Origin of the sequence: Facklamia miroungae (genome assembly GCF_012396555.1) — a bacterium.
Classification (GTDB): Bacteria; Bacillota; Bacilli; order Lactobacillales; family Aerococcaceae; genus Facklamia; species Facklamia miroungae.
Map to the genome: position 1 here is coordinate 173,015 of NZ_JAAXPS010000003.1, position 115,343 is coordinate 288,357.

Below are 115,343 nucleotides of genomic sequence, written 5' to 3' on the forward strand. Positions count from 1 at the left end.
AAGCATTCAGTGATGGGGTCTTAGCTATTGTAATAACCATCATGGTTTTGAAATTAAAAACGCCAGAAAATTTAGATCTTGCCGGATTGAAGGAAATCTATCCAACATTATTAGCCTACATCTTAAGTTATGTTTATGTAGGAATCTACTGGGCTAATCATCACCATCTCTTAGCCGTATTAAAAACAGTAAATGGTAAAATTTTATGGCGCAATCTTTTTTGGCTCTTTTTTATGTCTTTAATTCCAACTTCGACAGAATGGATGGGTCTAAACCCGTCTGTTGAGTTGCCTACTTTCTTTTATGGGTTAATATTATTGATGTGTGCGATATCTTATAATATTCTCCAAACAGAAGTAATCCGAGTTAATGGCAGAGATTCAGAATTAGCTGAACGGATAGGAAAAGACTATAAGGGCAAAGGATCTATTTTAGCTTATTTAATTGCTTTGATCTTCGCTATATATCTTCCTTTAATAGCTTATGTGATCTATGTTGCAATCGCTTTGCTATGGATAATTCCAGATAAACGGCTTGAATATATTTTTTATCAAAACGAGTAGAAACTCATTTTTTAAATCATTCTTTATAAGTAAGCGAAGTGATCATATTTTTTTGTCCCAAAACATAAATGGTGTATCATGATAGATATCAAAAAACTGGAGGAATTAAAATGGAGTTTTTAAGAGAAGATCATGGGGTTGTCATACGCGATGACAAAGGTGAAATACTTGCAGAAATAACTTATCGAGACACTGACGATGACAAGTTGGTGATTGCAAACCATACCTTTACCTCTGATAGTCTTAGAGGAAAAGGTATAGCAGGACAACTATTAGATGAGCTGGTTGCAGATATGGAAAAAGAAGGTAAGAAAATATATCCAAGTTGCCCGTTTGTTATGAAGAAGTTTGATCAAGAATCAGCTAAATATAGTCATATTGATGCTCGCAAAAATCAAATGTAATTATCGGTCAGTGAATGAACCAAAGGCAGCCCCCGAGCTTTGCTTTTGGTTTTTTCAGTCCTTTAATTAGACAATAAAGCGCTACCATGTTAACCTTTATGTAGAAGTTCTAGTCCATTTATTATTAAAAGAAAAAAGTGTATGAATGGATTAGGCCTTAGTCGTTCATTAAGAACAAAGTATAGAAAGGAAGGATCAGTATGGGTCACAGTTTTGTCAAAGATTTGAGGGAGTTACAAAACAAGGAAGAAGCTTTACGACTTTCCATATATATGCCAACCAATCGTGGGGGGGTAAATAGGCAAGAAGATTTAATTCAGTTTAAAAATTTAGTTCAAGAAATTAAACCAAGCCTAGAAGAACTTAAATCGGAAGCAGGAGAAAAAATTTTAAATGAATTAGAAAGACTCAGAAATGATAAAAATTTTTGGGATCAGACCAAGGAAGGGCTAGCACTCTTTATTAGTCCAAAAGAATTTGAAGTAGCTTATCTTCGTTCTGAATTTAAACCAGCCGTTTATCTTGAGAAAGAATATTATTTGTTACCATTGCTAGCTTATTATGAAGAATTGAATGAAGTAATTATTGCCGATATCTCTAAAGACGCAGTGAGCTTATTTGATGCCAATCAGTTCAATAGTGAACCGTTAGCTTTGGATGGGGACATTGATATTAAGCAATTTTCAGAAATCTATGATGATTTAGACCCTGACTCGCAAGTGAATGTTCATTCCTATGGAGGACGTCAAGAGCCTGGTATGCATCATGGACACCGAGCCACCCCGGAAGAGAAAGATCTCGATCGAGGGAAATATTTCACATACTTAAACAAAAAAATGCATGAACTTTCTAAGCATTATCATCGCCCTATACTATTAGCAGGGACGGTGGAAAATCTAGGTCATTACCAAAAGGTAAATGGAACAGATTCTATCTATTTTGAAAAAACAATTGATAAGCCTTTCCAATCGATTGATTCGAAAGAGAAAACCAAAGTTTTGAAAGAAATCTTAAGTCAAGATCATCAAAGTTTTGCACAAGACAAAATTAATCAAATTGAGAAAGCGCGTAATCAAGGTAAAGTTGCCCATGATTTTGAAAAAATTAAAGATCTAATCAAAGAAGGTCGCATCGAAGAATGGATTATTCAATACCATACAGATTATTTGTTGCAAGAAGAAGACCTAAATCACTGGGTACTAAAGGCAATGAATCAAGGAACTAAGATCGCTCTGGTATTGGAAAAAGTGGAAGGCATTAAACAACAATTTTCAGCTATAATGAGATTTTAATGACAATTAAAATCATCTTGCTGCTTTAACTATACGAGTACTAATAGGACCAGGCCAAGAAGAGATAGTGTTACTTCTTGCCCTGGTCTTGTTCATGTAAATTGAGCTTCGAATAGCTGACTTGGACAGGAAAAAGCTGTAAAATATGTTGACGTTCGATTTTCTTCGTGTTAAGATAGTGAAGGTGTTTTTATTGACAGATTCCTGAAATTCAGTCGTGCTGACTGCTATAGATTCACCTATCAGCGCAGACCTCGAAAATGATCGAGCCTGCGGAAAATTTATATCAATAAATGACACACTTGGATGTGTGGACTAAGAAATTTATGGAAGGAGGACTTTTGATGCCAACAATTAATCAACTGGTTAATAAACCTCGTAAATCAAAAGTAGTTAAATCAAATTCACCCGCATTAAACGTAGGTTACAATAGCTTCAAACGTTCAAACACAAAAACAATGTCTCCGCAAAAACGTGGGGTATGTACACGTGTGGGAACAATGACTCCTAAGAAACCGAACTCTGCATTACGTAAATATGCCCGTGTTCGTTTATCTAACCTTATGGAAGTAACTGCTTATATTCCTGGTGAAGGTCATAACTTGCAAGAGCACAGTGTGGTTTTAATCCGCGGCGGACGTGTGAAAGACTTACCAGGGGTACGTTACCATATCGTACGTGGCGCGCTTGATACGGCAGGTGTTAATGATCGTAAGCAAAGCCGTTCTAAATACGGTACTAAGAAACCAAAAGCATAATTTTTAATCATTACTCATTTTTTTGAAAGGAGGAGTTTGAATGACTCGTAAAGGAAACATTCCCAAACGTGAAGTGTTACCCGATCCAATTTATAATTCTAAAGTTGTTACTCGTACAATTAACCGTTTAATGGTTGATGGTAAACGAGGAAAAGCTTCATCAATCTTGTATAGTGCATTTGACGTTATTCGTGAGCAAACAGGTCAAGACCCAATGGAGGTTTTTGAGCAAGCCATTGAAAATATCATGCCATTATTAGAAGTTAAAGCTCGCCGTGTTGGGGGTTCTAACTATCAAGTGCCAGTCGAAGTAAGACCAGAACGTCGTTATACATTAGCGATTCGTTGGTTGGTAACATATTCTCGTTTACGTGGTGAAAAGACCATGGAACAACGTTTAGCACGCGAAATTATGGATGCTGCTAACAACACAGGAGCCTCAGTACGTAAGCGTGAAGATATGCATAAAATGGCAGAAGCTAACAAAGCCTTTGCACATTACCGCTGGTAAGATTTATAATGGTATTGTTAACTTAGGTATCCTTTGTTAGCAGATAATGATACATACTAAGGAAAGAGGGGTAAATATACATGGGAAAAAGAGAATTTTCTCTTGAAAAAACTCGTAACATTGGAATTATGGCCCATATAGATGCTGGTAAGACAACGACAACTGAACGTATCTTGTATTATACCGGTAAGATCCATAAGATTGGAGAGACTCACGATGGTGGAGCTCAAATGGACTGGATGGAACAAGAACAAGAGCGCGGTATCACCATTACTTCTGCTGCAACTACAGCACAATGGAAAGGTCACCGCGTAAACATTATCGACACACCAGGACACGTGGATTTTACGGTTGAAGTAGAGCGTTCATTACGTGTATTGGATGGAGCGGTTGCCTTATTAGATGCTCAGTCAGGTGTAGAGCCTCAAACAGAAACTGTTTGGCGTCAAGCGACAACCTATGGAGTACCTCGTATTGTCTTTGTAAACAAGATGGATAAAATGGGAGCTGACTTTGAATATTCTCTACGTACTCTTCACGAGCGTTTAGATGCCAATGCAGTTGCTATGCAAGTTCCGATTGGATCTGAAGATGAATTCAAAGGGATTGTTGACGTAGTTCATAAGAAAGCTTACATCTATAACAATGACCTAGGAACAGAAGTCGAAGAAATGGATATTCCTGAAGAATTCCAAGCCAAAGCAGACGAATATTATACTAAATTAGTTGAAGCAGTAGCGGATACTGATGAAGAAATTATGATGGCTTATCTCGAAGGTGAAGAGATCGCTGAAGATGTTTTGAAAAAAGCAATCCGTAAAGCGACATGTAATGTTGAACTTTACCCAGTATTTTGTGGTACAGCCTTCAAAAACAAAGGTGTTCAGTTATTATTAGATGGTGTTATTGACTATCTACCAAGTCCATTAGATGTTCCGCCTATTATTGGTTTTGAACCTGGAACAGAAAATGAAATTGAGCACCATGCAGATGATAATGAATCATTCGCAGCTTTAGCTTTCAAGGTTATGACTGACCCATTCGTTGGACGTCTAACATTCTTCCGTGTTTATTCAGGAACACTTGAATCAGGTTCATATGTTCAAAATGCAACAAAAGATACGCGTGAACGTGTAGGACGTATCTTACAAATGCATGCCAACTCTCGTGAAGAAATTTCTGAAGTATTCTCAGGAGACATCGCTGCAGCTGTTGGACTTAAAAACACTGGTACAGGTGACACTTTATGTGATCCAGATAACTTAGTTATTCTTGAATCAATGGAATTCCCTGACCCAGTGATCGAAGTTGCAATTGAACCAGATTCAAAAGCAGACCAAGATAAGATGGGCTTAGCCTTAGCGAAATTAGCCGAAGAAGACCCAACCTTCCGTGCATCAACTGACCATGAAACAGGTCAAACAATTATTGCTGGAATGGGAGAATTACACTTAGATATCATCGTTGACCGATTGAAACGTGAATTTAAAGTATCAGCAACCGTTGGAGCGCCACAAGTTTCTTATCGTGAAACTTTCCGTGCAGCTACTCAAGCTGAAGGTAAATTTGTACGTCAATCAGGTGGTAAAGGACAATACGGACACGTTTGGATTGAATTCGAACCGAACGAAGAAGGAGCAGGCTTTGAGTTCGAAAACGCAATTGTCGGTGGGGTTGTTCCGCGTGAATATATTCCAGCGGTAGAAGCAGGACTTAAAGATGCAATGGAAAATGGTGTCTTAGCAGGCTTCCCATTAGTAGATATTAAAGCCAAACTTTATGATGGTTCTTACCACGATGTCGACTCTTCTGAAACAGCTTATAAAGTTGCTGCTTCTATGGCTCTTAAGGCTGCTGCTAAGAAAGCACAACCTTCAATCCTTGAACCAATGATGGCTGTTGAAGTAACAGTTCCTGAAGAATACTTAGGAGATGTGATGGGACACGTGAACTCACGTCGTGGACGTATCGAAGGTACTTCAACACGTGGAAATGCTCAAATTGTTAAATCATTCATTCCATTATCAGAAATGTTTGGTTATGCAACGACTTTACGTTCTTCAACACAAGGTCGTGGTACATTTACAATGCAATTTGACCACTATGAAGATGTTCCAAAATCAATTGCTGAAGAAATCATCAAAAAATACGGTGGCTCATCTTCAGACAATTAAAAGTAAGCAAGTGCTTGCTTAAAGAAGAAAGACCAAGGTTAAGGAAATATCCGTTGAATTCACTTCAATATCTTTGGTATAATAATTTTGATAGATTGCTTAATCTATAAACACTTTAAAAAATTAGGGGGATTTACTCAAATGGCAAAAGAAAAATACGAACGTACGAAACCGCATGTTAACATTGGTACTTTAGGACACGTTGACCACGGTAAAACAACTTTATCAGCTGCAATCGCAACTGTTTTAGCTAAGCATGGATTTGGTGAAGCAAAAGACTATGCTTCAATCGATAACGCTCCAGAAGAAAAAGAACGTGGAATCACAATCAATACTTCTCATATCGAGTATGAAACTGCTAATCGCCACTATGCACATATTGACGCTCCAGGGCACGCGGACTATGTTAAAAACATGATCACTGGTGCTGCTCAAATGGACGGTGCTATCTTAGTAGTATCTGCTGCAGATGGTCCAATGCCTCAAACTCGTGAGCACATCTTATTATCACGTCAAGTAGGAGTTCCTTACTTCGTAGTCTTCTTAAACAAAGTTGACATGGTTGATGATGAGGAATTATTAGAATTAGTTGAAATGGAAGTTCGTGATATGTTATCAGAATACGACTATCCAGGAGATGACATTCCAGTAATCGCTGGTTCAGCACTTAAGGCTTTAGAAGGCGATGAAGCTTATGAAGCTAAAATTATGGAATTAATGGAACAAGTAGATGCTTACATTCCAGAACCAGAACGTGAAACTGACAAGCCATTCATGATGCCAGTCGAAGACGTATTCTCAATTACTGGTCGTGGTACTGTTGCAACTGGTCGTGTGGAACGTGGTCAAGTACGTGTTGGTGACGAAGTTGAAATCGTTGGTATTGCTGACGAAATCATGAAGTCTACTGTAACAGGTGTTGAAATGTTCCGTAAGATGTTAGACTATGCAGAAGCAGGAGATAACATTGGTGCTTTATTACGTGGTGTTACTCGTGATAATATTGAGCGTGGTCAAGTATTAGCTGCGCCTGGAACAATCACTCCACATACTAAGTTCGAAGCTGAAGTATATGTATTGTCTAAAGAAGAGGGTGGACGTCATACTCCATTCTTCACTAACTATCGTCCTCAATTCTACTTCCGTACAACTGACGTTACAGGTGTTGTAGAATTACCAGAAGGAACTGAAATGGTTATGCCTGGAGACAACGTTTCTATGACCGTAGAATTAATTCACCCAATCGCTATCGAAGACGGAACTCGTTTCTCAATTCGTGAAGGTGGACGTACAGTAGGTGCAGGTACAGTAACTAAAGTTAATGCTTAATTAAAATATTAACTAACTTAAGCCAAGTGTTATCACTTGGCTTTTTATATTGGAGTGAAATGTTTGTTGCAATAGGGTTGAGAATGATATACTTAATCTATAAAATTTTGAAAGGAGAATGACAATGGACTTAAACGGTATCGTAAGTTCGATTCCAGGAATGATAGGCTCTCTGCTTCTATTAATAGCAGCACTTATTCTGGCGCATTTTGCAAGAAAATATGCAATCAAAGCCATGGAAAGTATTGACTTTGATTTAAAATTACAAAAATGGGGGTTAGCGAGAACCGATGAGGAATCAAATACCTTCTTAGAAACAATTGGAACATTATTATATTTTATTATTGTATTATTCTTTGTGCCATTTATTTTAAACGGTTTGGGCCTTGCAGGTGTAGTGGATCCTATATCTAATATGTTTGCGAAGTTCTTTGCCTATATTCCAAATATTATCGCAGCTGCTTTAATCATATTTATAGGTAATCTTTTCTGTAAATTTGTTAAACAACTAACTCAAAATTTATTGGAAGGTTTTAATTTAGATCGATGGTATAGCAAGATGACAGGGCAAGCTGAGCAAGAAAAGTTAAACGATACCCATTTAGCAGAAGTTCTTTCAACGGTGGTCTATGTTTTAATCTTTATTCCAATTTTAACCGTTGCTTTGGAAACATTAGGTATTCAGACAATTTCTGCTCCGATCGTCGGTGTCTTAAATTCCGTAATGTCAGCTATTCCCAATATAATTGTTGCAGTAATTCTTGTCTTTGTAGGAGGATTTATAGCTAAATTATTGGGTGATTTATTGGAAAGTCTCTTAAAGACATCTGGAATTGATCAATATTCAAAATATCTAAATTTTAAAGGCGAAAATCATATTCAAATTTCAAGCGTGATTGCGCAAGTAGCGAAGTCCTTGTTACTTATTTTCTTTATTGTAGAAGCCATATCCGTTCTTAATCTTGAAGTTTTAAATGCAATTGGCACTTCAATTATCGCATATATTCCTGATGTAATTGCGGCGGCTCTTATTTTGGCAGTCGGTGTGATTGGTGGAAATATTCTAGCAAGTTTCCTTAAAGAAGTATCTGGTAGTAAAGTTTTTGGTGAGTTTGTTCGTTATGCGATTATTGTACTAGCAATCTTTATGACGCTTAACCAGTTGAAGTTTGCTCCTACCATCGTGAATGCTGCCTTCATTATTATTTTAAGTGCAGTAGCTATTGCATTCGCTTTAGCGGTTGGAATTGGCGGTAAAGAATTTGCAGCTCGTCAATTAGAAAATATTGAAAAAAGTATTGAGCACGAAGAAGAAGAAAATCAGCGATTTTAAAAATAGTTTGGCTATAAAGTAAAGGAAGCCCTCTATTCAGAATTTGAATAGGGGCTTCCTTTATGTTTAAAGATAACGAAGCTTATCAGAGTAAAAGTTTGTTATAATGACCAATAATTTGTTCCGCTAATTCTTCAATGGATTGGTTTTCAACATTAATGACTGTAGCATTTAATTGGTGGTATAGGTCATCAGCAAACATTAATTCTTGCTTAACTCTTTCGAGAGAAGAGTAAGTGGCTTTTTCTCCGAGGCCCATCATCTCCACTCTCTTTTTACGAATATTTTGAATATAAAGAGGAGAGGCAATGAGACCGAAAATCCGTCTAGCGTCTGCTTGGTAGATTTCATCAGGAATATGAACTTCAGGGAAAATAGGTAAGTTAGCCACTTTGTATGATTTGTTAGCTAAATACATACTTAAAGGTGTTTTAGAGGATCTTGAGACACCAAGTAAAACAATATCTGCTAACTCAAATCCTTTTTTATTTTTACCGTCATCATATTTTACTGCAAACTCTATTGCTTGAATCCGGTCAAAGTAATGATCATCAAGTCTGTGTAAGGTTCCTGATTTTTCACTAGCCATCATATTTGTTTTTTGTGAGATCAAATCAAGAATCGGGTGAATAACATTATGATACTCTAACGCATTATCTTTTGAAAATTCACTGGCAAATTGCTCGAGACCTTCATCGACTAAAGTAGTAATAATTATCGCATTTACTTTGGCGGCTTCTTCAAGAATCGGCTTCAATTCATCCATGGTGTTAATGAATGGAAATCTTTTTAAGCTAATATTGGTTAATTTTGGAAATTGAGCGAGAGCAGCGTTCGTTGCGCGTAATGCTGTTTCACCGACAGAATCTGAAATAACATAAAATTTATAAGTATTTGTTACTGGCATATTATTCCTCCGATTGGCTTAATTCAACTAGAAGATTCACGATATGAGTCTTAGATACTTTACCGAGTATCTCATAGTCTGCAGTGACGATCGGTAGTGAATCAATCTGATGTTCAGATATTAGACGCGCAGCGTCAAGTGCCGTCTGGTCCGGTTGAGCCACAATAATATTAGGCATTCGAGTCATAATGATTGCTAAAGGCGTATCCATTAGCTGGCCGATAGCTGAACGGAGCAAATCTTTACGGGATACAATTCCTGCTAACTTATGATCTGCTTCATCAATAACATAAATAGAACCAGCATCATACATAAATAAGTGAGTAATGGCGTTTTGAACGGTGGTATCTGGTGTGACTGTGATGGCTTGCACCATGATGTCTTTAACAAGATATTCTGAGAAGGCCTCATATAATAAGGACTTTTCTGTTAATCCTGAATAGATATAACCCACTTTTTGACGAGCATCTAAAATGCCAGTCATCGTTAAGACAGCGAAATCACTACGCAATGTTGATTTTGTAAGACCAAGTTTACTAGCAATTTCGTCGCCGGTTATTGGTTCGTGGTTTTTAACAATCGAAATGATTTCTTCTTGTCGGGGTGAAAGTTTCATAGTTCCCCTCCTAGTTTAATTGATTAAGCATTGATAATAGCACTTTGAGCCGCTGCTAGTTGTGCGATTGGTACACGATAAGGTGAGCAAGATACATAAGAAAGACCGATTTGATGGAAATGAGTAATTGACCTTGGATCTCCACCTAACTCACCACATACCCCTATTTTTAAATTTTCTTTGATTGAGCGTCCGCGCTCAACCGCAATTTCGACAAGTTCTTTAACGGCAAAAGTATCAATCGTTTGGAATGGATCATCTTTTAGAATACCTTGGTCAAGATATTGATTCAAGAATTTACCAGCATCATCACGAGAATAGCCAAATGTCAATTGTGTCAAATCATTAGTTCCGAAAGAGAAGAACTCAGCGTCTTTTGCTAATTGATCAGCTATTAAACAAGCACGAGGAGTTTCAACCATCACTCCAACTGTAAATTCCATATTTACATTTGCTTCATCAAGCACTTTTTTTAGATGAACTTTAATTTTGTCTTTTAAGTGGATTAATTCTGCTTGAGAACTTACTAAGGGAATCATAATTTCAGGTTTAACAGCCACGCCATTTTTAGCTACCTTCATGGCTGATCGAATGACAGCCTCTGCCTGCATCAGATAAAGCTCAGGGTAAGTCATACCCATGCGACAGCCACGATGTCCCATCATTGGGTTGACTTCTTTCATTGACTGTACGCGGTCGCTTAATTCTGAAGGGTCTATTTGCAATTGACTGGCAACTTGTTTAATTTCATTTTGCCCATGAGGTAAGAATTCATGCAATGGTGCATCGAGTAAACGAACCACGACTGGTTTTTCTTGCATTAATTCAAAAATATGAGAGAAGTCTTCTATTTGAAAATCACGAATGGTATCCAGACAGATTTTACGGTCGGATGGATTCTTAGCAAGTAAGAATTTGCGAATCGCAATTAAGCGATCTTCTTGGAAGAACATGTGCTCAGTTCTTACTAGCCCGATTCCTACTGCTCCAAAACGCAATCCGTTTTCAATATCATTTGCTGTTTCGGCGTTCATTCGGATAGCAAGTTTAGCAAATTGACGAGACCAATCTAAGACTTGGTCCAAGTTTTCATTTGCTCCTCCTGCAACGGTTGGAATTTCACCAATGTAAAGACAACCTGTAGTTCCATCGACAGAAATAATATCGCCTTCATTCAGCAAACCACCTGGATAGGCAAGTGTCTTTTTATCTTCATTAATATCTAACTCACTACAACCGGCTACGCAACATTTACCCATTCCACGAGCTACCACTGCAGCGTGAGATGTCATGCCTCCTTGACTTGTTACGATACCGTTAGCAGAGTTCATACCTACAATGTCTTCAGGCGAAGTCTCATGACGAACTAAAATAACAGATTTACCGGCATCAGCCCATTCTTTTGCAGTGATCGCATCAAATACAATCTGGCCAGTTGCTGCACCGGGACTGGCAGGCAAGCCTAGTTTAGAAACTAATTCAGCTTGACCTAAAGCATTTGGGTCGAAAGCAGGGTGCAATAAAGTGTGAAGTGATTCAGAATTAATTGTCAAGAGGGCCTTATCCGGCGATAGAATACCTTCATTTACAAAATCAACCGCAATTTTAACTGCTGCTTGGGCTGTTCGTTTACCATTTCTAGTTTGAAGAATATAGAGTTTCTTATCTTCAATAGTAAATTCGATATCTTGCATATCAGAATAGTGTTTTTCTAATTTGTTGGTTAATTCGAGGATCTCTTGGTAAATTTCTGGGAACTGATCACGCAAACGGTTAATGGAAACAGGAGTACGAATTCCAGCTACCACATCTTCTCCTTGTGCATTGGTTAGGTACTCACCGTATAACTCATGTTTTCCATTTGCAGGATTGCGGGTAAATAGTACACCAGTACCACTTGTTTCACCGCTGTTACCAAAGACCATTTCTTGAATATTGACAGCCGTTCCAAGATCATCAGGAATATTATTTAATCTACGATATACAATAGCACGTTGGTTATTCCATGATTTAAAAACGGCTTCAACTGCAGCGTAAATTTGTTGGTAAACATCTTGAGGGAATGGATGGTTTAATTCTTTTTGGTAAACGGCCTGATAGTCTTTAACAATATCTTTTAGATGGTCAGCCGTTAATTCGTAGTCATAATGTAAATGATTATCTTCTTTAACTTTATTAAGAATTCTGTCGAATTTAATCATATCAATTTCATAAACAACATTCCCATACATTTGAAGGAGGCGTCGATAGCAATCATAAGCAAAACGTTCATTATTGGTGATTTGAGCCAGTTTTAAGACATTCTCATCGTTAAGACCAAGATTCAATATAGTATCCATCATACCGGGCATAGAAATTTTTGCCCCTGAACGTACAGAGACTAAAAGTAAATTTTCTGAATGGTTAAACTCTTTTTCAGAAATTGCTTCAAGCTTCTTAACTGCTTGAGTGATCTCATCTTTAAGTTCGTCTTTTAATCCTCTAGCTTCTTCTAAATATTCTAAACAAGCTTGAGTCGTAATCGTAAATCCCTGCGGCACAGGAAAACCAAGGCTAGTCATCTCAGCCAGATTCGCACCTTTTCCACCTAACAGATCTTTCATTTTAGCGTTACCTTCGCCAAATGCATACACACGTTTCATCAACAAACCTCCTAAAATTTAAATAGTGCAACTTACCATATTATATAATGCACACTATTACCTGTCAATCTCAATTTTTTGGAAACTACATAGAAAAACTTGTTCAATATAGCGTTTTAAGTGTTGTTTTTTATCAAAATAAAACTCTTTATAATAAGGAAGCAAAAATTTGTCTTATTTTCGAGATAATGGTAAAATGTGATTAATAAAAGCCATTGTGAAAAAATTAATTTGGAGGCAAAAAAATTTATGAAAATTTTAATTATTGGAACGAACCATGCTGGAATAGCTGCTGCAAACACTTTGCTAGAGAATTATCCAGAGCATGAAATTGTAATGTTAGAGCGCAATTCGAATCTTTCTTATTTAGGATGCGGAACCGCATTATGGGTTGGACGTCAAATTGACGATTATAAGGGACTTTTTTACACAAATGAAGAAGCTTTCGCTAAAAAAGGAGCCCGTATTTATACTGAAACCGAAGTCACTGAGATCGATTTCAAGAGTAAAAAGGTTTACGCACAGAAAAAAGATGGAGAAAAAATTGAGGAAAGCTATGATAAATTGATTTTAGCTACAGGATCCTTACCGATCTCTCCCAAATTCCCAGGTTATGATTTAGAAGGCTTACACTTTTTAAAACTGTTCCAAGAAGGTCAGATCGTCGATAAAGCCTTATCCGATGAATCTGCTAAAAATGTTTGTGTGATTGGCGCAGGTTACATTGGGGTGGAAATTGCAGAAGCGGCTAAAAGACGTGGTAAAAATGTCCGTATTTTCGATGCGGAAGCGACTTCATTAGCTAGCTATTATGATCCAGAGTTTGCTAAAATGATGGACCGTAATTTAGAAGATCATGGTATAAAAACCCATTTTGGCGAATTAGTTCAAGAGTACATTGGCGAAAATGGTAAAGTTAAAGCTGTGAAAACTGATAACGGTACCTATGATGCAGACGTTGTCATTAATTCAATTGGTTTTCGAGCTAATACAGATTTAGGAAAAGACCATTTGGAATTATTTAATGGAGGTGCTTATCTAGTTGATCGTCATTTTAAGACTTCAGATGAAGATGTTTATGCTATAGGAGATTGTGCAAGTAATTATTCGAATGCTATTAAGGATACAACCTATATTGCTTTAGCGTCCAATGCTGTGAGGTCAGGAATCGTAGCTGCTCATAATCTTGCGGGAACTGAGTTGGAAGGCGCAGGTGTACAAGGCTCAAACGGGATCAATATCTTTAACTTAAAATTGGTATCAACCGGTTTAACTTTAAAGGCCGCTGAAAAAGCTGGAATTGAAGTTGATTATGTTGAACACGAAGATACACAGTTTCCTGGCTTTATGCCCGAAAATTACCAAGTGAAATTAAGGATTGTTTTTGAAAAGTCAAGTCGACGCATCGTAGGAGCCCAATTGGCCTCCGATTATGACGTCTCACTACTCATCCATATGTTCTCCTTGGCAATTCAAGAAGAGGTTACTATAGATAAATTAGCGCTTTTGGACACCTTCTTCTTGCCTCACTTTAATCAACCATATAATTACATTACAGTGGCCGCTTTAAAAGCTAAAAAATAATATAGGTCGACCGTATTAAAGGTTATTCAATAAGGTAGTCAATGTGACTAGGCTTGAGAAGTTAGAAATTAATCTCACTTTCAAAGGTCTATCAAAGTCGCATAGACCACCTTATTTTTTTATAAAAACTCTGATTATTCTTCAAATATTGCTTGCATTAGCAAAATATCTTCGGTATAATATCGGTTGTGTCAATTGGAGGGCTGCGCCCAAAAATCGACATAAACCCTTGATGAGAGGGAGAAATGCAGTGAAACGAGAGGTTGTGACACGCTAGGCCGAGTTGCCAAGGTCGAGTGTGTTAGAAATTCTTGTGGAGCAAGTCACATATTTTATATTGACGAAGGAGGAAAATAAAAAATGGCAAATCAAAAAATTCGTATTCGCTTAAAGGCTTATGAGCACCGTGCTTTAGATGTCTCTGCAGCGAAAATTGTTGAATCTGCTCAAAGGACAGGGGCTAAGACATCAGGTCCAATCCCTTTACCAACTGATCGTACAGTCTATACTGTTATTCGTGCAACGCACAAATATAAAGACTCTCGTGAGCAGTTTGAAATGCGTACACACAAACGTTTGATCGATATTGTTAATCCTACAGCCAAAACCGTAGATGCATTAATGAAATTAGACTTACCAAGTGGTGTGGACGTAGAAATTAAATTATAAAAAATAAAATAATGGAGGTGTACTCATGACCAAAGGAATCTTAGGAACAAAAGTCGGAATGACTCAATACTTTACAGAAAATGGAGAATTAATCCCAGTTACTGTTATTCAAGCTCCTGCTAACGTTGTTTTACAAATTAAAACAGTCGAAACAGATGGCTATGAAGCAGTTCAAGTGGGATATCAGGATTTGCGTGAAGTGTTGACCAACAAACCGCACAAGGGTCATGTAGCAAAAGCTAATGCTACTCCTAAGCGCTTCGTTCGCGAATTTCGTGATGTTGAGCTAGGAGAATATGAAGTAGGGCAAGAAATCACAGTTGAAACATTCGCAGTGGGTGACATCGTCGATGTGACGGGTACATCAAAAGGTAAAGGTTTCCAAGGAGCAATTAAGCGTCACGGACAATCTCGTGGACCGATGGCTCACGGATCTCGTTACCACCGTCGCCCTGGATCTATGGGTATGGCATCAGATGCTTCGAAAGTCTTTAAAGGTAAGAAATTACCTGGACAGACAGGTGGCGAGCGTATTACCATTCAAAACTTGGAAATTGTATCAGTAGATACTGAGAACAATGTGATCCTTATTAAAGGAAATGTTCCAGGAGCTAAAAAATCACTCGTTGAAATTAAACAAGCAATTAAAACAGTTAAATAATATCTAAGAGGGGAGGAACGAGCAAATGCCAAAAGTTACATTATTTAAACAAGATGGAACACAAGCAGGAGAAGTTGAATTAAATGAAGCGATCTTCGGAATTGAACCTAATGAAGCGGTTGTTTTTGAAGCGGTCGTTATGCAAAGAGCTTCACTACGCCAAGGGACTCATGCGGTTAAAAACCGTTCAGCCGTAAGTGGTGGGGGACGTAAGCCGTGGAGACAAAAAGGAACAGGACGTGCACGTCAAGGTTCTACAAGATCACCTCAATGGGTAGGCGGTGGAGTAGTCTTTGGGCCAACACCTCGTTCATATAGTTATAAATTACCTAAAAAAATGCGTCGTCTAGCTTTACATTCTGTATTATCTCAAAAAGTACTTGATGAGAAAATGACAGTTGTTGAAGAACTAGTATTTGATGCACCTAAGTCAAAAGAATTCAAAAATGTTTTAAATAACTTAAATGTTGATAGTAAAACATTGTTAATTTTAGAAGGCGCAAACGAAACAGCATACTTATCAGCACGTAACATTCCTAATGTGAAAGTGATTGATGATTTAAATGTAAATGTTTTAGATGTAATTGATGCGGATCGTGTGTTAATTACTCAAGCTGCGCTTTCAACAGTAGAGGAGGCTTTAGCATAATGCAATTATCAGAAGTTCTATTACGTCCAGTAATTACCGAGCAATCAATGCTAGCCATTGATGACAACAAATACACTTTCGAAGTTGACCGTCGTGCTAATAAGACTCATATCAAACAAGCTGTTGAAGCAATGTTTGAAGGTGTTAAGGTTGCGAAAGTTAACACAATCAATGTAGATGGCAAAGCTAAAAGAATGGGACGTTATCAAGGTTTCACACGTAAGTACAAAAAAGCAGTGGTTACCTTAACAGAAGATTCAAACCGGATCGAATTATTTGGCGAAGACGCTGAATAATTCTCGAAAATATTAAAATAGGAGGGTAACGCAGTGGCAATTAAACATTATAAAGCGACGACAAATGGACGTCGTAACATGACTGGATATGATTTTTCAGAAATCACAACACAGATACCTGAAAAAACCTTGTTAGAGTCACAAAAACAACGCGCAGGTCGTAATGGCCAAGGTAAAATCACCGTGCGTCATAAAGGCGGCGGAAATAAACGGGCATACCGTGTCATTGATTTCAAACGTAATAAAGATGGAGTGGTTGGAACAATCGCAACCATTGAATACGATCCAAACCGTACAGCAAATATCGCTCTTGTCCACTATGAAGACGGTGTGAAGACATACATTTTAGCTCCAAAGGGTCTTAAAGTTGGTCAAAAGATTGAATCTGGCGATAATGCTGATATTCAAGTGGGTAATGCTTTATCGTTAGCAAATATCCCAGTTGGTACTGTTATCCACAATATCGAATTGAAACCTGGTAAGGGTGGACAATTAATTCGTTCTGCTGGAACAAGTGCTCAAGTTTTGGGTCATGAAGGTAAGTACACTTTAGTTCGTTTGAACTCAGGTGAAGTACGTATGATCTTATCTACTTGCCGCGCAACAATTGGAACAGTAGGTAACGAACAGCATGAACTTATTAACTTTGGTAAAGCAGGCCGTTCACGTTGGTTATCTAAACGACCAACTGTTCGTGGATCTGTAATGAACCCTAATGATCACCCACACGGTGGTGGTGAAGGTCGCGCTCCAATCGGTCGTCCATCTCCAATGACACCATGGGGTAAAAAAGCTATGGGTGTTAAAACTCGTAATGTTAAGAAAAAATCAAGCAAGTTAATTATTCGTGGTCGTAAGAAATAATAACCAATAAATTCTGAAGGGAGGCTACATTGTGACTCGTAGTTTGAAAAAAGGACCTTTTATTGATGAACATTTAATGAAAAAGGTAGAGGCTCAACAAGATGCCCAGAAAAAACAAGTGATTAAAACATGGTCTCGTCGTTCAACAATTTTCCCTAATTTTATTGGGATGACAATTGCTGTATATGATGGACGGAAACATGTGCCTGTATTTATCCAAGAAGACATGGTAGGTCATAAGCTAGGAGAGTTTGTTCCTACACGTACTTATAGAGGCCACGTTGATCAAGATAAGAAAACTAAGAAACGCTAATAAGAGGAGGTATTTAAGATGTCTGAACAAACTACATCTGCAAAAGCAATGGCAAAAACAGTTCGTATTGCTCCTCGTAAAGCTCGCTTAGTAATGGATCTTATCAGGGGCAAGCAAGTTGGAGAAGCAATGGCTATTTTGAAATTCACTCCAAAAGCTGGTTCGCCAATTATTGAAAAAGTATTAAAGTCAGCAATTGCAAATGCTGAGCATAACTATGATTTAGACTTAGAAACACTGTATGTTAGTGAAGCATACGTAAACGAAGGACCGACAATGAAACGTTTCCGTCCTCGAGCTAAAGGATCAGCTTCACCGATCTTAAAACGTACTAGCCACATCACAATTGTGGTATCAGAAAAAGAGGAGGCTTAATTAATGGGTCAAAAAGTACATCCGATTGGAATGCGAGTTGGCATCATCCGCGATTGGGATACTAAATGGTACGCAGATAAACAATATGCAGACTATTTACACGAAGACATTAAAATTCGTGAGTATCTCTACAAAAAATTAGCTGATGCCTCCGTATCTGTAATTCAAATTGAACGTGCAGCAAACCGTGTAGTTGTTTCTGTTAACACTGCCAAGCCTGGTATGGTTATTGGTAAAGGTGGATCAGAAGTTGACGTATTGCGTGCGGAACTAAATAAAATAACAGGTAAGCAAGTTCAACTTAATATCGTTGAAATCAAAGAACCTGCATTAGATGCAAAATTAGTTGCGGAAGATATTGCGCAACAACTAGAAAACCGTGTGGCATTCCGTCGTGCTCAAAAGCAAGCCATTCAACGAGTGATGCGAGCTGGCGCAAAAGGAGTTAAAACAATGGTTTCTGGCCGTTTAAATGGTGCAGATATGGCAAGAACAGAGCACTATACTGAAGGCACAGTTCCATTACATACTTTGCGTTCTGATATTGATTATGCTTGGGAAGAAGCAGATACACAATATGGAAAGCTTGGAGTAAAGGTATGGATCTGTCGTGGTGAAATCTTACCAACTAAAAACAACAATTCTCAGAGAGGAGGAAATTAATCATGTTAGTACCTAAGCGTGTAAAGCACCGTCGTGAATTCCGTGGAAAAATGCGCGGAGAAGCTAAAGGTGGAAAGCAAGTTGATTTTGGATCATATGGTTTAAGAGCAACAGAAACGGGTTGGATCACCAACCGCCAAATTGAAGCAGCGCGTATCGCAATGACACGTTATATGAAACGTGGGGGGAAAGTATGGATTAAAATCTTCCCTCATAAATCATATACAAGTAAAGCAATTGGTGTCCGTATGGGTAAAGGTAAAGGAGCACCTGAAGGCTGGGTAGCACCTACTAAACGCGGAAAAATTATGTTTGAAATTGATGGGGTAAGCGAAGAAGTAGCAAGAGAAGCTTTCCGTTTAGCTTCCCACAAATTACCGATCAAAACAAAATTTGTAAAACGTGAAGAATATGGTGGTGAATCGAATGAAAATTAATGAAATAAGAGAATTATCCACTGCTGAAATGGTTGAAAAAGAAAAAGAATTCAAGCAAGAATTGTTTAACCTTCGATTCCAATTGGCAACAGGACAATTAGAAAACACTGCCCGTTTACGTCAAGTACGTAAATCTATTGCTCGCATTAAAACAGTCTTGCGTGAGCAAGAATTGTCTAAGTAAAAACGACAAAGGAGGCACATATTAAATGACTGAACGTAATCAACGTAAAGTTTATCAAGGACGTGTTGTGTCGGATAAAATGGATAAAACCATTACTGTCCAAGTAGACACTCGTAAAACACACCCTAAATACGGTAAACGTGTTAAATATTCTAAAAAATATAAAGCTCATGATGAGCTAAATCAAGCTAAAGAAGGCGACATCGTACGTATCATGGAAACTCGTCCATTATCTGCTACGAAACGCTTCCGTTTATTAGAAATTGTTGAAGAAGCAGTAATTATCTAATAATTGCGAAAATCGGAAGGAGGATAACGAAATGATTCAACAGGAAAGTCGATTAAAAGTTGCTGATAATTCAGGAGCTCGTGAAGTGTTGACAATTAAAGTGCTAGGCGGATCAGGGCGCAAAACAGCTAATATTGGTGACGTCATCGTTGCAACGGTTAAACATGCAACGCCAGGTGGAGTTGTCAAAAAAGGTGATGTTGTTAAAGCAGTAATCGTTCGAACAAAATCAGGAGCTCGTCGTAAGGACGGTTCTTATATTAAATTCGACGAAAATGCATGTGTAATAATTCGAGACGATAAGAGCCCACGTGGGACACGTATCTTTGGACCAGTTGCACGTGAATTACGTGATAACAACTTCATGAAGATTGTTTCATTAGCTCCAGAAGTTCTGTAATTTTAAGAAAAAGGAGGAAACAGTTCATGCGTATTAAAACAGGAGACAAAGTCCTTGTAATTTCAGGTAAAGATAAAGGGAAACAAGGTACTGTTATTAAGAGTATACCAAGTGAAGACAAGGTAGTTGTTGAAGGTATTAACATTGCGAAGAAACACCGCAAGCCAAGTCAAACACAAACAGGTGGAATTGAAGAATTTCCAGCAGCGATTCACGTATCAAATGTTAAATTAGTGGATCCTGAAACTGGTGAAGCTAGTCGAGTAGGTTACCGTTTTGAAGATGGCAAAAAAGTTCGTTTTGCAAAAAAATCAGATAAGACTATCAATTAATCAGAAGGGAGGAACTTTAAATGACAAATCGTTTGAAAGAAAAATATCTTAATGAAGTTGCCCCAAAATTGGTAGAGCAATTTAATTATTCTTCAATTATGGAAGTCCCAAAAGTTGAAAAAATCGTAGTCAACATGGGTGTGGGTGACGCAACGGGTAACACCAAAAACTTAGAAAAAGCGGTTGATGAATTAACTTTACTATCTGGTCAAAAGCCAATTATTACTAAGGCTAAGAAATCAATTGCAGGTTTCCGTTTACGTGAAGGAATGCCAATTGGAGCGAAAGTAACTTTGCGTGGAGAAAGAATGTATGATTTTCTTGACAAATTAATTTCTGTCGCATTACCACGAGTAAGAGACTTCCAAGGAATTTCTAGTCGAGCTTTCGACGGACGTGGGAATTATACTTTAGGAGTTAGAGAGCAGTTGATCTTCCCAGAAATCAGCTATGATAACGTGGATAAAGTGCGTGGGATGGATATTGTCGTTGTAACTACTGCTAAGACTGACGAAGAATCACATGCCCTTCTAAAAGAATTAGGCATGCCATTTAAGAAATAATAAAGGAGGCATTATCTTTGGCTAAAACATCAATGAGAATTAAGAATAAACGCAGTCCAAAGTTTAAGGTTCAAGAGTATTCTCGCTGCGAACGTTGTGGACGTCCACATTCAGTATACCGTAAATTCAAGCTTTGCCGTATTTGCTTCCGCGAACTTGCTTATAAAGGACAAATTCCAGGCGTAAAAAAAGCAAGCTGGTAAGAATTATATAATTAATCAAAGGAGGTAAATCCACATGGCAATGACAGATCCAATTGCAGATTTTCTAACAAGAATTCGTAATGCAAATAGTGTAGGACATAAAACCGTATCTGCACCTTCTTCAAATGCTAAAATTGCGATTGCTGAGATCTTAAAAAGAGAAGGTTTCATCAAGAACTTTGAAATTACTGAAGATAATAAACAGAATGAAATTACGATCTTCTTAAAATACGGTCGTAACCAAGAAAAAGTAATTACTGGTATCAAACGTATTTCTAAACCAGGTTTACGTATTTATGCCAAATCAGAAGATATTCCTAAAGTATTAAATGGTTTAGGAATTGCAATTATTTCAACATCAAATGGTGTTGTTACAGATAAAGAAGCCCGTCAACAAGGTGTTGGTGGCGAAGTATTAGCTTATATTTGGTAAAAAATATAAAATAAAAGGAGGTGCAGCCCTGTGAGTCGTATAGGAAAAAATCCCGTAACAATTCCAGCTGGCGTAACCGTTTCAATGGATGGTCATACAGTGACTGTCAAAGGACCAAAAGGTGAACTAACTAGAGAACTTAGTCCAAACATTATTGTAGAAATTAATGAGTCAGAGATTACTTTTACACGCCCAGATGATTCAAAAGAAAACCGTTCACTACACGGAACTACTCGTTCATTAGTGAATAATATGGTTGTAGGTGTTTCAGAAGGGTTCAAAAAAGAACTTCAACTCATTGGAGTTGGATATCGTGCTCAATTACAAGGCAGTAAATTAGTTCTTAACGTTGGCTTGTCACATCCTGTCGAATTTGAAGCTACTGAAGGTGTTTCTTTTGAAGTTCCTTCAAATACACAGATTATTGTGAACGGTTATAGCAAAGAAAAAGTCGGCGAATTAGCTGCTAATATTCGTGGCGTACGACCACCTGAGCCATATAAAGGCAAAGGTATCCGCTATGTTGATGAGTATGTTATTCGTAAAGAAGGTAAAACTGGTAAATAATCAAATTATTTATCAAATCAAAATTAAATTAAAGAGGTGACCATTGTGATTACTAAACCAGATAAAAACAAATCGCGTAAAAAGCGCCATAATCGTATTCGTAATAAGATTTCTGGTACTGCTGAGTGCCCACGCTTAAATGTATTTCGTTCTAATACAAACATCTACGCTCAATTAATTGATGACGTAGCGGGTGTGACGCTAGCAAGTGCCTCTAGTAAAGATAAGTCAGTAGCTAAAGCAAGTAAAACTGAACAAGCTTCTGCTGTTGGTAAATTGATTGCTGAGCGTGCTGCTGAAAAAGGAATTAAAGCTGTAGTATTTGACCGTGGCGGATATATTTATCACGGACGTGTTAAAGCCCTTGCTGAAGCTGCACGTGAAAACGGACTCGAATTTTAAGAAAAGGAGGAAACCGATCGATGGTTAATAATAAACCAGAAAATATAGGTGAAATTGAAGAACGTGTAGTAGCGATTAACCGAGTTACAAAAGTTGTAAAAGGTGGACGTCGTTTACGTTTCTCTGCACTAGTTGTTGTTGGAGATAAACAAGGTCACGTAGGCTTTGGAACTGGTAAAGCTCAAGAAGTTCCTGAAGCAATTCGTAAAGCAATTGAAGATGCTAAGAAAAACTTAGTAAGCGTACCAATGGCAGGAACAACGATCCCTCACGAAGTTATCGGTGAATTCTGTGGTGGACGCGTGTTGCTAAAACCAGCCCAAGCCGGTTCTGGAGTAGCAGCAGGTGGTCCAGTACGTGCCATTATGGAACTAGCAGGTGTAGCAGATGTAACTTCTAAATCATTAGGTTCTAATACACCTATTAATATGATTCGTGCGACTGTTGAAGCCTTGAAACAATTAAAAATTGTTGAAGAAGTGGCTGAATTGCGCGGTAAATCAGTTGAAGAATTATTAGGTTAGGAGGAAAGTCCATGGCAAACTTAGAAATCACTTTAAAACGTAGCCTAATTGGTCGTAAAAAGAATCATGTAGCTACTGCCAAAGCTTTAGGGTTAACAAAAACATATAAAACCGTTGTAAAACCTGATAATGAAGCTATTCGTGGAATGCTCCAAACAATTAGTCACTTAGTAGAAGTAAAAGAAGCTTAAATCTAGTATACTAGTATAAGGAGGTGCCAATATGAAATTACACACATTAAAACCCGCTGAAGGTGCACGTAAGGAACGTAACCGTGTCGGTCGTGGACAAGGTTCAGGTAACGGTAAGTTAGCTGGCCGTGGACAAGGTGGACAAGGACAACGTTCAGGTGGAGGCGTACGCTTAGGATTTGAAGGAGGGCAACAACCTCTATTCAGACGCTTACCAAAACGTGGATTTACCAATATCAATCGTAAAGAGTATGCAATTGTTAACCTAGAATCATTGAATATCTTTGAAGAGGGCACAGTTGTTTCACCTGCTTTATTGATTGAAACAGGTGTTATTAAAAAAGAATTATCAGGAGTTAAAATCTTAGGTGAAGGTAAATTAGAGAAAAAATTGACAGTTCAAGCAAACAAATTCTCTAAAACTGCAGAGGAAGCTATTACTGCAGCTGGCGGATCAATCGAGGTGATCTAATGTTCACATTTATTAAGACTGCTTTTAGTTCGCGAGATGTTAGAAGAAGAATTCTTTTCACCTTGTTTATTTTAGCACTCTTTAGATTAGGATCACATATTCCTATGCCCGGAGTAAATGCTAAAGTGTTAGACTCTTTAGCAAGCAATGGTCTCTTAGGCCTCTTAAACACTTTTGGTGGTGGAGCCCTAGGCCGGTACTCACTCTTTGCCATGGGTGTTTCGCCTTACATTACAGCTTCCATTATAGTCCAACTTTTACAAATGGATATTATTCCTAAGTTTACAGAGTGGGCTAAACAAGGAGAAGTAGGTCGGCGTAAATTAAATCAATGGACCATTTATTTAGCTATAATGATTGGATACATTCAGTCGGCAGGTCTTTCATATGGGTTAAACCAAATGTCAGGCCTTGGCTTAATTAAGGATCCACAGCCTTCAACTTATTTGACTATCGCTCTTGTTTTAACAGCAGGAAGTATGTTATTAGTTTGGTTGGGAGAACAAATCACTCGTAAGGGAATAGGTAATGGTATTTCTATTCTGATCATGGCTGGGATACTTGCACAAGTTCCCCAAGAGATTGTTGCTTTTGTAAATACAATGTTAATCAATGCCGGTGATAAATTAGGAGTGAATATTTTAATTGGATTAGGAATTATTTTGGCTTTAATGATTATGACGACAATTGTTGTTATTATGGAAAGAGCTCAACGTCGTATTCCGATCCATCATTCTAAAAAAGTATCTGGCGCGAGACACATGGCACACTTACCATTAAAAATTAACTCAGCAGGAGTCATTCCAGTGATCTTCGCTACATCATTTTTAACAACACCTCAGACGATTATGGGACTTATTAATCCGAATCCTGATGGGGGAATGATGGAATTCTTTAGTAAAGTGTTAAATATTCAGCATCCATATGGTGCGATATTTTATACAATTCTTTTAATCGCATTCACCTTCTTCTATTCCTTAATTCAAGTGAATCCTGAGAAGGTAGCTGAAAACTTGCAGAAACAAGCTGCTTATATTCCGAGTGTACGTCCTGGTAAAGATACTGAAGATTATATTACTCGTTTAATTAATCGTTTGAGTGGGGTAGGCTCAATCTATCTGACAGTAATTGCCTTATTACCAATCGTTGTGAGTTTTATTTGGAAAGTACCTGCCAATATTGCTTTATCAGGTACAAGTCTTTTAATTGTAGTTGGAGTTGCAATTGAAACTGCTAAGCAAATTGAAGGTCGTATGATTAAACGTCGTTATCAAGGTTTCTTGAATTTATAATTGCTTAATCGACAAATATAAAGGATGGTTAATGAATGAATATATTATTGATGGGTTTACCTGGGGCGGGTAAAGGAACTCAAAGTGAACAAATTACTCAAGATTATCCGGTTGTCCATATTGCTACTGGCGATATATTCAGACAAGCGATCAAAGATGAAACGCCACTTGGTTTAGAGGCTAAGTCTTACACCGACAATGGCAATCTCGTTCCAGATGAAATAACAAACGGACTTGTAAAAGAGCGTTTAAAACAAGATGATGTAAAAGAATATGGGTTTATGTTGGATGGTTATCCAAGAACCTTACAACAAGCCCGCGCTTTAAGCGACAATTTGGAAAGCCTCGATTCTTCAATCGATGCTGTTATATATATTGATGTGGATCCAGAAGTTCTTAAAGAACGTCTAAGCGGAAGAATTATCTGTGGATCCTGTGGAGCAAGCTATCACAAGATCTATAATCCGCCAAAAGTAGAGAACACATGTGATTCATGTGGCGCTCATGACTTCTATCAACGTGAAGATGATAAACCTGAAAAAGTTGCTCATCGTATTAATCTCCAAATGGAATCGATTCAACCGATTCTAGCATATTACGAAGAACTTGGATTGTTGCACAGAGTGAGTGGAGAAAATTCAATCGATCAAGTTTATAGCAAAATTCAAGAAGTATTAAGCAAATTATAAGACTTCGTCCATAGGAGGTAAGTGAATGGCAAAAGATGATGTAATTGAAGTAGAAGGTATTATTATGGAAACTCTACCAAACGCAATGTTCAAGGTAGAACTTGAGAATGGTCATGAAATATTAGCACACGTCTCTGGTAAAATTCGCATGAATTATATTCGCATTTTACCTGGAGATAAAGTCACTGTTGAATTATCCCCTTATGACCTTTCTCGTGGCCGCATTACCTATCGTTTTAAGTAGTCAACGAAATAAGGAGGAGCATAATGAAAGTTAGAGCATCAGTTAAACCAATTTGTGAAAAATGTAAAGTAATTCGCCGTAAAGGAAAAGTTATGGTGATTTGTCAAAATCCCAAACACAAACAACGTCAAGGATAATAATTAAGAAGGAGGAAATTGCATGGCTCGTATTGCAGGAGTAGATATTCCCCGCGAAAAACGTGTAGTCATTTCTTTAACATATATCTTCGGAATCGGCAGCACTACAGCTAAGAAAATTTTGGCTGAGGCAAATGTATCAGAAGATACACGTGTAAAAGACTTAACTAACGATGAATTAGATCGAATTCGTGAAATTATTGATAAGATTCGTGTTGAAGGAGACTTACGTCGTGAAGTAAGCATGAACATCAAACGACTTCAAGATATTGGTTCATTAAGAGGTATACGTCATCGTCGTAATTTACCTGTACGCGGACAAAATACTAAGAATAACGCCCGTACACGTAAAGGACCTAAGAAACCAATTAGATAGATTTTAATAAAGGAGGTTATAATTCATGGCAAAACAACAAGCACGTAGAGGTCGTCGTCGTGTTAAAAAGAATATTGAAAAAGGAATAGCTCATATTCGTTCAACTTTTAATAATACGATCGTGATGATCACTGATGTGAATGGAAATGCTGTTTCTTGGTCATCAGCAGGATCTTTAGGATTCCGTGGCTCAAAGAAAGCAACTCCGTTTGCAGCTCAAATGGCATCTGAGGTTGCAGCAAAAGGTGCAATGGATCATGGCATGAAGACAGTTGAAGTTACTGTTAAAGGCCCAGGATCAGGTCGTGAGTCTGCAATCCGTTCTTTACAAGCAACAGGATTAGATGTTACAGCTATTCGTGATGTTACACCAATTCCACACAACGGATGCCGTCCACCAAAACGTCGCCGTGTTTAATGATAATTGTGTAGAATCAGATTAGAAACGAAATTATCATCGCGACAGACGTTTTGAAAGGGGCAAATAATCGATGATCGAAATTGAAAAACCAGATATTAGAACGATTGAAATCAGTGACGATGCTAAATATGGTAAAATTGTCGTTGAGCCACTTGAACGTGGTTATGGAACAACCCTTGGAAATTCATTACGTAGAATTTTGTTATCTTCATTACCAGGATCAGCGATTACGAGTGTTCAAATTGAAGGTGTAGTACATGAGTTTGCTACCATTAAAGGGGTAGTTGAGGATGTACCAACGATTATCCTACATCTGAAGGAAGTAGCCTTTAACACACATACGGAAGATGATAAGGTAATTGAATTAAATGTTGCAGGTCCTAAAACAGTAACCGCAGCAGATATTATTCATGATAATGAAATAGAAATCTTAAATCCTGACTTATATATTTGCACACTAGCAGAAGGCGCACAATTAAACATGCAAATGAATGTAGCAAACGGTCGTGGATTTGTTCGAAGTGAACACAATAAGCGAGAGGATACACCAATTGGTGTATTACCGATTGATTCGATCTACACTCCAATCAAAAAAGTCAACTACCAAGTTGAAAACACTCGGATTGGACAGCGGAATATTTATGATAAGTTAACACTGGATATATGGACCGATGGTTCTATTAGTCCAGAAAAAGCTTTAAGTTTAGCTGCAAAAATTTTAACTGAGCACTTAAATATTTTTGTAGATTTGAATGATGAAGCACGTAATACTGAAATTATGGTCGAAAAAGAAGAAGCAGAAAAAGAAAAAGTGTTGGTCATGACGATCGAAGAGTTAGATCTATCTGTTCGTTCTTATAATTGTCTGAAACGTGCTGGAATTAATACAATTCAAGAGCTAACTAATAAATCAGAAGCTGAAATGATGAAGGTTCGTAATCTTGGACGTAAGTCATTAGATGAAGTTAAAAACAAATTAGCTGGTTTAGAATTAAGCTTACGCGAAGAAGATTAGTAGAGAGTAAAGGAGGAAACTGAATGTCATATCGTAAACTGGGTCGTACGAGTGCACAACGTAAGGCTTTACTACGTGATCTAACAACTGATGTAATTATCAACGAACGTATTGAAACAACGGAAGCACGTGCAAAAGAAGTCCGTAAAACGGTTGATAAAATGATCACATTAGGCAAAAAAGGTGATTTAGCTTCACGTCGTCGTGCAGCAGCATTCTTACGCAGAGAAATTGCGGATGCTCGCATCGAAGGTGATGAAGTGGTAGTTGAGAGTGTTTTAAATCGTGTATTCGATACTTATGCAGAACGTTACGCTGAACGTAATGGTGGATACACACGTATCCTTAAGAAAGGTCCTCGTCGTGGAGACGGAGCACCTATGGTTATCTTAGAATTAGTTTAAGATTAATCATTTCTTAAGTAGATTAATTCACTTTGATGATGGAGAGTGTTATGATTTCAAGAGATAATCGTGGAGTCTAGCTCTATAGCAACCAATTTAATTGGTGGATTGAGATTAGTAAGATACTAATCTCAATCCTGCTATCATCTTAAAGTGTTTTTTTTATACATAAAACTTGTATTAATAGTTAAGGAAAGCAAACGGCTTTAACTATTACGATAAGAATATATTTTGAGGAGAAAATAATGAAAGAAGAAATTATCCGAATTGATTCAGTTTCTTTTCAATATCCCGGAGCAGAAAAAGATGCTATCAGTGATGTTTCCTTAAGTATTAAAAAAGGAGAATGGATTGCATTAATTGGTCCAAATGGATCTGGCAAATCCACACTCTCCAAAACAATTAATGGACTTTTGGTCCCTTACAAAGGTGAAATATATGTTAAAGGGATGAAATTACAAGAGGAAACCGTTTGGGATGTTCGTCGAGCTGTAGGAATGGTCTTCCAAAACCCCGATAACCAATTTGTAGGGGCTACGGTAGAAGATGATGTAGCCTTTGGGCTTGAAAACAACGGTATTGACCGGGAAGAAATGAAAGTCCGTGTGACTGAAGCGCTCGAACAAGTTCGTATGATTGATTTCTTAAAGAAAGAACCATCAAGATTGTCAGGAGGACAAAAGCAGAGGGTAGCCATCGCTGGTGTTATCGCTTTGCGTCCAGATATCATTATTATGGATGAGTCCACAGCAATGTTAGACCCATTAGGTCGCAAAGAAGTCGTAGAAGTGGTTAGAGATATTAAGGATAAATATGGCTTAACGGTTATTTCAATAACACACGATATTGATGAAGCGAGTTTGGCTGATCAGATTATTGTTCTAGAAGAGGGAAAAGTTATATATAAAGATACACCAGCTAATATTTTTTCTTTAGGATCGACACTGATTAAAATGGGACTTGATTTACCATTTGCTGAAAAATTACGTTTGCAGTTAAAAGATAAAGGAATCAACGTACCAAATCGTTACTTAACAGAGGAGGAAATGGCAGAATGGATATCTCAATCGTATTTGAACAAGTAGACTTTACCTATTCACCAGGCACTCCCTTTGAGGTTCCTGTTTTGAAAGGTATCGATTTAGAAATACCAGAAGGAGAAGTAACAGCCATTATTGGTCATACTGGATCGGGGAAATCGACTTTAATTCAGCATTTAAATGTTTTATTAAAGCCAACCAAAGGCAAGTTAATTATCGACGGCCGTGAAATTACAGCAGAGTCAAAAGATAAAAATCTCAAAGCACTTAGAAAAAAGATAGGAGTTGTTTTCCAATTCCCCGAAACTCAGCTGTTTGAAGAAACTGTATTAAAAGATGTTATGTTTGGACCCCAAAACTTCGGCGTGTCAAAAGAAGAAGCAGAAAAAATTGCACGAGAAATGCTTACTCTAGTAGGAATTGATGAAGAGCTCTTTGAACGTTCGCCCTTTGATTTAAGTGGAGGCCAAATGCGCAGAGTGGCTATTGCAGGAGTACTTGCTTTGCAACCAGAGGTTTTGATTTTAGATGAGCCCACTGCTGGTCTAGATCCCCTTGGACAAATAACTATGCTTGAAATGTTTATGCAATTACAAAAAGAACACCATCTTTCGCTTATATTAGTGACTCATCAAATGGACGATGTAGCTAAATATGCTGATAATGTTGTTGTTCTTGAAAAAGGACAAATTGTAAAACAAGGGTCACCTTCAGAAGTATTTTCTGATCCAAAATGGTTAAGAGAAAAACAACTAGGTCTTCCTCAAACTTTAGCTTTTTTTGAGTTGCTTGATCAAAAAATACCAGAAAATATAATGCTTAAAATCAAACAATCACCACTAACGGTTGAAGAACTAACCGAAACACTCATTGAAATTAACCATCAACAAAAAGGTCGGGAGGTTAGTAGGAATGAATGATAAAATTCTAATTGGCCGTTACATTCAAATAGACTCTTGGGTTCATTCGCTTGATCCGCGCACCAAATTGATTGCTACTTTTTATTTTATTCTGCTCGTATTCTTTGCAAATAATATACTAGGATATGGGACGCTATTTTTGGTACTTTTATTTGGCATCAAGTTGAGTCGCCTAGACCTTAAGTTTTTCTTCAAAGGCTTAAAACCGATGATTTGGATTATCCTTTTTACAGTTGTTTTTCAAATACTGTTCACGTCAGGGGGGCAGACCTATTTCAATTGGGGCCCTATTTCAATCACTTCTTTGGGGTTATTGGGTGGTTTTTATATTTTTATGCGTCTTTTCTTAATTATAATGATGTCGACTATTCTGACTTTGACTACAGCTCCGCTTGAGTTGACAGATGGAATCGAACATCTTTTGCGACCATTGACGCATTTGGGTTTTCCATCCCATGAAGTGGCTTTGATGCTTTCGATTGCTTTGCGGTATGTTCCTACTCTTTTAGATGAGGCGCAAACGATTATGAATGCTCAGCGGTCGAGAGGGGTTGAATTTGATGAAGGTTCGATGATGGATCGGATGAAAGCGATTGTCCCGATTTTGGTTCCACTCTTCGTTTCAGCATTTAATCGGGCAGAAGAGTTAGCAACTGCAATGGAATCACGCGGTTACCATGGGGCTGAGGGCAGAACAAAATATCGCTATCTAGATTATGACCGTAATGATGTGATTGTTCTCTGTGTCATGATTTTAATCACTATAATAATTATTGGAATTCGATTCTATTTTTAATAGTAATTTCACTCACTTAAAGACCTCCTAAAGACTAACTTTAGGAGGTCTTTAAGTTAAATGAGAGGTATTCCATTGTAAATTAATTAATGACTCATTTATTTTTCATTTTCACTATGAAATCGTTATCAAATCTGATAAAATCTTTCTATGAGATTATGAAAACGTTTGAGGAGGATTTTTTATGAATAATCGTTTGAAATTATTGAGTTCTTGTGGTCTAGCGCTCATGATGCTTTCACAAGCAAACCAAGTGGACGTCCAAGCTCAAGAGACAAAGGTCGATCAGACCCAGGCTCAGACATCGGTTCAAGCAGAAAAGTCGTTAAAAGTACAAGAGGTAGATAAGACAGCTGAGCCAATCCATACAAGTGAAGTGAAAATAACGGAGAAATTAAGCGAAACAAACGTAGTCACAACCACTAGTGAAAAAGTTGAAACTAACAAGACGGTTGAAACGACTGAAACGACTGAAACGACTGAAACGGTCGAAACGACTGAAACGACTGAAAGGATTGAAACGACTGAAGTTGTCGAAACAGCTGAAGTAGTTGAAACGACTGAAGTGAATGAAACAAATGAGGCATCTAAGCCAAGTGAAGAAAGTGAAACAACAGTAGAATCAGAAAGTGATGAGACATCAAAAGAAAAATCTGAAAATAATACTTTAGCAGAAGAAAAAATAAAAATTATTGTACGAACAAACAATAAGGCGGCTATCGATCGCGCCAACTACCATAATGAGAAAGAATATCAATTAGCGGTTAAAGAAAGTGAACTTGAAGTTAAGCAAACGATTAAGGAAATTACTGAATTGCTTGCAGGTCAAGGACTCGCCTTAGAAGGAGACCAAGAATATTCTGCTTCTTTCACAGGCTTTTCAGCTTTAGCTAATCAAGCCACAATCGAACACCTTAAAAAGATGACCCAAGTATTATCAGTGGATATTTCTCATAGTTTTAAACGTCCTGATGCAGAAGCAAACATGAATAATTCAGGTCCTTTAATTGGTATGGATTTATTATCAGAGTTTCAAAGTAAATATAAGGGCGAAAACATTGTAGTTTCTGTCATTGATACAGGATTTGATCCTTATCATCGTGATTTTGTCTTAGCCGATGATGTTGAGAAGCGTTATGACGAGGCCGAGATGAATGCTATGATTGAATCATTAGGTTTGCCAGGAAAATGGTATTCAAATAAAGTGGCTTACGGATATAATTATGCTGATAATATAGATACTTTACAGTCGAAAAATGAGCACGGAAACCACGTAGCTGGAACCATCGGAGCCAATGGAGATCCTGAAAATGGTGGTATTCGTGGTATTGCTCCTCACGTACAATTGCTGTTAATGAAAGCTTTCTCCGAAGACCAAGTCAATGCGACAGTCTATGAGGATATTTGGATGAAGGCCTTTGATGATTCTGTCAAATTAGGGGCAGATATTATTAATATGTCACTAGGAATGTCAAGTGGCTTCAATATTATGGGGGATACCCCTATGGCCAAAGCCGTCCAAAACGCTCGTGATAAAGGAATTCTTCCGATGATTGCAGCCGGTAATGACAGGAATGCTACATGGGGTACAGATTACACCCAATTAGGTAAAAACCCAGACAATGGCACCATGGGGTATCCAGCGAGTGTTGATCCTTCAATGTCAGTAGCTTCATTTGATAACTTGAAAGAAATGAAACGCTATGTAGAGGCAATAGTCGATGGCAAAAGCGAATATTTTCCTGGATCATTTACTTTCCCAGAAGGAGAAAATAAAGCACCACTTCCTTTGATAGAGTTTGGTAAAGGGAATAAAGAAGATTATGAACAATATTTGAGAGAAACAAAGGAAGAAGTTGATTTTTCAGGGAAGATAGTTCTAGTTCAGCGTGGTGATGCTTCATTTAATGAGAAGTACCAATTAGCGAAAGAACATCATGCTGCTGGCTTAATTATTTATGATAATGTTGATAGTCCCTACACAATGGAAATGACTGGTATAAAAGGTTTAGACACAAAAACACCAATAATGTTTGTTACACAGAAATCTGGTATTAAATTAAAAGATCTCGCTATAAGTAATCAGGATGCTCTCTTTAAAATTTCGAAAGAATTATATGCTTTCAATACGTTGACAGGAGGAAATTTAAGTGAGTTCTCTTCTTGGGGACCTTCTACTGACTTGTTGCTTAAACCAGATATCGCTGGACCAGGTGGTTTTATCTATAGTTTAATGAGTGATGATCGTTATCAAACCATGTCAGGAACTTCCATGGCAACGCCTCATCTATCAGGTATGGCTGCCTTAGTTATGCAGAGACTTTATGATGAAGGTATTTTAGTTCGTCATGGTAAAGAAAAAGATCCTCTTCAAGACGATTTAGCTATGTTATTCTTGATGAACACAGCTATTCCAAAACTTAACACCTTAAAAGAAGGAGCTTCTTACTTTACCCCTATCCAACAAGGGGCTGGGTTGGCTAATATTCATAAGGCACTCGATAATTTGGTCACTGTGGTTGCCACCAATGAAACAGATACCAAAGCAGATGGTAAATTAGAACTTAAAGAGGTCAAAGACCAATTTGATGCTAGTTTTATGCTTAAAAACTACGGTAAAAACGATCAAACCTTCGAAGTATCGTATGTTCTTTTAAAAGACACCATTAATGAAGAAGGACGCTATACTGAAATCTCTGAAAAAGTTAGAGAAGAAGTATTAGGTGAAATCACGGTAAAAGCCGGTCAAACTGCCTCGATGGACCAGATTATTTCAACCATGGGCATCGACAACAACCAATATGTTCAAGGTTTCTTCTTCTTTAAACCGCTAGATTCTGAAGGAACAGACTTATCATTACCTTTCTTTGGTTTCAAGGGGGAGTGGGATAAATTACCAATTATTGATGAGATGATCGACTTTTCAGATGCCGAAAATGTTAATTTCTTGCCAATTGAATATGATAACGGCGGAGTGGATAAAACAGCCTTTGTTCGCAAAGGCTTAAAAGAAGGTTGGGATTACTTTAATGCTTGGAAAGTTAAAGATGATAAAGTAATCTTTGTTAATAGCAATGAGAATAATAAATTTGAAAACAAGGTTACTCCTAAATTAGCCTTCCTTCGTGATGCAGTAAATGTTACCTTCCATGTTGAAAATGCGAAAGGTGAAAGAATAAAAGACCTCGCAATTATTAACCGGATGTTTAAAGTCGCTCGTTTATATGAAAAACCGTATCTCTTCTTACAAGACCCTTGGGGAACAGCTTGGGATTATACCGATACCTTTGGTCAACAAGTAGATGAAGGTGAATACTACTATGTGATTGAAGCACAAATTGATGCCCCAGACGCTGAAAGACAACGTTATGAATATAAATTTGTTCTAGATAATACTGATGCTAATTTAAAAGCAGACCGTAAAGAGAATACAGTAACCTTATCGGTTGAAGATAATTTAGCGGGAATCTATGCTGTAGAGGTGGCGAGTGATGAAGTCTTGGTATCACGGAAAGAGATTGACAAAGTAACGAATCCTCAATTATTAAAGGAAACCTTTACAATTAATCTTGAAGAAGACCTTAAAGACAAAGACCTTAATATTTGGGTTTATGACAATGCTAGAAACGTTAAACAATATCGTTTGTTAGCAAATGGTACCTTAGAAGAAGTTAAGAAAGAAGAAGGTAAACCAGCGGAGGTACCCGAAGAAAAAGTTACCGAGGACAACAAAAAGCCTGGTGAAAAGCCAAGTAATCCAGCAGAATATATCACAGAAATTGGTCTCGATACAAGTGATCTCCCATCTATTGTCACTAACAGCCCTTGGTATTACCAACCAATTGGAAGCCAAGTAGAATTTATTGACCTCTCAGGAGAGGTTCATGATTATAAGGAAGTTCACTACATTGAGTATCGCATAACCGATGAGAAGGGTAACGTCATTGTAGACAGTCAACCCGTTGCCTTTGAAGAAGTTGACGGACACATTCTCTTTAAAAAAGATATACCGACCGAAAAGTTAGTTGGAAATGAAGTCTACAGTGTTGAAATAACAGCTTATGTTATGAGTCCAAATGATAAATTAGTGAAGCAACAAGTTGCCCACAGAATCAGACGGGATCACCAAGCACCGGAACTTAAAGTGAATCAAGTCTTTGGCCCAGATAAAGATCTCTTGTACTTTGAAATCGACTTTAGTGACAACATGAATTATGTGGAACTATGGGCAAACAATGACATGATCGGTCGTGTGGATAAAACTTTTGATTCTTTAACAAATCCAATCCCAGTTAATGGAAAAGTTCTTTATACAATTCCTAAATCCAAATTAGGAGAAAAATTAACCTTTACAGTTTATGATGACTTTGGTAATCAAAGTGAGACTACTTCTATCCCGGTTCAACTAATGGAATTAAAAGAAGTTCCATATAAGGTAGTTCCTAAGTTTAATATCAACTTGGCTGTTGATGCAGTGAAGATTGTTCAAGAGGGTAAAGAAGGCAAAGCAAATATAGATGAAAAGGGTAAACTAATTATTCTTGAAGCAGCTCAAGATCAAATCATTGAATATGGGCCAGCCGAAATACCTTTTGAAACAATAAGAAGAAAAGATTCTACTCTACTAGAAGGTGTTGAAGTAACGACTCAAGAAGGGGTAAAAGGATTAGTTAATCCACTAACTGGTGAAATCATTGTCCCAGCACAAGATAAAATTATTGAAATGGGTACAAAAGCGTACACAGGTCCAGAAAGATCAGAAGATACGGACGTAATCAATATGTCTGAATTAGACCCATATATTAACCGACTTGAGATTAAAATAGCTGATGTTGATGGATATCACCGTCCTAAAGATATATCAATCGAAGAAATTGAAGCTTTTCTTTTTAGGGTAAAAGCGACCGATCCAGCAAAAATATCTAAGCAGCAGTTTTTACTATGGAAGAATATGTTGATTGACTATGCGAATGCGTTTATACCGATTCACGGCTCTACTCCGCAAAAGGGTGAGAGTTTCGATGGTAATCAAAACGCACAAACTTCGGTTGAAGGCGCAAGTGTCTTACCTAAAACTGGAGAAGTTAAACACAATTATTCTTTAGTAGCATCGCTTCTATCCTTCATTGGGCTAAGTACTATTGCTTACTCAAAGAAAAAATAAAACGTAAAAAATAATACTTTCTCTCTTCCAATTATTATTTGGGGGAGAGAATTTTATCTTTAATGAACTGGTCATTAATCTTTATAATAAATAGCAAAAACCTTATAATAATAAAGAAGATAGAAAGGAGTGGAAGATTGCCACGATATGTAGCTAAAGTTCAATACGATGGTAGTCGTTATCACGGCTATCAAATCCAAAAAAATGGCACCTCCATTCAAGAGCGAATTGAGCATGCGCTCCTCTTGATCGCTAAAAGAAGTCCAAATAATCCGATTAAAATAGTTGGTTCTGGAAGAACTGATGCGGGGGTGCATGCCCTTGGACAGGTCATTCATTTTGATTTTCCAGCTTCAATTCCAGCAACTAATCTATTACGTGCCCTTAATTCGATTCTTGCCAAAGATATCCGAATTGTTCAATGCAAGCAAATAGAATCCGATTTCCACGCACGTTATGATGCGATTGGCAAATCTTATCGCTACCGAGTAGATATTCAACGATTTCCTGATCCTTTTAAGCGTCAGTTCACGACTCACCATGGTTATCCTTTTAAAATTGAAAGAATTCAAGCAGGCTTAGCATATTTGAAAGGTGAACATGATTTCACTAGTTTTTGTTCCACAAAAACAGATAAACAGAACAAGGTGAGAAATTTATATCAAATCGAAGCAAATATAGACAGTCACAATCAAGAATTAGTCTTTGATTTCAGGGGTAACGGCTTTTTATATAATATGATTCGGATTATAGTTGGCACTTCGCTCCAAATTGGGGACGGTCTCAAGCAGCCTGAAGAAATGCAGCGTTTGTTACAAGTTAAGGATCGAAATCAAGCAGGTCCGACAGCTCCCCCTCAAGGGCTCTATTTGATGCATGTCGAATATAAGGAGGATCCATTTGATTCAGAATAGAAAAGAAAACCTGTGGAGAATACGTCGAGTTGAAAGTAGGGATATTGAAAAACTCCAGCCCTTATATGATGAAGCGCGAGCCTTTCAATTATCCACTGGCAACCTGAGCCAATGGGAAGACGGTTATCCCGGAAGACAAGTCATTTTACAAGATTTTAAAGCGGGCTATTCTTATTTGTTGGAAGATATAGCTAACGGAGACTTACTAGCTGTTATGGCCTTAATCCCCGGTGCAGATCCCACTTACAGTGAAATTCAAGGTCAATGGTTGAATGAAAAGAACTATGTCACTATTCATCGATTAGCTGCTCGGCCATCAATCAAAGGGGGCGGTCAAGAACTGTTAAAATGGGCAATGGCTAACTATGCAAACATTCGGATTGATACGCACAACGCCAATCAACCCATGAAGCATGTATTAATGAAATTGGGTTTTCAATATTGTGGGGTAATCAAATTATTGAATGGTGATCCGAGAGATGCCTATCAATACTATCGAAAGAAGGAGATTGAATGTTAAAGGATTTTGATTTTAAAAATACAGATAAAAGATTTGAACAATTTCAACGGTCTGAACTCGGTGAACGGCTTGATCAATTACAACGCACTGTTCAAGGACTTAAGATACCTGTCTTGATCTTAGTAGATGGGTGGGAATCCTCAGAAAAAGGCTATGTGATTAATGATTTAACGCGCGAACTGGACCCAAGATATGTTCGGGTAGAAGTATTTGATAAAGCCAAAGAAAGCGAAAAGCTTCACCCATCAGTTTGGCGATTTTGGCAAAAACTCCCATCCAACCAAGAAATCGTGGTCTATGATCGGTCCTTCTATTATCAAGTATTTAACCACGATCAAAAAAGTGATAAAAAATTAGCCCAAAGGGTTCAAGAATTAAGAGAATTAGATGCGACATTAATTAACAATGGTACAATTGTCATCAAATTGTTTTTAAATGTTTCTAAAAAAACACAAAAAGAGCGAATAAAAGAATTAGAAAAATCAGTTGAAGGTAAACGCTTATTATCAAAAGAAGATTATGAGCAAAATGAAAACTATAAAGAACATCAAGAATGGTTTTCAAAAGTGCTAACTCAAACCAATCAGAAATTATCGCCATGGCATATAATAGACGCAGAAGATCAAAAATACGCTTCAAAAATGGCTTTAGGTATCGTGATTGACGAAATCCATCGAGGAATTGAACGCATTGTTCAATGGCGTACGCGCGAAGAAGCAATTCAACGTGACCGTCAAACAACCTATCAAGTCCTTGACCAATTTGATTTAAACAAAAGCTTGTCGGAAGATGACTATCATGAACAATTGGATGATTTACAAGATAAGGCAGCAAAGTTAGTCTATCAATGTTATAACAAAAAAATTCCGATTGTATTAGCCTTTGAAGGAATGGACGCAGCGGGTAAGGGAGGAGCAATTAAACGATTGACACGGCATATCGACCCGCGTTCATACAAGATTTTCGGGATTAATGCACCGGATGAAGTTGAAAAGAATTTCCACTATTTATGGCGTTTTCAAAAGGAAATGCCGGAAGATGGGCAGATGGTTATATTTGACCGATCTTGGTATGGTCGTGTTTTAGTCGAAAGAATTGAACATTTCACACCTGAAAGAGATTGGGAACGAGCCTATGAAGAGATCAACCAGATGGAAAGAACCTTGTATGATCATGGCACGGCAGTGATGAAATTCTTCCTGTATATTGATAGCCAAGAACAAGCTAAACGCTTTGAAGACCGAATGGAAGATCCAGATAAGAATTATAAAATTACAGATGAGGATTGGCGTAACCGAGAAAAAATGCCTCAATATCTTGAGGCTATGAATGAAATGCTCGTGAGAACAGATACAGACTATGCTCCATGGTATATTATCGCAAGTAATGATAAACGCTACGCTCGGATACAGGTCTTAAAACATTTTATAGCTCATCTTGAAAAATTCATAGATAAATAAGAAAAGCAGCCTTTTTCATAAGGCTGCTTTTTGGATATAAAAATTTAAAAGTTATTTAAGATGCTTTCGAAGCATATCATGTTTAGCAACAGGTTGGCTTACTTTCATAGTCACGATTTGCATGGCGTGAGGAGCCACCTCAATTTCTTCGCCGGTATCATCCCACATTTTATCTAGAATTTCTTGATGATTCCTCATGCCAGGACCATAAAATTCAATCGTTTCGCCAACTTTAAAATTATTCCGTTGTTGAACAGTAGCAATAGCCGTATCTGGGTCATAGTCAAGCACCTCTCCGATGAAAGAATATTCTGGACGACGGCGTCTTTTACCAAATAATTGTTCCTTTTCGCTAGGCTCATCATAGTAAAAGCCGGTTGAAAGTTCACGCTGAGCAATTTTCCATAGTTCGTCAGACCATTCTTGCTTAATCTGATAATGTTCGGGATCTTCTAGGAAGCTATCGATTGCTTTGCGATAAACATTTACAACGGTTGAGATATAGTGAATGGATTTCATTCGACCCTCAATTTTTAAAGAATCAATACCTGCTTCAATAATTTCTGGGATATAATCTAACATACCCATGTCAACTGCGGACATAGAGAAAGGCTCTTTGATTCCTGGTTCGCCAGCGCCTACCATAATCTTTTGTTCTAGGCTAGGTAGCTCAAATAACCCATAATGCCAGCGACACGATTGACAACAACCTCCACGGTTAGCATCTCGATTAGCCATATGATTGGAAAGGGTGCAACGTCCGGAATAGGAAATACACATAGCTCCGTGGATAAAAGCCTCAATTTCAATACTGGTATTCGCACGAATTTCTTTAATTTCTTGCATGGAGACTTCGCGTCCAAGCACACAACGTGTTAGACCTGCTTCTTGCCAAAAGTTTAAGGTTTCATAATTAACCGCCGATTGTTGGGTAGAAAGGTGAATATCTAGACCGGGTGCCTCACTCGCACAGATCTGCATCAGCGCAGGATCCGATACAATAACAGCATCGATACCCAGATCACGTACTTGACGGAAAAAGTCACCGGCCCCTTTTTCATCATTTTGGTGGGTGATCATATTTGCAGCCACATAAACCTTGGCATTGCGTTCATGAGCAAAGGCTACACCTTCAGCCATGTCTTCAAAAGAAAAATTCCCCGCTCGCTTACGGAGACCATAGTCATTTCCACCAATATATACAGCATCTGCTCCATAATGAATGGCTGTTTTTAATTTTTCAAGGGTACCCGCAGGCGCCAGTAATTCTGGTTTTTTATAAATTGTTTTAGTCATGAGATCCTCCTATTGTACTTGGTCTGCTTCATACAAGAAGAAACCTGTACCGAGTTCGCGGTTTTTAGTGTGATAATGTTTGACAGCGACACTATGTAACTCTATGCCTTCTGATGTGACTTGGTTTTTTTCAATCAATTCTTTGACACGGAGGAATTGACTGGCTATTTGATTAAAATCTTCTTCAGGAGTAAATAAGCCATCTAAATACCAATGAGTCTGTTCTTCTTTAGCTAAAGCGGGTAAATATTCAAGCAAGTTGAGGTCCTTATTTGCAAAGATATGCGTCCCGTGTTGATCTGTGTAAATCGAATAATGGCTATCTTTTTTATTGGGTTCGGAAAGAAAGAGTTCTCGATCGGTCAATTCTTGGGTATCTTTTTGAATGTAGTTAAAATAATTGTTCAATAAGCGACGTCGACTTTGGTGAATGCAAGTAGCTCCATAGACTTGATAGACAAGTGGAATTTGGCTTTCTTTTAACATATCCTTTAATTCAACAAAAGGGACTTCACTCGCAACAAAAGCTCTTTGAGCCCCGAATTTGGCCCAGAAATTGACTTGTCCTGCAGAGGTCATGACAACAGAAGCATTGTATAAATAAGGCAGGTAGTATTCTTTTTCTTTGAGTATTTGAATCAAGCCCGTATCACCTACCATGATTTGGTCGGCACCAATTGCTTTAATTTTTTTCAAAAAAGGTCGAGCTTGTTCAATTTGCTCATTATGCAAGATAGCATTCATAGCAATAATGACTTCTTTTTTATTAAGATGCGCATAATCAATAACTTCCTTCATTTCCTCGATAGAGAAATATCCAGGCAAGCGCAAGCCGAATACTTCTTCACCTATCACTATTTCATCAATTCCAATATCGATTAGTTTTTTTGCTTGTCCTATCGATTCAGCTGTTGCAATCAACTTGATCATTAGAACGCCTTCTTTCTAAAGTTAGTTTATTCACCTATCAATTATATACGAGAGTTCTAAGATAATAAACCTCAATTTATTTTAAACGAATCTCTTCACAATCCAAATTAAATTGGAACCGAATCCATAAATCGTGTTATAATATTAGTGTCGCTGATAATATATTTCCTATTTAAAAATAGGTAAATGAAGGGTGGTGAATGAATGGCAAATTTAGTCGAGACTGTCAACCAATTGGAAGCATTAAGTGCTACTAAAGTGGCTGAATTTGAAAAAAAATTGCAAGAAATGCAAAATAATTTTGAAGATCAGAAGCTCACATACAAAAATCAGGTTGAAACAGATCTCACTCAATTTAAACAGACTATGAGGGAAGAATATGATAAAAAATTTCTTGAGGTTGAATCAGACCTAAGAAATAAAAGTCAATTATCGATTGGTCAAATTGAAGATGAGATTGCTAACCGCCGTGAGGATCTTACGCAAAAAATTGCTGAAAAGGTGGTGAAAGAAATATGGCAATAGCTAGAATGGCAAAAGTTTTAGCAATTGTAGAGGAAGAAAATCGTGAAAACTTGATGCAAGCATTTCAAAAAATGCAAAATATTCAAGTAAAAACAATTGATTCTGAATTGTTAGAGAAAGAGCCAAAGCTGGACTCTAAAAAACTGACAGAGTACATGGATCAGTTAGAAAATGTCCGGTCAGCAAAAAAATATTTAGAAAGTTATCTTTCGAGTGAATCCTTCAAAGATAAATATTTGACGCCCTTACCAGAAATGAGTATGGAAGAAATTGAGAAAAGTCAAATCGTTGAAGAAACCAGAGAGATTACACAAAAAATCTGGCAGCAGAAAAAAACGTTAGAGGAGATTAATTCTCAAATTCAAATTAATGAAAATGAAGCTGAATTTTACCATAAATGGCGGAACTTAAAGGCTTTACCTGAGTATCACAATGAGTATCGCTATACGCGTTTATTATTGGGGACTATTCCTCAAACAGCCGATAACGAATACTATGATGTTTTAAAGCAAGACAACCGTATTTCAATCGAAGAAATTTACCAATCAAAAGATGAAATTGGATTAACAATTGCTTTTGACAAAGATGATTCTTTTGAGGTCAATCAATTTCTTAATCAAAACCGCTTCCAAGCTTTAGATTATCGGTTTAAAGATCTACCAGCCAAGCTTTTGGAAGCTGCGCATTTAGAAGCTGAAACCTTAAGAAAGAAAGCGCAAGCTTTAAGGAAAGAACTCGGAAGTTACCGAAAAGAATATAATCAACTAAAAATTGCAGAAGAGGTATTCTACGCCAAAGCAGAAAGACAAAAAGCGACAGAATTAGGCCTGCAAAAGAGTGATTTGTTTGCACTTGAGGGGTGGATTGAAGAAAGCAAAGCCCAGGCAAGTTTGGATCAAGTAAGACAAGCACTCAATGGAGAGGTCTATCTAGATTATGTGACACCAACAGACGAAGAACATGAAGAAGTGCCAATTCAATTGAAAAACCATCCCCTTATCGAACCCTTTGAAACAGTTACTTCGATGTATGGCTTACCAGCCTATAAAGGGTTTGATCCAACATCATCTTTAATGCCCTACTATTGGATTTTCTTTGGGATGATGATTGCTGATTTAGGTTATGGGATACTTTTATGGTTAGGAACCTTTATTCCCTTAAAATTCTTTAATATTGAAGCTGGAATGCGAAAAAACCTTCGTTTCTTCCACTTGCTTTCTTATGCTGTTTTGCTTTGGGGACTAATTTATGGTTCATTCTTTGGAGAATCACTTCCATTCAAATTACTCTCTCCAACTGAGGATGTTATCCAAGTTTTAGCTTTATCAATTGGTCTCGGATTTATTCAAATTATCCATGGTCTTTTCTTAAATACTAAATTAAATTGGGTTTCCGATCGATTGGGTGCGATTAAGGATGGATTAGCATGGATAGTCATGTTATTTGGCTTTTTAATCTCTGTCCTAGGTCCAATGTTATTTAATTTACAGACTTTAAAACAATTAGGTTTATATATAGCCGGTTTTGCAGCTATAACTATTCTAATTGTTGCATCACTTAAAGGTAAGAATAAACTAATTGGTTTTGGAGCCGGTTTATATGATCTATATGGTATCTCCTCTTATTTAGGGGATTTAGTTTCCTATAGTCGTTTGATGGCTTTAGGAATCGCTGGGGGATCAATCGCCTTAGCCTTTAATATTTTGGTGGCTTACTTACCTCCAGTGGCAAGATTTTCGGTTGGAATTATATTGATTATAGTCCTACAATTATTTAACTTTGGATTGAGCGTTTTGAGTGCTTATGTCCACTCAGCGAGATTGATTTTCGTAGAATTTTTTGGCAAGTTTTATGAAGCAGGGGGACAAGCCTTTGCCCCACTAAAATACTTAGGCAAATATATTAATATTAAATAAATTATCTAGGAGGTAATAGGATGGAATTTTTACAAGAGCACGGTGGTTACTTATTCGCCGTATTAGGTATTGCAGTTGCAGTTGTTTTCTCAGGATTTGGTTCAGCTACTGGTGTGGGTACAGCAGGTAGTTCGGCAGCAGCTTTAACCAAAGACCAACCCGAAAAATTTGTACAGTCTTTAATTTTACAATTGTTACCAGGTACGCAAGGTCTTTATGGTTTTGCGATTGGTTTCTTAATCTTCTTACAGTTACAACCAGGTATGGACTTACAAACAGGGCTAAACTTATTAATTGCTGCATTGCCAGTTGGATTCGTAGGTTGGGTTTCAGGTATTCACCAAGGTAAAGTAGCCGCAGCAGGTATGCAAATTTTGGCTAAGCGTCCCGAAAAAGTTATTAATGCAATTATTTATGCAGTAATGGTTGAGACTTATGCGATTCTAGCATTTGTATTCTCATTCTTACTTGTACAAGGATAGGAGGATAAACTTGTGGGAGACATTGAAACTTTACAAAATAAAATCTTAGGGAAAGTTCAAGCCACAGGTGAAGCAAAAGTTCAAGAACTTCAAAAAGAGCTATCTCAAGCTTTAGAAGATTACAAAAATCGACTAAATAAACAATTTGAGCACGATAAAGAAAACTTCATTCGCAAACAAGAGCAGCAATTCGAAATCCGTAAGCAGTCTTTAGCAAATGAATTAAGAAATTCAGAGCTTACGCATAAGCAAAAATTATTAGAAGAAATTATTCAAGACGTTCCTAATCAATTAAATCATTCGATTGCGTCTGATTTGAATCAAATGATTCAGTCTGCGATTCAAAAATTGGATACCCATCAAGCTTTTGAATTAAAAATAGGTGAAAAGTCTCGTCAATTTATATCTGATGATCAAGCGAATGAACTTCATGCTACTTTTGATAACATGCACTGGGGCGAAAATATTGCCAAAAAATCTGGCTTTATCCTAACCCAGGCAGGAATGAACATGAATTATCTTTTTGAAGATGTGATCAATGAACTGAAGCCTCAACTGCTTATTGAACTCGAAAAACAACTGAAAGCATAGGGGGGCTTATTATGAAAGAATTAGAGTATGCTGGTTTAAATACGACCCTGCGCCTCTATGAAGCTCAACTTCTCAGCCAATCAGACTATGAAACTTTATTACAAATGGATAGTGCGGATGAGGTTTTAGATTATTTGGGTAAGACAGCCTACTCAATACCTGAAGAGGTTCGTTTGAATAGAAATTTTGAGCCAATCATTCAACAGCGCTTAGTCCATGTTTATGAAGAGTTACTTGAAGCATCACCTGATAGGCGTATTATCGAAATATTCTCATTAAGATATACTTATCATAATTTGAAGCTTTTGATTAAAGAAAAGTACCTCGATGAAGATTTATCTCATTTATATATCCCAATTGGCAGTTTTTCCAAAGAAGAACTCGCCCAAGTGGTGTCTACTAAAGGACAAAATGAAGACCTTCATCCTGTTTTACAAGAGGCTGTTTATGACGCGATGACGGCGGTTGAAGACACAGGTGATACACATTCGATTGATGTCATTTTAGATACAGCCTATTTAAGACATATCAGATCTCATGCCGATGCATTGCAGCATGAAGAATTAAATCGTTTTGTAAAAATGAAGATTGATTTTCAAAACTTATTAACCTTTGTTCGTGCTTTTAAGCAAGGTCAAAGCACGTCATTTATATATACTTCACTCTCCAGTCAAGGAGCGGTGAGTCGTGATGATATTATTGAAAATTGGCGCGAAAAAGACTTAAATGGCTTAGTTGAGACGTATCAAACTGCAGAGTATATGATTAATCTCGATCCAGTATGGGATCAGTTACATGATGAAAAGGTTAACCCCGCTGAATTAAATACCTTGATTCAAAATGAATTCAGCCGTATTTTAAGGTCATTCTCATTTGATGCTTTTGGGCCAATGCCAGTGCTTACATATCTTTATTTCCTAGAAAAAGAAGGCGATAATGTGCGCCTCATTTTAACCGGAAAAGAGAATCACTTAGACAATCAACTAATTAAAGAAAGGATGCGACCAATTCATGGCATATAAAATAGCAGTTATCGGTAACCGTGATGTCGTATTGGCCTTTAAACTATTAGGTTTTGAAGTCTATCCTGCAAGTAGTGGCGAGGAAGCTAGAAAAATCCTACATCATTTAGCGGAAGAAAAAGTAGGGGTTGTATTATTAACGGAAAATCTAGCACAAGAAATTCCCGATACGATTAGTCACTTTGACACATTACCAACACCGGCAGTCATTTTGATTCCAACCCATCAAGGATCCTTGGGAATCGGCATGGCTAAAGTCAATGATAATGTCGAAAAAGCGATCGGACAGAATATATTATAAAAGGAGGAAAAAAATGACAACTGGAATTATTCAAGAAATTTCAGGACCTTTAGTTAAGGCTAAAGGGATGAAAGACTCCTCAATTCGTGAAATTGTTTTAGTTGGAGAAATGCAATTGACTGGTGAGATTATCGAAATGCACCAGGACGTTGCATCGATTCAAGTTTATGAAGAAACATCTGGTCTCAAACCGGGCGAGAGAGTGACCCCAACAGGAAACCCACTCTCAGTAGAATTAGGACCGGGTCTATTAACGAAGATGTTTGATGGAATTCAAAGACCATTAGAAGATTTCATGAAAAAAACAGAGAGTAATTTTTTAGTAAGAGGAAGTAATATTGACATCTTAGACCGTGACAAGGTGTGGCACTTTGAAGCACGTAAATCAATTGGGGACCACGTAGTAGCTGGTGATATTATTGGAGTCGTTCAAGAAACCAAAATTATCGAGCACCGCATTATGGTACCCGTCGGCATTGAAGGTACGATTAAGGCGATTGAATCGGGTTCTTTTAAAATTGAAGATACAGTCTGTGTAATTGAAACAGACAAGGGCGAACAAGAATTAAATATGATTCAAAAATGGCCGGTTCGTTTAGGACGTCCTTATAAAGCAAAGTCTACACCTAAAGCACCACTTAAAACGGGTCAACGAGTAATTGATACCTTTTTCCCAATCACTAAGGGTGGGGTTGCTGCCGTACCAGGTCCATTCGGTGCTGGTAAGACAGTTGTTCAGCACCAAATTGCTAAGTATGCAGATGTTGATGTGGTTGTTTACGTTGGATGTGGAGAACGTGGAAATGAGATGACGGATGTTATTAATGAGTTTCCAGAATTGATTGACCCGAAAACAGGGGAATCAATCATGCAACGTACGATATTAATTGCTAACACATCTAATATGCCGGTGGCAGCGCGTGAAGCTTCTATCTATACGGGTATCACAATCGCAGAATACTTCCGTGATATGGGATATTCTGTAGCCATCATGGCGGATTCTACCTCACGTTGGGCGGAAGCATTGCGTGAGATGTCTGGGCGTATGGAGGAAATGCCTGGAGACGAAGGATATCCGGCTTATCTTGGTTCGCGTATCGCGGAGTATTATGAACGTGCGGGATTGGTTCAAGTGCTTGGATCCGATGATCGTATTGGGTCTGTGTCTGCCATTGGAGCCGTTTCTCCTCCGGGTGGCGATACTTCAGAGCCGGTAACTCAAAATACCTTACGAATTGTAAAGGTGTTCTGGAGTTTAGATTCTAAGTTATCTCAACAGCGACATTTCCCAGCTATTAACTGGTTAGATTCTTACTCGCAATATTCAACCGATGTTCAAGCCTATAATGATGAACATATTGATCCAAGTTGGGGCGACAAAGTCCGTCATTGTTTAGCATTATTACAAGAAGAATCAAGTTTACAAGAGATTGTAAGGTTAGTCGGTCTAGACTCTCTTTCTGAGAAAGATAAATTAACGCTTGCTATTGCTGGTATGATTCGTGAAGACTTCCTACAACAAAACGCCTTTGATGATGTGGATACGACTACTTCAGAAGAAAAACAATTGAAATTATTGAATTTAATTATCAATTTTGAAACGGAAGCTAGAGAAGCTATGAAATTAGGAGCTTACTATAAAGAAATCATGGAAGGTACTCAAGAAGTGCGTGAACAGATCGCTCGGGCTAAATTTATTCCAGAGGAAGAGCTTGGCCGTTTAGATGAGATCGATAATCAAATTGTGGCATGTATGAAACAAGTACTTGAACAAGGAGGTGGAGCGAATGCTTAAGGAATATACGAATATATCTGACCTTTACGGTCCTTTGATGATTGTTGATGGCGTAGAAGATATAGCCTATGATGAATTAGTAGAAATCGAGCTCCACAATGGTGAAATTCGAATGGGACAAGTTCTCGAAGCCAAAGAAGGTAAAGCTGTTGTTCAAATCTATGGTGGAACAGCTTCGATGAGATTGTCCAACATTAAAGCGCGTTTTAAAGGAAAACCTCTAGAATTCGCTTTATCTGAAGATATCGTTGGGCGAATTTTCGATGGTATGGGAAATGTGATGGATGGCGGACCACAAATTATTCCTGAAAAATTTGCGGATATTAATGGTCAAGCGATCAATCCAATGGCACGTGACTATCCGGATGAATTTATTCAAACAGGCATTTCGACCATTGACCACTTGAACACTTTGGTTAGAGGACAAAAATTACCGGTATTCTCAGGTTCAGGTTTGCCACATAAAGAATTGGCTGCCCAAATTGCACGTCAAGCAACTGTTTTGAACTCAGATGAGAATTTTGCGGTTGTCTTTGCAGCCATGGGAATCACTTATGATGAGGCGGAATACTTCATGGATTCTTTCCGAGAAACAGGAGCGATCGACCGTTCAGTGATGTTCGTCAACTTAGCGAACGACCCGGCTATTGAACGTTTAGCAACACCAAAAATTGCTTTAACGGCGGCTGAATATTTAGCCTTTGAAAAAGATATGCACGTTTTAGTTATTATGACTGACATGACCAACTATTGTGAGGCTTTACGTGAAGTATCGGCTGCTCGTCGTGAGGTTCCAGGACGTCGTGGTTATCCAGGTTACTTATATACCAATTTATCAACGCTTTATGAACGTGCGGGACGCTTGGTCGGAGCGAAGGGATCAGTGACACAAATTCCAATCTTAACCATGCCAGAAGATGATATTACGCACCCAATTCCCGACTTAACAGGCTATATCACCGAAGGTCAAATTATCTTAGACCGTTCTTTAGATAATCAAGGAATCAAACCGCCGATCAATGTTCTGCCTTCCTTATCTCGTTTGAAAGATAAAGGAACCGGGGAAGGAAAAACAAGAGAAGACCATGCACCAACTATGAACCAATTGTTTGCAGCTTATGCAAAGGGTAAAGAAGCTAAAGAATTGGCTATCGTTCTTGGAGAATCGGCCCTTTCTGATGTTGATAAGCAGTATGTGAAGTTCACAGATGAATTTGAAAAACGCTATGTAAATCAAGGCTTTGACAAGAACCGTGATATCTTTGAATCATTGGATATTGCTTGGGACTTATTGAAGATTTTACCTAAGAGCGAGTTGAAACGGATCAAGGACCCAATGATCGAGCAATACTTACCGAAAGGAGAGTAATGCATTATGGCAAACGTATTAGGGGTAAAGCCGACCCGGATGGAACTATCTGCTTTGAAAAGCACCCATGCTTTGGCTAGTCGTGGGCATAAACTCCTAAAAGATAAGCAAGACGAGTTAATGCGTCACTTTATCGACTTGATTCGTAAAAACAACGAATTACGTGAACAAGTTGAAGCGGAACTCTCAGAAGCTTTGCAATCTTTTGTGATCGCAAAGTCTTTAATGAGTGATAACTTTATTGAAGAGATAGCAGCCATTTCAGGTCAAAAGATTGATCTTTCAATTAATTTAAAAAACATCATGAGCGTCAATGTGCCTCAAATGGATTTTAATCTAGAAGATGATATTGATGATGAGCCTTTACGTTATGGCTATTTAAACTCCAATGCGGAGTTGGATGAGGCTTTAGATGGCTTACGGAAGATTTTGCCTAAGTTACTGAAACTGGTTGAAATTGAAAAAACGTGTCAATTGTTAGCAGATGAAATTGAAAAAACAAGAAGACGTGTTAACGCTCTTGAATATCGAATGATTCCAGATACCCAAGAGACTATTAACTATATTTCAATGAAACTAGAAGAAAACGAACGGGCAAGTATTACCCGCATGATGAAAGTTAAAGATCTATAACAAAAAACGCCAATCTCTTTATAGAGGTTGGCATTTTTAATAGGTAATGCTAATGAATAAATTACATGTTTACGTTATGATAAACTTTTTGGACGTCTTCATCATCATCCAAGGCATCAATTAATTTTTCGAAGGTTTCAAGGTCTTCTTCATTCAGTTCAACTTCAGTTTGAGGAATCATCTCAGTTTCAGCCACTGAAAATTCAGAGACACCGAAGTTTTCCAACGTTTCCTTAATAGTACCATAATCGCCAGGTTGACCATAAATTACTACAGAATCTTCTTCAGTATAAACATCTTTGACATCGATATCGGCTTCTAGTAAGGCCATTGTTATAGCTTCTTCTTCTTGACCTTCAACCACAAAGACCGCAACATGATCAAACATATAAGAAACAGAACCCGCAACACCCATATTTCCCCCATTTTTATTGAAGGCCATACGGACATTGGCGGCAGTACGATTGACATTATTAGTTAAAGCATCCACTATGATCATTGAACCATTAGGTCCAAAACCTTCATACCGTAATTCTTGGAAGGTTTCATCAGCAGAACCTTTCGCTTTATCGATCGCTTTGTTGATGACATGGGTAGGCACATTATATGTTTTTGCACGATCAATAACAAATTTTAATTTTTGGTTAGTTTCCGGATCTGGGTCTCCTGATTTAGCTGCTGCATAAATCTCAATACCAAATTTTGCATAAATTCTAGAAGTTTGTTGATCGGTTTTCGCTTTCTTTTCACGAATATTCATCCATTTACGACCCATTTTTTTCACTTCACTTTCATTATAGTCTGTTTGTATTATAGCGAAAAATGTCACTTATTTATAGATTTTTTTTAGAATCAAGGTGCTTTCCTTATTTACTAATCAATCGTATGGAAATATAATATAAAAAAGCGGCTTATGAGCCGCTTTTAGAAATGAAACTTAATTTTTTGGATACATTTCATTGATGCGAGCTTGAATGGCTTTATCATTGACAAATTCTTCGAAAGTTGAATTGATTCGGTCAAAAGCGCCATTTGGAGTAATTTCAATCACACGATTGACAGTGGTGTTTAAGACTTCGTAGTCATGTGAAGCAATTAAGATAGCTGATTTAAATTTGACTAAACCATCATTTAAAGCTGTAATGGACTCAAGGTCTAAGTGATTGGTCGGTTGATCCATGACTAAAACATTAGCTTTGGATAGCATCATCTTCGATAAGAGGCAACGCACTTTTTCGCCACCGGATAGAACATTGACTGGTTTTAAGACATCGTCACCGGTGAAGAGCATTCTTCCTAAGAAAGAACGTAAAAAGGTATTATCACTTTCTTCCTTAGAAGCATATTGTCTCAGCCAATCGAGGATAGATAGTTCGACACCATCGAATTCATCACCTGAATTACGCGGTAGATAGGTTTGAGAGGTAGTCACGCCCCATTCATAGCTACCCTTATCTGCTTCAAGATTGCCCATGAGTATCTCAAAGAAGGCAGAAATGGCATTATCATTACGTGACACAAAAGCAACCTTATCATCCCGATTTAGGGTAAAAGTGATGTTATCAAATAAGACTTCGCCGTCAGTCGACTTAGAAAGACCATTCACACTGAGTAAGTCATTTCCAATTTCTCGCTCTGGTGAAAAGCCCACGAAAGGATAACGACGACTGGATGGTTGTATATCATCTAAAGTAATTTTTTCTAATAATTTTTTCCTTGAAGTTGCTTGTTTTGATTTTGAAGCGTTAGCAGAGAAACGAGCAATAAAGTTTTGTAACTCTTTAATTTGTTCTTCTTTTTTTGCGTTTTGATCAGCTTGCATTTTTGCAGCCAATTGACTGGATTGTAACCAAAAATCATAGTTACCGACATAGATTTTAATTTTCCCAAAGTCAACATCGGCCATGTGGGTACAAACGGTATTTAGAAAGTGACGATCGTGAGAAACAACAATCACAGTATTAGGGAAATCCATGATAAAGTTACTCAACCAATCGATGGCTTGAGCATCTAAACCGTTGGTCGGCTCGTCCAAAAGTAAGTTATCTGGTTTACCAAAAAGAGCTTGGGCAAGTAGAACTTTGATTTTATCTGCTTCAATTAATTCACTCATCTTGGCTGTGTGTTGTTCAGTTGGAATGCCTAAACCTTGTAACATATTCGAAGCTTCAGATTCTGCTTCCCAACCACCCATTTCCGCAAAAAGACCTTCTAATTCACCCGCTCGAACGCCATCTTCATCAGAAAAATCAGGCTTCATATAAATCGCATCTTTTTCTTTTTTAACCTCATATAGCTCTTTGTGTCCCATCATTACGGTTTCAATTACTTCATAGTCTTCGAATCCGTAATGGTTTTGGTTGAGGACGGCGAGTCTTTCATTGGGGTCCATCGATACATTCCCTGTGGTAGGTGTAATTTCACCGGATAAGATTTTTAAAAAAGTTGATTTACCAGCACCATTAGCTCCTATCACGCCGTAGCAGTTGCCGGGGGTAAAGTTAATATTTACCTCATCAAATAATTTTCGATCTGGGAATTGTAAACTAACATTTGATACATTGATCACAAACATAACCTCCATCATAGATTCATAGACATACGCCTTCATTCTAGCATGTTCAGCCCTAAAAAGCATTAAGAATTATTGGATAAAACGACTAAGGACACTTAAATAGTTAAATAAAAAAACCCTGTCAGTCTAATTGACAGAGTTTAAAAATTATAGGCTACGTAACCAGTCTAAGAAACGTTTAAATAAAGAAGTTTCTTCTGTTTTAACGGACTTAGGTTCATTTTCTTTATCAGGATTTAGTTTGCTAAGTCGGAGTCTTCTGCCTTGTTTTTCCTTTGCTAAACGTTCATCTAGATCTTTTTGACGTTGGGTTGCACGTTCGATTAATATTTCTTGCGAGTTAATTTTTTTATCATCAATTATAATTGGACGGATATAATCACCATTTACTTGAAGTTCGCGTGCCTTCATATTATCAGCTAATTGAAGCTCTAGATAATCAATAATATCAGCTTCAATATCTTTATCTAAAATTGGAAATTCAATTTCTACGCGTTTGATCATGTTTCGTGTCATCATGTCAGCCGAAGAAAGGAAGAGATGGTTATCCCCATTATGGTTGAAATAATAAATTCGAGAGTGTTCTAAGAACCTTCCAACAATTGAACGAACGCGAATATTATCGGAAATACCAGGGATGCCCGGTTTCAAACAACAGATCCCTCGAACGATTAGGTCAATTGAGATGCCTGCTTGACTGGCTTCATAAAGTTTATGAATGAGCGGCACATCTGTTAGCGAATTCATTTTGGCAATGATACGCCCATTACCATATTGCTTTTGAAAGACAATTTCTTCATCAATGTAATCCATTAGAGAGTCGCGAATAGCAAAGGGTGAAACGTGTAAGTGTTTATAATCAGGCAAATTCGAATAACCGCTTAAATAATTAAAGAAGTGAGTGGCATCATCAATAAGCCCAGGATGGGTTGTGAAAAGGCCCATGTCAGTATAAATTTTGGCCGTTTTATCATTATAATTTCCTGTTCCTAAATGTAGATAAGGTTGAATTTTATTGTTTTCTTTGCGGATAACAAGCGAAATTTTTGAGTGTGTTTTTAATTCGCTCACTCCATAAAGGACATGACAACCCGCTTCTTCTAATTCTTTGGCCCAATACACATTATTTTCTTCATCGAAGCGAGCTTTTAATTCAACTAAGACAGTGACTTCTTTACCATTCTCAGCCGCCGTTTTCAAAGCAGAGATGATCGGTGAATTTTTGGATACTCGGTAGAGCGTTTGTTTGATCGCAATTGTGTGCGGGTCTTGAGCTGCAAAGGCGATTAAGTTAACCACAGGATCAAATGAATCGTAGGGGTGGTGAAGGAAAATATCATGATCTTTAACTTGAGTATATAAATCTTCACCTAAATGCTTCGGATTAAGGAAAGGCACATGCTCTTCAAATAAGAATTGAGGGGCCGACTTCCCGATTTCTTCTCTTAGTTTAAACAGGAAAGTTAAGTCTAATGGACCATCAATTAGATAGACAGCATTGTCTTCTAAATCAAAAACTTCTTGTAAGTAAGATAATTGATTTTCAGAAAAATTCATTAGTCGGGACTTGTCAATTTCAACACGAACAGCCATGCCATTTTTTCTTTGTTTAACGTAATCTTCGATTAAAACAAGTAAATCGGAAGCACCATCTTCAACAATTGAAAAATCGGCATTGCGCGTGATTCTAAATGGATAAGCAGCAACAACTTCATATCCTTCAAAAATATCATCCAGATGATGAATAATAATATCTTCTACTAAGATAATTGAGTTAATCTGTCCCTCGATGACAAAATAACGGTCAATCAATTGTGGAATAGGAACAATTGCACGAAGTTCCTGACCATCTTTTTTCAGTTTGACCATAATGTTTATGACTTTATTGACCAGATGTGGGAAGGGCCGATAGGCATCAATACCTAAGGGCGAAAGGGTAGGTAGTAAGAGCGTTTTGAAATAATATTCCATTTCAGCCCGTTCAGTAGTGGATAATTCGTCGATTGATTTCATTTGATAGCCGGTATTAGCTAGCAGCGGCATTAATTCATGATAACGCTTATATTGTTTATCGACGTTGCGGTGATTACGTTGACTAATATTTTCTAATAATTCCTTGGGTGTTTGACAGGTTTTATTCTCAGAGATTGCAACATGCGCTAAATATTGATCATAAACGCCTGAGACCCTGACCATAAAAAATTCATCAAGATTCGAAGAGGCAATGGCTAAGAAGTTCATTTGTTCCAGTAAAGGATTAGTCATATCATAAGCATTGTCGATACAACGCAAATTAAAATCTAACCAAGACAGTTCTCGATTAAAATAATAGTCTGGATTATCAAATTGACTACTGTTTTCACTAGAATCAGAACTTTGCTTTACTTTTTGAGCAACGATGTTTTTTTTCTTTTTTTTGGTCTCAGACATTTTCTCAGTTCTCCTCTCAATTCTTATTAAGCATCTAAATCGACATATTTCAGTTTTAAGGACCCATTCAAGCTGCGAGCAATATGTTTAGAATGGCGCTCGGCTCGATATTGTTCAGCCACTACAGGGCCGTGATGATAGAGTGTTAATAGATAATCTTTTTTCTTTTTTTCAAGTTTGACTTTTTTGATCGGGGAGGTTTTTGAGTCGTTTAAGGCTTGGCTAAATTTTAGGATGCCTCCTAGTGATTGCAATTCTTTCATGTCATTTTCACTAAACCAATCGACGAAGGGTTGGCAATATTGATAGAGTAATGATTTATTGCGATAACTACTCAATAGAGCTAAACGAACACGATCACGGTGAGAGAACCCTGCTAAGTCCATATTCGATAAGAGATAAAATGTAGTCTGGGAGTCTGCTTCTTGCGAAATAAATTGACCACATTTATAGAGGTAACTAGCCATTTCAAGTTCAACTTGTTGAGCATAAGAATAATTCAATTGACTCAAATCAGTGAGCTGTTTATAGAGGTCGATAGCTATCTTACTCCTGACCTCGGCAACTTTTGGATGGACTTTAAAATCACGGCATAATTTGGCCACGCTTCGCACATGGATATGCTCAGGATCGATTGGCTGGTCGAAATGATCGTTTAAGTAGTATGTAATGATACCTTCTCTAAGACCCTGTCTAGAAATATATAAAGTTGGGGCATCAACCACTTGATAAAGCTCTATCAGGGCTAAATTGGCAGGGATAATAATATCGGTTCGATCAGAACTTAAGCCGTCAATATCTTGCATATCCTGATAATTAGTTGTTTGAAAAAGATCGAGTGTAGTTTCTAAGTTTATTTCTGATAGTCGGTAGCCATGCAGACCTGCAATGGGGTAACGCTGTAAACGTTGATGAACTTGAGCAATATTACGAGCAGATCCTCCCACTGCGACAATAGGATATTCGATTTTTTTTAACCATGAGAGTGATTTGAAGGCTTTTTGAAGGTAGCGTCGGGTTTTTTCAATGGCTACGGCATCATTATGTTCTTTACCTGCGAAAAATTTCTCTTTAAGGCTCACAACTCCAAAAGGAAAGGAGTGATAATGCTTAATTTCTTTGTTTTCTGATAGAGTAATCTCACAAGAGCCACCCCCCAAGTCAATTGTTACCATATTACGGTTTGGCAAGGAGTGTGAAATGGCATATTGACCAAGTGAAGCCTCTTCTTTTTCGGACAAGATCCGGATTTCGATACCAGTTTCATCTAAAACGCGTTGGATAATGGTCTCTTGATTTGCAGATTGACGAATGGCTGCCGTAGCAAAGACAATCAATTCTTCAATTTCGTGTGCTCTGGCTGCGTAATTAAAGCTGGCGAGTGTTTCGGTTAGTTTTTGAATTCCTTGGTCGGCCATGACAATTTGCTCGTGATCATCGTTTATTAAATATTGAGATAAACGAGCTGCAACCTTGAGGTTCGTAATTTCATGAATTTCAAAGTGGCTATCAATCCCATAGATGACCATGCGGATTGTATTTGAGCCGATATCGATTAATCCTACTTTATTGGAATACATTCATTTCCACCTATCTATTTTGACTTAGTAACTTATTAGCATTATTGATTGCTAAGGATCTCTTCAATTGCTTGAACAAGCTCAGAAGAGTGCCTAACAATCTTTCCATTTAATTTGATAAGACCTACTGTATAGAGGTTTACGTAGGGAAACTGTGACTCAGCAACATCTTTGAGTGCTTCAATTTTTTGAGGATTATCTGCCCCTTGCTGTCTCGTATCGGAAAAGAGACCAATAATTGGAATGCCTGCTTGATAAGCAATACCAATTTCACTAGCTACTCCAGGATCGATGATTTGACCATCAAGAACGGCTACTAAAAGATCACTTTCTAATACAGCTTCCGTATCCAAACGAGCAATCATTTTTGAATCAGCATAAGCTTGTTTATCATTGATTTCAGCTTGCTCTTGTGGGAGGAAGATATCTAATTCAGGCATGGCTTGACGTAATTCATTAGCAACTTTTTGATTAAAGGCTAGTTCCATTTCATTAAAGAGGGGGCTAGCAAAATATAATTTAGTCATTGAATGATCCTTTCAAAAAATGATAGTAGTGAACATCTCTAAATAGAACGGACACAAATCTATTATAGTAAATTTTTCCTGTTTCGTGTATTAATTCATTAGATTCTTTTAGATTAATTATAAAAAAAACATAGTTAGTAGTTTATATACTAACTATGGCAAAAGATTTAAGCTAAATATTTGAGACGTAGAGCATTTAGTAGAACAGATATTGAAGAGAAACTCATAGCAAAAGCTGCGATCATCGGATTAAGCAAAGGCCCGCCAAATAGATAAAAGAATCCCATAGCAAAAGGGATACCAATTATATTATAGAAGAAAGCCCAGAAAAGATTTTGTTTAATATTGCGTATGGTCGCATGGCTTAATTGAATAGCTGTTGGAATAGTCGTTAGATTGTCATTCATAAGCACAATATCGGCTGATTCAATCGCAATATCGGTTCCTGAACCGATAGCCATACCTATATCGGCTTGAGCGAGAGCAGGGGCATCATTGATCCCATCACCTACCATAATTACTTTATTACCCTCCGCTTGTACTTTTTTAACAATCTTTGATTTGTCTTCTGGTAAGACTTCCGCAAAAACTTGGTCAAGTCCGACTACTTGTCCGATATGCTTGGCAGTTGCTTGATTATCGCCGGTTACCATTATCACTTTTAATCCCATTTCTTTAAGTTGCTGAACAACTCCTGCACTAGATTCTTTGATAGGATCTGAAATGGCTAAAATCCCATGAAATTCTTTGTCAATACTAAAATAAATAACGGTTTTTGCTTGTTCACTTAGTTTTTCAGCTTGAGCAAGAAATTCTTGCGGAATGGGAGAGGTCAATATTTCATTCATCAATCGTAGATTTCCTATATGGATAACGGATTGATTGACAACTCCACTGATTCCTTTTCCTGTGATGGTTTGAATTTGTTTGAGAGGTGTATATTGGATGTTTTGACTTTCAGCGAAATTAATGACTGCCTTTGCTAAAGGATGTTCAGAATTGGATTCTACACTGGCTAGCATACTCAATACGATGTCTTTTTTGTCTTCTGACAAAGGATAGAAGTCAGTCACACTTGTTTTACCTTGGGTGATGGTTCCTGTTTTATCCAGCAAAATAGTATCAGCCTGGTGGGTGGTTTCTAAACTTTGACTACTTTTAATCAGAATCCCCTTTTGAGCAGCATTTCCAGTACCAACCATAATAGCAGTAGGGGTAGCGAGTCCAAGCGCACAAGGACAAGCAATAATTAGTACACTAATAAAAATCTGTAAACTAAAAGTTAAGGATTGATTCATAATAAGTAACCAAAAAAGACCGCTTAGAATGGCAATAATCATAACACTTGGTACAAAATAGGAAGCTACCTGATCTGCAAATTTTGCAATTTGGGCTTTAGAAGATTGAGCTTCATTAACTAATTTAATAATTTGTGAGAGGGTAGTATCTTGTCCAACACGAGTGACTTCAACAGTGAAGGAACCCGTCTTATTAATACTGGCGCCCGTCACCTTATCCCCCGCTTTTTTGCCGACAGGCATCGATTCTCCGGTTAGCATCGACTCATCGATACTCGATTGTCCTTGGAGAATGACTCCATCCATAGGAATGGTATCACCTGGTCTTATTTGCAGGTGGTCGCCGGGTTGTATTCGCTCGCTAGGAATAATTTCAATCGATCCATCTTCTTTAATTCTTCTTGCTTCTTTTGGAGCTAAATCCATTAAAGATTTGATGGCAGAAGAGGTTCTTCCCTTAGCAAGATCTTCCAAGTATTTACCAAGAGTCATCAAAGTAACAATCACTGCGGCTGATTCAAAATATAATTCTAAATGATGACCTGATGGATTAGGATGAAGTAAAAGATAAATAGTGACAACGACTCCTTGAATAAAGGCAGCCCCACTACCAATCGCCACTAGAGAATCCATATTAGGATGACGATTGATTAGACTCTTAAATCCACGAATAAACATTTCTTTACCTAAATACAGTAAACCGGCACTTAAAAAGAGTTGTAACAAAGCATGGATTAGTGGGTTTTGTTTGATGGACAGAATAGAGGGTAAGTTGATACCTATCATTGGACCCATGGCTATTAGTAAGAGCGGTAAGGTTAATAAGACCATACCGTATATTTTTCGTTTGCTTTTAGTCAAATGCTTTTGTTCTCGTTCGATATCTTTTTGATAGTGTTCTTCAGGTGAAATAATTAAGCTAGCGTCGTAACCGACTTGTTGAACTGCTTGAATTGCTTGTTCAGGATGTGCTTTATCTTTCCATTCGATGTTCAATGTAGCAGTCGCATAGTTAACTTGAGCCGAGTGAACATCAGGCATTTCCTTGGCAGCTTTTTCGACCGTTTGAGCACATGAAGCACAGGACATACCCTCAATGCGAAAATTTTGGATAAGGGCTTCATCAAAAGATGGAAGGAGATGGTAACCAACGTTTTCAATGCGGTCTGCCATTTTTTCAAAATTGATGATTTGTGGATCATAATCTACTTTGACTGTTTGCTGGAGTAAATTAACTTGGGCTTGGTTAACCCCTTCTGTTGCATTTAAGGCCTTTTCTACTGTACTCGCACAAGCAGCACAAGACATTCCTTCAATAGAATAAATGGTGGATTTCATACTAGACCTCCCTGACAGGTTTATTTTTTGGATAGTTGATAATGGGTATCCTTCAATTGATGATTCAGATCTTCTATGGTTAAATGATCTTGAAATTCAATAGTGACCTCTTTATTGTCTAATTGAATATGAAGGTTCTCTACTCCATCGATCGCTAAAAGTAAATCTTGAATTGTTTGAGCGCAATGACTACATGACATCCCTTGGACTGTAAAAGTTTGTTTTTCCATGATAATTCCTCCATTAAATTAATGTGATTGAGAATGACAACAACATTGGCCAGATGGACAGTTACATACAAGTTGTTGTGGAGAAGTTTGCTTTTTAATTAAAAGCTGACTAATTAACTGTTGACAATCCTCTTGCGATAAGTTGGTTTGATCTAAGAGTTGACTAATGGCTTCAGCTTTTTGAAGATTACAAATCCGCTGAAGAAAACTATTTAAGACTAGCTGATTAGCTTTTTTTTCACTAATTGTAGCTTGATAATGGTAGGGTTTTTGATCACCGGTCAGTATTAAATGCTTTTTTTGTAAAAGACGATTAATTAAAGTCTTGATGGTTGCCTCCTTCCAATCTGAAAATTGATTTGCAATGTCAATAATTTGACGAGAGGTAAGGGGTTGATGGGACCAGACGATCCGCATGATTTCCCATTCTGCATCGCTAATAGTTGGAACTGAAAGTTCTTCTTGCATCAAAAAACTCCTCTCTGATTACATTTGTAACTATAATTAAAGTTTACATCTGTAAACACATAATTGCAAGTTTAACCTTAGTTTTTTATACGATTTACCGCTATAATAAAGAAAAATAATATGTAGGAGGGAAAATGATGAAGAAGTACTACAAATTATTGGCTCTAATACTAGCAATGGCATTAGGTCTGATTGCTTGTGATAGTGGAAATAAAGGGCCATCTAACTCACAAAATGTTTCAGAACGAGTCCTCACAGATACAAAAGATATGGATAATCAGCAAATGAAAATGGCTGATGAAAACTATCAAGAGGAATCTAATGTAGATCAAAGTTACCTCATTCAAAATGCTGATATGTATTTTGAGACTTTAAAGTATGATGATTCTAAAAAAGCCTTGTTCGAAATCATTAATAATAGCCAAGGTACGATTCAGTACCAAAATGAATTTCTCATGGATGGTGGGTATGATTCCGATGCTAATCAAGAATTGAGAGAGTTAAGTTTGGTGGCTCGTATACCTCAAGCCGATTTTAATCAAACGTTTGAAAAGCTTCAAGATTTACCAAATGCCTCACTACAATCTGCAAGTAGGGGATCTGAAGATGTGACACGATCGGTGAATGATATTGAGATACGTATAAAGGCCGTAGAAGATCGTTTAGAACGCCTGAATGATTTATTAGATAAAGCAGAGAAGATTGAAGAAATTGTTCGAATTCAAACAGAAATTGAAAATGCTATTGTGCAAAGAGATCAATATTTGGCAGAAAAAGCTAATCTTAAAAATGAAATTGATCAGGCTACAATAAATATAACTTTGCGTGAACGCTATGTATTAGCGCAAGAGCGTAATCAAAACTATTCTTTTAGCACCCGTATTGCGAATACATTTAAACAAGCTTTAGTTTCGACTAAATGGCTGTTGGAAAATATAGTCCTCTTTTTGGTAGCCGCTTTCCCATTACTAATGATCCTGTTGATTTTATATCTGTTCTACCGGTTAGTGGTTAAACAATTTTTAAAAAATTATCGCATGTATCATCCTAAAAAAGAAAAAAAGAATAAAATGTTGGCCGGAACGGAAAATGAAGAGAATGAAAAGTCTGAGACATCAATTAAACAGACACTTCCTCTCAATGAAACAGATGAAAAAAGTGAAAACATCCGAAAATAGTCAAATCTAAAACAATTAATAATGAATTAAATGAAATTATTGAGAACAGTTTTATAAAGGTGTATCATAATAGTGATAGCGAAATATAAGGAGTGGTTCATACATGTTTCAACAGTTACAAGACAATATTAAGGGTAAAAATATTTCCATTGTTTTCCCCGAGGGAAATGATGCGCGTGTTTTAGGTGCAGCTGTTCGCTTGCATGCTGAAGATATTGTAAAGCCGATTGTATTAGGAAATGAAAAAGAAATTAGAAAATTAGCTGAAGAAAAAAATTGGGTGATTGAAGGAATCACAATTCATGACCCATCAAATTATGCAAAAATGGACGAATTAGTTGAGGCTTTCGTGGAACGCCGCAAGGGGAAAAATACGCGTGAACAAGCTGTTGAAATGTTAAAAGATCCTGCTTATTTTGGTACGATGCTCGTCTATACTGGAGAAGCGGATGGAATGGTTTGTGGGGCTGTTTATTCAACGAGCGATACTGTCAGACCTGCTTTGCAAATTATTAAAACTCGTCCAGGCGTTAACCTCATCTCAGGTGCTTTTATCATGGTACCACCCCATACCAATGGTCAAAAGCTAGTCTTTGCTGATTGTGCGATCAATATTAACCCTGATTCACAATCACTAGCTGAAATAGCAGTCGAGAGTGCTAAGACAGCTAAAATTTTCGGTATTGATCCTAAAGTAGCCATGTTAAGCTTTTCCTCCCATGGATCTGCTAAGTCACCAGAGGTTGATAAGGTGGCTGAAGCAACAAAAATGGCTAAAGAACTTGCACCAGAATTAATCATTGATGGAGAAATTCAATTTGATGCAGCTATTGTTCCAGAAGTTGCTGCTCAAAAAGTTCCGGGATCCATCTTAGATGGACAAGCTACCGTGTTTGTCTTCCCTGAAATCCAATCAGGTAATATCGGCTATAAAATTGCTCAACGTCTTGGAAACTTCCAAGCGGTCGGTCCGATTCTGCAAGGTCTTAACAAGCCGGTTTCTGACCTTTCACGAGGTTGCGTAGAAGAAGATGTTTTCAAGGTAGCCATTATTACAGCCAATCAAGTGATCGGTTAATCGAGCAGATAACTAATAATAATAGTCTGAACTTCCTAACAAATTATTTTGCTAGGAAGTTTTTTTGTTAAATCGCATAAAAAGCATTCACAAAATGAAAGTTAATGGTACAATGAACTTTGTGAAAAAATAATTCTGGAGGTTATCAATGAAAAAAACACTCTCAAAGCAACTATTACTGGTCGCAACTCTTGTTCTCAATAGTCTGACCCCTATCGTTTTACAGGTTAACGCTACAGAACCAGTGACGGTAGAAACGAGTCAAGCACAAAAAGAATATGATTCTCAAGCGTCGAATTTGACCGAGGTATTAAACCAGCCTAATAATGCAGCAATAAATAGTGATTCACCTGAAAAAGAGGCTGGGTCAACTGTTTACGATTCACAAAGTTTGGAAGAGGGAGTTTCACAAACTCCTCTAACTGTTGAAGAATATAAACAACTTGATGCTACAACCTTAGCTGAGATGATTCGAAGTGGGAAAACGACTAGCCAAGAATTAATTGAGTTGGCTTTTCAAGTGATCGAAGAAACGAATCCTGATCTTAATAATATTATTTCAACTCGCAAAGAGGAGGCTTTAGCAGAAGCAGCCGCTTTAGAAGATAAAGGACAACCCTTTTATGGTGTGCCTATGTTGGTAAAGGGCTTAGGTCATTCAGTTGAGGGTGGTATAAATTCGAATGGTTTGAAATTTTTAGAAGATCAGATCTCTCAAAGAGATGGACGCCAAGTTAAAGCGTTTAAAGAAGCAGGCTTTATAGTGATTGGACAAACCTCGTATCCTCAGTTTGGTTGGATCAATGTCACCAACTCTGAATTATACGGAGACACCCATAATCCATGGAACTTAGACCATAATCCAGGAGGTTCTTCTGGAGGATCTGCAGCCGCTGTAGCGATTGGACAAGTACCAATTGCCAGTTCAAGCGATGCCGGGGGATCAACCCGAATCCCAGCTTCATGGTCTGGCCTAATTGGTCTACATCCTTCCAGAGGAATCTTAACTTGGGACAGTAGCTCTGAAAAAAACCAAACCACACATTTTGCTGAAACAAAATCAATGCAAGATACGATTACTCTTTTTGAAACGTTATTGAAGGATAAGACTAAAAATGAAGTGCTTGAGGGGACATTTGATAAGTCAACACCAATTGCCTTTACAACCATGACTCCAGCTGGCACAGTGATTTCACAAGATGCAATAAATGCGGTTAGAGGGGTAGTTAACTTCTTAAAAGGAGAGGGCTATCAGATAGAAGAAGTTGCTTACCCCGTGGACGGTAAGAAACTGATGGAAAATTATTACATTCTCGCTTCTTCCTATGCAGGATCACTCGATTATATGGCGAAAAGGCCGTTAGGTCGCCCTATTCAAAGAGAAGATGTTGAATTGCTAACTTGGGCCTTGTATCAAACTTCTAAAGACCTGACTAAAGAAGATGTGGCTAGCGCTTGGGAGAATATCCAGCAGATTACTGCAGAGATGGAAGCTTTCTATACTAAATATCCAGTTTTGCTAACAGCTACTAACGCTTTCCCTGCACCTAAAGCTGATTATAATCATATCAGTCAGGAAATGGCTGTAAAAATGGAAGACATGTCACAGTTAAGTAAAGCAGAAAAATTACAGCTTATTTATGACCAATGGTTACCAGCCTGGACCTTAACTCCCTATACCCAATTGGCTAATTTAACAGGGACCCCCGCCTTAAGTTTACCGACCTATCTAACGGCTAATAATTTACCAATGGGTGTGATGTTTAATACGTTTGCTAAAAACGATCGGAGTCTCTTACAAATCGGAAAATTGTTAGAAGAAAATAATCGTTTTATAACCTATTATCACCGACCTGAAAAGCCTCAACCCCCTGTAAACACTCCAGAAACGGATGGAGGAGAAGAGGAACTTCAACCTTTACCTAGCCAAAGTGAGGAGGAAGAAGTGATTGTTGAATCGCTTGATTCAGTTGAAGAGTGGAATAATTTAGAAGAAAATATAGAAGATACAGTCGATAAAGTTAAAATGGAATATCCTACTTCTAAATCTGGATTAGACAATCATCAGACGACTAACTCACAAACGGTAGCAGCTAAGACAGATGATTCCCTGCCCGCAACAGGAGAAAAGCCTTTATCCCTCGTATATGGTATTAGCTTTACTATGCTAGGATTAGCTAGTTATCTTATTAGAAAAAAATACTAAATGAATAGAAAGAACCGCCCCAATAGGAGCGGTTCTTAATTATTACATGTGTCTATATAAATTAGGCAGGATCAGTAGTATCGGCTTCTTGGGCAGGAATAATGGTAACAGGAATATCATCAATCGTACCATAATACCATTCAATCTCATCGCCGTCTTCTAGTTTTTGAGAGACAACACCAAGTTCAGCAAATTGCTTATTTATGAGATACATCCATGTATTGGGCGCGTAATCATTTTCTACACCCTCAATAACATCGACAACCCCTTCGTCTTCATTAAAATTGAATTCTAATTCTTCAATGGCGGACATAGCCTCTAAAACACTTACTCCACCAATGTTATTGACTTGATATTCAAGCGGAGAACCATTTTCTTGATTGATAATAATTGTAGCTGTACCTTCTTGGCCTTGAGCGTCATTGGTTGGTGTTTCTACTGTTGTTTCTTCCGTCGTTGTTTTGTCAACATCAGCTGTTGTCTCTGCTGGTGTCGACTCGCTTGTCGTCGTTTCCTCAGTAGGAGCATTTTCAACACTTGCTTTTTTATTTCCGGGTAATTTATCGCAAGCTGTTAAAAATATCGCCAAAATTATAATGGTGGAAACTTGTAATATTTTTTTCATGAACTGACCTCCTCATTTTCTATTACTATAAAATTAGCAATAATTAACTACAAAGTCAAATAATTCGTAGTTTTATGGAATCTTCGCTATAATTAATTTAGAAGTAGAATGAATGGAGAAATAGATGATGAAGTATACTAGCCATAGTTTAACAGAGACTCAAGCATTGGCTAAAACTTTGGCACAAATTATTCAGCCGGGCAGTTTAATTCTCCTGTCAGGCCCCCTAGGATCGGGCAAAACGGCATTTACGCAAGCTTTTGGTCAAACCCTCGGTATTCAAAGGGCCATCAAAAGTCCGACCTACACGATTGTCAAAGAATATGAGTTAGATCAAGTTGCTGATCGGTTAATACATATTGATGCTTATCGCCTAGAAGAAGGTGGAGCAGATACAGTTGATTTTGAACAATTCTTGGATCCAAGGACGCTTTGTTTAGTGGAGTGGCCTGAATTTATTATGGACTATTTACCTAAGGAATATATAAAGATACAGTTCGAACTTATCGACAAGCAGCAACGGCAAATTGTAATTAGTCTCTCACCTCAAGCGGACCAAAAACATGAGACTATATATCAAGATTTGTTGAGACATATAGAAAGGATTGATTAAAGAATGCCTCAGTGGGAAGACCCTAACCAAGCAAAGCAAGTTGAAGTGGTTGAAGAGGAAATTAAACTTTCAATCCGCCAAGCTCAAGTTAAAGATGCGCGAGCTATTTTAGGCTTAATGAGACATATTGGTAAAGAAACGAAATACTTAACGACAGGTCCCGAAGGGCTCCCGCTGGATGTTAAACAAGAGCGAGATTTAATCCGCAAGTATGAATTATCTGAAAAATCCTTATTACTTGTCGTTGAAGTCGATGACCAATTAATTGGTATGGGTAATTTAGCCAATTTATCAAATCGCAAACAAAATCATATTGCTGAAATCGGTGTATCCCTTGTCAGAGAATATTGGGGCTATGGGATTGGCAGAATGATTGTAGAAGAATTAATGGGATTTGCTGAAAGAGTAGGAATTAGCGTTTTGTGTTTAGAAGTTGTCACTGAAAACCAACGCGCGGTTCAATTATATCAATCGCTAGGTTTTGAAATTAAAGGAACCTTGAGTCAACGATTGCGACATGGCCATTTTTATTTTGATGTCTACACAATGGAAAAAGTCATCAATTAAACCGCTTTCAAAATAGGATGTCACTTTACAAGTGACATCCTTTTAACTAGAATAGAAAGACGATCATATTGAAGGGGAAAAAATAATGAATTTATTAGAACAATTTCCTAGCATCAAAATTTTAAAAGATGAACCATTATCAAAATATACTTATACAAAAACAGGCGGGAAGGCAGATTACTTAATATTTCCGCAAGACCGTTCCCAAGTGGAACAAATAGTCAATTATGCCAGAATAGAACTTATACCCTTAACCGTATTGGGGAATGCGTCGAATTTAATTGTAAAAGACGGCGGGATCCGCGGAATTGTCTTAATGATGACTGAAATGAAAGCAATGCGACTGATCAATTCACAAACACTTGAAGCAGAGTCAGGTGCCTCGCTCATTCAATTAACTCATCTGGCCTTGAAAGAATCCCTCGCTGGCTTAGAATTCGCCTGTGGCATTCCTGGCTCAATTGGTGGAGCTGTCTATATGAATGCGGGTGCATATGGCGGAGAAGTCAAAGATGTCATAGATGAGGTTGATGTTATCAGCCGTGAAGGCCAAATTCGCACATTCAAAAATGCTGACTGTCTTTTTTCTTATCGTCATTCAATTTTTCAAGAACAAAACGATTTAATCTTGGCAGTTCGTTTTAAGCTTCACATGGGAGAAGAATTAAAAATCAAAGCAGAAATGGATCGCTTAACAAAATTGCGGGAATCAAAGCAGCCCTTGGAATACCCTTCATGTGGTTCTGTCTTTAAAAGACCTGAGGGTTATTATACAGGCCAATTAATTCAAGAAGCAGGACTTCAAGGACACCGCATTGGAGGTGCAGAAGTTTCGCGAAAACATGCGGGCTTTATCGTTAATATCGATCATGCAACAGCTACGGATTATACGGATTTAATTGCTTATATCCAAGCAACGATTTGGGAAAAAAACCAAGTGCGCCTTGAAACTGAAGTTCGCATTATCGGTGAAAATGAAATTTAATCGCTTAATTTAATCAGAAAGTCACACCATGCGTTGTGGCTTTTTTTAGTTATTAAATGTGAAAGTTGAATATTTTGAATATAAAGATTAAATTCTAAATTCTAGCTTACCAAGCATACTAATAAAATGATATAATCTGGCGGAAGGTTAACTTCAAAAAATACAGAAGAGGGTGGCAAGCATGAGTGAAGCATTGTTAAGTGTTGAATTGAAAAACGTTTCAAAACACTTTGATGATCAAATGGTTTTAAAAAATATCGATATGGAGTTGGAACAGGGACAGTTTTATACTTTGCTTGGACCATCAGGATGTGGTAAAACTACAATTCTAAGAATTATTGCTGGTTTTACGAAAGCGAGTGAAGGAACCGTTTCGATTCAGGGTAAGGAAGTAACCGATATTCCTGCTAATAAACGAAAAGTAAATACGGTATTTCAAGATTATGCGTTATTTCCGCATATGACGGTGTTTGATAATATTGCTTTTGGTTTATCAGTAAAAAAAGTTGACAAGCAAACAATTAAAGAAAAAGTATTAGCTGCGCTAAAGCAAGTGCGGTTAGAAGGCTATCAAGATCGAAACATTAATGAAATGTCTGGTGGACAAAAACAGCGTGTCGCCATTGCGCGTGCTTTAGTAAACGAACCGGATGTTTTACTTTTAGATGAGCCCTTATCTGCTTTAGATTTAAAACTAAGGACCGATATGCAGTACGAATTACGTGAGTTACAAAAACGTTTAGGGATTACCTTTGTCTTTGTGACCCATGACCAAGAAGAAGCTTTGGCGATGTCAGACTGGATTTTTGTTATGGACAAGGGTGAAATTGTCCAATCCGGCACGCCTTCAGATATTTATGATGAGCCAATCAATCGTTATGTGGCTGACTTTATTGGTGAATCAAATATTATTGATGCGACCATGATTGATGATTATCGGGTTGAATTTGTCGGTCATGAATTCGATTGTGAGGATGCAGGTATTCCTAAAGGTGAAGCTGTTGAAGTGGTTATTCGGCCAGAAGATGTGCGGATCACTGCTCCTAATCAAGGCCAAATCAATGCAACGGTCGACACCATGCTCTTTAGAGGTATGTTCAATGAAATTATTGCTTATGATGACGATCAAAATGAATGGATGATCCATACAACTGAGAAAGTTGAAATTGGCCAAAAAATTGGTCTCCAGATTGGGCCAAATGAAATTCACGTCATGCGGTTCAACGAAACCGAAGAAGAATTTGATGCCCGTCTAGAACAATATGAGGGGGACGACGATGAAGAAGAGTAATATTCATTTACTAGCAATACCATACTATTTGTGGTTAATCATTTTTGTAATTACTCCCTTACTTGTTCTTTTTCAACGTTCATTTATAGGGATAGATGGTCAGTTCACTTTGGCTAATTATCAGCACTTTTTCAGTTCAATGGAATATATCCGCATGACTCTGTCTTCATTCTGGTATGCTTTTTTAGTGACTTTTTTTACTTTTTTATTAGCCTATCCTTTAGCGTATTTTCTGTCAAAAAGCCCACATAAAGATTTATGGTTAATGTTAATTATTCTGCCAACTTGGATCAATCTTCTTTTAAAAACGTATGCCTTTATAGGTATTTTCGGCAATTCTGGTCCCTTAAATAATTTCTTTGAAATGATTGGTCTTGGCAGACAACAGTTATTATTTACGGATACGTCTTTCATATTAGTTGCGGCTTATATTGAATTACCCTTTATGTTTCTGCCTATTTTTAACTCTATCAACGAAATTCAACCTAGTCTCTTAGAAGCGGCCCATGATTTGGGGGCTTCTAAATTGACCATTGTTCGGCGCATAATCTTCCCTTTGTCACTGAGAGGTGTGCGCTCCGGAGTTCAAGCAGTCTTTATCCCTTCATTGTCTCTATTTATGCTTACCCGTTTAATCGGAGGTAATCGCGTTATTACCTTGGGAACGGCTGTTGAGCAACATTTCTTGGTCACTCAAGACTGGGGCATGGGATCAACAATTGGTGTTGTGTTAATGTTGATTATGTTTATTATTCTATTTATTACGAGAGATCGGTCTAAAGCAGGAGGTGTTCAAGATGCATAATACGGAAAAAAGAATGGGGTCAACTATCTATATTGGTTTTGTTTTCTTATTGATGTATGCGCCACTTTTTTACCTAATGTTTTATTCTTTCAACGCAGGTGGCGATATGACTAATTTTTCCGGGTTTACGTTTGAACATTACCAAGCCTTATTTGAAGATACGCGACTAATGACTTTTATCCTCAATACCTTTATAGTGGCTCTTTTATCCGCTTTAATTGCGACGATAATCGGTACTTTAGGGGCGATTGCTATTTATTATTATCGCTCGAATCGAAATCGCCAAGCTATTCTTAACTTAAACTCGGTCCTAATGGTGACACCGGACGTTATGATGGGGGCCAGTTTTCTCTTAATGTTCTCCTTCTTGTTAAAATTTGAATTTGGTTTTACAACCGTTCTGTTATCACATATCGCTTTTAACGTTCCGATAGTTGTTTTGATGGTTTTACCGCGCTTATATGAAATGAACCCATCGATGATTACAGCTGCTCAAGACTTGGGAGCCAATCAAAATCAAATTCTTTCAAGGATTATTTTACCTTCGATTAAAAGTGGTGTTTTGGCTGGCTATTTCATGGCGTTCACCTATTCATTAGATGACTTTGCGGTTACATTCTTTATCACCGGAAATGGCTTCTCAACCCTTTCTGTCGAAGTGTATTCGCGTGCCAGAACAGGTGTTAGTTTAGAAATAAATGCGTTATCCACTTTGATGTTCCTATTAGCTCTTTTACTTGTGTTTGGTTACTATAGTTTACGCGTGGGTGAACAAAGACGAGCAGCTCTTAGAGTGCGTCAAGCGAGAGGAGGTAAGTAATGAAAACCTTAATTAATGCAGCAATTACCATTCTAGCAGCAGTGGGTCTGATGTTTATCGGACGTTACTATCTGCAATCGAGTCAAGGCTTAACCGGCGAGAGTAACATTGTTAATTTTTATAATTGGGGCGATTATATTGATCCAGATTTAATTGACGCGTTTGAAGAAGAGACTGGCTATGTGGTTGTATATGAGACTTTCGATTCCAACGAAGCCATGTTAACTAAGATTCAACAAGGAGGGACCAATTACGATTTAATTGGTCCTAGTGAATATATGGTTGAAAACATGTTGGAGTTAAATCTATTAGAAGAAATTGACCATGATAAATTACCTAACTTAAAACACATTGATAAAAAATTCCTTGACCAAAGCTTTGATCCAGGCAATCAATATTCCGTTCCTTATTTCTGGGGCACATTGGGGATTTTGTATGATACGAGTCAAATTCCTGAAGGAGAAATAACGAGCTGGAATGATCTATGGAAAGATAAGTATCGCAATCAAATTATGATTATTGATGGCGCGCGAGAAGTGATTGGGATCGGTTTGCAATCCGAAGGTCATTCCTTAAATGAAACCGATAGTCAATTAATTGAGCAAGCAACTGCAAAAATGAAGACGCTTATGCCTAATATTTTAGCTTTACTCGCAGATGAAATTAAAATGTATGCTTCAATCGGAGAAGCGCCGATCGCTATCACCTATTCAGGAGAAGCGGCAACAGCTATGGATGAAAACGAGGATTTAGCCTATATGGTTCCTAAGGAAGGTTCTAATATATGGTTTGATACCCTAGCTATTCCTAAAGGAGCAAAAAATGTTCAAGGTGCGCATGCTTTAATGGACTTTTTGATGCGACCAGATATCGCAGCTAGAAATGCAGAATATATTGGGTATGCTACACCAAATAAGGATGCGATTGATCTGATGGATCCTGAAGTAATTAACGACCCAGCTTTTTATCCACCCCAAGAAATTACTGACCATTTAGAAATCTACCGCAATCTGGGTCAAGAAAAATTGATTGAATATAACGATGAGTACTTACGTGTTAAACTTGAACCAAGGTATTAGCTAAAATTTACATATTCTTTACAAAAAACAGGCCCTAAAATTCACAATCACTTGGTAAACTTAATCTAACATTTGATTGGAGTGATTAAATGGCTTTGCAATTAGTAAGTAAGCGGTTAAATATCAAAGAACCTAATGATCCAGCAGCTTCCTTTGTCATCGAACGGTTGTTGGTTCCTGATGCGATTGAACAAATTAGTTTTGCCTTTATTCCTTATCAGGAAGCTTATGTAATTGATTCATTTATTGTTTATGATTCAAATTATAATGTGCGTGTCGATATTCAAAATATTTGTGGTAGTCGAAAGATTATTCTTAGCCGTGACAAACTCGCAAGTAGTACAGGGACGAGAGTAGGACCCATTCCTGCTGGAGAGTGGATTGTCGTTTTTAAATTAGCCTTGCCCAAACCAAATTGGGAGTGGCTCATTGAATATGAAGTCCAAGCTCAGCCTCTGATAACTAGCCAAATGAGTCAATAAGCTCTATAGGTGATTTTACCAATAATAAGTTTCAACATCGTCCTTCAAGAAAGATAAGAACGATGTTGGAACTTATTTTTTATTAAGAATATGCGAATTATTATCTATAAATAAGTAAGGACTTGATGAAATATTTTTAATAATAGACTGTTTGGGCTTTCTTTGTTATATAATATAATGACAAGTGTGTTGCTTAGTATACTCTAAGCAATTGTTAGGAAAAGAGGAATCTTATTGGTTAGAGAAAATGTCATGACAGTGGTCGTGCCTTGCCATAACGAGCAAAAAACAATCAAGGCATTTATAGAGGCCATCTTGCAAGTGCAACAAGATTTAAGACAAGTCGAAATTGAATTACTACTAGTCGATGATGGGTCAACCGACCAGACACTAAATGTTATTAAAGAGCTTGAAAATCACTATTCGGATAGTATCGAATATTTATCCTTTTCACGAAATTTTGGCAAAGAAGCTGGTCTTTATGCCGGATTAAAACATGCAAAAGGGGAGTATGTGGCGATTATGGATGCTGATTTACAGGATCCACCAGAATTATTAATTGAGATGTATCAAATGATTCAGGATCCAGAGGTTGACGTGGTTGCCACAAGAAGGATATCAAGAGAAGGAGAGCCACCGGTTCGGTCTTTTTTTGCGAGTCTATTTTATAAAATAAATAACCTAATTTCTCGCGTTCAATTGGCCGAAGGTGCGAGAGATTTTCGTTTGATGAAGGCGCAAGTAGTAGACGCAGTAGTTTCCTTGAGTGAATATAATCGTTTTTCAAAGGGGATTTTTTCTTGGATAGGCTTTAAGGTGAAGTATTTGGAGTATCCAAATATTAAACGAGTTGCCGGTCAATCTTCCTGGTCTTTTCGAAACCTCTTGGACTATGCCATTGATGGCCTTATTTCTTTTTCTGATTTACCTTTAGCCATTGCTAGCTTCCTAGGTTTTGTTAGTCTAGGTTCGGCTATGATTTGGGGTTTCTATTTATTAGGTGCTTATCTATTATTTCAAGTAAGTGCTTCTTCCATTAGTTTATTGGCTCTACTAATTTTAGTGATGGGTGGTTTCCAATTTCTTTGTTTAGGTATAATCGGCAAATATCTTAGTAAGATTTTTACCGAAGATAAACGAAGACCGATTTATTTGGTGCGCGAAGAAAAGCTTTTTGATTCAAATAACACTGATGAGTAAAGGAATACGGTACGAATAAAAACGATATAAAACAGCCTGCACTTATCAAGAGTACAGGCTGTTCATTAATTGGAAAATAAGATTTTTCTTGATTTAATAGGTCGTTTTATAATCAATGAAAAAGTTATTGGTCACTTTCATGTTGAATACCAGGACCAGGTTGGTGGTTGGCAATATTGGTGGCCCATTCATAATCAACCATGATAAATTGGCCCAGATAGTCATTCTTTAATTCTTTTGCAAATTTATCTTCGATAAACTCAGTAAGAGTGGGATGGTAGTCGACCATTAATTGTTCGTCTTCAGTGAGATAGAGGAATTTATCTTCATTATCTTTGTGAATGAAGAAACGGTTGAGTACAGTTCGATTGGGTTCTTGTTGAGCAAAGAGTCCGTCAGTTAAAATCTTAACTACTTCCATCACTTGGTCATTAAAACCTTGGTCAAAGATTTGGATTTTTTCAATTAATTGAGGAGCTGAAGTTACAACTCTTAAGTGATAATCACTAATATCTATACCCTCTTCTTGAGTCATCACACTGAGACCTTGCAAGATCTTTTCACGATATTCTTTAAATTTTGGTGCTAAGTAGATTAATAATTTAAGTTCAGGATCGTGGTAGAGAATCTGTGTTTCAATCTGTCTTTTAGCGCCACACTGATCGCACTCAAAAGCGAGCAATTGTCCTTCTAGTAATTTCTGTTTTAATTCGGGTTGTTTTTGACTATTAATAGCTGTTTCGATAGAGTGTTCGTGTTTAGCGTGGCAGATTGGACACTCAAGATGAATTGTTTGCGGCATTTCTTTGCCTCCTTCATGGGATTGTTGTATCTAGTATATCAAAAAAGTAGGAAGATGAGAAAGGTTCAATGAAGATAATCATGTAAGCGATTCACAAAAAACCTAAAACTGTGCTATAATGGCTAAGGAAATAGGTAAAAATGAAAGGAGAGCTTTATGAAGAGTCTAATAATTTATGAATCACCTTATGGATCAACACTACTGTATGCTAAAGCTCTTCAAAAGGTCTTCGATTTTCCGATGGTTTCTTTAAGTGAAGTGGATAAAATAAATTTAAACCACTATGATCTAATCATTGTGGGCACTTTTGTTTTTTCTGGCCGAATTTTTAAATCAATCAGGATCAATCAACTTATGAATCACTATAGTGAACCAAATTGGGTATTATTTACGGTTGGCATTTCAACCCCTAATTTGACGAACTTTTCAAAGATGCTAAAAGAGACTTTTACAGAAAGAGTATATAAGCAATTAGCAACCTTTCATTATCGAGGCCGGATTGCTTCAAAACGTTTTTCTCTGATGTATTTAGCTTCAAAGCGGATGAAACGTCAGCCAGGAACGAGCTTAGATGATGTGATCTTGGGTCCTGAAGAATGGCATTTGTTAGATTATCACGGTGGTACAGCTGAAAAAGAGGATTTAAAGCAAATAGCGAATATGGTAGAGTATATACGTGAAATGGCACAATACATTGGATAACGGAGGAATATTATGGAAGAAGCAAAAAAAAGGGTTGGAGAATATGCAGCGTCCTATGTTGAAGACGGCATGGTTGTCGGTCTAGGAACGGGATCCACCGCTTATTGGTTTATTGAAGAAGTAGGACGTCGTTTTCAAGCAGGTGAACTAGCTAATATTTTAACCGTCTCAACTTCTGATCGTTCATCTGAACAAGCTCGTCGACTTGGCCTGCCTTTAAAAGAGATTGATGATGTCAACCATATTGATTTATTAGTGGATGGCGCCGATGAGACAACCCGCCAGTTTGCTGGGATTAAAGGCGGTGGTGGTGCATTACTGCATGAAAAAATTATTGCGGAACAAAGTGATAAAATTATTTGGATCATGGATGAAAGCAAACTAGTCAACCAATTAGGAAAATTCCCTTTGCCGGTTGAAGTCGTACGCTTTGGATCGTGGAAAGTTTATGATGCTTTTGCCAGTGCAGGCATGAAACCAAGTTTTAGAAAAGTCGATGGCGATAAACTATTCATTACCGATTCTGGCAATTACATCATCGATTTACACCTCGAAGAAATACCCAATCCACAAGTATTGGCAGCAGAAATCAAGGCCAAGGTAGGGGTTGTCGAACATGGCTTGTTCTTGGATTATGCGGACATCATACTCGTTGCTCAAGCTGATGGAGAAATTATTAAGATTGAACGCAGTAATACCACGAACTAAACTAAATTTAAGGATGATGAAGTATGAGAATGGTGGATTTAATCCATAAAAAACAAGAAAATCAGACGTTGACTCAAGAAGAAATCCAGTATATTGTCAAAGGTTTTACGGAAGGCAAAATTCCTGACTATCAAATGGCGGCTTTTAATATGGCCGTTTACTTTAATGGGATGAATCCTAAAGAAGTGAGTGCCTTGACAATGGCCATGGTAGAATCAGGCGATCAAATTGATCTGTCTGCCATCAAAGGGATTAAGGTAGATAAACATTCGACCGGTGGTGTGGGAGATACTACCACATTAGTTCTGGCTCCTTTGGTAGCTTCATGTGGGGTACCCGTTGCTAAAATGTCAGGCCGAGGGTTGGGTCATACGGGTGGTACCATCGATAAGCTCGAAACGATTAAAGGATTTCAATTTGAGCTTTCACAAGAAGACTTTATTCAACAAGTCAACCAACACCAAGTAGCCGTAGTAGGACAAACAGGTGATTTAACACCGGCTGATAAAAAACTTTATGCCTTAAGAGATGTGACTTCAACCGTTCAATCGATTCCTTTAATTGCCTCCTCGATTATGTCTAAAAAAATTGCTTCCGGGGCGGATGCGATTGTCTTAGATGTCAAAGTGGGCGATGGCGCTTTTATGAAAACCATCGAAATGGCAGAAGAATTAGCGACTACCATGGTAGAAATCGGTAACCATTTAGGAAGAAAAACAGTTGCTGTCCTATCGAATATGGACCAGCCGCTTGGTTTTGCCATTGGCAACACTTTAGAAGTCAACGAAGCGGTAGAGACGCTAAAAGGAAATGGGCCAGAGGATCTTACCCAATTATGCTTAAGCTTGGGAGCCCAAATGCTCTTATCTGCTCAACGCGTAAAAAGCATACAAGAAGGTACTGATCTACTGCAAGAACAAATTGACTCGGGAGCTGCTCTTAAAAAATTCCGTGAATTTATCGAAGTTCAAGGAGGCGATGCTTCCTTTATTGATGAGCCCGAAAGACTTGGTAAAGCTAAGTATCAAATTCCTTATTTAGCTAAGAGCTCCGGTGTTGTCAGTCATTGGGTAGCTAATCTTGTAGGCGAAGCAGCAATGGTTTTAGGCGCAGGTCGTGCGGTAAAAGAAGATCAAATTGATCCTGTGGTTGGTATCGTTCTAAAAGCTAAGGTGGGTGACAGCATTCAAGAAGGTGAACCTTTGGCTATCATTCATTCTAACCGTGAAGACATATCAGACTGCTTAGCACGTTTAGACCAGGCGGTTCAAATCGCTGACTCTGCCGAAGAACTACCCCTTATTTACAAAACAATTGATTAAAAATAATTAAGAAGAAGGAAGTAAATGATGAAAAACAATAAATTATTCAAGTATGTACAAATCGGGATTTATGCCGCACTGATTATTATTGCGATTACTGTGATTCGAATCCCAATGCCCTCAGCTATTTCGAATTCTTTTGTCCATCCAGGCAATGCTTTGGTTATTTTAGCTGTCTTATTAATGGGCTTTAAGCGTGGAACGGCCGCTGCCTTAATTGGTCTCTTTGTTTTCGATACTATGAATGGTTACATCCATGTCGTTCATTTTACCTTGCTTGAAAACTTCCTTGTCTTAATCGTCGTCTCACTGGTTTACTCTAAAGTCTTTAATAAAGAGGATCGAATGGGACATATTATAAGTTTAGGAATTATCGGGGCTTTGACTAAGATTGTCTTAATATTTGGTAAACATATCATTAATCAAATGATTTTAGGTGCTAGCTATTCAGCAGCGGTGGCAATGGCCATTACTGCTATGCCAGCTAGTCTGTTTACAGGATGGGTAACAGCCCTCTTAGTACCGATCTTATACCTCCCAATGAAGCGGATTTTCCAACGTTACCATACCATTGGCGAATAATACTAATTTTAATTCTTGGTTCGGGTGAAAGACTCGGACCTTTTTTATTGGAAAAAATAGCCCACGATTGATCAATCGTGAGCTATATTTAGTTTTATACTTTTACCGGTTCTAAGGCAGCGTTAGTAGTGTGGATTTTTTGATAATTTGCCTGCTTAAGATTTTTAATGGAGAGCATGAAGCAGAAGGAAATGATATAAAGGCTCGCTAAGAAAATCATTACTGCTCGCATAGCGTAGTTTTCTAGAATCATACCAATGATGACAGATGAAAAACCTCCAATCGCACGGCCTACATTTAAAATCGTGTTATTGGCTACGGCTCTGACCTTATGTGGGTAGAGACGGGTAACCATGGCGCCATAGCCAGCAAACATTCCGTTGACGAAGAAGCCCATTAAAGCCCCACCAATTAAAAGGCTAAGTGCTGAATTAACAAAAGTAAAGGCGAAAACAGAAATAGCTGACATAATTAAGAAGACACTATACACAATGCGTGGGCCAAACATATCTAAAAAGTAACCAAAGACTAGCATACCGATGGACATACCAATAATGGTTGAGATCATCCAAAGATTAGAATTACCGAGGCTGATACCTAACTTGCCTTGCATCATGGTTGGTAACCAGTTCATCATCCCAAAGTAACCAGCAATTTGAACAGAAGTCATTACCATCAAAGCAATTGTTTGATGAGCTAAAGCCGGTGTTTTAAAAAGATCCGAAATTTTACCAGCTTCTTGACGATCAACTGATTGACTGCCACGATCGGTGATTTGTTTTTCATCAATCATAAAATGCATGTAAGCTACTAAAATCAAAGGTAAGATACCTAGCGCAAAAAGCCCTCTCCAGCCAAAGATAGGAGCAATTAAACTGGCTAAGACAGCAGATGTAATGGAACCAATTTGGCCCATGACACCATTGAATGAGGAGATACGTCCCATCTTATTGCTAGGAACAATTCCTGCCATTATAGCGAGGGCAACTCCATATTCGCCACCGACACCGATTCCTGCTAAGAAACGGAGGGCAAGTAGGGTATTAATACTTTGACTAAAGAAAATAAGCGCTGTAGCGATTGAGAAGATAGCTACGGTCCATTTAAGAACTCTGAACTTGTTATAGCGGTCAGCTAAAACACCAAAGACTAAACCACCGAAAAGCATTCCAAAGTTAGTAATCGTTCCAATCCAACCAGCTTGAGTTGAAGAAATATTCAAGTCAGTAATAATTGACGAAAGGGAAAAGGCCAAAAACATCACATTGACATCATCTAGACCTGAGGCAATCATTGAGGTAACTAAAGCACGACGATCATAATTAATGGTTTTCATATTTTTCTCTCCTTAATAAAAGTTCACAGACTTTTTTAATTAAATTTTTTAAAGCCTTTAGTTAAAAGCTTGGCTCCAGGCTTGAGGATCCTTGTACCATTTAGCTAAACTGTGTTTATGTTCAGCTAAATCAGGTTTTTGAGTGACTATATCGATTAAAGTTACATAATCACTTAGAGTGACCAAAGGAAAAGTTTCTTTAGCAAAGTTTTGGCGCCCCGCCTCTAAAAGGTAATTGAAGATAGCCAAGGCTCCAATCACTTGGCCGCCAGCATTTTGAACGGCATGTGCCGCTTTAATCACACTGCCACCTGTTGAGATCAAATCTTCAATCATGAGGACTTTCTCGCCAGGTTTTAGACGGCCTTCAATTTGATTATGCATGCCATGACCTTTAGGACTCGAGCGCACATAAATCATCGGTAAGTCCAATTCTTGAGCAAGAAAAGCAGCGTGAGGAATTCCAGCAGTAGCTGTTCCAGCAATCACTTCTACATCGGCAAAGTTTTCTTTGACTGCTTGCACCATCGCATCAATCAAAAGTTTTCGACTTGCAGGATGACTGATAATTAGGCGATTATCACAATAAATGGGAGATTTTAAGCCACTTGACCAAGTAAAGGGGGGATCAAGGCTGATTTTAACCGCTTCAATGTCCAAAAGGATATTAGCAATTTTTTCTTTATTGTTTTTTGGCTGACTAGTTTCCATAAATACCTCCGATACAAATGCTTTTTTTAGTTTGAGCCATTTTTTCAACGATATCTAGGTAGGCCGCTTTAGGATCAGTCGCTTGCGTAATAGGTCGACCTACAACAAGCCAGTCACTCTGATTAAGAATAGCTGTTTCAACATCTGCAATGCGGTGTTGGTCGTCTTGACTGGTTATTGTTTTTGGCCGAATTCCGGGTGTTACTGTTAAGAAATCAGCATGAGTGATGTTTTTAATCGCCTTAGCCTCATGAGGTGAACAAACTACACCGTCCAGTCCTGCTTGATGACTTAAACTTGCATAATGGAGAGTCGAGGCTTCTAGACCCACGCTAATCAGTTGTTCTTCTTTGACTTGTTGCTTAGTGGTTGATGTCAATTGAGTGACTGCAATCAAAAGAGGTTCTTTGCCACCAGCTGGGGTCCCTTGAATCAAACCTTCCTTAGCAGCTTCCATCATTTTGCGTCCACCTGCTGCATGAACATTGACCATAGCTACGCCTAATTGGGCCAAAATCCGCATGGACCGCATTACGGTGTTGGGGATATCGTGTAGCTTAAGGTCAAGGAAAATGGCATGACCTTGACTGGAAATGGTTTCTAAAAGCTGAGGCCCACCTAAATAGAAAACTTCCATACCTATTTTGATATTATGAGGACCTTCTGGTAAGAGGCGCATAAACTGTAATATTTCTTTATCACTAGCGAAATCAAGTGCAATGATTGGGAGTTGAGGATTCAGTTTCATAAAGCCCACCTTTCTAATAAAAAACGCCTAACCACATATTCGGTTAGGCATAAAAGATATATCCATATAAGCATGCCAATCGGCACACCAAGTGTTAGGATCCTCTTTCATGCTTCTCTGAACATGTTTAAAGCGATCGTTTCAAATTGCTAAGAGTATAAAATGAATGGTCCGAATTGTCAATAGGTAAATAAACTTTAAGAAAGATTAATGCTTAAATGTTCATTGTTTAGCGCGGCGGTTAGCCAAATGTTGTAGATCAATCTGTCTAAGCCTTGCCCAATGATAGCTTTCACCTGAAATTAGCAAATCAGATTTTCCTAGGTCATCCACTGACTGACAAGACAGAAGTAATAAAGTGCGTTTGAGAGCAATCGTCCAGTCTTCAACCCATTGGATGGTTTCCTCAACACCTAATTGGTCAACGGAGTGGAGAAACTTACCAGCAATACCGCAACTTCTAGCTCCAAGCGCTAAGGCTTTTACCACATCCAAAAAGTCACGAATACCACCAGAAGCTAATATCTCGACTTGATCTTGAAAGGGAAGTGATTCAAGCAAAGATTCAACACTCGTTTGCCCCCAATTGGTCAAACTTGAAAAATCAAATTGATCATTACGATGGTTTTCGATTTGAACAAAATTGGTTCCCCCACGTCCGCCAAGATCGATTGTTTGAACACCAAGGTCTAATAATTCCTGTATGGTTTCGCGACTCATACCGAAGCCTACTTCTTTGACGATGACTGGAACGGACAGATGATCGACTATTTTTTGAATGTTTTCTTTCCAGGTGGAAAAATCACGGTCGCCTTCTGGCATCACTACTTCTTGAGCAGTGTTCAAATGAATTTGTAAAGCGTTGGCTTGAATGAGGTCGACGGCTTTTTCGGCATTCGTCAAATCATGGTGGGGACCTAAATTGGCAAGGACAAAACCATGGGGATTCTCTTTACGAATAATGGTGAAGGAATCAGCGACTTGAGGATTTTTAAGCGCTGCTGAAATGGAACCCACAGCCATAGCCAAGCCAGTTTCGGCTGCCACTTGAGCGAGTTGTTGATTATATAGTTTTGTTTGAGGACTGCCGCCTGTCATGGCATTGATATAAAAAGGATGGTCGTGTTTTTGACCTGCCCAGTGGGTCGAGAGATCAATTTGGTCTTGTCTAAGTCGGCCGATCGATTGATGAACAAAGCGGATATCATCAAAGGAGTTCCTTTTTTTGGTTTGATGTTGGTCTAAAGCATAGCGCACATGATCATCTTTACGGTTGATATGTAGTGAAGAGTCCATATTACTCCCATCCTTTCTTAAGATATTTGAGGGGCTGGACCAAGGTCGAGTGGAATAATTTGCTGGGTCTGCCATTGACTGACAATCGCTGCTTTATACTGAAGGTCAAAGCCTAAAGCAATCCCACAATCACCGCCACCAGCACCGGAGCTTTTAGCAGCATAGTGGTGATTGTTAGCGATCGTAATCAGCTTTGTTAAAGAATTAGTTTCAATAGATAGATCATAGGCTCCGCTCAAATATTCCAGTGAATCCCGGTAGGCATTGATGGCTTGGTCTATACTCTGTGGATGGTTTTCAATTAAACCTTCTTTCAGTTGTAGGACTGCTGATTGAGCTTGATCTAGAAAGGCCTGATAGGGTTGAGGTCTGACTTTGACTTGGTCTAAAAGCTGATTGACCAGATTGTCGGTTGAGGCAGGCTGTTGCGTCCATCCAATAAGAAGTTGTAATTCTGTAGGAACCTCGAGTCTTTCGATCACAAGGCTCGGCCATTCGCAGTTTAATAAGTTCGTGATTGAAGAACTCTCGGTCATCATTGCTTGTAAAGCATTTCGTTCAGGAGCTTGATAGTAAATCCAACCGCCAAAGCTATTGGCTGCAAGATCACCAAAACTACCAGCAGTACCCAGTTGAAGCTGACTAATGACCGCTAAGCGATAGAGCTTTTCGGGAGTGATTTTTAAATCATGGAAAGCGAGTAAAGCCTTGAGGGTTCCGACTGTAACTGCTCCGCTAGAGCCTAGTCCATATTTTAAGCCAGCTTTATTCATTAGATGGGATTGAATTTGAAGATGAAAAGCTTGAAAATCAATCCCACATTCTTGCAAGAAACTTTTTGCTACCTTTATTGCTTGGATCACATACCGCCACTTTGAAAGTTCCTTCGAAGTTAGAGGCGGTTGATTGGCTTGAGTCAAAGCTTCTTCCTTTACAGCTAGCCCAAGAGTTGGATAGTCTGCTTGATGGTTTTCGACAAGTGAGTGTTCACCGGTTCTTTTGGTTATTTTCAGTTCTAAATATTGATCAAGAGCTAGGAGAATAGCCGGTTGGTTGGGAGCAAGCACCGCATACTCCCCAGCAATGTACAGCTTTCCAGGCACTTTTATGGTCAAGCTTTTTTGTGACTGAGCAGGAAAGTTAGGATTCATGTTGAGCCTCCTAATTTTTAAAGGTAGGAATTGGAAAGGGTTGTGGACCGGGACGAGAGACAATAATATTTTGTGGGTCAAAAGCCTTACTTAAGTGTGCTTGAATAGCTGGAACTTCACTATAAGGACAAATAATTTTGACGTTCGGGCCAGCGTCCATGGTAAAGTAGGCCGTTAGACCTGCTTTTCTTAGTTGACGAACAGCTTCCATGGCCTGAAGCGATTCCGCTTGGAAATAAGTAAAACTAGGATTAGCAGCCAACATGGTGGCATGCATCTTCATCGCATTATGCTCGGCAATTTGACCGATTTGGTGAATATCTCTGGCTTTAATGGCCCGTTTGATATGCTTTAAATCACTGGCCACTTCTTCTGCCCATAAGGCATAGAAGGGTGAACTTTCAATCGTGTGTTGCATGGCTTGACGGCTAGAAAAAGGTTTAGCCGCTTGATTGACAATTAAAGCGATCATAGCAATATCCCAATCGGCCTCATCAAAGGGATGGGCGAAACTTGATTGGGAATCGTCGCCTTGACCTTTCTCCCATTCGACAAAACCACCAAATAGGGACCGCGAAGCAGAGCCTGACCCAAAGCGAGCCATAATAGAAAGCTCCTTTTGCGGTAAGTTTAATTCTAAAGCACCATTACAAGCACAGGCTAAAGCGGCAAAGGCTGAAGCGGAAGAAGCCAGACCAGCAGCAGTTGGGACATGGTTGTAACTTGTAACTTTTGCCTTGAGATCAGTAGCCTTTAGCTGGCGAAAACGGTCTAAAAAATTCGAAATTTTCTGAACTTCATTTTTAGATTGAGGCTGGTCATTTAAGATAAATTGGTCGCTGGCGTAGTCTTTCGCAAAATGGACTTGGGTTTGGCTATAAAAAGCCTCTAGCGTCAAAGAAAGGCTAGAGGTGACAGGTAGCATGAGGTCTTGATTTCGCTTGCCCCAGTACTTAATTAAGGCAATGTTGGTATGGGCTTGATAGGTAGCTATATAATCTTTAGACATGATGCGACTCCTTTGCTTGGTTTGCTTTGGAAAGATTGAGTAACCAAGTTTTTTCTGCGCCGGCTTGTTCCATTGACTCCGCAATTAATTGAGCGTGTGTTTGGTCATGAGCCAGAGCAATCACACAGCCGCCCATACCCCCGCCGGTTAATTTAGCACCGAGCGAACCCGCTAACCAAGCCGCATTGACGATATGATCAAGCGACGCATTTGAGACGCCTAATTGGTTGAGGTAATAGTGGTTATATGTCATTAAGCGACCAAGTTCTACGGGGTCCTTTTTACGGATGGCTAGGAAGGCTTGGCTTACAAAAGATCCGATCGTTTCCATCGCTGAGTTGACAAAGGCTGCTTTGCTTTTTCTTAACTGGGCGACATGGTTCACAGCTAATTTGGTTTGTCCAGCTTGGCCTGAATCGGCGACTACGAGATAAGCCTGCAGATCTAATTCAAAATCACGCGCTTGTTGACTCTTGCGATAAATGATGGATCGATTAGAAGAAGTAACCAAGGTATCAATACCAGAAGTCGATTGATGAGCAATGACTTCTGCTTCATTGGTAATCATACGTAAGTGGTAGTCTTTGATTGATTTGCCATAATAGTCACAAACCGCTCGGATGAGGGCTACACTCACAGCTGCTGAAGACCCCATGCCACGCTCTTGAGGAATTTCAGATAAAATTTCAATATGGAGCGGGTAGTGTGGGAGATGTTTTGAATCTAATGTTAATTTTAAGGCCATCTTCAGGTTGTTTAAGTGAGCAGGTGCTTGATCAAAGCGCCCCTTAAAATAAGGACAGTCGATGGTTGAATAAGTAAAGGCACTCGGTGTGATCTTTACTTTGACCTGGCACGTTTTAAAAGGGATGGCAATCGCGGGGTAGTCGTAAACCACTGAATGCTCACCCATTAAGATGATTTTAGAATGAGCATTTCCAAGTCCCAAATATTTTTTATTTATAGACTCCGATGAGGGAGAAGATTGAGGCTTACCGAATGATTGGTCCATGAATTTGCTCCTTTCTCTAAAAGATATACATTAATGATAGCGCTTATGCTAAAATAAGAGCCAAAATATGCGCTAAAAAAAATACTGTTTCATTGGAGTATTTTAACATACATTATAAGAAGTTTGTATTAATTCATTATGAGACTTAAGTAGGAGGTACTTATGTATTTTTCAATTAACGATTATTATGCGACCTATAATCGTAAAGAATGGCAAGCTTTTCAATCTGATGACCTAGAGATGATTGCGATTGATAAGCTGGCAAGTTTGGTGTCTATTCAAGATAGACTAACTCAAACGGACGTTCGAGAAATTTATGGCCCCTTATTACATTATATTGAAGCTGACTTTCAGCATACTATGCAGTATAGCATGGCTAAGCAAAAGTTCTTTTCCATGGGAGAAGTAGACCCTTTTGCTTATCGTAAGGTGCCATTCATTATTGGCATATCTGGATCGGTTGCAGTTGGCAAATCAACTACCGCTCGGCTACTTCATCAATTGTTGAGTGAAACCTTTCCACGACGTAAGGTTGATTTAATCACAACCGATGGTTTTTTGTACCCTAATGAGGTGTTAGAACAAAGAGGAATGCTACACCGTAAAGGCTTTCCCGAATCTTATGATATGCCTCTATTGCTTGAATTTATGACCCATATTAAGACGCAGACTTCACCCTTTTCAGTTCCGACATATTCCCATCTGAGTTATGACATCGTCAAAGGTCAGTATCAAATTATTAATAATCCAGACATATTAATTGTTGAAGGAATTAATGTCCTACAATTACCATCCAATCAACAAATTTACGTCAGTGATTTCTTTGATTTTTCGATATATATTGATGCAGATCAGGAGTTAATACATCAATGGTTTATTAACCGCTTTTTAGTCCACCTACAAATGGCAAAAAAAGATCCCTCCAATTATTACCACCAAATGAGTGATATGTCTAAAGAAGAAGCAATTGCTTATGCAGATAATGTTTGGTTGACTATCAACTTGCCGAATTTAATCCAGCATATTAAACCCACTCGCTCGAGAGCGGATGTTGTTTTACATAAGTCAGTTAATCATTATATTGATCAAATTCACGTGAGAAAGTATTAGAACGAAGTGGCGTAAGGTAAATGATCTTTCGAAAAAAACGAACAAAAAGCATAAAGTCCGAATAAAAATATGGAAAAAGATTCTTTCATTCGTTCAAGCATGTTAGAATGGAAGCAAGATATTAAAAATGTAGGAGGAATACAATGGTAGAAATTAGAAGACCTGAAGCTATGGAACGCATTTCAAGCCGAGAAATGGCGGAGAAATTTATTGAAGAGCAAATGACCTTGATCAAAGAGCAAGTAGGCGACAAGAAAGTTCTGTTAGCACTATCGGGAGGCGTGGATTCCTCTGTCGTAGCCGCTTTATTAATTAAAGCAATTGGCAAGCAATTAATTTGTGTCCATGTAAACCATGGTTTATTACGTAAGGGCGAACCTGAACAAGTGATTGAAGTCTTTAAGAATCAGATGGATGCCAATTTAATCTATCGTGATTGTACAGATCGCTTCTTAGATAAATTAGCAGGCATAACTGATCCTGAAGAAAAACGGATGATCATTGGGAATGAGTTTATTGAGGTCTTTGCTGAAGAAGCGCGCAAACTAGATGGTGTCGATTTCTTGGCCCAAGGAACAATTTGGCCAGATATTTTAGAAAGTGAAGACGGCATCAAGGCCCATCATAATGCAGGTGGCCTACCTGAAGATTTAGACTTTGAATTAGTTGAACCAGTACGGATTCTTTTCAAGGATGAAGTCCGTATGGTTGGTGAAGCATTAGGATTACCAAGTGGTATGGTTTACCGTCAACCTTTCCCAGGACCTGGTTTAGGGGTTCGTTGTCTTGGAGCGATCACTAGAGATCGCTTAGAAGCAGTCAGAGAGTCTGACGCTATCTTACGTGAAGAGTTCGCTAAGCATGGTTTAGCTGAAAAAGTATGGCAATACTTCACCATCGTGCCTGATTTTAAATCTACTGGCATCAAAGATGGCAAACGTACCTATGACTGGCCAGTCATTGTGCGTGCAGTCAATACCAAGGATGCCATGTCTGCTACCGTTGAGAATATTCCATTTGAATTAATGCAACACCTTGTTGACCGCATTACCCATGAAGTGCCAGGTGTGAGCCGTGTGCTTTATGACTTCACACCAAAGCCTACAGGAACCATTGAGTGGGAATAGTTAAATAGAATAACTTAATAAATAATGCAAAAGGCTTACAGAAAGAGACACCATAGAGATCTGAATAAAGATCTATGGTGTTTTTTAATGCAAGTATTTATTTTAAACTTAGATTTTTTAAGAAAGGAAGATAGTCCGCTGAACAAATACTAAAGATACAGAATATCTTAGCAAAAAAAGCGTATTAATAAATGCTAAAGAATTTGCAAACTTGGATGAAATTGAGAAGTTGATTAAAGAAATTTGTAAATAAGTATAGTTTGGAACGTTTGAACAGTGATTTAAACAAAGCACAGGAGATTTTAGATTGGAATCTCCTATGCTTTGTTTAAGTCTATATTATATTTTGCACAAATATTTTAAAGGTTCTGCTTCAAATTATCTTGCCCTGATAATTCATGTAAACTTAAGGCCCTACTTAAGGAGGGAATATGATTATCATTCTTTACATTAAATTCAGCAATTCCCTTGCGGAAATAAAGTAATCCAAGAAACATAAGGGTGTTATCTTTTATACTTAGTTGGTTGGATTGATTTGCATAGGCTAAGGCTTTCTTGTGAAGGCCTTAGCCTATGGAAGGTATAGGATAGGTTGAAAATAATTCTAAGCCTTAAATTTATATTTGTTTCATCCAGGTGGTCTAGAGAAAAGAGCAGGATGTCTTGGCAGGAATCAATTCTTCCAAGCTTATTTTCTAATAAGGTAATATTCATTAGCTATCTTATATTCAATCTCTTTTTTTACTTCGAAAAATTTATCTTGATTATCAAGTCTAAAATTTAATAGGATTAGGTTTAAATCTTTTTTAATACAAGGGAAAGGACTTCTAAGGTAATTTGATTGGGCAAGACCTTTCCATTTTCAATTTTTCTCAGGGTATCTGTAGAAAGTAAAGCTAAATTATCTATGTCTTTTTGAGTATAGCCCATATCCTTTCTTTTATTACAAATATAATTGCCAAAGGCTGTCAGATTATAGTACATACCAAGATTCCTACTAATCCCGACTTAAGTCGGGTTTATTTTATTTTAGTATATTATATTATGTTTAGTGAGTTTAGTAAGCTGGTAAATTTAAAAAAGGAGAAGATCAAGCAATGAAAAAGTTATTAATATATTTTGCTTGAAGCGTAAATCAAAAAAAACGGAAAAAAAGTAAGAGCGGATAATAAAGTTAATAAGGAAGATATCGTATATTTTATTTATTCAACACTGTATATATCTTCGGTTTCATTAATAATGATCTCTGCTGGGGTTTATATTGTTGATTTAATAAAGAATTCTCATTTAATAATAGATTCATTTAAAAATATAATGGTAGATTTGAGAAATGCGAATATAAAAATAGGATTAGCAAACTTAATGAATTTGTTTATTAAACTGACGCCATTGATTATACTTGGATTCACGGTTTTAAAATCAATACTATAGTCAATAATATTAATAATAGGGAAACTTAAAAAGGAAAGTAGTTGTGAAGATATATGATTATTAAATTAAGGATTATTAAAAAATAATAATCTTAAAATAAAAATTTTTAAATTTTAGAAAGGTTGACTATAATGATTAAATTCGAAAATATAAGTAAAGAGTTTACATCAAATGGAAATTCCCAAATGGTACTATCAAACATAAATTTAAGAGTTAAAGAAAAAGATTTTATTACAATTATTGGTAAGTCAGGCTCAGGAAAAACCACATTAATTAATTTGATAGGGTTAATAGAAAAACCTACTAGTGGAAGCATCTATTTCGAGTCAAAAGAAATAAATTTTAAGAAAGAGAAAGAAGTTGAGGAATTAAGGGGCAATTATGTAAGTTTTATATTTCAAAATGCAAATTTGATAAGTAGTCTAAATCCAATAGAAAATATAATGTTAGGAATGAATAAGGAAAAAAATAAAGATAAAAAAATGAAAATAGCTAAAAAATTATTAGAAGATGTAGGATTAAAAGGAAAAGAAATGGCCAAAATTAACAATTTGTCAGGAGGCGAACAACAAAGGGTTTCAGTAGCAAGGGCACTTGCAAATTCTCCCAAAATATTAATTTGTGACGAACCTACAGGCTCATTAGACAAAAAAACTGGAGAAACAATAATAGAATTAATAATATCTATTTGGAAAGAGACTGAAATGTCTTTAATTGTAGTAACCCATGATCAGGACTTAGCAAATCTAGGACAACGTAAATTAGAACTGGATGAAGGTGAACTTAATGAACTCTAGAGAATTATTTAAATTGTATTTTTCTAAACAGTTGACTGAGAATAAAAGTATACTTTTACTAGTTGTAATATCATTGATTATTGGTTTTTCAATTTCTATCTTTGTTCCCATTATTAGCTATAACCAAAATAAAGCAATAACTAATAATGTGGATAAAATTAATGGCGGAGATATTAAGATAGAAGGTAATATGATATTAGAGGATATAAAAGCTGAATTATTTAAAATTGATAGTAATGCTGAAATAATAAAGAATAATGTTATGGGTTCAGTTATAAAGGAAAAAAAAGATAATAAGTTTATTTTTGATTTATTAATTGGAGATTATAAATTAAATGAAGATGAAATAATTCTGGCTGGAAATACAGCTGATTATTTTGGTTATAAACGAGGTGATGAAATTGAAATATTAGTTAATAATGGGTATAAGAAATTTACAATAAATGGTATAGAAAATATAAGTTCTGGAGTCACAAGTCAAGCTGAATTTATAGGATATGGTAAAATTAATCAAAACCATTTATCTGAAAAGGCAGGGGAGCCAAATTTAATTATTATCAATTCTAAATCTGTAGATATAATTAAAGATAAATTTGAAAACAAATTCCCAAATCTTAAATTAACAACAATAGAAGATGCGAGAAAAGATCAGGAAGATTCTATTAAGATGCAAAGTGTAGCAATGAATTTATTAAATGTGATGGGTTATATTCTAATGATGTCTGTTTTAGCAGGAACTATAATGATGTTTCTAATAAAATACAGAAGGGACATTTCAATATTAAAACTTTTATTTATAAAAAACACAGTAATTAATAGAGCTATTTTTATAGAATTTTTTAGTATTGGTATAGTTTCACTTGTTTTATCCTTACCAATATCATTTATTGCTCAGCAAATAATAACCAATTCTTTAGGGATACAAAATACGGGTATAAATAGTCAAATTTTAATATTAATATTTAGAGGTTTTATCATAAACTTCTTTTTACTTATGATTACTGTAAAAGTATTGTCTTCTGCAGCTGGAGCGATTTCTCCCATGAGTTTATTAAATAAGGATTATACAGATCTATTTAAAAAAATCAAACGGCTGGGAATTATTTTACTACCTTTGATTTTAGTTTCCATGTTTTTATATGGAGTTTTTTCTGGAGAAAATATGTTATTGCTAAGTTTTTTTATGATCCTAGTATTAATGTCAATATTACTTTTGATGTTATTATTGATGTTTTTTATTTTAACTAAAATACCAGTTAAGAATGAAGTTTTAAATTATACTAGCAAGACTTTCAGAAATGAAAAAGGTATAAATATATTATTAATATTAAACACTACTCTTCTTTTGATTTTTTTTTTAATAGGATTTAAATTTCCTAATTTTTTAAAATTAACCTATGATGAAAAACTAGAAAATGATATCCCTTATAATAACATGATAGCAAGCGAAGATTTAGATAATATAGCGATAGAACTAAAAGAGAAGCTTGATGGGGATAAAACTTTTACTTTGTTTTCCAGTGAGGATGGTTTAATGGTTTTTGAAGACAAAATCGTAGATATTTTTGAGGTTGGTGTGGACATAAAAAATTATAACAATAAATTCAAAGTAATAGAGGGAGAAGATTTAATTGAAACAGAAAAAGATGGAATACTAATATCCGAAGATTTTAAATCCAAAGAAGGTTTAAAGATAAATGATGAAATTCAAATTGTAACTCAAGAAAAGATATCAAAACATTATATTAGAGGCATTTATGATAATGGAACTATAAACTCCAATTGGATTTTAAAACCTAAGATTGATAAAGAAAATTCAATGATTCTTTTAAAAACTGATAAAGAAATTTCAGAGTTAGAAATTTCAAATGCTGTTATAGCAAGTCTTGATCAGGTGGGGCAAGCTATGCTGAAGAAAGCAGATGAATTTTTGCGGGGTTTTAGATATATATGTTTAATTTTTAGTGGAAGTGCTTTATTATTCAATGTTTTGTTGATGATGTCAAACGGTAGTATGAAGATGAGAGATTTTACGATTATTAGAGCTTTATCAAAGAAAGATAGTTTTATTAAAATTTCTACAGTAATTAATTTCTTATATGCTACTATCCTTTCTTCAGTGTGTGCGGTTACAACTTATTGGCTAGTAGGACAGTTTGTTTTTAAAATTATCCTTGACTTAGAGATGGTTTTAGATAATAAAACTGTCATTATGACTATAGTTCTTTCTGTAATTTTCAATTTTATAACTTATTCTCAAATGTTCTTTAGAACAAGTAAATTTATTGATTATAATATATTAAGGTCTGATTGATGGATACAGTTTTAAGATTATTTAAAAGGATTTTAATTGGCATAACATTATTAGTTATATCATTTATTCTTGCAATACTAATAAAGGTGATAATTATTTTAATAATTTCTGTATCACCGGCTATTGGAAGTAAAGAAGATATTATTGTTTTTATAAGTAAATTGACAAACTCTACTATCTTAGTGTTTCTGCCTTCGATATTACTAAGTTTTGTTTGTTCAATTTATTTAAATAAATTTGAAGAAAAAACATATGAATTGATAAAATTTGAAACTAATAAGATTATTATTACAGGTTTATTAGCATTATCAATGATATCTATTATTATTTTAATAGATGTGTTAATTTTTAGGAGTAGTATTATTGCAAACAAAGCTGAGTGGAAAATAGGAATACTACTTATAGTATTTCTTTTTCAATCTATAGGTGAAGAATTACTGTTTAGGAGTGTATTGTATGAGGAATTAAAAGCTAATTTTTCTAAATTTTTTTTACTGCTAATAAGTTCATTATTATTTATTTTATTACATCTAGGGTATCCAAACTTTGGTTTAATACCAGCAGTTTATTTATTTATATAATCTGTAATTGCATCCTATATATATGATCATGCTGGAATCTATGGAGCAAGTGTCTTTCACTGGTTATGGAACTTTGCATAGATTTGTATATTTCTATTCCAGTAAGTGGAATAATTAGAGGTGATTTAGGAAGATTCAAACTAATTAATCCTAATATTAATTTAGGATTTGCTCTAGAAGGAAGTTTTATAAATATTTTAGTTCAGATTTTTGTATTTTTTCTTTTAGTAATAATAGAGAGGATGATTTTAAATGGAAAGAAATTGTTTGAGATGCGGCACTAAAATGATTCCTGGTTACAAATTAAAGTTAAATTTTAAAGTTTATGATATTATAGTTACCAAAATTAATAAAAAATTTTTTAGAAAAGTTGATAAGCCAAGTGTAAGTATTTGTCCTTCATGTGGAGAAATTTCACTGTATTTAAAAAATGTTAAAGATATACAAAAAAATGGTTTTTGATTTATTTGATTTAATAAACGAATTATAGTTTTAGAATACATGTAAAGATATTCAATATAAATTATAAAACTGGATAGGCTATCTTAGTGTAAAATAGTTGTAGGACAAGAAAACAAAAAATATAGAGAATATCGTTCCCTATGATATTAGGATTAATTCAGAATGTAAATAGTATTGAGATGATACAGCACAGAGGAACCTTATTGAATTTAATGGGGAAATTATGAAATTCTAAAGGGAATTAAATTATTTTTATTAGGATGGTCTATATTATTATGTCTGTTTAATTGGAACTGGGACTGGAACGGGTAAAAGAAATTGAAAATACACCTAAATCACACGCACAGAACAGAAATGAACTGCTAAATAATAGCTGATTTGAAAGCTTTACTATATAGTTGATGGTATAAAATAAAGAGTGGGAATAAAAAATTATAAAAGCATACTTTAAATTTTGATTTTTAGTATTTTATTATAAGCTCTGGTCATTATGATTAGAGCTTTTGCTGTATATAAATTGTTTTGTTAGTGTAATTAAAAACTTAACAGTAGTAATAGCTATGACGGAGGATAAGTCTATATGTCTTTATTATTTTAAAGAGGAAGAAATTTTTACAAAAAGGATATAAGACAGATAATAGAAGAGATTAAGAAAATACAAGAGAAAGTATTTAAATTCTTAAACTTAAGTAAATTAATTTAAAGAGTTGGTATCAATTGAAAGTTAATTCCAGTGTTTTATTTAAATAAATCTTACAGGTGTAAAAAGATATTGTGTTTGGTATAATTATTTTAATGGTTATTCAAATTAACATGAAGATATAAAAATTTTAAAGGAGATTCAATTTATGGAAGACTTTGGACGAGTTATTTTTAAGATTGATGAAGTTTTAGAAGCAAAAAATATCAGCAAAAATAAATTAGAAAAAGAAGCAAATCTTCAAAGAACTCAACTTAACTCATACTGTAATAACAAAGTTAAGCGAATAGATTTAGCAACGTTAGCGAGGATTTGCTTTGTTTTAGATTGCAAGCTTGAAGATATTATGGAGTATGAGAGGTAGAAGCAGATGAGTACAAATTTAAATAAAGTTAATGATGATTTCATAAATGATTATTTTTTAGATGAAGAGCATATCGATGTAAGTAAAGAGGTTAACCTTGTTCTTTCTATTGCAAATTCACTTAGAGGAGCATATGAAGCAGAAAGATACAAGGATGTTATTATCCCAATGGTAATTATCAGAAGGTTTGAGTGTGCTCTTGAAGAAACTAAAGATAATGTAGTTGAACTTTATAAAAAAGATCCTAAGAAACCTGCAGTGTTCTATGAAAGAGAAGCAGGATATCCTTTTTACAATACAAGTGAGTTTACATTAAAAAACTTGTTAAATGATAGTGATAATATAGCTATCAATTTTGAAAGTTATATAAATGGATTTTCGCCGAATGTTAAGGAAATTCTCACTAACCTAGATATATACAATCAAATCAAAAAGTTAGATAAGTCCAATAGACTTTATACAATTTTAAAGAAATTCTCCGAAGTTGATTTAGACCCGAAAAGAATTGATAACCACTCAATGGGTTATATTTTTGAGGACATTATTCGTAGATATTCAGAAAACGTTGAAGCTGGTGACCACTATACACCCAGAGAAGTTATTCGTCTACTTGTAGATGTTTTATTAGCCGAAGGATGCGATGATTTACTTACTGGTGATGGTAAAGTTTGTACCGTCTTGGACGCTGCTTGTGGTAGTGGGGGAATGTTATCTACTACTTATGACATGTTGAAAAGAAGAAATTCTGGTGTAGATGTTCGATTGTTTGGTCAGGAAATCTTAGAGACGTCTCATGCTATCTGTGCAGCTGATATGCTTATCAAAGGTCAGGATATTAGAAATATTCGTGGTGGTGATCCTGAAGCTAACACTTTAATGACAGACTGCTTTGAAAATCAAAAAATGCGTTTGGTAATTATGAATCCTCCATTTGGAACAGCGTGGGGAGGAAAAGACACTCCCGAAGGGCAAGAGAAAGCAGTCAGGAAAGAATACTTAAAAGGCTTAAACGGAAGATTTGGAGCTGGATTACCTGCAACAACAGATGCACAGCTACTATTCATGCAACATGCTGTCAATAAACTTACTCCAGATGGAAGAGCCGCTATTATTTCAAATGGTTCACCTTTGTTTTCAGGTGGAACAACCAGTGGAGAAAGTCAAATTAGAAGATGGCTAATTGAAAATGACTATATTGAGGCTATTATTGGTTTGCCTGGACAGCTTTTCTATAACACAGATATAGCTATATATGCCTTTATCATATCTAAAAACAAAAGAAAAGATAGACAAGACAAGATTCAGCTTATTAATTCTGTAGATATGTATAGACCATTAAGAAAGTCCTTAGGTAAAAAGAGACGAGAGATAGATTTAGATAGTAGAAAGAAAATAGTTCATTTATATTCGGCTTTTGAAGAGAACGAATATTCTAAAATATTTCCTAAGGAAGAGTTTCTATATAAAGAGTATGTTGTTTATGAGCCACTTCAAAGGTCAGGCAACTTATCTCTAAAGAACATTGAAAAGCTTGAACAAAGTGATTTATTTACATCTAATTCTCATATTTTTAATCAGACAGAATTTGAAGAATTAGAGGAAATGAATCCTAGAAGTGCAAAAGATGAAAAGAAGTATCAAAAATATTTAAGTGGAAAGAAATATACTAAAGAGGTGATTAAAGCTTTGAAAGAAAATGCTTCAGATAGAGATTACGATGATCTATCTGAATTTCAAGGGATAGTTAAAGGAATTCTAAAAGGTATTGAAGGGCACTTAGATAGTAGGCTTAAAAATATTCTTTTGGAGCTAACAGAAATTGATAAAGGTGCAGTGGTGCAAAAAGATCGAAAAGGTAATGTTGAGATTGATACTACAACAAAAAACACTGAAATAATCAAATTATCTTACGATATAAATGACTATTTTGAAAAAGAAGTAATACCTCATGTTCCAGATGCTATTTATTTTTATGATTATGATGAAAAGAAAAACAATAGTAAAGAAAAATTAGGAGCTGAAATTCCATTTACTAGATACTTTTATGAATATGAAGAACCAGAAAAAGCAGATGATTTACTTGAAGCATTTATTTCTATTGAAAAAGAAACCAGAAACTTAATTGAAGAACTTTTGGGCAGAGGTAAATAACATGAAGAACAATTATATGCTAGGAAGACGATTAGATTGGTTCGATGATATACCTGAGCCATGGAAAGTGTTTCGACTAAAAGATGTCGTTAAAATAAATAATGGTAAAGACTATAAAGATATTGAAGTTGAAGAAGATGGATATCCTGTTATTGGAAGTGGCGGAGAATTCGCAAGAGCCTCTAACTTCATGTGTAATGAAGAATCAGTACTATTTGGAAGAAAAGGAACAGTAGATAGACCTCTTTTTTTAAAGGAGCCTTTTTGGACTGTTGATACAATGTTTTACTCTACAAAGAAAAAAAAAATTAACATGAAGTATCTTTATTATTGTTCATTGTGCTTTAATTATGATTATTATATGACCTCAACGGCTTTACCATCTATGACTCAGGGGGATTTAGGAAACATATTAATACCTTTTCCAGATAAAAGTGAGCAGAATAAAATTGTTGAGGAGCTAGATTCAGAAGTTGAAAAAATAGATACGTTAATTTTAAAGACTGAGAAACAAATAGAGATTCTTGAAAAATATAAAAAATCTTTAATTACTGAGATAGCTACAAAGGGACTTGACGAAAGGATACAGTACAAAAATACGCTAGTAAATTGGATTAAAAAAGTTCCAGTACATTGGGATGTAAAAAAATTAAAGTATATATTAAGCGATGATGAAGTAAACATGAGAGTAGGTCCATTTGGTTCAGCTTTATCAGGCAATGATTTTAAGGGTGAAGGAAGATGGGTTTACAATCAAAGAACAGTTTTAGATGATAATTTTAAGTCTAATGATACATTTATAAATGAAGATAAATGGAGGGAGTTAAAATCTTTTAAGGTTGAAGCTAAGGACATACTTTTAACCACTCGAGGAACAATTGGCAAAGTGGCCATTGTTCCAGAAGATTTTGAATTTGGAATAATTCATCCGTGTTTAATTAAGTTTAGAATTAATAATGAGATGATTAGCAATAAAATCTTAAAATATATTTTTAATGAGACTGATATAGTCAGAGATCAGTTAAATTATCTAAGTAATAGTACTACTATTGACGTTATTTATTCATACAACTTAAAAAATATATATTTGCCAGTAATACCTAAAGAAGAGCAACCTTTGATAGAAGTATATTTGGACAAGAATTATAAAGTTATTCGAAACTTAATTGAAGGAAAAAAGAACCAAATAGATAAATTGATCAAATATAAAAATAGCGCTATTTATGAATACGTCTCAGGTAAGAGAAGAGTAGGAGGGTTTAATAATGGCGATTAAAAGTGGACAACTTAGAGAAAAAAAAGATTTTCAAAAACTGATTCTTGAGTACCTTGAAAAAGAAAATAATTACATTATAAGACCTGCTCCAGAGTATCATCCTGGTTATGCTATGGATATCGGTATGTTATTTTCTTTCCTAGAAGATACGCAAAAAGAAGAACTAGATCAGTTAAGAAAAATCTATAAAGATAAGACAGAAGAAACAATAGTAAATTATCTTAATAATGAAATAAATAAGTCATACAGAGGTGTATTAGACGTTTTAAAACATGGAATCGAGTTTGATTCAGGTGTAAAGCTTCTCTTAATGTACAGAAAACCAGCGAATACATTCAACAAAGATGCTCTAGATAAATATAATAAAAATATTTTATCTGTTATGGAAGAAGTAAATCACAAACCAGATGAAAGAATTGATTTAGTTATTTTTGTGAATGGAATTGCTGTCATCACGTTTGAATTAAAGTGTAATACAACAGGGCAAAATTATGAAGATTCCATAAGACAATTTAAGTACGAAAGAGATCCTAAAACTAGGTTATTTAAGTTTAAGTCTGGCACGATAGTAAATTTTGCTATGGATTTACACGAAGTATATATGTGTACTCACTTAAAATGTGGTTCATCGTACTTCTTACCTTTCAATAAAGGTTCAGGTGAGGGGATTGAATCTGGCAAGGGAAATCCACATAACGAAGATGGATTAGATGTTTCTTATATGTGGGAGGATATTCTAAAAAAGGATACGGTACTATACCTTATAGATAAGATAATTTATTTAAAAAAAGAAAAGAAAGAAGATGAGTTGACTGGAAGAATAAAGATTAGTGAAACTATAATTTTTCCTAGATATCATCAGTTCAATGCAGTTAGAAAAATTGCTGTAGATATAGAAGAGAATGAAACTTCACGAAATTATCTAATAGAGCACTCGGCAGGTAGTGGTAAAACAAATACTATTGCCTGGTTGTCTCATCGCCTAGCTTCTCTTCATAATGATAAGAATGAAGCTATATTTGACACTATTTGCATTATTACCGATAGAATTGTGGTCGATAGGCAGTTACAAGACGCTGTGCTTAGTCTAGAGCATAAGGAAGGACTAATTAAAGTGATGGATGATAAATGTTCCTCCTCAGATTTAGCTGATGCACTAAATGGAAATACTAAAATCATTGTAACTACAATTCAAAAGTTTATGTACATTAAAGAATTAGTTGATAATTTAAGAGAAAAAAAATTTGCCCTTATTATTGATGAAGCCCACTCTTCAACATCAGGTAGTGCGATGGAGTCTGTTTCGTATAATTTATCTTCTTATCAATTAGTAGCTGAAGAACAAGAATTATATGAAGTTGAAAATGATGAAGAAACGACTATGCAGGATCAAATTGAGGGTGAAATTAGAAGAAGTGGTAAGCCTGATAATGTTTCAATGATAGCTTTTACTGCGACACCAAAATACACCACATTACAACTATTTGGGACATTGAATGAAGAAGGAAAGAAAACAGCTTTTGATTTGTATTCTATGAAACAAGCAATTGAAGAAGGGTTTATTCTTGACGTCTTAGATAATTATGTTACCTATAAAACGTATTTCCAAGTAAATAAAGTTGTTGATAATGATCCCGAATTAGATTCTATTGCGGCTAAAAGAAAGATTGTTAAATATATAGAACTTCATGATACAAACATCTCTCAAAAAGTAGAGATTATAGTCGAACACTTTAGATATAATGTCATGCATGAGTTAGACGGCAAAGCCAAAGCTATGGTTGTTACATCATCTAGACAATCAGCTGTAAAGTACAAAAATGCTTTTGTTGATTATATTAATGAGAACAATTATAAAGGGATTCAGGCACTTGTAGCATTTTCGGGAAAAGTAACACTGGATGGCAAAGAATACACTGAATCGGTCATGAACAATATGTCCGAGGATAAGGTAGTAAAAGCATTTGACAGTGATTTATATCAGGTATTATTAGTTGCAAATAAATATCAAACAGGATTTGATCAGCCTAAATTATGTGCTATGTATGTGGATAAAAGATTGAAGGGGGTCAATGCTGTTCAGACATTATCTCGTTTAAATAGAACATATCCTGGTTATAACAAGAAAACTTTTGTACTCGATTTTAGAAATGGATATGAGGACATTCAAAAGGCGTTTGCGCCATACTATACAGAAATAGTTTTGGGAGAAACCATTACTCCTTCAGCCATTAGAGAGCTCGAAAGGAGAATCTCAGAATATCGTTTTTTAGATTATTATGACATTGAAGAGTTTAATCAATTGTTATATAAAGAAAAAAGACATTCGAAAGATAAAGAGAAAATGTGGGCTCTATTGGATAAGAGTCTTCGTGTAATCAATCAAAATGAAGAATTAGTTAAATTAGAGATTAGGAGTGAAATTAGGAAGTTTATAAGATTCTATGGTTTCTTAATTCAAGCTACTAGATTCCAAGATATTGATTTACACAAAAAATATAATTTTCTTTCTTATTTAATAAAAGAAATTGAAGTCGGAAAAATCAGCAATGATTTTGACATAGCTGATAAGATAACAGCTACAAACTTCAAGCAAATACAAACTGGTGAGTATAGCAGTGAAATTGAATCAGAACCTGAAATTAATTCGCCTAAGCCAAATGAAGTTAGGTTTGAGGAAACTGTAAAAGAAAAATTATCTAAGATTGTTGATGACATTAACTTAGCATATAACAAAGAATTTGATTTTGGTGTGGTTACAAAATCTGCTCTTCAAGTGAGGGATATTCTTCTTAAAGATAGCAAACTCAAAGATAGTGCTAAAAGCAACTCTATAAATGATTTTAGATTTGCTTACTTTGATGCAGTCGAAGAAGCACTTGTAAAAGGATATGAACAGAATGCAGATTTCTTCTCAATTCTACTAAATGATGAGGAGAGAAATAAACAGCTAATGGGTGTCTTTGTAGAAGATATTTATAATAGCTTGAAGACAGTTGTGTAGGAGGAAAAATGAAAGATTTATCACGAAATATAGAATTAAATTGTCCAATATGCGCAAATGATCAGTTTGAGTATGATTCAGAATTGGAGTCGACAACTTATAAGTGCTCGGATTGTGGAAAAGAGTTCACTAAAGATGAGCTATTGGAAGCGAATGAGTATAAAATTAATGCAAATTTAGAAGATGTAAAGCAGGAAGCGTTAATGGAAATAGAAAAAGAATTGAAAAAAATATTTAAGAAATCTAAGTGAGTGTTCTTATGCCTGTACAATATGAAGAAATACTTAAAGTAATAACAACATACATTATTCCAATCTTATCATTCTTTTTTTCGGCAATTGCACTATTCCAAAGTAGAAAATCAAGAAAGGTTGAAGAAAAGTTAAAATCTTTAGAGCTCTATATCAAGGAGCATCAAGCTAAGAAAATTGAGGATAAACAAAATACTCCAAATAGACCAAATATTGAGGCTAAAGTATACAAAGTATCTAAAGAGTCTTATAAAGCTAAAATATGGAATTCTGGTAATGCTACTGCATACAATATTACAGCATCCATCCCAGAAAAATATAGTGTTCTCCTTATGAAAAACAAATTCCCATTTGAATACCTGAAGCCTAATCAGAGCTTTGAGGAACATGTAATTTATCACATGGGATCAAGTCCAAAATTTGAAATAGAGACAAATTGGGAAGATGCAAACGGCAAGAAGTACAGTAATACTGAACTCCGCAGTATATAAGGAGGATAATTATGAAAAGTCAATTGAAAAATGTAATAAGAGAATTTAAAAATGAAATTAGTAAGGATGATAATGAATTAGCCTTTTCTATTTTAGCAGTAAATCAATCTAGCCAAAGAAAATCTAAATATAAAGGTTACATGATACAAACAACATTATCTGACATAGAGCCAACAATATCAGAAACTCTAAATTTCATTGAAAAGAATGTAGATACCAAAAGTCTCGATGAATATGATTTGCATATATCATTTGATGATTCAATTCAGTATCTAGAAGAAGATAATATTTTCTACGGGCCAAAAATTTTGGGACTTATTTCAAATAAAGTAGAGGAAGAAAACAAGTTCAGTATTAAAGAGGACTATAGTAATATTTCATTTCTTGTCTTCAAATTATCTAATGGTATGAATAATCTATATATTTTTACAAAATATGTAAAGATAGGAAGAAATTTCAAGAATTCATACAAATTTACATTTAATGGAGAAAAACTTGTACCTTTTAAGAAGACTTTATTTGCAATACCAAGTGTACCAGATGCAATCTTACTAAGTGGGTCTGATAAAAGTAATCCTGCTATGGGGAAATACTATATTTTTAATCGAAATAATTTCAATACAATATTCGGCTACACAGATGCATTCAATGAGATTATTGAAAATAATAAAAATAAAATTAGGGACTATAATATAATTTCTTTTTCAGATGATTTTTTAGAAGAGTGTAAAAAAGATGGTAGATATAGGCCGAGAATTACTAAAATAATTTTAGGTAAAGGTTTTGAAGAATATGAGAAAGTAAAATCAAATTCAAAAAATGTTGTAAAAGATTTTAAGCTGAGTATTGATTTTACTGATGATGGACAAATAGAGTATAAATCAAAAAAAGATATACCAGAGATACTAAATTTATTGCAAAGGCACTGTGTTATTGATGCTCTTAGTTCCGAGAAAATGTTAGCGGCTGCCATCGACAAATATAGATTGGAGTAAGTATGAGAAAAGTATTAATGTTCGTGTCTTCATACATTCCTTTGTATCTACTATTAGCAGTCAGAAACATTCTTGATAAAATTACTATAAAAGATTCTTTTATAACTGGAAATGAAATTGTTGAGAAAATAAAAACATATAATCCACTTAATAGTTTAGATGAAATGATGGTTCTAATTCTATTAGCAGTTTCTATAATTTCATTTAAATTTTTGATAAAGATGACAAAAACAGAAACAAATAGAGTGTATTATAGTGTCTTAGAATATAATGACGAAAGTGCGAATTACTTTTTCAACTATATTTCATTATATTTATTATCTAGCTTTGGATTTGACATAGGAAACATAGTAGATGTATTTTCTTTTTTCTTTATTATGTTTTTGATAGGTTATGTATATGTTACAAGCAATCTGACATATATCAATCCGGTTTTATATTTGATGGGATATCGAGTATATGCAGTTATTCTTCAAAGTGATGAAAAATATAGTAAAGAGACTATTCAGACAAATATGGTCACAAATAAAGAAATAAACCTTAAGGAAAATGTTAAAATTCTAGCTTCGTCTGATGAAGATTTTGTAGTTTTTAGTAAACTTATTGATGAGAAGATATGAAACTATATCTTAATATGAGTTTTATATCTGATCATTGATACTAAAATGATACTATTCTTCAAAAAACAGAGAATAATTTGAGTAAAAACTGCCCTTTGTTCACAAAAGTGACCATTGAAAAGCCTTGTAAATAGCACTTTCAACTTTTCTATAAAGGAGTGGGAATAGTGAAAATTATATTGTTATTATGAATCATAAAATTAAAAATATCAAAGAATTAGTTCAATATTTAACATTATATAGTACGATATTTTTTTCGGATGATGGAACTGAAGTAGTTATGAAAGATAAGAAAAATAATAAGGAATATAAAGTTATTTCTAATATAAAGAATATAAATGGGGAAAAGGGTAATTATTTTACAATAAATGTTTATCAAGAAGATGGAGTTCATTGCTTTGAATATTTTGATAAGTTAATAACAGAGATTATGAGAAATTAAAAGGATATTAACGAGCAAAGCTTTTTATATTAGAAGATGGAGTATCGCAATATTATGCGGAGAAAGCATATTCTAGGTTGTTCTATATTGAAAACTTGCTTCGTTCATTTATTACTGAACCAATGATTCTTTTGGACCTAATAACTGGGTAAATAACATTGGAAAGCAGTTATTAGAAGATAATAGTAAAAATAAATTAAATAATAATTTTCTATATAATAGTGATTTCAATCAATTAACAACTTTTTTAACAAAAAAATATAGTGAAAAGACAGCAGATGATTTTTTAGATGAAATACGAGAAAAAGTAGAAGCTATTAAAAATAAAAAAGGGTTTTAATAATTTTAAAATACTATACGAATTGGAAAGCCTTATATAATTTGGAATCGCTTTGTAAAAAAAATACAGACACTAATATTGAAAGTGAAGAATTTAGAAAGAAAATGGAAATATTTTATTCTTTAAGATGTCAAATAACACACTCAAATTTATTCACTAAAGATGATTATGAAAAATTTGAATCATTGTCAGAAGAAATGACTAAAGTGATAACTGAAATGATTAATAAAATTAAAAAAATTAAAAATATTGATGCTGAAACCACAGCTCTATTAAATGAAGCACCTGATGAATTAGATAGTGAAAATCCAACCTATGATATTTTAATTGTTCGAGCAAAACCTGAAGGGTTTGAAAAAGTATTTTTGGGGGAAAATAAATGGTATTTCATAAGGATTTCAGATGAGAAAAAAGAGTAGATCAAGTATATTGCAGCTTATGAAGCTCAGAATAATAAGCGTATTAAATATTATGCAGAAGTTGATCATATAGTTAATTCTGATATAAAAAGTGTTATAAAATAGTGTGTTTTAAAGATAAAGCTAAGGCACTTTATAATGAAAGAATAATTGAATTAGGTTTGAATCAGTACTATGCACCACAATCTACTCGCTATATTAATAGTGAAAAATTATTTGATAAAAATATTAAAACTTTGGCTCAATTATTTAATTAAAACTATAAAAAATATATGTTTAAAAAAATTGTAAAATTAAATAAAATAAACACCATAAATAATTGTACTAAATTTAATTGCAAAAATTTTGAAAGTAAATCTAAGATTTACATACCTACTACACATGAGTTTAAAGGAATAGATGGTGATTCAAAAGATAAAAATATTTATCAGAAAATTACTGGAGATAACAAAATAGATGGTGAGATTCGTAAGTTTCCAATTTCTGTAAATGTTTTGAATAAAATTCTTTGCACTTCAAATCCAAAATCTTTGCTACTGATAGATTTTTTATTTTACTTTTTCTTTCTAATAAAAGTAGATTTCAGCAGAAGATATTTCAGCAGAATTTAAGTATGAGGATAAAAGCTTTAGGATAAAATTAGACTTAGATTCTAAAGCGTTAAACTTATTTCCGGTTTATGATTGGATATTTAATAAAGAAAATTATAAAGAATCTTACGAAGTTAAGATAAATATTGTTAGGCAAGTTATTATAAATAAACAAAACTTAAAAGATATAAGTGGATTAATTTAGGATAGTAGTTTTGCTTTTAAAAGAATTATATCTGATAAAACAGATGATTATTTTGAACAACTTAATCAACTACAGGTTGATTTTTTAATAGTAGCCAAAAATGAGAGTAGTGCAATAAGGACACTCAATCTTACTTTCTTTGCTTGGTTAGGATATTTAGGTATTGAACTATTTAAAATTATTGTAAATTATGATGGATCAGAGATTATTTCATACCTTCTATAATTTTATTTTTACTGCCTATGTTATAGAGATTAAATCATTAGGAAAAACTTATGATGTAATTAAAGAGATTTATAAAGATAAGATTTTGTTTGAAACAGAAGAAATAATTAAGTTTGAAAAAACTATTCAAAAACCTGAAATAGGAAGACTTCAAAAATTAGTTTTTACAATCCTTATTATAGTTTTGTTTATTAGACTTTTTCTTACTTTTCTTTGGCAATTTTTATATATTTAGAAGGATTAATAAATAGGGTAAAAAAAGCGATTGAAAATGGAAGTGGAATGGCAGAAAAAATCTAAAAATGTGCTTAAATATTCCGTTTTTAAAGAAAACGAACGAACCAAAATGCCGCAAAATGGACCTTTTGGACATATAGGATTTTTATAGGAGAAGAGTGGGAATAATTACGAGTAGCTTAAAGTAAATTTTTATTCTATAAAATAAATAAATCGACGAAACCGACGCAAAATCGATGTAAATTGTTTCGTCGGTTTTGAGTTATACTCATTTTAAGATAGCTAATAGGAGTAACTAATTCGTATAAAGAGAGTAGTGGTTTTCAATTTAAATAAAACGCTCGATTAACCTGAAATAGTTCGAGTATTTATATAGGAATTATTTATATCACAACAAAATAAATTTTAGCGTGAAGGAGACATATGAGGCACTCTAAATTTACAAAGGTCATAATGGTTTTAGCAAGTATTTTCATAATGACACTCTATCCATTTGGAACTGAAAGTCAGACGGCAACCGCAGCCGTAAGTAAGCCAGCAGAAAGAGAGCCTTATGGTGTTTTTCTCAGCATTGATAACAGCGACCTTTCAAAACTAGACAAATATGAGATTGTGGTCATTGACGCTCAATATTTCAGCAAGGAGGATATTGATAAACTTCATGCTGAAGGTCATACGGTGTATTCTTATCTAAATGTAGGTGCTGTTGAAAATTTCCGAGATTATTTTAGTAATTACAAATCTCTGTTTCTGGGAGAATATGAGAATTGGGAAGAAGAACAATGGGTTGATGTATCTGATGAAGAGTGGCAGGCGTTTATCGCAGTAAGGTTAGCTGGGGAACTATCTAGGAAGGGTGTGGACGGCTTTTTTGTAGACAACTGTGATGTATACTATAACTTTCCTAGTACGAAGATTTTTAACGGTATGACGAATATCCTTCGAGGTCTGATGAAATACGATAAAGCCGTTATTATCAATGGCGGCGACCGTTTTGTTGATGAATATTACAATAAATCTGGTTCGGTTAGTGATATTCTGACGGGTATCAATCAGGAAACTGTTTTTTCTGCTATTGATTTTGAGAGCGAAAAGCTTACAAAGCAGATTGATAAAGAGAGAGAACACTACCAGCGATATATCACAAAGTATAGCCAAGAAGGTGCTGATATTTACCTTCTTGAATACACCACTAACCAATCATTAGCACATACCATACAAACCTATTGCACTAAAAAGCAGTTTAAGTATTATATATCCGATTCCATAGAGTTGGATTGATTGCTTTTTATAGTATAAGTTTACTGACTGGATTTAATCCTTCTAATCTAAGCAATAAGGAACCACTTAAAATGTTTTTTTCGTACCCAATAAGCACTGATCGTGCAAGCAGATGATACTAAAAAGGGCATCTCTGCGACCGATGATTTTTTGATTTGATGCAACTCCTTGTTGACCGTATTACCCATGAAGTGTAAAGCGTGAGCGGTGTGCTGTAAAACTTTGCACCAAAGCCTATTGGAACGATTGAGTGGGAGTAAGTTAAAAAATGGATGAAGTCTGAAAAATCGAACAGTAAAATGGATGAATTGATTAGAGATAGCTAAATTAGACCGTAAAATTAAAATTACGGTCTTTTTATGTTAGAATATTCCTCTTAAAATCTCAAAATTTTTAGGGAAAGAGTTTTAAATTAATAAATTAGCTATCTTTTATCAACGATCCAAACTTAACATTTTACTCATAAGTAAAAAATCTTTTTAGCTATGCATTATTAGATAAAGTTTAGATCATTGTACAAAAGAAAATAGGCCATGTAAAAGGATCTTAATATAGCCTTTTTCCTTTGATAAAATTTATGTTTTTTGTCTTTTGTTTATCTTTGATTAATGTATGAATAGTTTTTTGATTTGGCATACGGATAATTTTCACTATAAAATATATGTATTTTGATATAGTGCCTAAATAGCAGAAAGGGCTGAATGAGTATACTTTACTTTAGTTTCAAGTTTTTCAAGAATAAAAGCAGCTTGTCTTCTTAAATGTTTGACTGATAAAAAAAGTCATAATCCAAGCATTAGGAAGAATATACTAAGAAACGAATAGTATTATTAAAGATGTTATTGTATGTATTTTTAATTAAATTCTCTAGGGGTAACCATAAGAATTATTTAATAAAGCAATTGCTCTTATAATGCCGAATATACCGCTTTTAATCATTGAAGATGATAGAGACCTCGTGGATATGCAGGAAATGCTTTTAGAAAATAAAGAGATAACTGTCTTAAAAGCTTATCGTTCTGATGAAATTCCTAACGATCTATCTGGAGTCGATTTAATCCTTTTAGATATCAATTTGCCCAGAAATAATGGATTTGAAATCTGTAGACAGCTAAGAGAAAGATGGTTAATGCCAATTTTGTTTTTATCAGCAAGATCTAATGAAGAACATAAAATAAAAGGCCTAATGTTAGGGGGAGAGGATTACATTACCAAGCCATTCTCTTTGGATGAGCTTTATGCTAGAATTTATACTAACTTAACTAGAGGTGATCGAAAAGGACAAGCATAATCAAATAATGTTTCGCTTCTTGTTGAATCTGGAATCTGTAAACTTAATGGTGATGAAATTGAGTTGACAAAATCTGAATACGAAATAGTAGTCTTACTCATCAACAATCCCAATCAAATTTTTAGCAAAGTAAGAATTTATGAAAGTTTAAGGGGGATTGACACCTATGGCAGTTCGCAGGTGGTTTCGGAGCATATCAGAAATGTTAGAAATATATTTTCAGAACATACAGAAAAAGATTTGATAAAAACACACTGGGGGCTGGGCTATTCATGGATTAGCTAAGAGAATTTTCTAAAAATTGGAAACTTCGATGGGCATTTAATTTATATTTGTCTGTTAGTCTAATTTTTTCGCTTCCGTGTGGATTGCTATTACAAGTTTTTTTAGAATGCTTTTAATGATCGAGCGAGTCTTCTCCACAGTATGATTTTTTCAGATTTATTGCGAGCATTGATTGATTTCACACCGATTGTGGTGATTATCCTATTCTTTTCTCTTTTTTTTTTAACTTATTTTATAAGCATAAAATAGAATTAATTTTTAAATTTATAGAAAATTACGAAGAGGCGAATATAGAAGACCAGAATGAACTGAGTAAGAAGGTCTTTGAATTGATACTGAAAAATATAGAATTAAAGAAAGACCATTTTAATTCTATTCAAAAGACCAACGAACTCTCTAAAAAATTGGATTCGATTTTACATGAGATAAAGAATCCACTAGCTGTGCTAAGTGGTGACATGGGAATGCTGAATACAATTTATGAACCGGATGATGAAAGAGTGAAGCGAATTTTATCTCGCATGACTAGAAGCGAAAAGAGGATTCAAGATTATGTTAATAATCTCCAAATAGGTCAGAACATGGCAGATAGGGAACTAGACATTCGAACAATCAAGAGTAAAGACTTATTGTATATGATAAAGAAGGAATTAGATTGCTGGGAGGATAATCTTTCTTTTAGGTGTAAATTAAAAGATTTATCTCAAACATCGATCTGGACCTAGAAAGATTCATAGAAGGTTTGCTTAATATTCTTAAAAATTCAAAAAGACATGCTAAAAATCAAATAACTCTTTCCCTTTATGAAAATGAAAGTTATTTAATAGTAGAAATAGAAGATGATGGCTTGGGATTTTCTCAATAAGCCCTCAATAATTATAATAAGCCCTACTTTAGTGAAAATCCCTTAGTAGGTAACATGGGACTGGGACTGTACATTACAGATGAAATAATGAAAAAAACAAGGGGTAAAGATGGTCTTGAGCAATAATGTAGGAGCCAATACAAATTATTTATAAAAAAGCTTAATCTTGGAAAATTATTGGAAATTGTTTTATATACTTCAACAATTAAAAGAAATAGGTTAAAAGAAAAGTGTTTCGGTTTTTATTTTTAAGCAAAAGAGGCTGAACTTTTTTGTCCTATTAATAGGTTCCATGACTATCTAAGAAAATTTAATTATAACTCGGCAAGTTTTAAAGAGGCTCTTTTAAAACTATTTAGAGTTTTAGATCAAGAAAACCATAAAAGGTATCTTATTAAACTGATGAGTTTCTCGCTCTTATATGTTAATGGTTAGGTATTTAAAAGATAGATCTTGTTATTTCCAGAAGAAATAATCGATAGTATTTTGAAGAGAATATCTGCAATTTTTGATTAGTCAAATGTTAGTCTAACTATTTTTGGTGGTGTATTTGAATCAATCTTAAATCCAGATACAAGATGTGAAGGTGGCATGAATTATACTTCGATCGAATACATCAACAAGGTTATTTATTCTTCATCTTTCAGATGAATGACGAGAAGATTTAAAAGAAGGGACTTTTCTAAAAACAGTTAATGCTAAGAAAAAAAGACTCGAAGAACTTCAATATAAAATGTTTATCTTAAGTTGTTAGATCATGCTGCGGGAACTGATGTGATACTTATGCATAAGGTTGCGATAATCGATGACGATGAAGAGTCTATTAATGCTTTTGAAAAAAAGTTTAATATGAAAACTATTAGTAGGTAAAACAGAGCCTAAAGGTTTCAATCTTTAAAGATTCTCTGACTGGGTTTCTTGTCATGATTAGACATAAGGCCAATGAATAGGATGATATAATGGTTTTTAAGGTGTTATCAAAAATAATTAAACATTGGTGTTTTGCTTAGAATCGATGTTTAGAAAGATGTACCTAAAGAACACCTCAGTGTTGGAAGATAGCATGGCAGAAGAGAGGAGAAAGTATAAATTTGAGATGAGGTCTTAAAATGAATATAATAAATATATCATTTAGGATCATTCTACTTCTTGTTCTAATTGCAAGGATGTCGGCTTTTATAGAAGGAGATGCAAGAACAGCTATACAATGAGTATTTTAACTTATTTATTTAGTCCTGATGAACTACCTATAATAGGAGCCTTGGTAATTATGCAATAACTTTTGTGAAAGAGTGTATAAAGACGATATAATGTTTAATGAGGTATATATAGCAAATGAATTAAAAAATTAGATTTTATGGGGATATGAGAGGATAAAAATTATGTTGATTAATAATAATGCAATACCAATAAGAAAAAGGATGAAAGAGTTGCTTTTTGATTATCTAGTTATTCTTCTGTATCTGGTGCTTTTATTTGGGATAGCTATGTCAATTTATATGTGTTTATTCAAAGGGATACCTCAAATGAATGAATTACAAGCTCAACTAATTGCAATCTTGACATCAGTCATTCCTATCATTTTGATCTTTTCTTATTTAGACTATTCAAAAGATGGAAGTCTAGGAAAAAGTAAGTCAGGTTTAATACTTGTTTATAAGAAAAAATCTATTGAAGCGAGCCTAATAAGAAACTGTATAAAATTTTTTCCTTGGCAGCTAGGACATATATCTACAATTCATGGCATATATACAAACTTTGATTCATTATCGATTGTGCTGTCTATTATCAGTATGACATTTGGGCTACTATTGTTGTTAATGGCTCTTCTCAGACAAGACAAAAGACACTTAGGTGATTTACTTGCCAATACTCAAGTTCAATTAAATGGTAAATAACCCTAGTTTACAAAACTAATAAAATTTAATAAACATCATACTAGACGTTAGAAAAATAAAATTCTACCGTCTTTCTTTAGGCAAAAAAAGGAAGGGCTTGATGGAATTTGATTACTTTTATAATTTAGATGGTGATCGATATAGCTTTTATATGCTACCAAAGATTGTATTCAGTGGGACATCTTTAAGAATCTGCCCTCTGACTAAAAATTTTTTAATCCAGTTTACTCGAATGAACGAGTTTATCTGCAAAAAATACAACTGGCGGGACGACAAGAAGAGAGTCTATATCATCTTTTCCATTGACCAAGTAATGGAAGTGCTAAACAAGTCCAATCAGACCTCAGTGAAGGTGCTAATTGAGTTAGAAAAGATTGGTTTAATCAAAAGAAAAGGGCTAGGTAAGTCTAATTCAATCTATGTGAAAGATTTTGTGACAATAGTAAATACCAATTGTTTTGTAAGATTGTACAATGTTTATTTAACAGAAAAAGAGATTCAAACATTAAGAGAAGAAATTCCCTATCACTTAGACAACTTTGCTGAAAGGTTATCAGCCTATATGAAAAGGACAGGTAGGGACTATAACGACCACAAATCAACTATCCTTTCTTCCTTCTATCAAGATTAAGACAATAAAAAAGAAAAATCACCAGTAAGAAAAACAGACTATGAGAAAGAAGTTCATCTGTAAAAAAGAGTTAGAATTAAAAGAACTAAGCTATACCTTTAACGAAAAGGCAAAATATATAAAGAACGGCATGGTTTATTGCAAAAAATGTGATGAGAGATTAGCTATAAATTCTATAGCGTTTTTTATTTAAAAATATTTGCTAGAAATTGTTAATGTAAAAGGGAAGAAGAGAAAGCCAATGGGAAAGGCTGAAGAAAGAAGAAATCAAGAGATTAAAGACAGCTTGTTTTAAGTTACTAGTCGAGTGGGAGTATACCTTTGATAGCTTTAGAGGAAGACCCACTCAACCATATATTGTAGTCAAGAAGTTTATCAAAAAGTTTAACCAGATGGAAAAAGGAAACATAGGCTTACTCTTTATGGGAGTGTGGGAAGTGGTAAATCAAATCTAGTAAGTGCCATTGCAAATCACCTAATCGAAGAAGAAAGGAGAAGAGTTTTAATCAAAAACTTTGCTGAAATTATCAAGGAAATTCAAAATGGTGGCTTTTAACTAGATAAGGCTGATTATATTGGGGAATTAGTCAAGGCTCCCCATTTAAACTTAATGATTTAGGTATTGAAAGAGATAGCTCTTATACCAAAGTATCATATAATAAATTAGAAGAGAAAGCATTCGTTATATTTGAATTTTTTTTGAAATCGAAATTAGAAATAAAGGCAATGGGGAAGGAATATTTTTATTTATGGAAAGAAATATAGTCAAGTCCATAATCTTGTGTAAAGTAGTATACAATGCTCTTTACTCTCTTATTGGTTAAACTTGATATACTTTCTTGAAGAATTGAGCTATTCGTCATGCGTGTCCATCAGGACAGCACCAATTAACCGATTGGCTGCCGCACGATTGGGGAAAATGCGACTAATCTTTTCTCTTCGGCTTACTTCTTCGTTCAATCGTTCAAGAAGATTCGTACTTTTTAATCGATTGTGGCCTTTACTAATTACTGTGTATTGAAAGGCATGTTCGAAACTATTATTTAAAGTCTCAGAGGCTTTTGTATAGTTCCTTTGATCGATATAGTCAGTAATTAGTCGATTTTTAAAGGGCACAAAAGGACTAATTTGTCTTAAATGAACCTTTAACACCTGGGTGATAAAACTCACAGAGAGTTGTAATAGATTATGATACTCTGAGACCCTTGATTTACATGTCTGTTCTAAGGGTGCGAGAGGTATATGATAATACTTTGATACTAAAAAATGTGGGCAATCATTGGAAATAAAGAGTATTATAAATCATAGAAGACTAGTTCAAAAAACCTTGATTTTTTTGAACTAGTCTTCTTTCTTGTTTTCGATTCTTCTTTTAATATCATCAATTTGACCCAAATTTATTGGATTTTACATTTGTTAAAATATAAATACTTTAGTAGTTTCTTCAATCCAAGTATCTATTGGAGTCCTTGCATCATATTACTTTTCTAGCGTCATGAAACATACTGGTAGTTTCTTTAATGTCAGCCTATTCACTTAGAAGGCCGATTATAAAGTTTACTTTTCAATTTTAGGGTTATTTTATTAGAACAATAATTTCCTTCAGGTCCTTTTCTCTTGCAAATCCAATTGGTGTATTATCATCAATTAAAAATAGAATAGGAAAAAACCACTTATTTTTTTTTAATAAGCGGGAACTTTCCCAGTACTGAAAGGGTTATTAGGAAGTAAATATTTGATAGGCTCTACTTTGTTTAATATAATGAAATGAAGATTCTTAGAATAATAAATACATATAAAGGGGAGAATATAATGCTAAAATTACACAATCAGCCTTTTGATGGATCATTTGGGGAAATAATAAAGGACTGGTTAAAACAATCAAACGGTGATTTTTATGTAATTTCTGCCTTTGCTAAAAACTCAGGTGTATTATTGCTTGGGAAAGAAGTTGAAAAGTTAAGACAAAATGGAGGAACAGCAACTTTCATTGTTGGAATTGACCTAGAAGGAACATCTGTAGAAGCTTTAAAGAACTTATTGAGAATTTCTGATAATCTTTATGTCGTTCATTCAGAAAATATCGTTACTTTTCACCCTAAAATATATTCCTTAATTGAAAATGACACGATAAAATTAGCTGTAGGGTCTAATAATCTTACAAAGGGTGGTTTATATAATAACTTTGAAAGCTCAATGATTACATATAAGTCTCTAGGGGAAGTTTCTATAGAGCAAGAGTTAAAAAAAACAATTAAAAATTTCACCAAAGATGAAAATGATTTTGTAATGTCTATTAAATCCGAAAATGATATTGAAGAGTTACATGGTATGGGTTATATCAAGCTTGAAAGAGAGCTTCAAATTGAAATTATCAATAAAAAAGCTAAGACACCAAGCGAGAAAAAAGAACCTGAAGAGAAAAAATTCGGGAAGATAAAAGTAATAAACTCAACTAACAATAAAAGACCAGAAACTAATGATGAGGATGCTGATCAAAAACTTAAGGTTGAATCGGGAAGTGAACTAGTAACAACCGCTCCTAAAACTGATAACACTTCAAAGGATGTAGATACTCAATCACCTATAATGATATCAGGTAGTGAGGAGCAAGTTATTAATGATGTTTTCTGGTTTGAGGCCAGAAAGCTGACGGGTGGTTCTAGAAACATATTAGATTTATCAAAGAGTGGAAATCTGCAAGAAGGATCTGCAGAAGAAACTACCTACTTTAAAAACCATGATGAAGTTCATGGTGGTGTTAAGTTTTTTGGTTTAGATCCGGAAAAACCTTCTGAAAAAGATATTACTTTAAATTTTAATGGGGAAAATTATGCTCCTGCAACTATAAAATATGCTGAAGGTAACTCTAACTGGAGAATACAGATTAAAGGTTATAATAAGAATAATATACCTATAACCAGCGTAATTGGTACCAACATGATTGACCAAATACTAATGTTTGAAGGTGTAAGTGATGAACAATATATACTGAACATTATACCTCATGACAAGCTAAACCTTCTTCAGGAAAATAGTGTTTTCTGGGCAACAAATGGAAGAAGTAGCACTGGCCGTAAGTTTGGATATATTATTAAAGAGTTAGAAGAATAGAACTATTTGTTATTAGAGTAGTAAGCAAGAAAATTGCTTGCTATTCTTTTTATTTCTTCATCGTTAGTTTGATATAATTTTGCTATTAATTCATCAATCTCTTTTTCACATTCCATTATTTTACTCGATTTATAAGCATAAACTTTACTATTAAATAAATCAGAAACCCTAGGATCATTTCTATATAACCAGCCAATTCTAACTTTTATATGTTCATATATACTAGTTTTATAACCTTTATAAGTGACAATTTTATCAAAGTCCTTAATCTCGGGTACAGGTATATCTTTTATAACTGATTGAGTCAAATCAATTCCAGGCATTTTTAATCTTACAATGTAATCAAAGATAACACTATTAAATATTGCTAAAATTATAATAGTTTTCTTTTCGTCATTAGCTTGTAAGAACTGTATAGATTGAGCTGTAGGCATAAAAGGTAATACTGTAGCAAGCATAGTTCTTTTGTTAGTGGTTGAGGTCAAACTTCTCCACATTATAGTGAATATATCAGAGTAATTTTTAGAAATCTTTTTCCAGAAATTTTGGTTAATATAATATCTGGATTCAGGAATTTGTTTGCTATTCGTCTGTAGGATAGAAGATGCTTTAGGCTTATATCTATCTTCATAACTCTTTCCTTTATAGGTTGAATACATTGAGTCATATCTTTCAATAAATTTACCTTCATAAATAGGTATTCCGTCTTCTGGTTTTGTTCCAATATGCTCGGAATGATTTGTTAAGTGAACTAGTCTTCCGAAATATACATTCGGAAAAACTTCATCAAAAGTTCTAAATTTCTTTGAAACTCTTAATAAAAATTCGAATTCTTTCATATTATCACAGTTTGGTATCATCCTATTTGTTGGGTTAATTTTTACAAGGTTATCTCCAGTGATATCGATTTCTTGAATATCTTTATAATCATCAGAATTTCTTATTCCGCTTCGAAGACTAAAGAATTTATTGTTAGTTTTTGAAGAAATTACAAAAGCAAACTCTTCTCGAGAGTCTATCGGAAATATTTTTTCTGAATTAATAAAAATATCTACACTTTCCAAGTGTTTCTCATCAACTAAATGCCTGAATAGTTTTCCATTAGCAGGTGTTTTAACCATTGATGATTTAACCAATAATCCTACGCTTCCACATTCATTTAGTATATTGTATGATAACTCGTAAAATAAACTATATGTATTTAATTCTCCATAAAGAGAATATTTAAGCCGCGGGTTAG

At 35.8% G+C, this 115,343-nt stretch carries 117 protein-coding genes and 1 pseudogene (2 of these 118 running past the window's edge); 93 read left to right on the forward strand and 25 right to left on the reverse strand.

Features of this window, described 5'->3' with window-relative positions:
* The 8 genes from HF969_RS04445 to HF969_RS04480 form a co-directional block, all read left to right on the forward strand.
* A protein-coding gene (locus tag HF969_RS04445; RefSeq protein ID WP_090289533.1) for a TMEM175 family protein crosses the window boundary here: on the forward strand, positions 1-563 show its 3' portion. It extends 19 nt beyond the left edge of the window; only the last 563 of its 582 coding nucleotides appear in the window; its start codon lies beyond the left edge, outside the window; it ends in the stop codon at positions 561-563.
* Positions 564-673: 110 nt separating this feature from the next.
* On the forward strand, positions 674-967 hold the full coding sequence (locus tag HF969_RS04450; protein WP_090289532.1) for a GNAT family N-acetyltransferase: 294 nt from the start codon (positions 674-676) through the stop codon (positions 965-967).
* Positions 968-1,167: 200 nt separating this feature from the next.
* On the forward strand, positions 1,168-2,259 hold the full coding sequence (locus HF969_RS04455) for a baeRF3 domain-containing protein (protein ID WP_090289531.1): 1,092 nt from the start codon (positions 1,168-1,170) through the stop codon (positions 2,257-2,259).
* 344 nt (positions 2,260-2,603) lie between these two features.
* The gene (rpsL, locus tag HF969_RS04460) at positions 2,604-3,017 is read left to right on the forward strand and encodes a 30S ribosomal protein S12 (protein WP_090289530.1); all 414 of its coding nucleotides are present in this window, start codon (positions 2,604-2,606) and stop codon (positions 3,015-3,017) included.
* Positions 3,018-3,057: 40 nt separating this feature from the next.
* Positions 3,058-3,528: a 30S ribosomal protein S7 gene (rpsG, locus tag HF969_RS04465; protein ID WP_090289529.1), complete on the forward strand. Its 471-nt coding sequence runs from the start codon at positions 3,058-3,060 to the stop codon at positions 3,526-3,528.
* Between the two features lie 80 nt (positions 3,529-3,608).
* Positions 3,609-5,702 (forward strand): elongation factor G, encoded by a 2,094-nt coding sequence (fusA, locus tag HF969_RS04470; RefSeq protein ID WP_090289528.1) that lies wholly within the window; start codon positions 3,609-3,611, stop codon positions 5,700-5,702.
* A 141-nt stretch (positions 5,703-5,843) separates the two neighbouring features.
* Positions 5,844-7,031, forward strand: a complete 1,188-nt coding sequence (gene tuf / locus HF969_RS04475) for an elongation factor Tu (protein WP_090289527.1) — start codon at positions 5,844-5,846, stop codon at positions 7,029-7,031.
* A gap of 118 nt (positions 7,032-7,149) precedes the next feature.
* Positions 7,150-8,364: a mechanosensitive ion channel gene (locus tag HF969_RS04480; RefSeq protein ID WP_247599288.1), complete on the forward strand. Its 1,215-nt coding sequence runs from the start codon at positions 7,150-7,152 to the stop codon at positions 8,362-8,364.
* Between the two features lie 85 nt (positions 8,365-8,449).
* On the opposite strand, the gene HF969_RS04485 is transcribed toward HF969_RS04480, so the two are convergent.
* From HF969_RS04485 to ppdK, 3 genes are read right to left on the reverse strand one after another with little or no spacing between them, the layout of a single operon-like run.
* A complete protein-coding gene (locus HF969_RS04485; protein WP_090289525.1) occupies positions 8,450-9,271 on the reverse strand; it encodes a pyruvate, water dikinase regulatory protein in 822 nt (273 codons plus the stop codon).
* Position 9,272: 1 nt separating this feature from the next.
* Positions 9,273-9,887, reverse strand: coding sequence for a helix-turn-helix transcriptional regulator (locus tag HF969_RS04490; protein ID WP_090289524.1), 615 nt, complete (start codon positions 9,885-9,887; stop codon positions 9,273-9,275).
* Positions 9,888-9,910: 23 nt separating this feature from the next.
* Positions 9,911-12,529 carry a pyruvate, phosphate dikinase gene (ppdK, locus tag HF969_RS04495; RefSeq protein ID WP_090289523.1) on the reverse strand — a complete coding sequence of 873 codons (2,619 nt, stop codon included), beginning with the start codon at positions 12,527-12,529 and terminating at the stop codon, positions 9,911-9,913.
* Between the two features lie 249 nt (positions 12,530-12,778).
* Between ppdK and nox the strand changes: the two genes are divergently transcribed.
* The 37 genes from nox to HF969_RS04680 all read left to right on the forward strand — a co-directional run bounded on the left by nox (position 12,779) and on the right by HF969_RS04680 (position 38,992).
* Positions 12,779-14,113 carry a H2O-forming NADH oxidase gene (gene nox, locus HF969_RS04500; RefSeq protein ID WP_090289522.1) on the forward strand — a complete coding sequence of 445 codons (1,335 nt, stop codon included), beginning with the start codon at positions 12,779-12,781 and terminating at the stop codon, positions 14,111-14,113.
* Between the two features lie 360 nt (positions 14,114-14,473).
* Positions 14,474-14,782 (forward strand): 30S ribosomal protein S10, encoded by a 309-nt coding sequence (rpsJ, locus tag HF969_RS04505; RefSeq protein ID WP_090289520.1) that lies wholly within the window; start codon positions 14,474-14,476, stop codon positions 14,780-14,782.
* Between the two features lie 25 nt (positions 14,783-14,807).
* Positions 14,808-15,443, forward strand: coding sequence for a 50S ribosomal protein L3 (rplC, locus tag HF969_RS04510; protein ID WP_090289519.1), 636 nt, complete (start codon positions 14,808-14,810; stop codon positions 15,441-15,443).
* Positions 15,444-15,468: 25 nt separating this feature from the next.
* The gene (rplD, locus tag HF969_RS04515) at positions 15,469-16,092 is read left to right on the forward strand and encodes a 50S ribosomal protein L4 (RefSeq protein WP_090289518.1); all 624 of its coding nucleotides are present in this window, start codon (positions 15,469-15,471) and stop codon (positions 16,090-16,092) included.
* A complete protein-coding gene (locus HF969_RS04520) occupies positions 16,092-16,388 on the forward strand; it encodes a 50S ribosomal protein L23 (protein ID WP_090289517.1) in 297 nt (98 codons plus the stop codon). The genes rplD and HF969_RS04520 overlap by 1 nt, the downstream gene beginning before the upstream one ends.
* A 33-nt stretch (positions 16,389-16,421) precedes the next feature.
* The gene (gene rplB, locus HF969_RS04525) at positions 16,422-17,252 is read left to right on the forward strand and encodes a 50S ribosomal protein L2 (protein ID WP_090289516.1); all 831 of its coding nucleotides are present in this window, start codon (positions 16,422-16,424) and stop codon (positions 17,250-17,252) included.
* Positions 17,253-17,283: 31 nt separating this feature from the next.
* Positions 17,284-17,565 (forward strand): 30S ribosomal protein S19, encoded by a 282-nt coding sequence (gene rpsS, locus HF969_RS04530; protein ID WP_090289515.1) that lies wholly within the window; start codon positions 17,284-17,286, stop codon positions 17,563-17,565.
* A gap of 18 nt (positions 17,566-17,583) precedes the next feature.
* Entirely contained in the window at positions 17,584-17,940 is a 357-nt protein-coding gene (gene rplV / locus HF969_RS04535) for a 50S ribosomal protein L22 (RefSeq protein ID WP_090289514.1), read from the forward strand.
* 3 nt (positions 17,941-17,943) lie between these two features.
* Positions 17,944-18,603: a 30S ribosomal protein S3 gene (gene rpsC / locus HF969_RS04540; RefSeq protein ID WP_090289513.1), complete on the forward strand. Its 660-nt coding sequence runs from the start codon at positions 17,944-17,946 to the stop codon at positions 18,601-18,603.
* Between the two features lie 2 nt (positions 18,604-18,605).
* Positions 18,606-19,040, forward strand: a complete 435-nt coding sequence (gene rplP / locus HF969_RS04545; RefSeq protein WP_090289512.1) for a 50S ribosomal protein L16 — start codon at positions 18,606-18,608, stop codon at positions 19,038-19,040.
* Entirely contained in the window at positions 19,030-19,224 is a 195-nt protein-coding gene (gene rpmC, locus HF969_RS04550; RefSeq protein WP_090289511.1) for a 50S ribosomal protein L29, read from the forward strand. The genes rplP and rpmC overlap by 11 nt, the downstream gene beginning before the upstream one ends.
* Before the next feature lie 25 nt (positions 19,225-19,249).
* A complete protein-coding gene (gene rpsQ / locus HF969_RS04555; RefSeq protein ID WP_090289510.1) occupies positions 19,250-19,513 on the forward strand; it encodes a 30S ribosomal protein S17 in 264 nt (87 codons plus the stop codon).
* A 31-nt stretch (positions 19,514-19,544) separates the two neighbouring features.
* Positions 19,545-19,913 (forward strand): 50S ribosomal protein L14, encoded by a 369-nt coding sequence (gene rplN / locus HF969_RS04560; protein WP_090289509.1) that lies wholly within the window; start codon positions 19,545-19,547, stop codon positions 19,911-19,913.
* 26 nt (positions 19,914-19,939) lie between these two features.
* Positions 19,940-20,245: a 50S ribosomal protein L24 gene (gene rplX / locus HF969_RS04565; RefSeq protein ID WP_090289508.1), complete on the forward strand. Its 306-nt coding sequence runs from the start codon at positions 19,940-19,942 to the stop codon at positions 20,243-20,245.
* A gap of 20 nt (positions 20,246-20,265) precedes the next feature.
* A complete protein-coding gene (rplE, locus tag HF969_RS04570) occupies positions 20,266-20,808 on the forward strand; it encodes a 50S ribosomal protein L5 (RefSeq protein ID WP_090289507.1) in 543 nt (180 codons plus the stop codon).
* Positions 20,809-20,825: 17 nt separating this feature from the next.
* Complete coding sequence (locus HF969_RS04575; RefSeq protein WP_090289506.1) at positions 20,826-21,011, forward strand: type Z 30S ribosomal protein S14; 186 nt, start codon at positions 20,826-20,828, stop codon at positions 21,009-21,011.
* 34 nt (positions 21,012-21,045) lie between these two features.
* Positions 21,046-21,444, forward strand: a complete 399-nt coding sequence (gene rpsH, locus HF969_RS04580) for a 30S ribosomal protein S8 (RefSeq protein ID WP_090289505.1) — start codon at positions 21,046-21,048, stop codon at positions 21,442-21,444.
* A gap of 30 nt (positions 21,445-21,474) precedes the next feature.
* Complete coding sequence (gene rplF / locus HF969_RS04585; protein WP_090289504.1) at positions 21,475-22,011, forward strand: 50S ribosomal protein L6; 537 nt, start codon at positions 21,475-21,477, stop codon at positions 22,009-22,011.
* Between the two features lie 45 nt (positions 22,012-22,056).
* Positions 22,057-22,413 carry a 50S ribosomal protein L18 gene (gene rplR / locus HF969_RS04590; protein ID WP_090289503.1) on the forward strand — a complete coding sequence of 119 codons (357 nt, stop codon included), beginning with the start codon at positions 22,057-22,059 and terminating at the stop codon, positions 22,411-22,413.
* A 20-nt stretch (positions 22,414-22,433) separates the two neighbouring features.
* Positions 22,434-22,937 (forward strand): 30S ribosomal protein S5, encoded by a 504-nt coding sequence (rpsE, locus tag HF969_RS04595; RefSeq protein WP_090289502.1) that lies wholly within the window; start codon positions 22,434-22,436, stop codon positions 22,935-22,937.
* An 11-nt stretch (positions 22,938-22,948) separates the two neighbouring features.
* Complete coding sequence (rpmD, locus tag HF969_RS04600; RefSeq protein WP_090289501.1) at positions 22,949-23,128, forward strand: 50S ribosomal protein L30; 180 nt, start codon at positions 22,949-22,951, stop codon at positions 23,126-23,128.
* 31 nt (positions 23,129-23,159) lie between these two features.
* Entirely contained in the window at positions 23,160-23,600 is a 441-nt protein-coding gene (rplO, locus tag HF969_RS04605) for a 50S ribosomal protein L15 (protein ID WP_090289500.1), read from the forward strand.
* Positions 23,600-24,892: a preprotein translocase subunit SecY gene (secY, locus tag HF969_RS04610; RefSeq protein ID WP_090289499.1), complete on the forward strand. Its 1,293-nt coding sequence runs from the start codon at positions 23,600-23,602 to the stop codon at positions 24,890-24,892. The genes rplO and secY overlap by 1 nt, the downstream gene beginning before the upstream one ends.
* A gap of 35 nt (positions 24,893-24,927) precedes the next feature.
* The gene (locus tag HF969_RS04615) at positions 24,928-25,581 is read left to right on the forward strand and encodes an adenylate kinase (RefSeq protein WP_090289498.1); all 654 of its coding nucleotides are present in this window, start codon (positions 24,928-24,930) and stop codon (positions 25,579-25,581) included.
* Positions 25,582-25,606: 25 nt separating this feature from the next.
* Positions 25,607-25,825, forward strand: a complete 219-nt coding sequence (infA, locus tag HF969_RS04620; RefSeq protein ID WP_090289497.1) for a translation initiation factor IF-1 — start codon at positions 25,607-25,609, stop codon at positions 25,823-25,825.
* Between the two features lie 23 nt (positions 25,826-25,848).
* Positions 25,849-25,962, forward strand: a complete 114-nt coding sequence (rpmJ, locus tag HF969_RS04625) for a 50S ribosomal protein L36 (RefSeq protein WP_006908512.1) — start codon at positions 25,849-25,851, stop codon at positions 25,960-25,962.
* Positions 25,963-25,984: 22 nt separating this feature from the next.
* Complete coding sequence (rpsM, locus tag HF969_RS04630) at positions 25,985-26,338, forward strand: 30S ribosomal protein S13 (RefSeq protein WP_090289496.1); 354 nt, start codon at positions 25,985-25,987, stop codon at positions 26,336-26,338.
* Positions 26,339-26,363: 25 nt separating this feature from the next.
* Positions 26,364-26,756 carry a 30S ribosomal protein S11 gene (gene rpsK, locus HF969_RS04635; RefSeq protein WP_090289495.1) on the forward strand — a complete coding sequence of 131 codons (393 nt, stop codon included), beginning with the start codon at positions 26,364-26,366 and terminating at the stop codon, positions 26,754-26,756.
* Between the two features lie 73 nt (positions 26,757-26,829).
* Positions 26,830-27,774, forward strand: coding sequence for a DNA-directed RNA polymerase subunit alpha (locus HF969_RS04640; protein WP_090289494.1), 945 nt, complete (start codon positions 26,830-26,832; stop codon positions 27,772-27,774).
* 23 nt (positions 27,775-27,797) lie between these two features.
* The gene (gene rplQ / locus HF969_RS04645; protein WP_090289493.1) at positions 27,798-28,178 is read left to right on the forward strand and encodes a 50S ribosomal protein L17; all 381 of its coding nucleotides are present in this window, start codon (positions 27,798-27,800) and stop codon (positions 28,176-28,178) included.
* A 245-nt stretch (positions 28,179-28,423) separates the two neighbouring features.
* On the forward strand, positions 28,424-29,263 hold the full coding sequence (locus tag HF969_RS04650) for an energy-coupling factor ABC transporter ATP-binding protein (RefSeq protein ID WP_090289492.1): 840 nt from the start codon (positions 28,424-28,426) through the stop codon (positions 29,261-29,263).
* Positions 29,239-30,138, forward strand: a complete 900-nt coding sequence (locus tag HF969_RS04655; RefSeq protein ID WP_168427166.1) for an energy-coupling factor ABC transporter ATP-binding protein — start codon at positions 29,239-29,241, stop codon at positions 30,136-30,138. The genes HF969_RS04650 and HF969_RS04655 overlap by 25 nt, the downstream gene beginning before the upstream one ends.
* On the forward strand, positions 30,131-30,934 hold the full coding sequence (locus tag HF969_RS04660; protein ID WP_090289490.1) for an energy-coupling factor transporter transmembrane component T family protein: 804 nt from the start codon (positions 30,131-30,133) through the stop codon (positions 30,932-30,934). The genes HF969_RS04655 and HF969_RS04660 overlap by 8 nt, the downstream gene beginning before the upstream one ends.
* A gap of 184 nt (positions 30,935-31,118) precedes the next feature.
* On the forward strand, positions 31,119-36,098 hold the full coding sequence (locus tag HF969_RS04665; RefSeq protein WP_090289489.1) for a S8 family serine peptidase: 4,980 nt from the start codon (positions 31,119-31,121) through the stop codon (positions 36,096-36,098).
* Positions 36,099-36,235: 137 nt separating this feature from the next.
* A complete protein-coding gene (gene truA / locus HF969_RS04670) occupies positions 36,236-37,012 on the forward strand; it encodes a tRNA pseudouridine(38-40) synthase TruA (RefSeq protein WP_090289488.1) in 777 nt (258 codons plus the stop codon).
* Positions 36,999-37,532, forward strand: coding sequence for a GNAT family N-acetyltransferase (locus HF969_RS04675; RefSeq protein WP_245694808.1), 534 nt, complete (start codon positions 36,999-37,001; stop codon positions 37,530-37,532). Before truA ends, HF969_RS04675 begins: the two co-directional genes overlap by 14 nt.
* On the forward strand, positions 37,526-38,992 hold the full coding sequence (locus tag HF969_RS04680; protein ID WP_090289486.1) for a hypothetical protein: 1,467 nt from the start codon (positions 37,526-37,528) through the stop codon (positions 38,990-38,992). Before HF969_RS04675 ends, HF969_RS04680 begins: the two co-directional genes overlap by 7 nt.
* Before the next feature lie 51 nt (positions 38,993-39,043).
* On the opposite strand, the gene HF969_RS04685 is transcribed toward HF969_RS04680, so the two are convergent.
* Entirely contained in the window at positions 39,044-40,288 is a 1,245-nt protein-coding gene (locus HF969_RS04685; RefSeq protein WP_090289485.1) for a peptidase U32 family protein, read from the reverse strand.
* Between the two features lie 9 nt (positions 40,289-40,297).
* Positions 40,298-41,218, reverse strand: coding sequence for a peptidase U32 family protein (locus HF969_RS04690; RefSeq protein ID WP_090289484.1), 921 nt, complete (start codon positions 41,216-41,218; stop codon positions 40,298-40,300).
* A 204-nt stretch (positions 41,219-41,422) separates the two neighbouring features.
* Between HF969_RS04690 and HF969_RS04695 the strand changes: the two genes are divergently transcribed.
* Genes HF969_RS04695 through HF969_RS04735 form a run of 9 tightly spaced genes read left to right on the forward strand, consistent with a single transcriptional unit; the run spans position 41,423 to position 49,852 of the window.
* On the forward strand, positions 41,423-41,743 hold the full coding sequence (locus tag HF969_RS04695; RefSeq protein ID WP_090289483.1) for a hypothetical protein: 321 nt from the start codon (positions 41,423-41,425) through the stop codon (positions 41,741-41,743).
* Positions 41,734-43,659 carry a V-type ATP synthase subunit I gene (locus HF969_RS04700; RefSeq protein ID WP_090289482.1) on the forward strand — a complete coding sequence of 642 codons (1,926 nt, stop codon included), beginning with the start codon at positions 41,734-41,736 and terminating at the stop codon, positions 43,657-43,659. The genes HF969_RS04695 and HF969_RS04700 overlap by 10 nt, the downstream gene beginning before the upstream one ends.
* 20 nt (positions 43,660-43,679) lie before the next feature.
* A complete protein-coding gene (locus HF969_RS04705) occupies positions 43,680-44,141 on the forward strand; it encodes a V-type ATP synthase subunit K (RefSeq protein WP_090289481.1) in 462 nt (153 codons plus the stop codon).
* A 12-nt stretch (positions 44,142-44,153) separates the two neighbouring features.
* Entirely contained in the window at positions 44,154-44,732 is a 579-nt protein-coding gene (locus tag HF969_RS04710; protein WP_090289480.1) for a hypothetical protein, read from the forward strand.
* Positions 44,733-44,743: 11 nt separating this feature from the next.
* Entirely contained in the window at positions 44,744-45,754 is a 1,011-nt protein-coding gene (locus tag HF969_RS04715) for a V-type ATPase subunit (protein ID WP_090289479.1), read from the forward strand.
* Positions 45,744-46,055: a V-type ATP synthase subunit F gene (locus HF969_RS04720; protein ID WP_090289478.1), complete on the forward strand. Its 312-nt coding sequence runs from the start codon at positions 45,744-45,746 to the stop codon at positions 46,053-46,055. The genes HF969_RS04715 and HF969_RS04720 overlap by 11 nt, the downstream gene beginning before the upstream one ends.
* Positions 46,056-46,068: 13 nt before the next feature.
* On the forward strand, positions 46,069-47,850 hold the full coding sequence (locus HF969_RS04725; RefSeq protein ID WP_090289477.1) for a V-type ATP synthase subunit A: 1,782 nt from the start codon (positions 46,069-46,071) through the stop codon (positions 47,848-47,850).
* The gene (locus HF969_RS04730; RefSeq protein WP_090289476.1) at positions 47,843-49,219 is read left to right on the forward strand and encodes a V-type ATP synthase subunit B; all 1,377 of its coding nucleotides are present in this window, start codon (positions 47,843-47,845) and stop codon (positions 49,217-49,219) included. The genes HF969_RS04725 and HF969_RS04730 overlap by 8 nt, the downstream gene beginning before the upstream one ends.
* A gap of 6 nt (positions 49,220-49,225) precedes the next feature.
* Complete coding sequence (locus HF969_RS04735) at positions 49,226-49,852, forward strand: V-type ATP synthase subunit D (protein ID WP_090289475.1); 627 nt, start codon at positions 49,226-49,228, stop codon at positions 49,850-49,852.
* Positions 49,853-49,913: 61 nt separating this feature from the next.
* Here HF969_RS04735 and HF969_RS04740 read toward each other — a convergent pair whose 3' ends face one another.
* From HF969_RS04740 to HF969_RS04775, 8 genes are all read right to left on the reverse strand, one after another.
* A complete protein-coding gene (locus tag HF969_RS04740; protein ID WP_090289691.1) occupies positions 49,914-50,627 on the reverse strand; it encodes a YebC/PmpR family DNA-binding transcriptional regulator in 714 nt (237 codons plus the stop codon).
* 162 nt (positions 50,628-50,789) lie between these two features.
* The gene (locus HF969_RS04745; protein ID WP_090289474.1) at positions 50,790-52,421 is read right to left on the reverse strand and encodes an ABC-F family ATP-binding cassette domain-containing protein; all 1,632 of its coding nucleotides are present in this window, start codon (positions 52,419-52,421) and stop codon (positions 50,790-50,792) included.
* Between the two features lie 153 nt (positions 52,422-52,574).
* A complete protein-coding gene (locus HF969_RS04750; protein ID WP_090289473.1) occupies positions 52,575-54,857 on the reverse strand; it encodes an RNA degradosome polyphosphate kinase in 2,283 nt (760 codons plus the stop codon).
* A 26-nt stretch (positions 54,858-54,883) separates the two neighbouring features.
* Positions 54,884-56,437: a Ppx/GppA family phosphatase gene (locus tag HF969_RS04755; RefSeq protein WP_090289472.1), complete on the reverse strand. Its 1,554-nt coding sequence runs from the start codon at positions 56,435-56,437 to the stop codon at positions 54,884-54,886.
* A 41-nt stretch (positions 56,438-56,478) separates the two neighbouring features.
* The gene (locus tag HF969_RS04760; RefSeq protein WP_090289471.1) at positions 56,479-56,964 is read right to left on the reverse strand and encodes a nucleoside 2-deoxyribosyltransferase; all 486 of its coding nucleotides are present in this window, start codon (positions 56,962-56,964) and stop codon (positions 56,479-56,481) included.
* Positions 56,965-57,131: 167 nt separating this feature from the next.
* Complete coding sequence (locus tag HF969_RS04765; RefSeq protein ID WP_090289470.1) at positions 57,132-59,600, reverse strand: heavy metal translocating P-type ATPase; 2,469 nt, start codon at positions 59,598-59,600, stop codon at positions 57,132-57,134.
* Between the two features lie 20 nt (positions 59,601-59,620).
* Positions 59,621-59,830 carry a heavy-metal-associated domain-containing protein gene (locus HF969_RS04770; RefSeq protein WP_090289469.1) on the reverse strand — a complete coding sequence of 70 codons (210 nt, stop codon included), beginning with the start codon at positions 59,828-59,830 and terminating at the stop codon, positions 59,621-59,623.
* A gap of 18 nt (positions 59,831-59,848) precedes the next feature.
* Positions 59,849-60,298 carry a CopY/TcrY family copper transport repressor gene (locus tag HF969_RS04775; RefSeq protein WP_090289468.1) on the reverse strand — a complete coding sequence of 150 codons (450 nt, stop codon included), beginning with the start codon at positions 60,296-60,298 and terminating at the stop codon, positions 59,849-59,851.
* 137 nt (positions 60,299-60,435) lie between these two features.
* On the opposite strand from HF969_RS04775, the gene HF969_RS04780 reads away from it, so the two are divergent.
* From HF969_RS04780 to HF969_RS04790, 3 genes are all read left to right on the forward strand, one after another.
* A complete protein-coding gene (locus HF969_RS04780) occupies positions 60,436-61,476 on the forward strand; it encodes a DUF4349 domain-containing protein (RefSeq protein WP_168427160.1) in 1,041 nt (346 codons plus the stop codon).
* A gap of 103 nt (positions 61,477-61,579) precedes the next feature.
* Positions 61,580-62,554 (forward strand): phosphate acetyltransferase, encoded by a 975-nt coding sequence (gene pta, locus HF969_RS04785; RefSeq protein ID WP_090289466.1) that lies wholly within the window; start codon positions 61,580-61,582, stop codon positions 62,552-62,554.
* Positions 62,555-62,702: 148 nt separating this feature from the next.
* Positions 62,703-64,760: an amidase family protein gene (locus tag HF969_RS04790; protein WP_090289465.1), complete on the forward strand. Its 2,058-nt coding sequence runs from the start codon at positions 62,703-62,705 to the stop codon at positions 64,758-64,760.
* A 61-nt stretch (positions 64,761-64,821) separates the two neighbouring features.
* On the opposite strand, the gene HF969_RS04795 is transcribed toward HF969_RS04790, so the two are convergent.
* Positions 64,822-65,385 (reverse strand): DUF4430 domain-containing protein, encoded by a 564-nt coding sequence (locus HF969_RS04795; protein ID WP_090289464.1) that lies wholly within the window; start codon positions 65,383-65,385, stop codon positions 64,822-64,824.
* A 127-nt stretch (positions 65,386-65,512) separates the two neighbouring features.
* Between HF969_RS04795 and tsaE the strand changes: the two genes are divergently transcribed.
* From tsaE to HF969_RS04840, 9 genes are all read left to right on the forward strand, one after another.
* Complete coding sequence (gene tsaE, locus HF969_RS04800) at positions 65,513-65,998, forward strand: tRNA (adenosine(37)-N6)-threonylcarbamoyltransferase complex ATPase subunit type 1 TsaE (RefSeq protein WP_245694807.1); 486 nt, start codon at positions 65,513-65,515, stop codon at positions 65,996-65,998.
* Positions 65,999-66,001: 3 nt separating this feature from the next.
* The gene (locus HF969_RS04805) at positions 66,002-66,565 is read left to right on the forward strand and encodes a GNAT family N-acetyltransferase (protein WP_090289462.1); all 564 of its coding nucleotides are present in this window, start codon (positions 66,002-66,004) and stop codon (positions 66,563-66,565) included.
* Between the two features lie 85 nt (positions 66,566-66,650).
* Positions 66,651-67,550, forward strand: coding sequence for a UDP-N-acetylmuramate dehydrogenase (murB, locus tag HF969_RS04810; protein ID WP_090289461.1), 900 nt, complete (start codon positions 66,651-66,653; stop codon positions 67,548-67,550).
* Positions 67,551-67,731: 181 nt separating this feature from the next.
* Entirely contained in the window at positions 67,732-68,841 is a 1,110-nt protein-coding gene (locus HF969_RS04815; RefSeq protein ID WP_090289460.1) for an ABC transporter ATP-binding protein, read from the forward strand.
* A complete protein-coding gene (locus HF969_RS04820) occupies positions 68,828-69,646 on the forward strand; it encodes an ABC transporter permease (protein ID WP_090289459.1) in 819 nt (272 codons plus the stop codon). The genes HF969_RS04815 and HF969_RS04820 overlap by 14 nt, the downstream gene beginning before the upstream one ends.
* Entirely contained in the window at positions 69,639-70,466 is an 828-nt protein-coding gene (locus HF969_RS04825) for an ABC transporter permease (protein ID WP_090289458.1), read from the forward strand. Before HF969_RS04820 ends, HF969_RS04825 begins: the two co-directional genes overlap by 8 nt.
* Entirely contained in the window at positions 70,466-71,545 is a 1,080-nt protein-coding gene (locus HF969_RS04830) for an ABC transporter substrate-binding protein (RefSeq protein WP_090289457.1), read from the forward strand. Before HF969_RS04825 ends, HF969_RS04830 begins: the two co-directional genes overlap by 1 nt.
* A gap of 89 nt (positions 71,546-71,634) precedes the next feature.
* The gene (locus tag HF969_RS04835; protein WP_090289456.1) at positions 71,635-72,027 is read left to right on the forward strand and encodes a hypothetical protein; all 393 of its coding nucleotides are present in this window, start codon (positions 71,635-71,637) and stop codon (positions 72,025-72,027) included.
* A gap of 252 nt (positions 72,028-72,279) precedes the next feature.
* Positions 72,280-73,227 carry a glycosyltransferase family 2 protein gene (locus HF969_RS04840; protein WP_090289690.1) on the forward strand — a complete coding sequence of 316 codons (948 nt, stop codon included), beginning with the start codon at positions 72,280-72,282 and terminating at the stop codon, positions 73,225-73,227.
* Positions 73,228-73,351: 124 nt separating this feature from the next.
* Here the strand turns inward: HF969_RS04840 and HF969_RS04845 are convergent, their stop codons facing one another.
* Complete coding sequence (locus HF969_RS04845) at positions 73,352-74,029, reverse strand: CpXC domain-containing protein (protein ID WP_090289455.1); 678 nt, start codon at positions 74,027-74,029, stop codon at positions 73,352-73,354.
* 156 nt (positions 74,030-74,185) lie between these two features.
* Between HF969_RS04845 and HF969_RS04850 the strand changes: the two genes are divergently transcribed.
* Genes HF969_RS04850 through HF969_RS04865 form a run of 4 tightly spaced genes read left to right on the forward strand, consistent with a single transcriptional unit; the run spans position 74,186 to position 77,343 of the window.
* Positions 74,186-74,731: a flavodoxin family protein gene (locus HF969_RS04850; protein WP_090289454.1), complete on the forward strand. Its 546-nt coding sequence runs from the start codon at positions 74,186-74,188 to the stop codon at positions 74,729-74,731.
* Positions 74,732-74,743: 12 nt separating this feature from the next.
* Positions 74,744-75,439, forward strand: a complete 696-nt coding sequence (gene rpiA, locus HF969_RS04855) for a ribose-5-phosphate isomerase RpiA (RefSeq protein ID WP_090289453.1) — start codon at positions 74,744-74,746, stop codon at positions 75,437-75,439.
* Between the two features lie 23 nt (positions 75,440-75,462).
* On the forward strand, positions 75,463-76,761 hold the full coding sequence (locus HF969_RS04860; protein WP_090289452.1) for a pyrimidine-nucleoside phosphorylase: 1,299 nt from the start codon (positions 75,463-75,465) through the stop codon (positions 76,759-76,761).
* Between the two features lie 27 nt (positions 76,762-76,788).
* The gene (locus HF969_RS04865) at positions 76,789-77,343 is read left to right on the forward strand and encodes an ECF transporter S component (RefSeq protein WP_245694806.1); all 555 of its coding nucleotides are present in this window, start codon (positions 76,789-76,791) and stop codon (positions 77,341-77,343) included.
* Positions 77,344-77,437: 94 nt separating this feature from the next.
* On the opposite strand, the gene HF969_RS04870 is transcribed toward HF969_RS04865, so the two are convergent.
* From HF969_RS04870 to mvk, 7 genes are all read right to left on the reverse strand, one after another.
* Entirely contained in the window at positions 77,438-78,679 is a 1,242-nt protein-coding gene (locus HF969_RS04870) for an MFS transporter (protein WP_090289450.1), read from the reverse strand.
* Positions 78,680-78,736: 57 nt separating this feature from the next.
* The gene (gene pyrE, locus HF969_RS04875) at positions 78,737-79,390 is read right to left on the reverse strand and encodes an orotate phosphoribosyltransferase (protein ID WP_090289449.1); all 654 of its coding nucleotides are present in this window, start codon (positions 79,388-79,390) and stop codon (positions 78,737-78,739) included.
* Positions 79,380-80,138, reverse strand: a complete 759-nt coding sequence (gene pyrF, locus HF969_RS04880; RefSeq protein WP_090289448.1) for an orotidine-5'-phosphate decarboxylase — start codon at positions 80,136-80,138, stop codon at positions 79,380-79,382. Before pyrF ends, pyrE begins: the two co-directional genes overlap by 11 nt.
* Before the next feature lie 222 nt (positions 80,139-80,360).
* Positions 80,361-81,434, reverse strand: a complete 1,074-nt coding sequence (gene fni / locus HF969_RS04885) for a type 2 isopentenyl-diphosphate Delta-isomerase (RefSeq protein ID WP_090289447.1) — start codon at positions 81,432-81,434, stop codon at positions 80,361-80,363.
* Positions 81,435-81,451: 17 nt separating this feature from the next.
* A complete protein-coding gene (locus HF969_RS04890) occupies positions 81,452-82,585 on the reverse strand; it encodes a phosphomevalonate kinase (RefSeq protein ID WP_090289446.1) in 1,134 nt (377 codons plus the stop codon).
* A 10-nt stretch (positions 82,586-82,595) separates the two neighbouring features.
* Entirely contained in the window at positions 82,596-83,594 is a 999-nt protein-coding gene (mvaD, locus tag HF969_RS04895; protein ID WP_090289445.1) for a diphosphomevalonate decarboxylase, read from the reverse strand.
* Positions 83,587-84,606 (reverse strand): mevalonate kinase, encoded by a 1,020-nt coding sequence (gene mvk / locus HF969_RS04900; protein WP_090289444.1) that lies wholly within the window; start codon positions 84,604-84,606, stop codon positions 83,587-83,589. Before mvk ends, mvaD begins: the two co-directional genes overlap by 8 nt.
* Positions 84,607-84,780: 174 nt before the next feature.
* On the opposite strand from mvk, the gene coaA reads away from it, so the two are divergent.
* Together coaA and guaA are read left to right on the forward strand one after the other, a co-directional pair.
* Positions 84,781-85,716, forward strand: coding sequence for a type I pantothenate kinase (gene coaA, locus HF969_RS04905; RefSeq protein WP_425431565.1), 936 nt, complete (start codon positions 84,781-84,783; stop codon positions 85,714-85,716).
* A 143-nt stretch (positions 85,717-85,859) separates the two neighbouring features.
* A complete protein-coding gene (gene guaA, locus HF969_RS04910; RefSeq protein WP_090289442.1) occupies positions 85,860-86,843 on the forward strand; it encodes a glutamine-hydrolyzing GMP synthase in 984 nt (327 codons plus the stop codon).
* A 795-nt stretch (positions 86,844-87,638) separates the two neighbouring features.
* Here the strand turns inward: guaA and HF969_RS04915 are convergent.
* On the reverse strand, positions 87,639-87,827 hold the full coding sequence (locus HF969_RS04915; protein WP_090289441.1) for a helix-turn-helix domain-containing protein: 189 nt from the start codon (positions 87,825-87,827) through the stop codon (positions 87,639-87,641).
* Positions 87,828-88,405: 578 nt separating this feature from the next.
* On the opposite strand from HF969_RS04915, the gene HF969_RS04920 reads away from it, so the two are divergent.
* The 20 genes from HF969_RS04920 to HF969_RS05010 all read left to right on the forward strand — a co-directional run bounded on the left by HF969_RS04920 (position 88,406) and on the right by HF969_RS05010 (position 110,989).
* Complete coding sequence (locus HF969_RS04920; protein WP_090289440.1) at positions 88,406-89,071, forward strand: ABC transporter ATP-binding protein; 666 nt, start codon at positions 88,406-88,408, stop codon at positions 89,069-89,071.
* Positions 89,061-91,385, forward strand: a complete 2,325-nt coding sequence (locus tag HF969_RS04925) for an ABC transporter permease (RefSeq protein WP_090289439.1) — start codon at positions 89,061-89,063, stop codon at positions 91,383-91,385. The genes HF969_RS04920 and HF969_RS04925 overlap by 11 nt, the downstream gene beginning before the upstream one ends.
* On the forward strand, positions 91,385-91,966 hold the full coding sequence (locus HF969_RS04930) for a CPBP family glutamic-type intramembrane protease (protein WP_090289438.1): 582 nt from the start codon (positions 91,385-91,387) through the stop codon (positions 91,964-91,966). Before HF969_RS04925 ends, HF969_RS04930 begins: the two co-directional genes overlap by 1 nt.
* A 252-nt stretch (positions 91,967-92,218) precedes the next feature.
* Complete coding sequence (locus HF969_RS04935; protein ID WP_090289437.1) at positions 92,219-92,428, forward strand: hypothetical protein; 210 nt, start codon at positions 92,219-92,221, stop codon at positions 92,426-92,428.
* An 848-nt stretch (positions 92,429-93,276) separates the two neighbouring features.
* The gene (locus tag HF969_RS04940; protein ID WP_090289436.1) at positions 93,277-93,492 is read left to right on the forward strand and encodes a helix-turn-helix domain-containing protein; all 216 of its coding nucleotides are present in this window, start codon (positions 93,277-93,279) and stop codon (positions 93,490-93,492) included.
* Positions 93,493-93,498: 6 nt separating this feature from the next.
* A complete protein-coding gene (locus HF969_RS04945; RefSeq protein ID WP_090289435.1) occupies positions 93,499-95,643 on the forward strand; it encodes a type I restriction-modification system subunit M in 2,145 nt (714 codons plus the stop codon).
* A gap of 1 nt (position 95,644) precedes the next feature.
* Complete coding sequence (locus HF969_RS04950; RefSeq protein ID WP_090289434.1) at positions 95,645-96,919, forward strand: restriction endonuclease subunit S; 1,275 nt, start codon at positions 95,645-95,647, stop codon at positions 96,917-96,919.
* Positions 96,909-99,923 (forward strand): type I restriction endonuclease subunit R, encoded by a 3,015-nt coding sequence (locus HF969_RS04955; RefSeq protein WP_090289433.1) that lies wholly within the window; start codon positions 96,909-96,911, stop codon positions 99,921-99,923. Before HF969_RS04950 ends, HF969_RS04955 begins: the two co-directional genes overlap by 11 nt.
* Positions 99,924-99,931: 8 nt before the next feature.
* Positions 99,932-100,174 (forward strand): ECs_2282 family putative zinc-binding protein, encoded by a 243-nt coding sequence (locus tag HF969_RS04960; protein WP_090289432.1) that lies wholly within the window; start codon positions 99,932-99,934, stop codon positions 100,172-100,174.
* Positions 100,175-100,182: 8 nt separating this feature from the next.
* Positions 100,183-100,665: a hypothetical protein gene (locus HF969_RS04965; RefSeq protein WP_143406547.1), complete on the forward strand. Its 483-nt coding sequence runs from the start codon at positions 100,183-100,185 to the stop codon at positions 100,663-100,665.
* A gap of 11 nt (positions 100,666-100,676) precedes the next feature.
* A complete protein-coding gene (locus HF969_RS04970; RefSeq protein ID WP_090289430.1) occupies positions 100,677-101,660 on the forward strand; it encodes a Kiwa anti-phage protein KwaB-like domain-containing protein in 984 nt (327 codons plus the stop codon).
* A 2-nt stretch (positions 101,661-101,662) separates the two neighbouring features.
* Positions 101,663-102,280: a hypothetical protein gene (locus HF969_RS04975; protein WP_090289429.1), complete on the forward strand. Its 618-nt coding sequence runs from the start codon at positions 101,663-101,665 to the stop codon at positions 102,278-102,280.
* Positions 102,281-102,560: 280 nt separating this feature from the next.
* Positions 102,561-102,722: a hypothetical protein gene (locus tag HF969_RS09745; RefSeq protein WP_210727884.1), complete on the forward strand. Its 162-nt coding sequence runs from the start codon at positions 102,561-102,563 to the stop codon at positions 102,720-102,722.
* Positions 102,723-103,166: 444 nt separating this feature from the next.
* The gene (locus HF969_RS04980) at positions 103,167-103,481 is read left to right on the forward strand and encodes a hypothetical protein (protein ID WP_143406546.1); all 315 of its coding nucleotides are present in this window, start codon (positions 103,167-103,169) and stop codon (positions 103,479-103,481) included.
* Between the two features lie 1,680 nt (positions 103,482-105,161).
* Complete coding sequence (locus HF969_RS04985; RefSeq protein WP_090289424.1) at positions 105,162-106,019, forward strand: glycoside hydrolase family 191 protein; 858 nt, start codon at positions 105,162-105,164, stop codon at positions 106,017-106,019.
* A 913-nt stretch (positions 106,020-106,932) separates the two neighbouring features.
* Positions 106,933-107,310 (forward strand): response regulator transcription factor, encoded by a 378-nt coding sequence (locus HF969_RS04990; protein ID WP_090289423.1) that lies wholly within the window; start codon positions 106,933-106,935, stop codon positions 107,308-107,310.
* Positions 107,311-107,367: 57 nt separating this feature from the next.
* On the forward strand, positions 107,368-107,595 hold the full coding sequence (locus HF969_RS10180; protein ID WP_425591395.1) for a winged helix-turn-helix domain-containing protein: 228 nt from the start codon (positions 107,368-107,370) through the stop codon (positions 107,593-107,595).
* 329 nt (positions 107,596-107,924) lie between these two features.
* On the forward strand, positions 107,925-108,320 hold the full coding sequence (locus HF969_RS05000; RefSeq protein ID WP_168427162.1) for a histidine kinase dimerization/phospho-acceptor domain-containing protein: 396 nt from the start codon (positions 107,925-107,927) through the stop codon (positions 108,318-108,320).
* A gap of 1,522 nt (positions 108,321-109,842) precedes the next feature.
* Entirely contained in the window at positions 109,843-110,358 is a 516-nt protein-coding gene (locus HF969_RS05005; protein WP_090289420.1) for an RDD family protein, read from the forward strand.
* A 100-nt stretch (positions 110,359-110,458) separates the two neighbouring features.
* Positions 110,459-110,989 carry a replication initiator protein A gene (locus HF969_RS05010; protein ID WP_090289419.1) on the forward strand — a complete coding sequence of 177 codons (531 nt, stop codon included), beginning with the start codon at positions 110,459-110,461 and terminating at the stop codon, positions 110,987-110,989.
* 852 nt (positions 110,990-111,841) lie between these two features.
* On the opposite strand, the pseudogene HF969_RS05015 reads toward HF969_RS05010, so the two are convergent.
* A pseudogene (locus tag HF969_RS05015) lies at positions 111,842-112,096 on the reverse strand (transposase); the annotation flags it as partial.
* 705 nt (positions 112,097-112,801) lie between these two features.
* Here HF969_RS05015 and HF969_RS05020 point away from each other — a divergent pair.
* Positions 112,802-114,103 carry a phospholipase D family protein gene (locus tag HF969_RS05020; RefSeq protein WP_090289418.1) on the forward strand — a complete coding sequence of 434 codons (1,302 nt, stop codon included), beginning with the start codon at positions 112,802-112,804 and terminating at the stop codon, positions 114,101-114,103.
* A gap of 2 nt (positions 114,104-114,105) precedes the next feature.
* Here HF969_RS05020 and HF969_RS05025 read toward each other — a convergent pair whose 3' ends face one another.
* Positions 114,106-115,343, reverse strand: the 3' portion of a protein-coding gene (locus HF969_RS05025) for an Eco57I restriction-modification methylase domain-containing protein (protein ID WP_090289417.1). It continues 1,033 nt past the right edge of the window; only the last 1,238 of its 2,271 coding nucleotides appear in the window; its start codon lies off the right edge, out of view; the stop codon is at positions 114,106-114,108.

Excerpts from the sequence above, each read along its gene's own strand:
- HF969_RS04925 (WP_090289439.1), top strand. The coding sequence starts at position 89,061 with ATGAACTCTAGAGAATTATTTAAATTGTATTTTTCTAAACAGTTGACT.
- pyrF (WP_090289448.1), bottom strand. The coding sequence starts at position 80,138 with ATGAAACTGAATCCTCAACTCCCAATCATTGCACTTGATTTCGCTAGT.
- rplV (WP_090289514.1), top strand. The coding sequence starts at position 17,584 with ATGTCTGAACAAACTACATCTGCAAAAGCAATGGCAAAAACAGTTCGT.
- HF969_RS04930 (WP_090289438.1), top strand. The coding sequence starts at position 91,385 with ATGGATACAGTTTTAAGATTATTTAAAAGGATTTTAATTGGCATAACA.
- HF969_RS05010 (WP_090289419.1), top strand. The coding sequence starts at position 110,459 with ATGGAATTTGATTACTTTTATAATTTAGATGGTGATCGATATAGCTTT.
- HF969_RS04805 (WP_090289462.1), top strand. The coding sequence starts at position 66,002 with ATGCCTCAGTGGGAAGACCCTAACCAAGCAAAGCAAGTTGAAGTGGTT.
- HF969_RS09745 (WP_210727884.1), top strand. The coding sequence starts at position 102,561 with ATGAAAGATAAGAAAAATAATAAGGAATATAAAGTTATTTCTAATATA.
- HF969_RS04770 (WP_090289469.1), bottom strand. The coding sequence starts at position 59,830 with ATGGAAAAACAAACTTTTACAGTCCAAGGGATGTCATGTAGTCATTGC.
- secY (WP_090289499.1), top strand. The coding sequence starts at position 23,600 with ATGTTCACATTTATTAAGACTGCTTTTAGTTCGCGAGATGTTAGAAGA.
- HF969_RS04890 (WP_090289446.1), bottom strand. The coding sequence starts at position 82,585 with ATGAATCCTAACTTTCCTGCTCAGTCACAAAAAAGCTTGACCATAAAA.
- HF969_RS04820 (WP_090289459.1), top strand. The coding sequence starts at position 68,828 with ATGAAGAAGAGTAATATTCATTTACTAGCAATACCATACTATTTGTGG.
- HF969_RS04845 (WP_090289455.1), bottom strand. The coding sequence starts at position 74,029 with ATGCCGCAAACAATTCATCTTGAGTGTCCAATCTGCCACGCTAAACAC.
- rpsL (WP_090289530.1), top strand. The coding sequence starts at position 2,604 with ATGCCAACAATTAATCAACTGGTTAATAAACCTCGTAAATCAAAAGTA.
- rpsC (WP_090289513.1), top strand. The coding sequence starts at position 17,944 with ATGGGTCAAAAAGTACATCCGATTGGAATGCGAGTTGGCATCATCCGC.
- HF969_RS04455 (WP_090289531.1), top strand. The coding sequence starts at position 1,168 with ATGGGTCACAGTTTTGTCAAAGATTTGAGGGAGTTACAAAACAAGGAA.
- fusA (WP_090289528.1), top strand. The coding sequence starts at position 3,609 with ATGGGAAAAAGAGAATTTTCTCTTGAAAAAACTCGTAACATTGGAATT.
- mvk (WP_090289444.1), bottom strand. The coding sequence starts at position 84,606 with ATGGACCAATCATTCGGTAAGCCTCAATCTTCTCCCTCATCGGAGTCT.
- rpsJ (WP_090289520.1), top strand. The coding sequence starts at position 14,474 with ATGGCAAATCAAAAAATTCGTATTCGCTTAAAGGCTTATGAGCACCGT.
- fni (WP_090289447.1), bottom strand. The coding sequence starts at position 81,434 with ATGGACTCTTCACTACATATCAACCGTAAAGATGATCATGTGCGCTAT.
- HF969_RS04485 (WP_090289525.1), bottom strand. The coding sequence starts at position 9,271 with ATGCCAGTAACAAATACTTATAAATTTTATGTTATTTCAGATTCTGTC.
- rplQ (WP_090289493.1), top strand. The coding sequence starts at position 27,798 with ATGTCATATCGTAAACTGGGTCGTACGAGTGCACAACGTAAGGCTTTA.
- HF969_RS04920 (WP_090289440.1), top strand. The coding sequence starts at position 88,406 with ATGATTAAATTCGAAAATATAAGTAAAGAGTTTACATCAAATGGAAAT.
- HF969_RS05020 (WP_090289418.1), top strand. The coding sequence starts at position 112,802 with ATGCTAAAATTACACAATCAGCCTTTTGATGGATCATTTGGGGAAATA.
- HF969_RS04695 (WP_090289483.1), top strand. The coding sequence starts at position 41,423 with ATGGCAAATTTAGTCGAGACTGTCAACCAATTGGAAGCATTAAGTGCT.
- HF969_RS04935 (WP_090289437.1), top strand. The coding sequence starts at position 92,219 with ATGGAAAGAAATTGTTTGAGATGCGGCACTAAAATGATTCCTGGTTAC.
- HF969_RS04700 (WP_090289482.1), top strand. The coding sequence starts at position 41,734 with ATGGCAATAGCTAGAATGGCAAAAGTTTTAGCAATTGTAGAGGAAGAA.
- HF969_RS04990 (WP_090289423.1), top strand. The coding sequence starts at position 106,933 with ATGCCGAATATACCGCTTTTAATCATTGAAGATGATAGAGACCTCGTG.
- HF969_RS04840 (WP_090289690.1), top strand. The coding sequence starts at position 72,280 with ATGACAGTGGTCGTGCCTTGCCATAACGAGCAAAAAACAATCAAGGCA.
- rplX (WP_090289508.1), top strand. The coding sequence starts at position 19,940 with ATGCGTATTAAAACAGGAGACAAAGTCCTTGTAATTTCAGGTAAAGAT.
- HF969_RS04830 (WP_090289457.1), top strand. The coding sequence starts at position 70,466 with ATGAAAACCTTAATTAATGCAGCAATTACCATTCTAGCAGCAGTGGGT.
- mvaD (WP_090289445.1), bottom strand. The coding sequence starts at position 83,594 with ATGTCTAAAGATTATATAGCTACCTATCAAGCCCATACCAACATTGCC.
- HF969_RS04735 (WP_090289475.1), top strand. The coding sequence starts at position 49,226 with ATGGCAAACGTATTAGGGGTAAAGCCGACCCGGATGGAACTATCTGCT.
- guaA (WP_090289442.1), top strand. The coding sequence starts at position 85,860 with ATGGTAGAAATTAGAAGACCTGAAGCTATGGAACGCATTTCAAGCCGA.
- HF969_RS04640 (WP_090289494.1), top strand. The coding sequence starts at position 26,830 with ATGATCGAAATTGAAAAACCAGATATTAGAACGATTGAAATCAGTGAC.
- HF969_RS04725 (WP_090289477.1), top strand. The coding sequence starts at position 46,069 with ATGACAACTGGAATTATTCAAGAAATTTCAGGACCTTTAGTTAAGGCT.
- HF969_RS04715 (WP_090289479.1), top strand. The coding sequence starts at position 44,744 with ATGAAAGAATTAGAGTATGCTGGTTTAAATACGACCCTGCGCCTCTAT.
- rpsQ (WP_090289510.1), top strand. The coding sequence starts at position 19,250 with ATGACTGAACGTAATCAACGTAAAGTTTATCAAGGACGTGTTGTGTCG.
- HF969_RS04835 (WP_090289456.1), top strand. The coding sequence starts at position 71,635 with ATGGCTTTGCAATTAGTAAGTAAGCGGTTAAATATCAAAGAACCTAAT.
- rpmJ (WP_006908512.1), top strand. The coding sequence starts at position 25,849 with ATGAAAGTTAGAGCATCAGTTAAACCAATTTGTGAAAAATGTAAAGTA.
- rplC (WP_090289519.1), top strand. The coding sequence starts at position 14,808 with ATGACCAAAGGAATCTTAGGAACAAAAGTCGGAATGACTCAATACTTT.
- rpmC (WP_090289511.1), top strand. The coding sequence starts at position 19,030 with ATGAAAATTAATGAAATAAGAGAATTATCCACTGCTGAAATGGTTGAA.
- ppdK (WP_090289523.1), bottom strand. The coding sequence starts at position 12,529 with ATGAAACGTGTGTATGCATTTGGCGAAGGTAACGCTAAAATGAAAGAT.
- HF969_RS04685 (WP_090289485.1), bottom strand. The coding sequence starts at position 40,288 with ATGACTAAAACAATTTATAAAAAACCAGAATTACTGGCGCCTGCGGGT.
- HF969_RS04665 (WP_090289489.1), top strand. The coding sequence starts at position 31,119 with ATGAATAATCGTTTGAAATTATTGAGTTCTTGTGGTCTAGCGCTCATG.
- HF969_RS04690 (WP_090289484.1), bottom strand. The coding sequence starts at position 41,218 with ATGATCAAGTTGATTGCAACAGCTGAATCGATAGGACAAGCAAAAAAA.
- HF969_RS04970 (WP_090289430.1), top strand. The coding sequence starts at position 100,677 with ATGAAAAGTCAATTGAAAAATGTAATAAGAGAATTTAAAAATGAAATT.
- rpsG (WP_090289529.1), top strand. The coding sequence starts at position 3,058 with ATGACTCGTAAAGGAAACATTCCCAAACGTGAAGTGTTACCCGATCCA.
- tuf (WP_090289527.1), top strand. The coding sequence starts at position 5,844 with ATGGCAAAAGAAAAATACGAACGTACGAAACCGCATGTTAACATTGGT.
- HF969_RS04865 (WP_245694806.1), top strand. The coding sequence starts at position 76,789 with ATGAAAAACAATAAATTATTCAAGTATGTACAAATCGGGATTTATGCC.
- HF969_RS04860 (WP_090289452.1), top strand. The coding sequence starts at position 75,463 with ATGAGAATGGTGGATTTAATCCATAAAAAACAAGAAAATCAGACGTTG.
- HF969_RS04955 (WP_090289433.1), top strand. The coding sequence starts at position 96,909 with ATGGCGATTAAAAGTGGACAACTTAGAGAAAAAAAAGATTTTCAAAAA.
- HF969_RS04945 (WP_090289435.1), top strand. The coding sequence starts at position 93,499 with ATGAGTACAAATTTAAATAAAGTTAATGATGATTTCATAAATGATTAT.
- pyrE (WP_090289449.1), bottom strand. The coding sequence starts at position 79,390 with ATGGAAACTAGTCAGCCAAAAAACAATAAAGAAAAAATTGCTAATATC.
- HF969_RS04870 (WP_090289450.1), bottom strand. The coding sequence starts at position 78,679 with ATGAAAACCATTAATTATGATCGTCGTGCTTTAGTTACCTCAATGATT.
- tsaE (WP_245694807.1), top strand. The coding sequence starts at position 65,513 with ATGAAGTATACTAGCCATAGTTTAACAGAGACTCAAGCATTGGCTAAA.
- HF969_RS04720 (WP_090289478.1), top strand. The coding sequence starts at position 45,744 with ATGGCATATAAAATAGCAGTTATCGGTAACCGTGATGTCGTATTGGCC.
- rpmD (WP_090289501.1), top strand. The coding sequence starts at position 22,949 with ATGGCAAACTTAGAAATCACTTTAAAACGTAGCCTAATTGGTCGTAAA.
- HF969_RS04950 (WP_090289434.1), top strand. The coding sequence starts at position 95,645 with ATGAAGAACAATTATATGCTAGGAAGACGATTAGATTGGTTCGATGAT.
- rplN (WP_090289509.1), top strand. The coding sequence starts at position 19,545 with ATGATTCAACAGGAAAGTCGATTAAAAGTTGCTGATAATTCAGGAGCT.
- HF969_RS04490 (WP_090289524.1), bottom strand. The coding sequence starts at position 9,887 with ATGAAACTTTCACCCCGACAAGAAGAAATCATTTCGATTGTTAAAAAC.
- rpsM (WP_090289496.1), top strand. The coding sequence starts at position 25,985 with ATGGCTCGTATTGCAGGAGTAGATATTCCCCGCGAAAAACGTGTAGTC.
- HF969_RS04815 (WP_090289460.1), top strand. The coding sequence starts at position 67,732 with ATGAGTGAAGCATTGTTAAGTGTTGAATTGAAAAACGTTTCAAAACAC.
- HF969_RS04450 (WP_090289532.1), top strand. The coding sequence starts at position 674 with ATGGAGTTTTTAAGAGAAGATCATGGGGTTGTCATACGCGATGACAAA.
- HF969_RS04480 (WP_247599288.1), top strand. The coding sequence starts at position 7,150 with ATGACAATGGACTTAAACGGTATCGTAAGTTCGATTCCAGGAATGATA.
- rpsK (WP_090289495.1), top strand. The coding sequence starts at position 26,364 with ATGGCAAAACAACAAGCACGTAGAGGTCGTCGTCGTGTTAAAAAGAAT.
- HF969_RS04740 (WP_090289691.1), bottom strand. The coding sequence starts at position 50,627 with ATGGGTCGTAAATGGATGAATATTCGTGAAAAGAAAGCGAAAACCGAT.
- HF969_RS04940 (WP_090289436.1), top strand. The coding sequence starts at position 93,277 with ATGGAAGACTTTGGACGAGTTATTTTTAAGATTGATGAAGTTTTAGAA.
- HF969_RS04765 (WP_090289470.1), bottom strand. The coding sequence starts at position 59,600 with ATGAAATCCACCATTTATTCTATTGAAGGAATGTCTTGTGCTGCTTGT.
- nox (WP_090289522.1), top strand. The coding sequence starts at position 12,779 with ATGAAAATTTTAATTATTGGAACGAACCATGCTGGAATAGCTGCTGCA.
- HF969_RS04790 (WP_090289465.1), top strand. The coding sequence starts at position 62,703 with ATGAAAAAAACACTCTCAAAGCAACTATTACTGGTCGCAACTCTTGTT.
- rplP (WP_090289512.1), top strand. The coding sequence starts at position 18,606 with ATGTTAGTACCTAAGCGTGTAAAGCACCGTCGTGAATTCCGTGGAAAA.
- HF969_RS04650 (WP_090289492.1), top strand. The coding sequence starts at position 28,424 with ATGAAAGAAGAAATTATCCGAATTGATTCAGTTTCTTTTCAATATCCC.
- infA (WP_090289497.1), top strand. The coding sequence starts at position 25,607 with ATGGCAAAAGATGATGTAATTGAAGTAGAAGGTATTATTATGGAAACT.
- HF969_RS04730 (WP_090289476.1), top strand. The coding sequence starts at position 47,843 with ATGCTTAAGGAATATACGAATATATCTGACCTTTACGGTCCTTTGATG.
- pta (WP_090289466.1), top strand. The coding sequence starts at position 61,580 with ATGTTTCAACAGTTACAAGACAATATTAAGGGTAAAAATATTTCCATT.
- HF969_RS04680 (WP_090289486.1), top strand. The coding sequence starts at position 37,526 with ATGTTAAAGGATTTTGATTTTAAAAATACAGATAAAAGATTTGAACAA.
- HF969_RS04965 (WP_143406547.1), top strand. The coding sequence starts at position 100,183 with ATGCCTGTACAATATGAAGAAATACTTAAAGTAATAACAACATACATT.
- HF969_RS04705 (WP_090289481.1), top strand. The coding sequence starts at position 43,680 with ATGGAATTTTTACAAGAGCACGGTGGTTACTTATTCGCCGTATTAGGT.
- rpsH (WP_090289505.1), top strand. The coding sequence starts at position 21,046 with ATGGCAATGACAGATCCAATTGCAGATTTTCTAACAAGAATTCGTAAT.
- HF969_RS04760 (WP_090289471.1), bottom strand. The coding sequence starts at position 56,964 with ATGACTAAATTATATTTTGCTAGCCCCCTCTTTAATGAAATGGAACTA.
- murB (WP_090289461.1), top strand. The coding sequence starts at position 66,651 with ATGAATTTATTAGAACAATTTCCTAGCATCAAAATTTTAAAAGATGAA.
- rplO (WP_090289500.1), top strand. The coding sequence starts at position 23,160 with ATGAAATTACACACATTAAAACCCGCTGAAGGTGCACGTAAGGAACGT.
- HF969_RS04850 (WP_090289454.1), top strand. The coding sequence starts at position 74,186 with ATGAAGAGTCTAATAATTTATGAATCACCTTATGGATCAACACTACTG.
- rplD (WP_090289518.1), top strand. The coding sequence starts at position 15,469 with ATGCCAAAAGTTACATTATTTAAACAAGATGGAACACAAGCAGGAGAA.
- HF969_RS04985 (WP_090289424.1), top strand. The coding sequence starts at position 105,162 with ATGAGGCACTCTAAATTTACAAAGGTCATAATGGTTTTAGCAAGTATT.
- HF969_RS04615 (WP_090289498.1), top strand. The coding sequence starts at position 24,928 with ATGAATATATTATTGATGGGTTTACCTGGGGCGGGTAAAGGAACTCAA.
- rplE (WP_090289507.1), top strand. The coding sequence starts at position 20,266 with ATGACAAATCGTTTGAAAGAAAAATATCTTAATGAAGTTGCCCCAAAA.
- HF969_RS04975 (WP_090289429.1), top strand. The coding sequence starts at position 101,663 with ATGAGAAAAGTATTAATGTTCGTGTCTTCATACATTCCTTTGTATCTA.
- HF969_RS04520 (WP_090289517.1), top strand. The coding sequence starts at position 16,092 with ATGCAATTATCAGAAGTTCTATTACGTCCAGTAATTACCGAGCAATCA.
- HF969_RS04755 (WP_090289472.1), bottom strand. The coding sequence starts at position 56,437 with ATGTATTCCAATAAAGTAGGATTAATCGATATCGGCTCAAATACAATC.
- HF969_RS04660 (WP_090289490.1), top strand. The coding sequence starts at position 30,131 with ATGAATGATAAAATTCTAATTGGCCGTTACATTCAAATAGACTCTTGG.
- HF969_RS04795 (WP_090289464.1), bottom strand. The coding sequence starts at position 65,385 with ATGAAAAAAATATTACAAGTTTCCACCATTATAATTTTGGCGATATTT.
- HF969_RS04960 (WP_090289432.1), top strand. The coding sequence starts at position 99,932 with ATGAAAGATTTATCACGAAATATAGAATTAAATTGTCCAATATGCGCA.
- HF969_RS04750 (WP_090289473.1), bottom strand. The coding sequence starts at position 54,857 with ATGTCTGAGACCAAAAAAAAGAAAAAAAACATCGTTGCTCAAAAAGTA.
- HF969_RS04825 (WP_090289458.1), top strand. The coding sequence starts at position 69,639 with ATGCATAATACGGAAAAAAGAATGGGGTCAACTATCTATATTGGTTTT.
- HF969_RS04915 (WP_090289441.1), bottom strand. The coding sequence starts at position 87,827 with ATGTACTATAATCTGACAGCCTTTGGCAATTATATTTGTAATAAAAGA.
- HF969_RS04775 (WP_090289468.1), bottom strand. The coding sequence starts at position 60,298 with ATGCAAGAAGAACTTTCAGTTCCAACTATTAGCGATGCAGAATGGGAA.
- rpiA (WP_090289453.1), top strand. The coding sequence starts at position 74,744 with ATGGAAGAAGCAAAAAAAAGGGTTGGAGAATATGCAGCGTCCTATGTT.
- HF969_RS05005 (WP_090289420.1), top strand. The coding sequence starts at position 109,843 with ATGTTGATTAATAATAATGCAATACCAATAAGAAAAAGGATGAAAGAG.
- rpsE (WP_090289502.1), top strand. The coding sequence starts at position 22,434 with ATGGTTAATAATAAACCAGAAAATATAGGTGAAATTGAAGAACGTGTA.
- HF969_RS04980 (WP_143406546.1), top strand. The coding sequence starts at position 103,167 with ATGGAAATATTTTATTCTTTAAGATGTCAAATAACACACTCAAATTTA.
- HF969_RS04780 (WP_168427160.1), top strand. The coding sequence starts at position 60,436 with ATGAAGAAGTACTACAAATTATTGGCTCTAATACTAGCAATGGCATTA.